This is a genomic window from Aeromonas sp. 601039 (assembly GCF_049174415.1).
Taxonomy (GTDB): domain Bacteria; phylum Pseudomonadota; class Gammaproteobacteria; order Enterobacterales; family Aeromonadaceae; genus Aeromonas; species Aeromonas veronii_A.
In genome coordinates this window covers 1-115343 of sequence record NZ_JAAKTL010000011.1, presented here as the reverse complement: position 1 = coordinate 115343, position 115343 = coordinate 1, and the positions used below count along the sequence as shown (strand labels likewise).

Sequence of the window (115343 nt, the reverse complement as noted above, 5' to 3'; positions counted from 1 at the left end):
CCAGCGCCAGTGGCGGCGTACCGGGCTTGGCAATCCCCATGGAGTGCTGACCGACAAGCTTGCCGCGCTCGGCCAGATAGCCCTTGTCCAGCAGCCCCTTCACCGGCACGCTGACAAAATCGCTGTCGGCGACGTACTGGTTGCGATCGGCGAAGGCCAGACGCGCCGCTTCACTGTAGAGGTGGATGGCCTCGCTGGAGGCAGCCAGTCCCCCCTCCTTCGTAGTGATCGGCTTGAGGGATGCCATATCGCGGCTCTCCAGCATGCCGAAGATCTGGCCGAGCGCCAAGGTGCCGGACGAGGGAGTGGGGAAGCCACAGATCTTGCTCTGGCGATAGTCAAAGCAGAGGCCATCCCGCAGTTTGGCCTGATAGCTGGCCAGATCGGTGGCCGCCAGTACCCCGGGATTGGTGGGATGTTGGCGTACCTTGGCCACCATGGCATCCGCCAGCGGCCCCCGATAGAAGGCATCCGCCCCCTCTGTGGCCAGAGTGCGCAACACCTTGGCCAGCGCCGGGTTGGTCAGCCGGGTGCCTGCCGTTTTGGGGCGACTATCCGCCTGATAGAAGTAGGCTCGCGCCTGCGGATCCCGTGCCAGATAGGGATCCTTGGCCAGCAATGTGGCCAGCCGTGGACTTATCACAAATCCTTGCTCTGCCAGCGTGATGGCAGGCTCGAACAGCGCAGCCCAGGGCAACTTGCCATAACGCTGATGGGCCAGTGCCAGAGCGCGCAGGGTGCCGGGAACGCCGACCGAGCGGCCCCCCACCACCCCGTCATAAAACGCCAGCGGCTTGCCATCTTGCATAAACAGCTGGTCGGTGGCAGCGGCCGGCGCCGTCTCGCGGCCATCCACCGCACTCACCTTGCGGCCATCCCACACCAGCAGCAGCGTTCCGCCACCGATCCCGGAGGATTGCGGCTCCACCAGCGTCAACACCAGCTGCACCGCAATGGCGGCATCGACGGCACTGCCACCGGCCTTGATGATCTGGTAGCCCGCATCCACCGCCAGCGGGTTGGCGGCCGCCACCATGAAGTCATGGCCCTGCCAGCCCTGCTTGTCGGTCCAGCCACTGGCCGCCTCCGGCGCGATCAGGGTCTGGGCTGGCGGGGTGTAGTGAAAGCCGCTGTCACTGGCACAACCGGCCAGCAGGGCAAGGGCGACAGCCAGCCCCAGAGGTTTGCGCAACATGACACTCTCCTTGTCTGTTTTATGACCATGAAGAGGGACTATGTCACGATTGGCGCTGACAGCTCAAGTTATTGAACAAGATCAATATCTTACTCATCTATCAATAATGGCTATCCGCAATAGGTATAAAAAAACCGCCCGAAGGCGGCTTTTACGATGGGATGGCAGAGGCCAAACAGGCGCATGTCCGGTTAGATGGACTGCTCTTCGCCACCCAGGGCGGCAAACAGCGCCGGGATAAACTGGGACAGCTCGGAGGTCACCAGCGCGAAGTCCGCATCCAGACGGGCGGCCGGATCTTCGCTGGTGACATCGTCGTTCTGCTCGCGCAGCTCTTCGCTGAATTTCAGGCGTTTGATGGAGAGATCATCCCCCAGCACGAAGCTGACGGTCTCGCCCCAGTTGAGGGCCAGCTTGGTCACCAGCTTGTCGTTGGCCAGGTGGTTCTTGATTTCATCCGTCATCAGATCCTGCTGCTTGCAGCGGATGATGCCGCCGTGCTCCATGGCACTGCGCAGCTCGGCTTCGTCTTCCAGAGTGAAGGAGGCTGGCAGATTGCCCTCGTTCAGCCACTCGGTCATGGTGATCTCGGGCGGGTTCTTGAGGGCCACCGGCACCACCGGCAGGGAGCCGATGGATTTGCGCAGCAGCGCCAGCAGATCGTCCGCCTTCTTGGCAGAACCTGCATCCACCACCATTAAATTGTCGGCCGGATTGATCCAGGCGAAGGTCTGGCTGGTACGACTGAAGGCACGGGGCAGCAGGGTGTGGAGGATCTCCTCTTTCAGCGCTTCCTTCTCTTTCTTCTTGAGGGCGCGTCCCTGTTCGAACTCGATCGCTTCTACCTTCTCGGCCAGCATCTCCTTGACCACGGTGCCGGGGAGCATCTTCTCCTCTTTGCGGGCGCAGATGAGGATGTGGCCGGAGGCAGAGTGGGTCAGGGTTGAGCCGAATTTGCCAAGGGGCTTGACCCACCCGAAACGGGAGATGTCCTGACTGCCGCAAGGGGTGAAGGCACAGGCTTCCAGCTGGGTTTCCAGCTGATCCACGGTCAGGTCAAAGGGGCGGGTAAAGCGATAAATCTGCAGGTTTTTAAACCACATGGCGTCCTCGGTCTCTAGATTGTCCGGCGGGCATTGTACTAGAGAGGCGCTTTGTGATCAGCCAATCATTCTCGCTAAATAAAGGGCGATCGACCTCACAGGGTCTCATTTATATCACCTGAACGGCCGTCAAGTTCCCCTAGACTGCGAGTGTACAAGTTGTTACCAAGGATGGATTTATGTTGCGGCCCAGTCGCCCGGAAGATATGGAAGAGATCGTCGAAATCTGGCTGCTGGCCTCCCTGCAGGCCCACGATTTCGTCGATGCCTCCTGCTGGTGGCAGGCCCAGGAGGATCTGCGTACCCGCTATCTCGATCGTGCCGCCATCTGGGTGTTTGAGGAGCGCGGCGATCTGCTCGGCTTTATGGCGCTGGTGGACAACTATCTCGCCGCCCTCTTTGTGCGTCCCGACCGTCAGGGTCGCGGTGTCGGCCACGCCCTGCTGCAGGAGGCCAAGCGTCAGGGGGCGTCGCTCTACGCCCGGGTCTTCGTCGAGAACGATCAGGCGGTACGTTTCTATCGTCGCCACGGTTTCGTCATCAAGGGTGAAGAGTCCGATCCCCTCACCGGTCACCCCCAGTACAAGATGTGCTGCGAACCCGCATGAACTGATGACAGCCCGCTGTTTTACTTGAAAAAAGCACGGGGCATCCTCATCTTGTCTCCATCGGGTGCCCCAGGCACCATCCCTGAAATCGGGCTGCTTTCCAATGAAAATCCTTCACACCGCCGACTGGCATCTTGGCCATCAACTGCATGGTCATGACCGCCGTTTTGAACACGATGCCTTCCTCGACTGGCTGAGCGACACCCTCAAGGCGCGCGAGATCGACGCCCTGTTGGTGGCAGGCGACCTGTTTGATACCGCCAATCCGCCCGCCAGCGCCTGGCAACAGCTCTACCGTTTTCTGGCGCGGCTGCGCGCCGAGATGCCCCACCTCAACATGGTGCTGATCGGCGGCAACCACGACTCCCCCTCCAAGCTGGATGCCCCCCACGAGCTGCTGCGGGCCTTTGATCTGCATCTGGTGGGCAGCATCAGTCGCGACAGTGAGGGCAAGCTCGAGGCCGACCGCCTGCTGGTACCGCTGCAAGACAAGGAGGGCAACATTGCCGCCTGGTGCGCCGCCGTGCCGTTCCTGCGCAGCAGCGATCTGCGGGTGGAGCCGTTGGAAGAAGGGCAGGACCGGCTGATCGAAGGGGTGCGCCAAATCTACGCCGAGGTATTGGCCGAAGGGCGCGCCCGCTGCGGGGAGGGTCTGCCGCTCATCGCCATGGGCCATGCCTATCTGGCGGCGGGCCAGCTCTCGGAGCTGTCGGAGCGGCGGGTGCTCGGCGGCAACCAACACGCACTGCCTGCCGAACTCTTTGCCGGTGCCGACTACACGGCGCTCGGTCACCTCCATCTGGCCCAGAGCCCGGCCGAGGGGGTGCACTACAGCGGCTCGCCGCTGCCGCTTTCGCTGGCCGAAGCCAACTACAACCATCAGGTGCTGGAAGTGACCTTTTCAGAGGGGAAACTGGCCGGGCTGGAGCGGATCCCGGTACCCCGCGCGGTGGAGATGATCCGCCTGCCCCAGAGCAGCCTCGACGACGCACTCAAAGCCATCGCATCGCTCGAGCTGCCTGATTGTCCACAAGAAGCACAGCCTTTCCTCGAAGTACGGCTGCTGCTGCCCAAGCCAGAAGCCCGCATCCGCGAGCGTATTCTGGCGGCCATCGCAGACAAGCCGGTGCGTCTGGCCCGCATCAGCACCCAGTATCAGGGCTCGGGCGAAGGGCTGGCCGATGGTCGCGAGCGGCGCAGGCTCGATGAGCTCTCCCCCACCGAGGTGTTTCGCCTCTGCTATCAGCGCCAGTTCGAGGGGGAACCCGAAGCACAACTGGTCGCCTCGTTTGAAGAGATCCTGGAGCAGGTGAAGGAGTCAAACCAATGAAAATCTTGTCTCTGTCAGGTGAGAATCTGGCCAGTCTGACCGGCCCCTTCACCATCGACTTTACCAGGGGGGCGCTCGGCGCCGCCGGTCTGTTTGCCATCACCGGCAACACTGGCGCGGGCAAGAGCACATTGCTCGACGCCATTTGTCTGGCCCTCTACGACGAGATGCCGCGCTTTATTGCCAATCGCAAGAACGTGGCCGAAGTGGGCCGCATGGATGACGAAGAGAAGCTCAAGGCCAACGACGTGCGTGGCATCCTCAGTCGCGGCCACGCCAGCGGCTTTGCCGAGGTGCAGTTTCGTGGCTGCGATGGCCGCATTTGGCTGGCCCGCTGGGCGGTGCGCCGGGCGCGAAACCGCTCGGAGGGGCGTTTTCAGGCGCAGGAGCGAACCCTGACCGATGTGGAGTCAGGGCAGGTTTTCTCCGGCAGCAAGCGGGAGCTGCAGGATCGCATCGACGAGCTGGTGGGTCTCTCCTGGGAGCAGTTCCGCCGCGCGGTGATCCTGCCTCAGGGGGAATTTGCCGCCTTCCTCAAATCGGATGCCAACGAGCGCTCCGCCCTGCTCGAACGGATGACCGGCACCGAGCTCTACTCCGCCATCTCCATCCAGACCTATGAACGGGCACGGGAAGAGCAGCAGAAGCTGGCCACCATCGCCCAGCGCCTCGGCGACGTGGCGCTGATGGATGAGGCGACCCGCGAACAGTGGGTGAGCCAGCAGATAAGCCTCTCCACCACCCTCAAGCACGAGCAGCAGCAACAGCAGCTGATGCAGGACTTGCGCGACCTCAATAGCCGCATTGCCGCCCAGCTGCAGGGCTGCGCCGAGGGGCAGGCGGCGCTCGATGCCGCCCTGCAGGCCCACGGCGCTGCGGCCCCCGAGCGCGAGGAGTTTGCCCGTGCCGAACAGGCCCAGGTGGCCCGCGCCGATCACGACGAGCTGGCCCGCCTCACTCTGGAAGTGCAGCAGCAGGAGAAGGTGATCGCCGAACTGGGGCCTGAGCTGGCCAAACTCGAGGAGCAGACCCAGCAGAGCGCGCTGACCGAGCAGCAGCTGCTGGCTGAGAAGATCGCCGCCGAGCGGGAATGGGGCGCCCTGCAACCCGAACTCAAGCGGGCGCAGGAGCTCGATACCCGCATCCGGGAAAAAGTGCAGCAGTTGCAGAAGATCCAGCAGGAGGGGGCACAGGAGCGAGAAGTGCAACTCACGCTGGAGCAGGGCTGGCGCGAGCAGAGCCGACAGGTAGAACTGCTCAAGCAGCAGCACCAGCAGTGGGGACTCTGGCTCGAAGAGCACAAGGAGCTGGCACCGGTTGCTCGCCAGTGGCAGCCCCTGCTCACCGCCATGCAGGATTGGGCCGAGGATGCCGACAAGCTACAACAGCTGCTCACCCTGCGGGATCACAAGCTGCGCACCCTGCAGCAGTTGTTGCGCCAGCTGGAGCAAGGTCAGCAGGAGCGCGACTACTGGCAACATGAACAAGCTCGGCTGCAACAGCAACAGAACGAGCTGCAGGAGCAGCAGTGGGAGAGCCGCCTCGCCAAGGCGCAGGAGCAGTGGCAGCAGCAGACCGAACAGCTGGGTCAGCTGCGCCAGTTGCTGGAGCTGGCCGATTACGGCCGCAACCACGGCGAACAGCATGGCCGCTTGCAGCAGGAGATTGCCCAGCTGGAGCAGGCGCTGGGCAAGCTCGCCACCCTAGGCGAAGAGCTGGCCCCCGCCCGCGAGCGGCTCGCCCTGCAGCGGGATGAGGCGCGCCATGCGCTGGAGCAGTCCCGCGCCATCGCCAGCTTCGAGCAGTATCGCCATATCCTGAGCGATGGAGAACCTTGCCCGCTGTGCGGTTCCGGAGAGCACCCCTACAGCCAGAGCCAGCCTCAGGTGGCGGGGATCCTGGGTCAGCTGGCGGAGCGGGCCCGCAGCCTCGAACTGGAGTGGGAACGGCTCAACCATCAATACATTCAGTGCGAGAGCGAACGTCAGGAGCTGGCCCGCCAGCTGGCGGTGCGTCAGCAACATCTGCCAGAGCTGGAAACCCGCGCCGAGCAGCTGACCCAGCGCTGGCAACAGCTGGGGGGCGATACCCTGCTCGGCCATTCGCTGCCGCTGCGCCAAAGCCCCATTGAGTGGAACGAGCTGATGAGCACATTGCTTGGCCGTGGCCAGGCGCTGGAGCAGGGGTTGGCCCAGAGCCAGCAGCAGCTGCGTCAGGCCCAGCTTGGCCAACAACAGCTGCAAGGGGTGCGTCAGCAACTTAGCCAGTTGGCTGCCCAGCACCAGCAGTTTGACCAGCAGTGGCAGGAGGCCGACCGCCAGCGCATCGCACTGGAAGGGGAAGTGAAGGGGATGGGCGAGCAGGAGGCGACCCTGCGCCAGCGCCTTGAGCAAGGCGCCCACCGCCTCGACGAGCAGATGGGCGGCCAACCGTGGCGCCAGTGGCTCGGCAGCCAGCAGTGGCACGAGTGGCAGCGAGCCTGCGAAGCCTGGCTGCACGGCCAGAGCGAGTGGGAGCGGCTGGCCAGCGAGATCGCCAGCCTCACCCCGGCCCTGAGCGCACAGGAAGCGCGCCTGCAGACCCAGCGCGAGCTACTACACAAGCTGGAGCGGGACTACAAGGAGCACGAACAGCAGCGTCAGGGGCTGCTCACCAGCCGCGCCGCCTGTCTGAATGGCGAGGAGATCCCGCTGGTCGAGAGCCGCTGGCAACAGCGGCTGCAACAACTCGCCAGCGAACTGGAGCTGATGCAAAGCGGCGCCCGCGCTCTGCGGGAGCGGCAGACCGAACTCAAGACCCGCCTCACTCATGTGGAGCAGGAAAAGCAGACCAGCAGCCGCCGCAAGCGGGAGGTGCTGGGGCGCTGGGCTGCCCACGCCAGTACCCTCGGCATTGCCGAGTACGACCTGCGCCGCCTGCTCGCCATCACCCCCGATGAACTCAAGGCTCACCGCACTGCCCTGCAAGGGCTGGAGGATGCGGTTGGCGAGGCGCGCACCCGCCTTGCCGAGCGGCAACGGGCGCTGGCACTGGAGGAGAGCAAGCGGGATCGCTATCGCGAGCATCACCCCGAGCTGGCCGCCCTGCCGGATGCAGAGCTGAGCGATCAACTGGTGGCGCTCGATGCCCGCTGTCGCGCCCTTGAAGAGCTGCTGTTCGAGTGCAAGAGCAAGCTGGCACAGGCCGAAGCAGCCGCTCTCAAGGCGGGCAGCCTGCAGCAGGAGCTGGCCGCCCAGCAGGCAGTCGCGGATCACTGGCAACAGCTGTGCGATCTGATTGGGCAAGCCAACGGCGCCAAATTCCGCACCTTCGCCCAGAGCCTCACCCTCGAGCGTCTGCTGCTGGAGGCCAACGCCCAGCTCGCCGAACTATCACCGCGCTACCGGCTGGAGCGGGTACCCGGCACCGATCTGGCGCTGCAAGTGGTGGATCTCGACATGGGGGACGAGGTGCGTTCGGTGGACTCCCTCTCCGGTGGCGAGAGTTTTCTGGTGTCGCTGGCGCTGGCGCTGGCCCTCTCCAGCCTCTCGTCACGGCAGACCCAGGTCGAGTCGCTCTTTATCGACGAGGGGTTTGGCACCCTGGATCCGGACAGTCTGGATCTGGCGCTCGCCAGCCTCGACTCCCTGCAGGCCGCCGGTCGCCAGATCGGGGTCATCTCCCACGTCCAGACGCTGGTGGAGCGGATTGGCGTGCAGATCAGGGTCGAAGCCCTCGGCGGTGGCGAAAGCCGGGTGGTGGTCCCCTGAGTAGCATCAGTTCCATCACCAATACCATCGGCTCAACCCCCACGCCGTAAACAACAAGACCCCGCCAATTGGCGGGGTCTTGTTGAGAGGCTATCAGCCGAAGCGGTAGGCCCCCATATAGAGGCTGCCGCCATCCCAGCTCTCGTGCAGCCGGGTCGGCACCACACCATCGGCCGCCCCCAACGCCACAAAGAGCGGGCGCAGGTGGTCATCGTGGGGATGGGACTCCACCGCGCCTGGAGCCTGCTGGCGATAGTCGAGCAGCGCCAGACGATCCTCGTCGGCCATCTTCTGCTCCAGCCAGTCGACAAACTGGCTGGCCCACTCTGGCACCGGCGAACCTTCCGGTGCCAGCGCCCGCAGGTTGTGGGTGATGGCACCGGAGGCGAGGATGCCAATCCCCTGACTGCGCAGCGCCCCCAATACCTCTCCCAGTTGCCACAACTGGGCCGGGGTGAAACTCGCGGGAATGGAGATCTGCACCAGCGGGATCTCGCTGTTTGGGTCGATCAGGGAGAGCGGCGACCAGACCCCGTGATCCAGCTCGCGCCGCACCGGGGTGGCGGTCAGTCCGGCCAGTGCCAGCTGGTCGCTCACCCCTTGTTGCAGCCACTCGGGGCTGCTGGCAGGCCAGCGCATCCGGTAGAGGGGCTCGGGAAAACCGTAAAAGTCGTACATCAAGGCCGGTTTGGGCTCGACGTTGATCTGCAGCTCGCGGCTGAACCAGTGGGCGGAGATGACCACCAACCCCTTGAGCTCACCCAGACGCAGGGTTCGCAGAAAGCGGGTGGCGGGTTGCTCACGCAGCACCAGATCCGGTGCGCCGTGAGAGATAAACCAGACAGGGGCGAGGGACATAAAGCGGACTCCAACAAGGTATCAGGGGGCGATATCGGAGGGGATATCGCTGTTGGAATCGATTATCCCCCTGCCATTAAAGGTGAACAATCCAGCAAGATAGATAATAACTATCAACTAATGGTTGATAATTTCACGCCTTCACGACAGGTAATCGGCAATAGATATCAAGGCTGCGGCGCTTCCGGCAGCGGTCGGGCTGCACGAAGCGCCATCCGGGTCGCTGCACTGTGATCCTGCCACTCTCGCCACGCCAATCCCTCGGCGGCCGCCTCCCCTTTCACCGGATGGGAGAAGATCGCCAGCAGACCGGCATTGTCAGGCCAGTAGCGGGCTGGCAGTGTCTGAACCAGCAGCAGGGCGGCGCCCAGCAAGAGCAGAGCCCATCCGGTTTCATGGCTGTTTTTCATCCCGGCCTCCTTCACCCGTGCGCCAATGAACTAACATTTTTGCGCAAGCCGGTGACAAGACGGTGACAGCGGACGGGTGGTCATTTTACAACATCTGAACCTCAACCCGGCCAAACAACCACAGATGGCAACATTTGTATCCCTTCAGCCCGAACCTGTGGCCGTATGCTCTAAAATGTGACTCACAGGAAAACGTTATCCCTGAAAAGAAAACGTTATCTGGTCAAAACGTTGTTTCTGGATCATAAAAAGATTCCAAAAACTGGTGTATATTGCTCGGCGGAAATTCCTTAACCATGAAGATTGACATGAAAAAGACCAAAATTGTCTGCACCATCGGTCCGAAGACCGAATCCAAAGAAATGCTGGCCAAAATGCTGGACGCCGGCATGAACGTCATGCGCCTGAACTTCTCCCACGGTGACTACGCCGAGCACGGCAGCCGCATCAGCAACCTGCGCGCTGTGATGGCCGAGACCGGCAAGCACGCAGCTATCCTGCTGGACACCAAGGGTCCGGAAATCCGTACCATGAAGCTGGAAGGCGGCAACGACGTCGCGCTGGTCGCTGGCCAGACTTTCACCTTCACCACCGACCAGACCGTGGTTGGCAACAAAGACAAAGTGGCTGTGACCTATGCCGGTTTCGCCAACGATCTGCGCGTCGGCAACCGCATTCTGGTTGATGACGGCCTGATCGGTCTGGACGTCATCGAAATCACCGAGCGCGAAGTTATCTGTAAAGTGCTGAACAACGGTGACCTGGGCGAGAACAAAGGCGTTAACCTGCCGGGCGTCTCCATCAAGCTGCCGGCCCTGGCCGAGAAAGACAAGCGCGACCTGATCTTCGGTTGCGAGCAAGGCGTTGATTTCGTTGCTGCTTCTTTCATCCGTAAGAAAGAAGACGTTCTGGAAATCCGTGAGCACCTGAAAGCCCACGGTGGCGAGAACATCCAGATCATCTCCAAGATCGAAAACCAGGAAGGTCTGGACAACTTCGACGAGATCCTGGCTGTTTCCGACGGCATCATGGTTGCTCGTGGCGACATGGGTGTAGAGATCCCGGTTGAAGAAGTTATCTTCGCCCAGAAGATGATCATCGCCAAGTGCAACAAAGCCCGCAAAGTGGTTATCACTGCCACCCAGATGCTGGACTCCATGATCAAGAACCCGCGTCCGACCCGCGCCGAAGCTGGTGACGTGGCCAACGCCATCCTGGACGGTACCGACGCAGTGATGCTGTCCGGTGAATCCGCCAAGGGTAAGTACCCGCTGGAAGCCGTAACCATCATGGCCACCATCTGCGAGCGTACCGATGCCGTGATGCCGTCCAACCTGTCTGCTGCCAACGACAGCAACAAGCTGCGCATCACCGAAGCCGTATGTAAAGGCGCCGTAGAGACCTCCGAGAAGCTGGACGCCCCGCTGATCGTGGTCGCTACCGAAGGCGGCAAATCTGCCAAGGCCATTCGCAAGTACTTCCCGAAAGCCTGGATCCTGGCTATCACCACCAACAAGAAAACTGCTGCCCAGCTGGTTCTGACCAAGGGTGTGGTTGCTCACGTGGTTGACAGCATCGCCTCTACCGACGATTTCTATCGCATCGGTAAAGAAGCCGCGCTGGAAATCGGCATGGGTCTGAAAGGTGACGTAGTTGTGATGGTCTCCGGTGCTCTGGTACCGAGCGGCACCACCAACACCGCTTCTGTTCACGTTCTTTAATCAGAGCTGAACGAGTTGAAAACGGCGCCTGCGGGCGCCGTTTTTTTTGTCCCACCCCCCTGCTTACCTGACAAGCCCGGTGTTAGAATCCACGCGAATTTAATCTATGCGGGAAATCTCCCGAATATCGCGTAATAACCCGGAAGTTATATGCCCTCAATACGTTTTAAAAGAGTCTCGGCCACCCTGTTGCCGCTGCTCTGTCTCCTCGCAAGCCTCTGCGTCCCGCAAGCCATGGCGCAAGATGTCCCCTCTCGCAACGCAGTTCAGCGAGCGCTGGATGGTCTGGGTAAATCAGAGACCCTGACCGTCAGTCAGCAAGCGGATCAGAAGTTGCTGACCGAAACCCTCGCCCTGCTTGACAGCATCGACAAGGAAGAGGCGAAGGCCAAGACCCAGGCCCAGCGGATCCGCAACCTGCCCACCGAACTCAGAGAGATCAGTGCCAAGCTCGATGCCCTGACCAAGGGCAAGAGTGCCGAGCAGATCAAGAGCGAATACGCCAGCATGAGTCTGGCAGAGCTCGACAGCCGTCAGCCGGAAGTGCTGGCCAACATGCAGGCGGCCCAGGAGGCCCTCGGCGCCATCGGCAGCCAGCTCACCAGCTTGCAGACCCTGCCGGAGCGGGCCCAGGCCAGCATGAGCCGTGCCTACCAGCGCAGTCAGGAGATCCGTACCCGCCTCAACGCAGGTGAAAGCGTCTCCAGCGCCGAGAAGATGAAGCTCGGTGCCGAGCTGGCCCTGCTCGACCTGCAACTGGCCCACCTGCAAAAGGAGCTGGATAACCGTACCAGCATGCAGGATCTGGCGATCAAGCAGCGCGACTACCAGAGTGCCCGTCTCGCCAGCGAAGAGCAGAAACTGCAGCTGTTACAGGATCAGAGCAGCGCCAAGCGCCTCGGCGACACCGAAAAAACCGCCGAGCAGACCGGTGAACTGGTGGCGACCGAAGACAGCCCGCTGGTGCAAAAAGAGCAGGAGCTCAACCACCAGCTCAGCCAGCAGCTGATCGGTGCCACCACCAACCTCAACTCGCTGGTCCAGAAAAACCTGCAAGCCAAGAGCTGGCTGGAGCGCGGCATCCAGACCGAGCGCAACCTCAATGAACAGGTGCAGATGCTCAAGGGCAATCTGCTGCTGTCACGCATCCTCTATCAGCTCTACCAGCAGCTGGAAGCGGCACCCACCATCGCCGTCAAAAATCTGGAAGAGCAGATTGCCGATCTGCATCTGGCCCAGTTTGAACTGAGCCAGCAGCGTGACCAGCTGTTCCAGAAGAACCTCTATCTGGACAATCTGATCGCCGGCAGCAAGGATCCGGTCAGCGAGGAGGACAAGGAGAGCCTTGCCAAGCTGCTCGACACCCGTATCAATCTGCTCGATCAGCTCAACCGCCAACTCGACAGCCAGCTCACCAACGCCATCAGCCTGCAGCTGACCCAGCAGCAGCTGGCGCGGGTCTATGCCTCTATCGAATTTACCCTGCAGCAACACATCTTCTGGGTAAGCAGCAACAAGCCCATCGACAGCAAGTGGTTTATCAGCTGGCCCGCCCAGGCCTACAAACAGGCCTCCGACTGGGTATTGAAACCGGACTGGAAACGCTGGCGCGAAGAGCTGCTGGGGATCTCCCTGCTCGCCTTCCCGTTGCTACTGATCGGCGGCCTGCTGGTCTGGAAACGTCCGGCGCTGGTTGAGCGCGAGAAGAAGATCACCAAGGACCTTGGCCGTTTCCGTCAGGACAGCCAGTGGCACACCCCGCGCGCCCTGCTCTATACCGTGCTGCAACGCCTGCCGGGCAGCATGTTCATTCTGGCTGGCGGTCTGCTGCTCACCTACTGCGGTCTGCTCAGTCCCAAGCTGATGTTCCAGATCACCCTGAACCTCGCCCTCGGTTATCTGGTGTTCAGCGTCTATCTGGCTGTGATGCGCCCGGGCGGCATCGCCGAGACCCACTTCCGGATCCCGAAAGCGGAGCTGCAGGCCAAGCGCAACAGCATGCGCTACATCTGGTTGCCACTGCTGCCGCTCATCATGCTCGCAACCAAGGCGGTGGTTGAACCCTCCACCCTGGGTAACGACGTGATCGGCCAGGCCATGACCCTGACCCTGCTGGGGCTGGCCGCCTATCTGGTGTTCCCCATCTCCCGCGCCCGCATCAAGGGCGAGGCAAGCATGCAGAAGTCGCTGATCGCCATCGCCCTGGCGCTGGCACCGGTGGCGCTGATCGTGCTGGCCGTGCTCGGTTACTACTACACCGCGCTGAAGCTGACCGGTCGCCTGATCGAATCCTTCTACCTCATCATCATCTGGAGCCTGGTCTACCGCACCGCCCTGCGCGGTCTGGAGCTGGCGGCCCGTCGTCTGGCCTACCGCCGTGCGGTGGCCAAGCGTGAGCACAAATCTTCGGAAGATGCGGAAGGGGGCGAGTCCATCGAAGAGCAACCGATGGATCTGGAGGATGTCAGCCAGCAATCTCTGCGTCTGACCCGTACCGTGCTGATGCTGATCTTCGGCGTCGCCTTCTACTGGCTCTGGTCCGATCTGGTCGCGGTCTTCTCCTACCTCGACAGCATGGTGCTGTGGCACCGCAGTGAAGGCACCGGCGCCAACGCCGTGCTGTTCCCCATCAGCCTGAGTGATGTGCTGATCGGCTTCCTGCTGCTCGGCGGTGCCTGGTCACTGGCACGCAACCTGCCGGGCTTGCTGGAGGTGCTGGTGCTCTCCAAGCTCAACCTGGCTCAGGGTACCGCCTACGCCATCACCACCATGCTCAACTACGTGCTGATCGGCTTTGGCTCCCTGACCGCTCTCTCCATGATGGGCGTGCAGTGGGACAAGCTGCAGTGGGTAGCGGGTGGTCTGTCAGTCGGTATCGGTTTCGGTATGAAGGAGATCCTCTCCAACTTCGTCTCCGGCATCATCATCCTGTTCGAGCGTCCGGTACGGATCGGTGACACTGTCACCATCGGCTCCTTCTCCGGTACCGTCTCGCGGATCCGCATTCGCGCCACCACCCTGACCGACTTCGACCGCAAAGAGGTGATCATCCCCAACCAGCAACTGATGACAGAACGGCTCATCAACTGGTCGCTGAGTGACACCGTCACCCGGGTGATCGTACGGGTGGGCGTGGCGTATGGCTCGGATCTCGAGCTGACCCGCACCCTGCTCAAGCAGGCGGCCGACGAAAACAGCCGCGTGCTGAAAGACCCAGCCCCCATCGTCTACTTCCTCACCTTTGGCGCCAGCACGCTGGATCACGAGCTGCGCTTCTTCGTGAGCGAACTGGGTGATCGCAACCCGGCGGTAGACGAGTTGAACCGCAAGATCGACCAGCTGTTCCGCGAGAACGGCATCGAGATCGCCTTCAACCAGATGGATGTCTACATCAAGAACATGCAGGGCGAAGAGCAGAAGGTGGAGTCCAACTCCGCCGCTCTGCCACCTCCCGCGGAAGATGGCAAGCAGCCAGCCTGATAGCGAACTGCACTGATCTGATGACAACAGCCGCTCACCCAGGTGAGCGGCTTTTTTATGTTCCCGTTGCCACGACCGTCCACTCAGGCAACCGCCGGAGAGTGATAAATGAGTTTACCCGCTGCGGTCTCTCACCTAATGTAGGCTGACGAACGGGAGAGCAGGGAGCCGCGTTTTCGCCCATGGATGACCAACAACTAGAGCACATTCTGTTTCGCTCCTTTGATGTGATCCCGCTCCCAATCCTGGTGTCCGAGTCGACAGCCAGCCAGGGTCATATGTCACCCGACCGGATCCCCCTGCGTCGCCATCTCTTCCTCAACAGGGCCTTTCGCGAACAGCTGGGCTATGAGCTGCAGGATCTGCCGGACATGGAGAGCTGGTTTCACCTCGCCTATCCCGATGAGAGCTATCGCAACTCGGTAATTCAGGCCTGGCATAACCAGATAGAGCAGAGCCTGCACCATGGACTGGAGGTCGCCGAGATGCCGGCGCTGATCCGATGCAAGAGTGGCCACTCTCGCTGGTTTATCGTCACCGCCCAGCTGGGGGCAGATGCCATCCCGGATAGCCATATCGTCACCTTTCGCGATATCCACGACCTGCAATGCATGGTAGAAGAGGTGAGCCGCCTCTCCTGCACCGATCCCCTCACCGAACTGACCAACCGGCGTGGCGCCCAGCAACAGCTGCAGGCTCTCTGGTTGCAGGGCCAGCCCCTCTCGGTGGTGTTGGGAGATATCGACCATTTCAAGCAGGTCAATGACCGCTACGGCCACCCTGCGGGCGATGCCGCACTCTGCGCCGTCGCCCATGCCATGGCGGGCCAGTTGTTGCCCGGGGAAAGCCTGGCCCGTTGGGGTGGAGAGGAGTTTCTGTTGATCCTGCCAGACTGCAGCATTGAGCAGGCGGCACAACGTGCCGAGCAACTGCGCCAGCATGTCAGTACCACCCGCTTGCCATGGCAAGGAGAACAGATCGCGCTAACCATCAGTCTGGGGTGTGCCGGCATGAAGGGTCAGGAGAGCATCGACTATCTGCTGATGATGGCAGACCGAGCCCTTTATCAGGCGAAGGAGCAGGGACGTAACCGGGTGGTCATGTCGGCACAATAGCCTGATAGCCAGAAAGGGAAGCTCGCACGCAACCATAAAAAAACCGAAGCACCAGGCTTCGGTTTTTTACTGCGGCAACTGGCATAGGCCAGCCGACCATTACTTCTTGATGCGGATAACCGGAGTCTCGCCCACAGTCACGGCACCAGTCATCTTCACCAGCTCTTTGATCTCGTCCATGTTGGAGATGACCACCGGAGTCAGGGTAGATTTGGCTTTTGCTTCCAGAACGGCCAGATCGAATTCGATGATGGTGTCACCGCGCTTGACCTGCTGGCCTTCCTGAGCGATACGCTTGAAGCCTTCGCCTTTCAGTTCAACGGTGTCGATACCGAAGTGAACGAACAGCTCGATACCAGAGTCGGACTCCAGAGAGAACGCATGGTTGGTCTCGAAGATTTTGCCGATGGTGCCGTCGCACGGAGCAACCATCTTGTTGCCAGCCGGCTTGATGGCGATGCCGTCACCCACGATCTTCTCGGCGAAGACAACGTCAGGCACATCTTCGATCGGCACGATTTCGCCAGACAGCGGAGCAAAGATTTCGATGCCGCCGGTATCAGCGCTATCGTCGGACACCAGTTTCTTCAGTTTGTCGAACAGACCCATAGTAAAAGCTCCTAAAGATGATTTGTCGCTGTTTGCAGCCGATCTTAGCAGACTGCCTTCTGCTTGATAAAGTTATCTACGCACGCTTCGATTTCAGCAGCGGTGGCAAAGCTCAATGCCTGGTCAGCCATTGCCTTCACATCTTCGAAGCTGGTGTTGCGGATAAGCTTCTTGATACGCGGTACAGAGATGGCGCTCATGGAGAACTCATCCAGACCCATACCCAGCAGCAGCAGGGTGGCGCGCTCGTCACCAGCCAATTCACCACACATACCGGTCCACTTGCCTTCGGCGTGGGAAGCATCGATAACCATCTTGATCAGGGTCAGGACGGAGGGTGACAGCGGGTTGTACATAGCGGAGATCATCTCGTTACCGCGATCGACAGCCAGGGTGTACTGGGTCAGGTCGTTGGTACCGATACTGAAGAAATCCACTTCCTTGGCCAGATGATGAGCCATCACGGCAGCGGCCGGGGTCTCGATCATGATACCCACTTCGATGGATTCATCAAAGGCTTTGCCTTCAGCACGCAGTTCGGCTTTCAGCGTCTCCACGGTAGCTTTCAGGCTACGGAACTCTTCGACAGAGATGATCATCGGGAACATGATGCGCAGTTTGCCGAAGGCAGACGCACGCAGAATGGCCCGCAGCTGAGCGTGCATGATGTCTTCGCGGTCGAAGAAAATACGCACGGCACGCCAGCCCAGGAAGGGGTTCATCTCTTTCGGGAAATTCATGTACGGCAGCTCTTTGTCGCCGCCAATGTCCATGGTACGCACGATGATCGGCTGATCCGGCATCGCTTCGGCCACTTCTTTGTAGGCTTTGAACTGCTCGTCTTCGGTCGGCAGCGCGTCACGGTCCATGAACAGGAACTCGGTACGGTACAGACCCACGCCTTCGGCGCCATTACGGATGGCACCTTCGGTATCCTTGACGGTACCGATGTTGGCGCACACTTCGACCTGGTGACCATCCAGCGTGATGGCAGGCAGATCTTTCAGCTTGGCCAGCTCATCTTTCTCGGCCTGGAACTGAGCCTGGAACTTCTTGGCTTCGGTCAGCTGTTCAGCGGTCGGATTGATGATGATCTGGTTGTTGATCGCATCCAGCACCAGCATGTCACCGTTCTTGACGCGCTCGGTGATGTCGTTGGTGCCTACCACGGCCGGCAGCTCCAGGGAGCGGGCCATGATGGAGGTGTGAGAGGTACGGCCACCGATGTCGGTGACGAAACCCAGCACATATTTCAGGTTGATTTGAGCGGTTTCAGACGGGGTCAGGTCTTTGGCGACCAGGATCACCTCTTCGTCGATGGTGCTCAGGTTGACAACGGCGATGCCCAGTACGTTCTTGACCAGACGGGTACCGATGTCACGGAAGTCGGTAGCGCGTTCGCGCAGATAAGGGTCATCCAGCTCGGCCATCATCTTGGCGTACTGTTCGATCACCTCATAGATGGCTTTGTCAGCGGAAGCCTTGTTCTCTTTGATGAAGGATTTGATATCCCCTTCCAGCTCCTCATCTTCGAGCAGCATGATGTGGCCTTCGAAGATGGCCTCTTTTTCCTCACCGAAGGTGCGACCGGCCATCTCTTTGATGGCTTCCAGCTGGGTAGCTGACTTGGTACGAGCTTCGAGGAAACGGTTGATCTCGGCATCAATCTGGTCAGCAGAGATTTTGCCCTGATTGATAACGATTTCATCTTCTTTAAGAAGAAGCGCCTTACCGAATGCGATACCGGGGGACGCAAGAATGCCAGATATCATAATCCTTCCTATTAAAACGACTGTGGGGGAGGAATCTAAAGCTGGATTACTCCAGCTCGTCCATCAGGGCAACCAGCTTCTCAACAGCTTGCTGAGCATCCGGGCCATCAGCCTGGATAGTTACGTTGGTACCCTTGGTCAGGCCCAGGGTCTGCAGCTTGAACAGGCTCTTGGCGCTGGCGGACTTGCCACCGGAGACCACAGTGATCTCGCTTTGGAATTCTTTGGCTTCTTTCACGAACTGAGCTGCCGGACGGGTGTGCAGGCCGTTTTCAGCAGTAATAACAACAGACTTCTCGTACATGGTTTCACCCCATATTATTGATATTTTTTGGTGGATTGGTCGTTTTTGAAGCAACCTGACCCACCGTGTCAGTATGGATATGTTGTAAAGTAACGAAAGCAGACCCGCAATGGTTTAATCCAGGTCAAGTTTCTGTGCAGTAATCGGCGCGCTGGTTGGCAATTTTCAGTTATTGGGCTACAAGCCGCATCAGGACTGGCCTGAAATTATTTTATAACGAAAAATAACACTTTGTTACTTTGTGATACCCAGCCAGCAAACACCGCGTGACGCCGCACAGGATATGAGATTTAGAGCGGAATGTCTGCTTTTTTTCTCACTCCGGAACTTGTTATTTTACCCCAAAAAATAAGGATCAAGTGACACTAACAGGGGTTGAGTCTAGCCCATAAAGAAGCGGCGCTCCTGGGAGCGCCGCTGTTTTGAAAGATTCCGATCAGTTACTGCTGCAGTTCCTGCTCGCTGAACACCCCGGCAAACAGGGCGCTGGAGAGGTAACGCTCCGCCGCACTCGGCAGAATGACCACTATGGTTTTGCCCGCAAATTCCGGCAGCTCGGCCAGACGGCTGGCAGCCACCACCGCAGCACCGGAGCTGATACCGGCCAGGATCCCCTCCTCCTCCATCAGGCGGCGGGCCATCTCGATGGCTTCATCGCTGGTCACCTTCTCCACCCGGTCGATGAGGGAGAGGTCCAGGTTGCCCGGGATAAAGCCTGCGCCGATCCCCTGGATCTTGTGGGGGCCCGGTTTGATCTCTTCCCCGGCCAACTTCTGACTGATGACCGGCGACTCGGCCGGTTCGACCGCGACAGAGACCACCGCCTTGCCCTGGGTCTTCTTCAGATAGCGGGAGACACCGGTAATGGTGCCACCGGTACCGACCCCGGCCACGAACACATCCACCTCACCGTCAGTGGCATCCCAAATCTCGGGGCCAGTGGTCTTTTCGTGGATCTCCGGGTTGGCCGGGTTTTCAAACTGTTGCAGCAACACATACTTGCCCGGCTCGGATTCGAGGATCTCGTTGGCCTTGGCAATGGCCCCCTTCATGCCGAGCGGCCCTTCGGTCAGCACCAGATTGGCACCGAGCGCCTTGAGCAGCTTGCGGCGCTCCAGGCTCATGGTGGCCGGCATGGTCAGGGTGATGGGATAGCCGCGAGCCGCCGCGACAAAGGCCAGAGCAATGCCCGTGTTGCCGCTGGTGGGCTCGATGATCTCCTTACCCTTGGTCAGGATGCCGCGCTTCTCGGCATCCCAGATCAGGTTGGCACCGATACGGCACTTGACGCTGAAGCTGGGGTTGCGGCTCTCGATCTTGGCCAGCACGCGACCTTTGGTAACACGGTTGAGACGAACCAGCGGGGTGTGACCGATAGTCTGGCTGTTGTCCTCAAAAATTTTGCTCATGGCGCTATCCCTGTGTTTGTTACGACGATGAAACAAGATTACCCTGTGGTTTCTGAATGAGAAGTGACTATTCGTTATAACCATATGGTATTACAACATATAGAGCTTATTCTCTCTGGCCCCTGACTCCGGGCGCCAATCGTCAAAGGAACCGACGTTATGGGATTTTCAGGAAGCAGCCAGTATCTCGCCTCCGATGCATTGAAGATGGCGGTCAATGCCGCCATCACCCTCGAAAAACCGCTGCTGATCAAAGGGGAGCCGGGCACCGGCAAGACGGTGCTGGCGGAAGCGGTCGCCGACCATCTCGGCACCGACCTCATTGCCTGGCATATCAAGTCCACCACCAAGGCCCAACAGGGACTCTACGAATATGATGCGGTGGCCCGGCTGCGGGACTCCCAGCTCGGCGACCCCAGAGTGGCCGATATCAGCCACTACATTCGTAAAGGCAAACTGTGGCAGGCCTTCAGCTCCGAGCAGCGACCTGTGCTGCTGATCGACGAGATCGACAAGGCCGACATCGAATTCCCCAACGATCTGCTGCTGGAGCTGGATCGGATGGAGTTCGACGTCTACGAAACCGGCGAGCGAGTCAAGGCACGCCAGCGGCCTGTGGTCATCATCACCTCCAACAATGAGAAAGAGCTGCCGGACGCCTTCCTGCGCCGCTGTTTCTTCCACTACATCCGCTTCCCCGACAAGGCCGAGATGCAGGCCATCGTCAAACTCCACTACCCCGACCTCAAGGAGAGCCTGCTTGGCGAGGCAATGGAGCTCTTCTTCGAACTGCGCGAAGTAGAGGGGCTGCGCAAGAAGCCCTCCACCTCGGAACTACTGGACTGGATCCGCCTGCTCTTGGCCGACGATATCGCCCCCGAGGCGATGCGCGCCCGCGAGCCCGGCAAGCTGGTGCCCGCGCTATATGGCGCCCTGCTCAAGACCGAGCAGGATTTGCATCTCTTCGAGAAGCTCGCCTTTCTGGCCCGGCGCGGCAGCTGACCCATGCTGATCGACTTTTTTACCCACCTGCGCCGCCACAAGCTCCCCTGCAGCCTGCGTGAGCTGCTGGACTTGCACGCCGCGCTGGCAGCCCGGCTGGTCGCTGCCGATATGGACGAGTTCTACCAACTCTCCCGCTGCCTGCTGGTAAAAGACGAGGCCCACTACGATCGCTTCGATCGCGCCTTCGCCGAATACTACGAAGGGCTGGAAGCCATCCCCCTGCTGCCGGAGAGCCTGCCCGAGGAGTGGCTGCGCAAGGAGTTCGAACGGCTGTTGAGCCCAGAGGAGAAGGCGCTGCTCACATCCCTCGGCGGACTCGACAAGCTGCTGGAAACCCTTAACCAGCGATTACGCGAGCAGAAAGAGCGCCACGCCGGTGGCAACAAGTGGGTGGGAACCGGTGGCAGCAGCCCGTTTGGCCACGGCGGTTTTCACCCCGAGGGCATCCGCATGGGTGGAGAAGGGCAGCACGGCAAGGCGACCAAGGTGTGGGAGGCCCGCCACTATCGCAACTTCAGCGACGACTCGCCGCTAGGCCAGCGCGCCATCCAGCTGGCGCTGCGCAAGCTAAGACGCTGGGTGCGCAAAGGCAATCCCGACGAGCTGGATCTCGACGACACCATAAAAAGTTCTGCCCGCCAGGGCTGGCTCGATGTGAAGCTGCGGCCCGAGCGCCACAACGGGGTCAAACTGTTGGTCTTTTTCGATGTCGGAGGCTCCATGGATGCCCACGTGGCCGAGGTGCAGCGCCTCTTCTCCGCCCTGCGCCACGAGTTCAAGCATCTGGAGTACTTCTATTTTCACAACTGCCTCTACGACTTCGTCTGGAAGGATAACGCCCGCCGCTTTGAGGAGCGGTTCGATACCCTGCGGCTGCTGCGCACCTATGGCAGCGACTACCGGGTGATCCTGGTGGGGGATGCCACCATGGGCCCCTACGAGATCACCTGGCCGGGCGGCAGTGTCGAGCAGTGGAACGAGGAGTCGGGTCAGGTGTGGCTCACCCGCTTGCAGCAGCACTTTCCCAAACTGGTGTGGATCAATCCCACCCCGCGGCGGGAGTGGCTCTGGCATCCCTCCATCAAACTGATGAATGACGTGGTTGGCGGACGGATGCATCCGCTGACCCTGGCGGGTCTCGCTGCGGCGATCAACCAGCTCTAACCCTCTCTACCCTATAAACCGACAAGCCGGGAACGCACCCGGCGAGGAGCAAAGATGACCTCTATCGTGATCAGTGGCTCAGGCCTCTATACCCCACCCTTTGCCGTCAGCAATGAAGAGCTGGTGGCCGCCTTCAACCAGTATGTGGATCTCTACAACGAGGAGAACGCCTCCGCCATCGATGCCGGCCAGCTTCCCGCCAAGCAGCACTCCAGCTGCGAGTTCATCGAGAAGGCATCCGGCATCAAGAGCCGTTATCTGGTGAGCCGCGAGGGAGTACTCAATCCCGATATCATGCAACCGCTGCTGGCGGAGCGGCCCGATGAGATGCCCTCCATCATGGTGGAGATGGCGGTGGCCGCCGCCGAGCAGGCACTGATCGCCGCCGGTCGCGAGCCGGGAGAGATCGACTTGGTCATCGTCGCCGCCTCCAACATGCCGCGCCCCTACCCAGCGCTGGCCATCGAGCTGCAGCATTATCTGGGGGCGAGCGGCATGGCCTTTGACATGAACGTGGCCTGCTCGTCTGCCACCTTCGGCATCAAGACAGCCGCCGATATGCTGGCGGCAGGCACCGCCAAACTGGCGCTGGTAGTCAATCCGGAGATCTGCTCGGGACACCTCAATTTCCGGGACAGAGACAGTCACTTTATCTTCGGCGATGCCTGCACCGCGGTGCTGCTGGAGCGGGAGGCCGATTGCAAGGTGGCCAATCCGTGGCAACTGGTGGCCAGCAAGCTGGTGACCCAGTACTCCAACAACATCCGCAACAACTTCGGCTTTCTGAACCGGCTGAGCCCGCGCACCCGCTACGGCGACGACAAGCTGTTTCGCCAGCAGGGGCGCAAGGTGTTCAAGGAGGTGTTGCCGCTGGTGTGCGACCAGATAGCCAACCAGCTCGATGAGCAGGGCTGGCCTGCCGAGAGCCTGAACCGGCTCTGGCTCCATCAGGCCAACCTCACCATGAACCAGTTCATCGGTCGCAAGCTGCTGGGTCACGATGCCAGCCAGCAGGAGGCGCCGGTCATTCTTGATAGCTATGGTAATACCAGCTCGGCGGGTTCCATCATCGCGTTTCATCTGTACAATCGCGACCTTCCTGCGGGGGCCCGCGGCGTACTTTGCTCCTTTGGCGCTGGCTACTCCATCGGTAGCCTGCTGCTACAACGACAGTAACAGAGTGCGCGGGGAGAGTGGCCCGCGCCCTGTACTCTGATTGGGGTTTGGCGCTGTTTCGCCGCTAGCCCCGCTCTCGGTTCACCCTTACGAGAGGAGAAAACGGGCATAAATAGTGGCCAGACCATGACTATTGATCCGAAAACACCGTACTACTGTGACAACGCATACCGACAAGCCATTGATGAAAAACTTATTTTTCAGATTGGTTGCAATTTTTGAGTACCATGGTGCAACGGGGCGATATCTGGATCACAAGATGACAGGAAAAGGCTGCAATTTGTCATCCTTTGCCAATGATGGCTTCCAATGAATTCGAGGTTTGCTATCATCCGGAGACATTTCTTATCTGTCGCCGGCTACAAAAGAATCCCCTCATGTACACACAGTTCTTCGGCCTATCGGAACCGCCTTTCTCCATCTCGCCCAATCCCAAATACCTCTATATGAGTGAGCGCCACGGCGAAGCCCTTGCTCACCTCAACTACGGATTGCAGGATGGTGGCGGCTTTGTGCTGCTGACCGGCGAAGTGGGCACCGGCAAAACCACCGTCTCCCGCTGCCTGTTGCAGCAGTTGCCAGCAGAGACCGAGATCGCCTACATCCTCAACCCCTCCCTGACCGAACGGGATCTGCTGGCCGCCATCTGTGACGAGTTTCAACTCACCTACCCCGCCGAGGCCGGGATCAAGCAACTGTTCGACCTTATCCGCGACCACCTGCTGGCCAACCTGACCGCAGGCAAGCGCAGCGTGGTACTGGTGGATGAGGCCCAACATCTGTTGCCCGAGGTATTGGAGCAGTTGCGTCTGCTGACCAACCTGGAAACCGACGAGAAAAAACTGCTGCAAATCGTGCTGATCGGCCAACCCGAACTGCAACAGATGCTGCGCCTGCCCCTGTTGCGCCAACTGGCCCAGCGCATCACCGCCCGCTACCACCTGCTGCCCCTCTCCGCCACCGATGTGGATGCCTACGTCCGCTTCCGGCTGCAAGTAGCCGGTTGTGTGCAGCCCATTTTTACCCCCAGAGCGATCCAGACGCTGCATCGGCTCTCCGGCGGCATTCCGCGCCTGATCAACCTCATCTGCGATCGCGCCCTGCTCGCAGCCTTCGCCCGTGGCAGCTACAAGATTGTCCATGGCGACATCAGCCAGGCGGCGTTCGAGGTGAGCGGCGTCCGTGATGAGGGAAGCTGGCTTTCCGGTCTGATGGTGACACTGGCTGGCGCCTTGCTGGTAGCAGCAGGCTGGTGGGGCTGGCAATTTTTCGGCGTATTCCCCGAACGGCCTGTGGTCAAGGTCGAGGTGCCTGTCACCGTTGACGAGACCGCCGAACAACAAGATCAGTTGACCGAGGCCATCAATCAGGCCCTCGACCCCGAGAGCGCCATGCAGAATCTCTATCGGGTCTGGGGCTATGAACCGGAACCGTTCGATGCCACCTGTGACAACGCCCCTCGCGCCGGTCTGCGCTGCCAGGAGGGAGAGGCAAGCCTCGAGGAGCTGCGCGCCCTGCAGCATCCCGCCATGATCACGCTCACTGACCAGAATGGCGGTCTCTATTACGCCACCCTGGTCAATCTGGGGCCAAGCAAGGCCAGCCTGATGATCGGCAACCAGAGCTGGCAAGTGGATCGCCAGTGGCTCACCGACAACTGGGGTGGCAGCTATACCCTGCTCTGGCGCATGCCGAAAGGGGGCGTCAGCCTGATCGCCAGCAATGCCGGACAGACCCAGATCCAGTGGCTCGACAACGCCCTGAGTCGAGCATTGCAACAACCCGAACGCAAGGTGCGCCGTTTCGATGGCGAGCTCAAGACCAAACTGCAGCAGTTCCAGCGGGATCAGGGGCTCACCCCTGATGGCATCGCCGGCAGCAACACCCTGCTGCGGCTCAACGCTCTCTCCGGCGAACCCATGCCAAGACTGGAGGAGGCCTCCTGATGTCTACCCTGCTCAATGCTCTGCGCCGTGCCCAGCAGCCTTCGCAACAGAGCCATATTCCCGCCATGGGGCTGGCAGTAGCCCGCGAAGAGACGCAACCCGCGCGCCGTATCGGCTGGCTGCTGGCCCCCCTTGCCCTGCTGCTGGGGGCGGGTGCCAACTATGGCTGGCATCTAATCCACCTGCGTCCCATCGAGGAGAAGGTGGAGGTAAAAGAGGTGATTGCCTCCCCCTTCGTGCGGGTTGAGCCCAAGGCGATGGTGACCCGTCCGCTGCCCCCGCCCCTGCCGGAACCTGTAGTGCAGCAGCCCAGGGTCGCAGCGGCTGCCAGCAATCCGGCAGCCAGTCGACCAACCTTGGCCGAACAATTGATGCGCGCCCTCAACGAAACACCGCTGCAACAGGAATCGGGTACAGTTTCCCAAAGCGTGCAGCCGACCCAGTTGATGTCGCTGAATGCCGCTCCGCTTTCGGTTCGCCAGCAAGTGCCCGCATTCAGCTATGGCTCCCATGTGTTCTCATCCAATCCGGCCAAGCGGGCCGTGGTGCTCAATGGCCGCGAATACCGGGAAGGGAGCGAGATAGCCCCCGGGGTCGTGCTCGCCACCATCGACCAGCAGTACATTGTGCTGGATATCGGAGGCCAGAGCGTAACCCTCAAGGCGTTGCAGGATTGGCAAGGGTGAGTACACACCTTCCCCTGATAATCGCTGGCAAGCAGGATGCACCTCGCCTGAGTGCCACTTTTATGAGCATTCAAAGGTTTACGGTGTGATGAAATATCCATTTTTACGGTTTGGTGCGCCCCGACCCGTTGTGTCACAGCACGCAGCCGTACACAATACGCAGCCGCCCCAGAGCCTGGAATTTGTTGATTAATATGACGCTACGATTCAGGGATGACATCTTGACCCTGCTGCTGGCCCGGTGCCGACAGCTTCCTTTGACTCGCGTCACCGGAGTGTTCTTTCTGGTGCTGCTGCTGATGCTGGCCCAGCAGAGCGCAGCCCTCACCTGGCGCTTGCTCACTCTGGCAAACCCGCAATCCAACCAGCCGTGGCAACCCTCCACCGTGGCGGTCAGCGGCCAAAGCAGCCCGCGCCTTGAACTGGGCGAGGTGAGCCGACTGGCGCTGTTTGGCAAGGCGATCCCCAAGGCGCAGGCAAAAACCGCCGTGGCCGCCAATGCGCCGCGCACCCAGCTTAATGCCCAGCTCAACGGGGTGTTGGCAAGCTCGGATCCGGCCAAATCCATCGCCATCATCGCCATGTCCGGCATCCAGAACTCCTACGGGGTTGGCGACATGATTGACGGCACCCAAGCGCGGATCCGGCAGGTCTATCCGGATCGAGTCATCATAGAGCGGGATGGCCGCGACGAGACCCTGATGCTGGATGGCGAGGAGTATGGCAAGCCGCTACCGCAAACAACAAATACCACTCTCCTTGGCTCTCTGCGCAGCGAGCTGATGGCCGATCCGGGCAAGATCACTGATTACCTCAATATTTCACCGGTTCAGATGGATGGCCGCATGGCCGGTTATCGCCTCAACCCGGGCAACAATCCGGAATTTTTCAACCAAAGCGGGCTGCAGGCCAATGATCTGGCCATCAGCATCAACGGACTGGACCTGCGTGACAACATGCAAGCCATGCAGGCGATGCAGCAGCTGGCTGGCGCAACGGAAATGACAGTAACCGTCGAGCGGCAGGGCGAACAGTTCGACATCTATGTGCGCTTGTCAGAATAATGATTTGGAGTCGTACCAATAATGACCACTAAAGGGAAAGGCTGGCGTCTGGCCACTATCGCAGCGGCTCTGATGATGGCGGGCTCAGCCTGGGCCACCGAGTACTCTGCCAGCTTCAAGAACGCCGACATCGAAGAGTTCATCAATACGGTGGGCAAAAACCTCAACAAGACCATCATCATAGAGCCCTCGGTGCGCGGCAAGATCAACGTGCGCAGCTACGACCTGCTCAACGAGGAGCAGTACTACCAGTTCTTCCTGAGTGTGCTCGATGTCTACGGCTTTGCCGTGGTGCCGATGAATAACGGCGTGCTCAAGGTGCTCCGCTCGCGGGATGCCAAAACCTCCGCCATTCCGGTGGTGGATGGCAATAACCCGGGAGTGGGCGACGAGATGGTGACCAGAGTCGTGCCGGTACGCAACGTCTCGGTGCGTGAACTGGCTCCCCTGCTGCGCCAGCTCAACGACAACGCCGGTGGGGGCAACGTGGTGCACTACGAGCCATCAAACGTGCTGCTCATCACCGGCCGCGCCGCCGTGGTCAACCGTCTGGTGGAAGTGGTGAACCGGGTCGACCGCGCAGGCGATCAGGATGTGGACATCATCAAGCTGAGATATGCCTCGGCCGGCGAGATGGTGCGGCTGGTGACCAACCTCAACAAGGATGGCAATCCACAAGGGGGCACCGCCTCCCTGTTGCTGTCGCCCAAGGTGGTGGCCGACGAGCGTACCAACTCTGTGGTGGTGAGCGGTGAGCCGAAAGCGCGCGCCCGCATCATCCAGATGGTTCGCCAGCTCGACCGCGACCTGCAGAGTCAGGGCAACACCCGGGTCTTCTATCTCAAATATGGCAAGGCCAAGGATATGGTCGATGTGCTCAAGGGGGTCAGCTCCAGCATCGAGGCTGACAAGAAGGGGGGCGGAGCAACCACAGGGGGCGCCAGCATCGGCGGTGGCAAGCTGGCCATCTCTGCCGACGAGGCAACCAATGCCCTGGTCATCACCGCCCAGCCGGATGTGATGGCGGAACTGGAGCAGGTGGTGGCCAAGCTCGATATCCGTCGCGCCCAGGTGCTGGTAGAAGCGATCATCGTCGAAATTGCCGACAGTGACGGCCTCAATCTGGGCGTGCAGTGGGCCAACACCAACGCTGGCGGCACCCAATTTACCAACACAACACTGCCCATTGGCGGAGCCATCGCAGCCGGTAAGGATTACCAGGATGGCAATACCGAGACAGCTACCAACTTGCTTGGGAGCTTTAACGGGATGGCCGCCGGTTTCTATCACGGCGATTGGGCCATGTTGGCGACGGCTCTCGCCTCCAATACCAAGAGCGATATTCTCTCAACCCCGAGTATCGTCACCATGGACAACAAGGAGGCCTCCTTCAATGTCGGACAGGAGGTGCCGGTGCAGAGCGGTTCACAAAGCTCCACCACCAGCGATCAGGTGTTCAACACCATAGAGCGCAAGACGGTGGGCACCAAGCTGACGGTTACGCCGCAGATTAACGAAGGGGACTCGGTACTGCTCAACATCGAGCAGGAGGTCTCCAGCGTCGCCAAGGTCGTATCAGACAGTACCAAGGGACTAGGCCCCACCTTCGATACCCGCACGGTGAAAAACGCCGTACTGGTGAAGAGTGGCGAGACAGTGGTACTGGGTGGCCTGATGGATGAGCAGACCAAGGAGGAAGTTTCCAAGGTGCCGTTACTCGGCGATATCCCGGTACTGGGTTACCTGTTCCGCTCCACCAGCACCAACACCAACAAGCGCAACCTGATGGTCTTTATCCGGCCCACCATCTTGCGTGATGCGGAGGTTTATACCGGCGTCTCCAGTAACAAGTACAGCCTGTTCCGCGCCGAACAGCTCAATGCTGCCGCCCAGGAGGGGTATCTCACCTCGCCCGCCCGTCAGGTTTTGCCCGTCTATGGCCAGGATGTGATGATGTCACCCGAAATCCGGCAGGAAGTGGAAAATCAGATGGAGCAGATAAAACGCCGCCAGCAGAACACAGCTGACAGCACCACCCCCTTTGTGCAGAGCCGTCCCTGATGAGTGCCTACCATCTTGATGGCGGCGAGTTGCCGCCCCCGCTGCCGGAGCTGCCCTTCGCCTTTGCCCGCAACTTCGGGGTGATCCTGATTGAGCGGGACGGCGCTCCTGTGCTGCAGTGCCGCCCCGGCGTCACCCCGCAGGCCCTGCTGGAAGTGCGGCGGGTAGCAGGTTGCAGCTTCGCGGTGGAGCAGCTCGACAACGAGGCCTTCGAAGAGCTGCTGATGGCCCACTATCAGCGCGACTCCTCCGAGGCACGCCAGCTGATGGAAGATCTCGGCAACGAGATGGACTTCTTCGCCCTGGCCGAAGAGCTGCCGCAAAGCGAAGATCTGCTGGACGCCGATGACGACGCCCCCATCATTCGCCTCATCAACGCCATGTTGAGCGAGGCGATCAAGGAGGAGGCCTCCGATATCCATATCGAGACCTTCGAGCGGGCACTGGTCATTCGTTTTCGCATCGATGGGGTGCTGCGGGAGATCCTGCGTCCCCATCGCAAGCTGGCATCACTCCTGGTCTCGCGGATCAAAGTCATGTCGCGGATGGATATCGCCGAGAAGCGGGTGCCGCAGGATGGCCGTATCTCATTGCGCATCGGCGGCCGCGCCGTCGACGTGCGGGTCTCCACCATGCCGTCCAGCTACGGCGAGCGGGTGGTACTCCGTCTGCTCGACAAGAACACCATTCGCCTCGAGCTCAAGCAGCTCGGCATGACGGCGCGCAACCGCAGCATCATCAGCGAGCTTATCCGCAAGCCCCACGGCATCATTCTGGTCACCGGCCCGACCGGTTCCGGTAAATCCACCACCCTCTATGCGGCGCTCTCCGAAATCAACTCGCGGGATCGCAACATCCTGACGGTGGAAGACCCCATCGAATATGACCTCGAAGGGGTGGGCCAGACCCAGGTCAACAGCAAGGTGGACATGACCTTCGCCCGCGGTCTGCGCGCCATTCTGCGCCAAGACCCGGACGTAGTGATGGTGGGGGAAATCCGAGATCTGGAAACCGCCCAGATCGCGGTACAGGCCTCCCTCACCGGTCACCTGGTAATGTCGACCCTGCACACCAACACCGCCATCGGCGCCATCACCCGGATGCGGGACATGGGGATCGAGCCCTTCCTGCTCTCCTCGTCCCTGCTGGCGGTACTGGCCCAGCGGCTGGTGCGTACCCTCTGCCCCGATTGTCGCGCCTCGCGTCCGGCCACCGAGCAGGAGCGACTTGCAATGGGTATCACACTGGAACCTGATCAGCCTATCTGGCATCCGGTGGGCTGCGAACAGTGCAACCACACCGGCTACCGTGGCCGAACCGGTATCCACGAGCTGGTGGTGATCGATGAAGCAGTGCGTGAAGCCATTCACAGCGCCAGCGGCGAGCTCGCCATCGAGCGGCTGATCCGCGGCCACACCCCCAGCATCCGCCGTGACGGCATCGACAAGGTCCTCAAGGGGCAGACCAGCCTCGAAGAGGTACTGCGCGTGACCCGGGAAGATTGAGATGGCGGCATTCGAATACAAGGCCCTCGACAACAAGGGGCGCAGCAAGAGCGGTGTGATGGAGGGCGACTCGGCCCGTCAGGTACGCCAGCTGCTGCGTGAACAGGGGCTCACCCCCCTCGAGGTGAACGAGACCACCGAGAAGGCGAAACGGGAAGCGACCCGCTTCGCCCTGTTTCGTCGTGGTGCCAGCACTGCCGAGCTGGCCCTGATCACTCGCCAGCTGGCCACTCTGGTGGGCGCCGGTCTCACCATCGAAGAGGCGCTCAAGGCGGTGGCCGAGCAGTGCGAAAAGGCCCACTTGCGCTCTCTGGTGGCAACCGTGCGCAGCAAGGTAGTGGAAGGTTATTCGCTGGCCGACTCGCTGGGGGCTTTTCCCCATGTGTTCGACCAGCTGTTTCGCTCCATGGTGGCGGCCGGTGAAAAATCGGGCCATCTGGAAAAAGTGCTCAACCGCCTCGCCGACTACACCGAGCAGCGCCAGCACATGCGCACCAAGCTGCTGCAGGCGATGATCTACCCCATCGTGCTCACCTGTGTCGCCATCGGGGTTATCTCGATCCTGCTTACCGCCGTGGTACCCAAGGTGGTGGCCCAGTTTGAACACATGGGCCAGCAACTGCCGGGCACCACCCGCTTTCTCATCGGTACCAGCGAGCTGATGCAGGCCTACGGCCTCTGGTTTCTGCTGCTGATCTTCCTTGGCAGCTTTGTCTGGCGCTGGTGGCTCACCGATGAAAAGCGTCGCCGACGCTGGCATCAGGTACTGCTCGGTCTGCCGGTGATTGGCCGGGTCAGTCGCGGTCTCAACACCGCCCGCTTCGCCCGTACTTTAAGCATCCTCAACGCCAGCGCGGTGCCGCTGCTGGAGGGGATGAAGATCTCCGGCGAAGTGCTCTCCAACGACTTTGCCAGAATGCGCATTCTCGAGGCCGCCGAACGGGTGCGCGAGGGGACCAGTCTGCGCAAGTCGCTGACCGAGACCAAGATTTTCCCGCCCATGATGCTGCACATGATCGCCTCCGGCGAGCAGAGCGGTGAGCTCGACAGCATGCTGGAGCGGGCGGCAGACAACCAGGATCGGGAGTTTGAATCTCAGGTCAATATCGCCCTCGGGGTGTTCGAACCCATGCTGGTGGTCTCCATGGCCGGGGTGGTGCTGTTTATCGTGATGTCGATCCTGCAGCCGATCCTCGAGCTCAACAATATGGTGAATATGTAAGTTTCCGGTGTTTGGTGGCGCCGCTGGCGGCCCGTCGAACCCACCCAGTGATCACTCTCTGATGGGCCATCCCATCTCATTCGTTACGGAGCAACTCATGAACAAACGTCGTCAATCCGGTTTTACCCTGCTGGAAGTCATGGTGGTCATCGTGATCCTCGGCATTCTGGCCAGTCTGGTGGTGCCCAACCTGATGGGCAACAAGGAGAAAGCTGACCAGCAGAAAGCGGTCTCCGATATCGTGGCGCTGGAAAACGCCCTCGACATGTACAAGCTGGACAACAACCACTACCCGACCACCGAACAGGGTCTGGATGCACTGGTGACCAAGCCCTCCATCGATCCGGCGCCGCGCAGCTACCGCGATGGCGGCTACATCAAGCGCCTGCCGCAAGATCCCTGGGGCAACCCGTACCAGCTGCTGAGCCCGGGCCAGTTCGGCAAGATCGACATCTTCTCCATGGGTCTGGATGGTGAAGCCGGTACCGATGACGACATCGGCAACTGGAACCTGAAGGATTTCCAATAAGTGATGTGCCGCCAGCGCATTCACTCCGCCTTGCTGGAGCAGCCTGAATGAGGGCTGCGCCATCTGCTCGTCGCCAATCCGGCTTTACCCTGCTGGAGGTGCTGCTCGTTGCCATGTTGATGGATCGGCTTGAGGCTACCGCTATGCAGTTGAGGCTGGCGCCATGAAACCGAGTCGCCAGGCCGGTTTTACTCTGCTGGAAGTGTTGCTGGTCGCCATGCTGATGGGGCTGGTGGCCACCGCCGTCACCCTCAGCATGGGAGGCGCCAGAGGGGATAGGGAGCTGGACAGGCAGGCACGCCGCCTGATGGCGACGCTGCAGCTGGCACAGGAGTATGCGGTGATGGATGGTCGGCTGGTAGGCATTCGCATCGAGGATAACGGCTGGCAGTTTATGCAGCGTCAGGCCAAGGATCGCAAGTGGCTGGCCGTGACTGGCGACAAGCAGTTGGGGCCGGTACAACTGGCCGAGAACATGACGCTGGCACTGGAGCTGGAAGGATTTGGCTGGCAGCCGGACTCCGACGAGAAAACCGAACAGAAGCGCGACGAGAAGGAGCGCACACCACAGCTGCTGATCTTCCCGGGCGGCGAGCTGAGCCCGTTCGTGCTCACCTTCACCCAGCAGGATGACGAGATGCGCTACACCCGCATCGTCAAGGGGGACGAGTTCGGCCGCCTCACCCTGCTCACCGGCGATGAAGATGAAGAGGTGAGCGAATGAACGCCCGCGGCATGACGTTGTTTGAGAAAGGTGTGATGGTGGCGCTACTTCTGTGCCAACCACACCCTCAACAGGTGACACGATGAACGCGCGTGGCATGACCTTACTCGAAGTGATGGTGGCGCTGGCGGTCTTTGCCATAGCGGGTCTCGCGGTAATGAAAACCGCCAGCGAACACCTCTCGGCCCTCAACTATCTGGAACAGAAGACATTCGCCACCTGGGTGGTAGAGAACCAGCTGGTGCAACAGAAGCTCGAGAACAAGTGGCCTGGTGACAGCTGGGTGGAAGGGGATGAGCAGATGGCGGGCAGCACCTGGTACTGGCGCTATCGCGGCGTCGCCACCGCCGACAACAACTTCCGGGCGCTCGATATGGAAGTGCGTACCGAGGCCAAAGCCGAGAACCCGGTCGCCATGATGCGGACCTATATCAGCCGATGACCCAGCTATCCGCCCGCACGCCTCGCCCCGTCCGTCACGCCGGTTTTACCCTGCTCGAAATGCTGGTGGCCATCGCCATCTTCGCCACTCTCAGCATGGGCGCCTATCAGGTGCTGCAGGGGGTGCTCACCAGCGACGAGGTAGCCAAGCGCAAGGAGGCCCGTCTCAACGAATTGCAGCTCGCCTTCACCCTGCTGGAGCGGGATGTCACCCAGATGGTGCCGCGCAGCGGTCGCATCGAGGGGGAGAATAACAAGGTGCTGCTGGCGGCCTCCCGGTTCGGCCAGCAGAGCGATGACTGGGGCATGGCCTTTATGCGCAGCGGCTGGCTCAACCCGGACGGCATGCTGCCCCGCTCCCATCTGCAGCGGGTCGGCTGGCGCCTCAAGGATCAGAAGCTGGAGCGCCTCAGCTACCTCTATCCGGATCCGGTGATCGGCACCGAGCCGCGCACCCAGCCGCTTCTGACCGGCGTCACCGCGTTTCGCCTCTACTTCTACGACAAGGGGAGCTGGAAGGAGGAGTGGACCCAGCGCAGCGTGCTCCCCTACGGGCTCGCGGTCGAGCTGGATCTGGAGGATTACGGCACCATTCGCCGGCAATTTCTGATTGGCGCCGGCGGCCAGCGCGCCGAAGAGAACAGCCAGAGCAGCAATCCCAATCCGGGCGGCGACAGCAATAACGGCAATAACAGTGGTAACAACAGCAATGGCGGCAACCAGAACGGGGGGAGCACCAATGCGGGCTAATCTCGCCGCCCCCGGTCGCCAGCGCGGCATGGCGCTGCTGGTGGTGCTGCTGATCCTCTCGGTGATGGTGATCATCGCCAGCAATATGAGCGGCCGCCTGCAGCTTGAGCTGCGCCGCACCGCCAACATCACCACAGGCAAACAGGCATGGTGGTATGCCCTCTCGGCGGAAGCGCTGGTAAGCAAGGTGCTGACGCAGGATTTCAAGGACAACCCCGAGGTGGTTAACCTCAGCCAGAACTGGGCCCGCAAGAATACTGTGTTTCCAGTGGATGATGGCCAGCTCAAGGGCGAGGTGACCGACCTGCAATCCTGCTTCAACCTCAACAGCCTGAGCGTGGCCTCCAAGGCGGGAAGCGGCGAGGAGCTGGCGCAGCAGCCCTATCCGGTGCAGGTGTTTCGCGAACTGCTCAAGGAGCTGGCAATGGATGATTACGAGGCGGCCCAGCTCACCGATGCCATTCGTGACTGGACCGACAAGGATACGGTGCTGGTCTCCAGCCTTGGCGCAGAGGACGCCTATTACGAGGGGCTCAAGCCACCCTACCTGACCGCCAACCAGTGGATGTTGGGCAAGGATGAGCTGCGGGCGGTGCGCGGGGTGACGGCCAGGGTCTATGCCAGACTGGCCCCCTACGTCTGCACCCTGCCCAACGACAAGTTGAAGATCAATATCAATACCCTTGCCCCCCAGCGCCCCGAGCTGCTGGTTGCCCTCTATCTGGGCACTATCGGGCTGGATGATGCCAAGCGGGTACTGAATGAGCGGCCACAGAAGGGGTGGAAAGAGAGCAAGCTGATGACAGACATGCTCGCTCCGGTCGATTCGGTGAAAGGGCTGAAAGAGGCGCTGGTGGTCAAGAGCGACTTCTTCGAAGCCCGGGTCGTGGCCGAGGTCGGCGACAACCGGGCCTGGCTCGAAACCCTGTTCCAGCGGGGCAAGGACAATAAACTGGTGATACTGCGCCGCCTCAGTAGCGGCGCCGAATAAACAGCGCACCTGCAGGCCATCGCCTGCGGGTACGAGAGATGTTGGATGCAGCCTGCGGGCTGCGCACCGGTTGCCAGGGCGCACAACGCCCTTTGCAAACCGGTATCGCAGGAGAGAGATGCGTGAGCGAAAGTCTGGTCATCCGACTGGGGACCAATAAACAACAACCCGTGGCCTGGCTGGTCTGGTCCGGTCAGGAGCAGGAGATCATCGCCTCCGGCACCCTGCCCTCGGCCGATGCCCTGAGCGAGCTGCAGGATCGGGCCGGTGGCCGCCCAGTGGTCACGCTAGTGCCGGGCAGCGATCTGATCTTCCGGCGCGTCACCCTGCCGGGTCGCTACAACCGTCAGTCGGCAGCGGCCCTCCCCTACCTGCTGGAGGAGCAGATCGCCTCCGACGTGGACGAGCTCCATCTGGTGGTACTGGCCCACGCGGGCCAGCAGGTGGATCTGATGGCGGTGGATCGGCAGAAGATGGCCGAGTGGCTCGGCTGGCTCGATGCCGCTGGCCTCAAGAGCCTGCAACTGCTGCCCGATGTGCTGGCGCTGCCACAGGCCGCTGATGGCTGGTCTGCCCTGCAACTCGGCAGCGAGTGGCTGGTACGCCAGGGCCCTTGTCAGGGGATCGTCGCCGACGAGCCGCTGCTGGCCATCTTGCTGGCAACCGAAGTCGAGCCAGTCACCATCCACAGCCACACCCCGGTGCCCGCCATTGCCGCCGCCAACTGGCAGCCGGCGGAGCCTGAACTCCCCATGCTGCTGCTGGCCAAAGGGGCACTCACCTGCCGCGCCAACCTGCTGACCGGTCCCTATCGACCCCAGACCGAATATGCCCGCTACTGGTTGCAGTGGCGCAAGGTGGCCATCACCGCAGGCTTGTTGCTGCTGGTGGCCCTCGGCCAGCGCGGGGTGCAGCTCTATCAGCTCACCGAGCAGGACAAGGCGCTGAAAGCGGAGATCCGCACCGTCTATACCCGCATCTTCCCGGGTGAGAGCCGCATCGTGAACGTGCGCAGCCAGATGAACCAGCATCTGCAACAAATGGGACAAGCCCCGCAAAACGGCGTGCTGCTGATGCTCACCGAGCTGGCCCCCACCTTTGCCGAAGTACCCGGCCTCAAGCCGCAGGTGATGCGCTTTGATGCCAGTCGCCGCGAGCTGAGGCTGCAGGTGACTGCCCCAGGCTTTGCCGAGATCGAGCGGTTCCGTGAGCTGGCTGGCAAGCAATTCGAGGTACAGCAAGGCGAGGTGCGCAGCACCGAGGGCAAGGTAGAGGGCGCACTGGTGCTCAAGGGTAAATCATCATGATGGAAAAATTGCAGAGCTGGTGGCACGGCATCACAGCACGGGAACAGCGGCTGGTGGTCGCAGGCGGCGTTCTGCTGCTGGTCGGTCTCTTCTACTGGAGCGTCTGGCAGCCCATCGCCAACCGCATCGCAGAGCGGGAGCGACAGGTGCAAAACCAGCAGCAGACCCTCGCCTGGCTCAAGGAGAAGGGGGAAGAGGTGCTGGCCATGCAGGGGGGCTCGGGTCGCCAGATCGACACCAGCGGCACCCTGGAAGGGGTGGTCAACCGCACCGCCTTCAACCACAAGATCAAGATTGCCCGGCTGCAACCCCAGGCGCAGGAGCTGCAAGTGTGGATCGACACGGTCCAATTCGATGACTTGCTACTCTGGCTCTCCACGCTGGTGGAGCAGCACGGTATTCAGGTTCAAATCATCGAGATCGCCCGCGAGGATCTGGCCCCGGGTCTGGTCAAGGTCAGACGTTTGCAGTTGAGTCGTCCACAATGAAAAAACGCATCCTGATTGCCAGCCTGTTTCTGGCCGCCTATCTGGTCTTCCTGCTGGCCACCCTGCCCGCGGCACTGGTGGCTCGCCATCTGCCGCTGCCTGCCAATGTTGCCAACCTGCTGAAACTGGAAGGGGTGAGCGGCACCCTCTGGAGTGGCCAGATCGCCCGACTGCAATATGCCAGCGAATCGTTAAACCAGCTGCGCTGGGATCTCAACGGCTGGTCGCTGCTGCGCTTCGCCCCCGAAGTGGCCATACGCTTTGGCGATCGCAACGGCCTCAATGGTCAGGGCGTTGTCGGCTGGAATGGCGCCGCCTTCGGCCGGGACCTGACCCTCAACGCTCCCGCCCCCTGGTTGCTGAGCCGGGTGCCGATGCGCCTGCCGATCCCGATCACCGTCAGCGGCCAGCTGCAGCTTAAAGTGGAGCAGTTTGCCCAGGGCAACCCCTGGTGCGACAACCTCTACGGCAACCTCGACTGGTACAACGCCAGCGCCGATACCCCGGCGGGCAAGCTGGATCTGGCCGACCCCGAGGTGAAACTCACCTGCCTCGACTCCAAACTGGTGGCCGAACTCAAGCAGGGCTCCGATGCGGTGCAGACCAGCGGTCGCCTCGAGCTGCAACCCAACGGCCAATACCTGTTCCAGGGCACCCTGAAGCCGGGCCCGGCACTGCCGCCACAGATGCAGCAGGGGCTCCCCTTCCTCGGCCAGCCCGACAGTCAGGGCCGCTTCCCCCTGCGCTATCAGGGGCGGATCTAAGCCCTCATTCAAGGTGAAAATGGCTCAGGGACAACCCGAGCCATTTTTATCGTCCATGTGACATATCAGTTGAAATGCCAGATACAAAAAAGCCCAAGCGGGTGACCGCTTGGGCTTTCTCTTTGAATATGGCGGAGGAGGTGGGATTTGAACCCACGGATGGTCGCCCATCGCCGGTTTTCAAGACCGGTGCATTCAGCCGCTCTGCCACCCCTCCGAACGGCGTGCATACTACGCTAAGCCCTTGTTCATATGCAATACATATTTCCTGTGGGATAGTGTGCGGGAGCAAAATGGCAGGTGGCTTGAAATTGTTCCTCGTCATCCCTATTTGTTCTACATACAATGCGTAAACATGCAGTAACAAACAGCGATCACGAGGCGGCTGCTCGCCGTCTCACCCGGACATCAAGAGGACACCCAAGATGGATACCCGTTCTATCTACACTGGCACCCAAAGTGCCGTACGCGATACCAACAAGGTGCTGCGTAACACCTATATGCTGCTCTCCCTCACTCTGGGCTTCTCTGCCGTGGTGGCGGGGGTCGCTACCGTGATGAACATGCCGCCGCTGCACTGGGCCGTGTTCCTGATCGGCGTCTACGGTCTGATGTTCCTGACCGAGAAGAATCGCAACAACGGCATGGGTCTGGTCTTCACCTTCGCCCTGACCGGTCTGCTGGGCTATAGCCTGGGCCCCATCATCAACATGTACATGAACAATGGTGGTGGCGAGATCGTGATGACCGCCCTTGGCGGCACCGCGCTCACCTTCTTCGGTCTGTCGGCCTATGCCCTGACTACCAAGCGTGACCTCTCTTTCATCGGCGGCATGCTGTTCGTCGGTTTCTGGGTACTGCTGGTGGCCATGATTGCCAACATCTTCCTCCAGATGAGCGCCCTGAGCCTGGCTCTGTCCGCCATGTTCATGCTCTTCTCCTCCGGTGCCATCCTGCTGACTACCCAGCAGATCGTGCGCGGCGGCGAGACCAACTACATCTCTGCCACCGTCACCCTGTATGTCTCCATCTACAACATCTTCCTGAGCTTGCTGAGCCTGCTTGGCGGCAACCGCAACTAATCAGAAACCCCGCTTCGGCGGGGTTTTTATTGGCGCCGATTTTTGTCAGGATAAGTTGTAAATCAAGGATATGAAGCGAAGTGGCCCTGATTTGGATCAGGGCCACTTCGCGCTTGGCGGGTTACTATCTCGCTCTCGTTTCGATCAAGGGTTTCACCTGTCTCATGCCGATGGATCTCTCTGGCCTGCTGCGCCGACTGCTGACCGATAGTCACATCTACTTCGCTCTCAAAGTGCTGCTGGCCATTCTCGGTCTGCTCGCCTTCACCCTGGCCACCGGCAATATCCAGCTCACCGTGCTGCTATCCCTCGGGGTAGTGGCGGGCGCCATCGCCGAAACCGACGACAGCCTGTGGGGACGCCTTAAAAACCTCGCCATGACGCTGATTTGCTTCATGTTTGCGTCCCTGTGCGTGCAGTATCTCTACCCCACCCCCTGGCTGTTTGCCATCGGGCTGGCCAGCTCCACCTTTATCTTCGTGATGGTGGGGGCGCTCGGCGCCCGCTACGCCACCATTAGCTTCGGCTCGCTGCTGATCGCCATCTACACCATGCTGGGTGCCGCCAAGGCGCCGGATCTCTTCTACCAGCCGCTGGCCCTCGGCGCTGGCGCCCTCTGGTACGGACTGGTCTCGTTTATCTGGCTCTGGCTGCTGCCCTACAAGACCCTGCACGAGCAGCTGGCCCAGAGCTACTTCGCCCTCGGCCGCTACCTGCTGGAAAAGTCCCGCTTCTTCCCGGCGGACGAGCACGGCGCCCAGGCCATTCGCCACAATCTGGCCCAGCTCAACATCAATCTGGTGAGCGCGCTGACCCTCACCAAATCGGCCCTCAACGCCCGCCTGAGTCGCCGTCATCCGGCCAGCCCAGAGCTTGCCAGCTTGCTGCGCCTCTATCTGCTGGCACTGGAAATTCACGAGCGCGCCACCTCCAGCCACTACCCCTACAGCCGGCTGGAAGCAGAGCTCAAGCAGGGCATCGTACTGGAAGGATTTCAGGAGGTGTTCCTGCAACTCTCCGAGGCGTGCCAGCGGCTCGGTTACGCCATTCTGGTGCACAAGCCCTACGCCCATAACAAGCGCATCCACTGGACGCTGGAAGCCCTTAGCGATCAGCTGGAGTTCACCAATCTCAAGCAGCACTACCCGAAAACCCTGCTGACGCCGATGAAGTTCCTGCGCCGCAATCTGGCCAGCATCAACCAGCTGCTGGGCAGCGCCGAAGTGCTGCAAAACCCCGAGCAGCCAGAGCAGGAGCTGCCCGCGCTGGCGCGCCCGCCCCGCCTGCCGCTGCTGACCCAGCTCAAGCAGCACCTCACCTTGCACTCCATGGTGTTTCGCCATGCGCTGCGCCTATCCTTGGGGCTGGTGATTGGCTACGGCATACTGCAAGCCTTTGATCTGGAAAAGGGCTACTGGATTTTGCTGACCGTGCTGTTTGTCTGCCAGCCCAGCTACAGCGCCACCCGCCGCCGACTGGTGCAGCGGATGCTCGGCACCTTCGCCGGCATACTGGTGGGTATTCCGGTGCTCTGGCTCTTCCCCGAGCTGCACATTCAGCTGGTGGTGATGGGGCTGGCCGCCTTCCTCTTCTTCACCCAGGTGCGCAACAACTACAGCGCCGCGGTCTGCTTTATCACCCTCTACGTGCTGATGGCGTTCAACCTGCTCGATGGCATCGGCTTTGCGATCCTCGGGCCGCGGCTGCTCGATACCCTGCTCGGCTGCCTCATCTCTTACGGGCTAGTAGCCTGGCTCTGGCCGGACTGGCAGTACAAGCGGCTGCCGACCCTTATCGCCAACTCGCTCTCGGCCAACGCCCGCTACCTCTCGGCGGTGCTGGCAAGCCTCAAGCAGCAGCGCGATGAGTCCATCGACTATCGGGTGGCGCGCAAGAGCGCCCATCTGGCGGACAGCGAGCTGGCCACCGCCTGGCAGAGCATGCTGGTGGAGCCGCAAAAGCGCCGCCGCTTCCTCGATCTCTGCTTTACCCTCACCTGGCGCAACCACGCCCTGCTCTCCTACATCTCGGCGCTGGGGGCTCATCGCGACAAACTGGAGGCCATCAGCGGGCTGGATGAGGTGCGCCACCACATCTGCCACACCCTGGAGCAGGCCGCCGGACATCTGGCGGGCAACCCCTCCAGCTCCATCGGTGGTCAGTGCCCCATTCTTTGCACGGACAGCAGTCCAGACAGCAGCGAGGAGCAGCTGATGCTGACCCAGCAGCTCAACCTGATCAGCGAGCTGGCGGATCAGCTGCTGCATCTGGCCAACGAGAGCCGGTTGCTCACCGGGGATCAAGGCGCTACCATGCCCGCCCAATCCTGATAGCCCCATTAGCGAGGAGCCCCCATGTCTGCGTCCGAAAAACATCAGCTGGAATTCAACGGCCAACTCATCGAGACCGATGCCAAGGGCTACCTGCTCAACAGCAACGACTGGAGCGAGGAGCTGGCGCTGGTGCTGGCGGCGCAGGAGGGGATCACGCTTGAGGAGCCGCACTGGGAAGTGGTGCGCTTTGTGCGCGCCTTCTATCTGGAGTTCAACACCTCCCCTGCCATCCGCGCGCTGGTCAAGGCGATGGAGAAGCAGTACGGCCCCGAGAAGGGCAACAGCCGCTACCTCTACAAGCTGTTCCCGGAAGGGCCCGCCAAGCAGGCGACCAAGATTGGCGGCCTGCCCAAACCGGTGAAGTGCATCTGATCCCATAACAACGGGGGCCGCAACTGCGGCCCCCGTTGTGTTTGGTGCGCTATCTTCGCGCACCTCGTCTTAATATCTCTCAGGTTTCCAGCCAGTCTTATTCCCGCTTGTCAGCCAGCGCCACCAGCTGCTCTGCCAGCCGGTGACCATGCAGGTAGGAGGCGATCAGCTCGCTATCCGCCTTGCCGATTTCAATCTGTTGATACCAGTGATCAAGCATGGCGGCAAAGCCGCGCTGGGCCAGCACCGGCAGCCAGTCGTTGGGGCTAAGCATCTGCGCCTGCTTGTCGCGGGCGATGATGCCACGGGTGCAGTTCTCAAGGTGCAGGGAGAGATTGTCGCCGTAGGCATCGATGCGCTCCTCGGTGATTCCGGCGCTGCGGTTCATGCTGCCGCTGATGGCACGATCGCCGCTCTGCCAGCTGACGCTTACCCCAGCCAGCAAGCTGTTGTCCTTCGTATCAGGTCGCAATACCGCATGAAAGTCGCCGCCCGGCACGCCGCCATAGAAGCAGAGGCTGTCGAGCACATGGATAAAGTCGTCGAACAGGAAATCCCGCGCCTTGCCCGGCAGAGCGAAGCGGTGTTTTTGCCAGTTAAGCTCGGTGAGCGGCTGGGCACGGGCAGCATCCATGGCGGGCAGATAGCGGCGGTTAAAGCCGGTAAAGAGGGCGCAATCTTGCGCAATGGCGAGGTTGGCCAGTCCCTCGGCCTCGGCCAGATTGTCGCACAGGGGCTTATCGACAAAGGTAGGGATCCCTGCCCGCAGGCACTGCTCGACCAGCTCGCGGTGAACGGCGGTAGCGGCGTGGATCATCACGGCGTCGGGGCGACTGGCCAGCATGGCCGCCACATCGGTAAAGCACTCGGCGACCCGATACTGGCGGGCCAGCTTCTCCAGCACCGCCGGATTGCGGGTGCAGAGCAGCGGGGTGACCCGCTCGTCACTCGCCAGCAGCGGCAGATAGGCTTTTTGGGCGATATCCCCCAGACCAATCATGGCAATGCGCATCTCAACTCCTTTTCACTCGATAACGGGATAAGCGGATAACTGCCCGCACCATCGCAGGATTTGTCCCGCAGATCCAGCCTGCCGTTAGCAAACTGGCTGGCGTACGCAGCCCTGTGCAAACGGCGACGTTATTTGGGCATGGCAAGATCGCAGACCGACTTGATCACCTCGGCCAGCCACTCGATGGCGAGATTGCCCTGGCTTTTGCGATGTCTGCCAACCACCACCTCGAACTGCTGCGGCGCCCCGGCCAGCTCCAGCATGCGAAAATCGCCGAGGGTGGCGATGGCCGACGGAATGCAGGCCGCCACGTCATTGACCGACATAAAGGCTTGCAGCGAGGTGTAACAGGGGAGCGTCGCCGAATCAAATTGGGACACCCACCTTTTTGAGCAAGCCACTATCAGGCTACTTGCAGGCCCAATAAGGGGAGGTATCCGAACTGATGCCTGCAAAAGTTGGCTGGTGGGAGAGATTGCCAGGTTTAGAAAGCAACAGCCCCTGCACAGCCATTTATTGGACTATGTGCAATACCCGGAGCTATCAGCAGGGTGGATGCAAAGCTATCACAGCCTTGGTTGATGGCATCGTCGCTGGCCACAGTGGCGGGCAAACTGCTGACATTGATATCTGTCTCCCACCACTCTGATCCCTTGTCGCCTGAACAGCGTCACCTGCTTCAACCAGCGAACAGCATCGAGTCCCAATCGTTCCAGAATGGGTCCAAATTGGGCCGGAATATGACCCCGCTTGTCGGGCCGAATAGCACGACCAGTCCAATCAACCAGCATCAGGTAGTCGCTGAAGGCATAAGGCAGCTCTTCAGGCTTACCCTGGCGGGCAAACGGCAGCAAAAGTGGTGGCAAAACCTCAGTAGTAGCAGGCGCGTCAAGGCGCTGTTTGATACTGGTGTATTCACTCTGCTCTGGCCGATCGGTCAACGCAGCTCGTATCGGATTGAGGTCAACATACGCCATACAGGCCAACAAGGCGGATTCGGTGAGCAAAGCCTGACTCTTGAAGCGCCCCTCCCAGAAATGGCCCTTGCAACCATCTTCCTGATTGGCCTGACGGGCCAGATTTTCATTGAGTAGCCGAATAAACCAACTTATGGAGTGAAGCCGCTCCCGCCATTGGGCCAGCAATTGCTGCACGACAGCCAGCTCAGGCTCGATCAACATCTCCCCCTGATACCAGCGCCTGACCAAATGCGGCCACTGGAATAGCGCCGCCCAGCGCTCAGCCACCTCCCGCTCACTCCAGTTGGCTGCGGTATCGGGCACCACCTTGAGCACCAGATGATAATGATTGCTCATCACCGCATAAGCACAAATGCCAATTGCAAACAGCCGCGATAGTTGCCCCAACTTGTCGACCACCCACTGACGCCGATGCTCATAACTCTGGCCAGAATGGGCATCGTCACCACACAGAAAGGCTCGCCGCACACAGCGGCTGACCACATGGTAGTAAGGCGTATCCTGCAAGCTGATTTGACGTGAACGGGCAATGGTCATGGCACATCCCTCAACGGTGACCTCTTAAGTCAAGAACAGCCCTACGCCACTGTCAAAAAGGTGGGTGTCCCGAAAAAAGGGATTCTATTGCCCACCCTATAACCATCCTCTCTCCCCTTGCTTACTGCTTTATCAGAAGTCATCAGCCTGTCATCTGGCTGACATCCCGCGGTCATTTTCAAGTCATAGAGTTTTTCACTTATTTTTCATATGGATAGATAAGGAACATCATGACTTTCCCGCGATCTTCTTATGTGGCTTTGGCCGTCTCTCTGGTCTTGCTTGGCGGCTGCCAGTCAGAGAACGAATCGTCTGCCGACAGCCAGGGCAAAACCGCCTATCAATACAGCACCAAAGCGGTCTACAGCCCGCAGCAGCAGGCGGAGAGCTACGAGCCAGCGCCCCAGGGGTTCAGCCCGGTCTTTACCGAGATGGTGGCGCGCCACGGCTCGCGCTCCCTCTCCAGCCCGAAATATGACGTGCTGACCAAGCTGGTCTGGGAAGAGGCGCAGCGTCAGGGGGCGCTCACTACCCTCGGGCAGGGGCTGGGAGGCAAGGTCGATCTGGTGACGGCCGCCAACCAGAAACTGGGCTATGGCCTGCTCTCGGCGCTGGGCAAGGAGGAGCATGCCAACCTCGCCACCCGGCTGGCGGCGCGGCTGCCGACCCTGCTCAACAGCAGCGAGCCCCACTGCATCAAGGTGGTCACCTCGGGCAAGGACAGGGCCAACGAAAGCGCCTTCTACTTTATGGAGAGCCTCAAGCGCGACGTGAGCTATGTCAGCGACTCGGCGCAGTGCTACCTCACGCAGGATGACCCCTCGAAGATCGACAAAAAGCTGGTCAACAAGTTCGAGCTCTACTTCCACAAGACCACCCCCGAGGGGGATTACGCCCGCTACCTGCCCGCCTATGAGAGCTACCAGCGCTTTATCGGCGACGAAGATGCCGGAATCGCCCCGGCCCCCGAGCTGGCCAGGGCGCTGGATCAGCTTAAAAACCTGAGCAAGACCAAAGAGATGGCCCGCAGCATGCTGGAGCGTATCTACAGCAAGGGCTTTGTCGACTATCTGGCGGGCGGCGTCGAGTTTGTCGCCGTCAACCCGGAAGATGGCGGCATGACCTATGTGCGCGACGAAGTGGATGCGGCCCTGATGCTCTACAACCTCTTTATCATCGGCCCCGGCATGATCCGCGAAGCGCAGGCACAGGGCAGCGAACCCTGGGCGCTGGAACAGTTCCTGACCCCGGAGGAGTCTGCCTGGTTCTCCTACCTCTCCGATGCGGAAGATTTCTACGAGAAGGGGCCGAGCTTTGCCAACCAGAACGCCCCCTACGCCATTGCCCAGCCGCTGCTCGACGGCCTGTTTGGCGAGGTGCAGCGTCAGGTGGTGGAGGGCGAGCAGAGCCGACGGGCCACCCTGCGCTTTGCCCACGCCGAAGCCATTATCCCCCTCGCCGCCCTGATGAAGCTGGAAGGGAGCCGTCAGGGGGCCAGCCCGGATCAGCTGTTCAGCCAGCAGAACAACGAGTGGCGCGGCGGCTGGGTCTCCCCCTATACCGCCAATATTCAGTGGGATATCTACCAGAACGGGCAGCGGCAGGTGCTGGTCAAGATGCTCTACAACGAAAAGGAGATCGCCTTTAAGACGGGCTGCCAGCCCTACCAAAGCGGCAGCCACTACTACGACTTCGAGGAGCTCAAGCGCTGCTACGGCTATAACGGCTAACCCCTAGCGCGCCAAATATGGCAATCACCAGGGGCGACCAGCAGGTCGCCCCTATTCACTCCCCTTCCCTGCTTGCCAGAGATCAATATGGCTATAAAGCCGCCTTCCGGCTCCATTTGCTGATCAAGCGCAAAAAATGATTAATTTCTGACAATTTAATCACTTAAAGGCTCGCGTCGTAAACCTTGCTTGGCTTAACATCCCCATACGGTACTTATTAATCAGCAATTGGTACCTGCACTGCTGGTTAATTGAGCATTGTGAAATGCTGTAATCCACGGGCATTAGCGTGGGACTCGCTAGCATTATTCCTGCTCAGAAGGGTGGGTGTCTCAGGTTTTATCTTTTCATATGACAATAGGTTACAGAAACAAGTGGTAAGGAGGATGGTTTGGCAAGGCGGGGTAGTCTTTTAAGTTTATCTATCAAAGTTGCTAAGGCAATTGACAGAGCCGGTAAGCAGGCTGCTAGGGAATCAGCGCGTAGACAAAAGTCTGCCGAACGCGAAAATGCCAGAGCAGAAAGAGAATATCAAAAATTTTTAAGAGAACAGGAACGAGATGCAATTCGTGCTGAAAAGGAAAAATTTGCACTGGCTAAAAAAGCTGAAAAATTGAGTATTGCTCAGGCAAAGGAAAGATTAAAAGATGAACTTTCTGATGCCCAAGACGAATATGAAGACAGATGCTTAGAGCGTGCGACTCTGCGCCAACAATTTATCAGTTTACAACTAAGGTAGAAAAATGGAACACATGCTTTTAGCCATTATCATTGGTGCAATTGCAGCCATATTGATTGGCTATTTCATTCTCAAATTAAAACATAACAAGGAGCTGGCTAAATATAAGGCTGATGTTGATGCTAAGCTTGGCGAGCATACAAGTCTTGAGACAGAGTTGTCGCAATTAAAAGAGAGCCTTACATCGCTAAAAAGTGATTTTTATAACGATACAAAAGAACTAGAGCAGGTCAGAATTGAGACGGAAGAGCTGAGGGCACTTAAAGCAGATGAATCCCAGCTTTTAGAAAGAATCAGAGAAGCAACTGAACAAAATAACAAACAGAGTGAGGAAAAGGATCGGCTTTCATTAGAAATAGCAAAGCTCAATGTTGATGTGAAAAATCTGATGGGAATGCTTGACCTATACTCTCGATTGGACGAATTCACGTCTGTTGGGCATTTTGAAAATCCAGAGTATCTCTATGAAACATCAGCTAGATTTTCAGAAGAAATAAAATACATCCGAAGCCAACAAAAAGATCTAATTAGAGATAAAAATGCGATAACGTATCCTGTCACTCTGATCATTGCGAATGACAAATCATTAAACAAAAAGATTCTCGATGGTCAAATAAAGCTAATGCTAGCGGCATTTAATATTGAGTGTGATTTCTTGATTGGGAAGGTGAGTCCTAGTAACTTCGCCCGAACCTTGCAGAGAATAGAAAGTCTTGCCAACACAATAGAAAAGTCAGCAGCAACATTGAAGTGTGGCTTTAATATTAGTTATGTAGAATTGAAATTTGAAGAGTGCAAGCTTCAGTATCAATACACCTTGAAAAAACAAGAAGAGGCTGATGAGCAAAGAATCATAAAAGAACAGATCCGCGAAGAACAGCGTGCAATTAAAGAGTATGAGCGAGCTATTGCTGAGGCTGAAAAGGAAGAGCGTATCTATAGGGATCTATTGAGCAAGGCTCGAGAAGAATTGTTGAAAACCTCTGAAAGCGAAAGGGCATTTGCAGAGCAGAGAATAGCTGAGCTTGAACAACAGCTACTTGAGGCAGAGATGAAAGAGGCTCGAGCCAAAAGCATGGCTGAACAAACTCGTAAAGGCCATGTATACGTCATCAGTAATATTGGTTCATTTGGTGAGGATATCTATAAAATTGGCTTAACTAGGAGACTAGATCCGATGGATAGAGTTAAAGAGTTAGGTGATGCTAGTGTGCCATTTTCTTTTGATGTTCATGCTATGATTTATTCCGATGATGCTCCGGCGTTGGAGGCAGCTTTACATCGTGAATTTAGAGCTCATCGAGTGAATGCAGTAAATCTGAGGAAAGAATTCTTCCAAGTAGACTTGTTGTCGATAAAGGATGCTGTGGATACTATTGTTGATATTGATAGTGAGTTTAAATTAACAGCATTGGCAGAGGAGTATTATGAGAGCTTGCGCCTTCAAACTGTTGAACAGGTTGCTTAATGCAGTAGTTTAATAATTAACTTACATTACATGTTAATAATTAAAAATCATTCTTTTTAATATATAAAAATAATAATGACATTAATTTTTAAACTAAAAAAGGCGACCATCCGGTCGCCTTTTTATTTCTATCACTTTCAATCAGAAAAACTTACCGGGCCGGTCGCTTGGCACCATTCCCTTTGGCCGCAGGCTTACTGCCTTGAGTGACGGGTTTGGCCCCCGGCTTGGCAGAGCCTGCGCGGGTCGGTGCCTTGCCCTTATGGGCGGGTTTTCCGGCAGGTTTGCTTTTACCAGCATTCTGGCCAGCACTCTTGCCTTCGCCCTGTGCGGCCGGTTTGCCATTAGCCGCGCCTTTGTGCAGTTGGGAACCCACCGGCTTGCCGCCAGTGGCCTTGCTGCCCGCGCCATTACCGCGCTGGTGATTGATGTTGCTATGACGGGTCAGGGCCGGTTTCAACCCCTTGCCGCTGGCGGCGCGCTCGTTGCGCCCTTCCGGCGGCACCAGACAACCCGGGCCGTTGCCAATCAGGTGGCCCTTGCCCATGGCGAGCAGAGCTTCGCGGATCATCGGCCAGCCAGCTGGGTCGTGGTAGCGCAGCAGCGCCTTATGCAGGCGGCGACGGCGCTCGCCCTTGGCAACAAACACATCGCCACCGGTGCGGCTCACCTTGTTTAACGGGTTTTTCTCCGTGTAATACATGGTGGTGGCGTTGGCGAGCGGCGACGGGTAGAAGTTCTGTACCTGATCGAGCTTGAAGCGGTTCTCTTTGACCCAGAGCGCCAGATTGATCATGTCTTCATCCGTGGTGCCCGGGTGGGCGGAGATAAAGTAGGGGATCAGGTACTGCTGCTTGCCCGCCTCTTTGGAGTATTTGTCGAACAGCTCCTTGAACTGGTAGTAGCTGCCCATGCCCGGCTTCATCATCTTGGAGAGCGGGCCCTCTTCGGTGTGTTCCGGCGCGATCTTGAGGTAGCCGCCGACGTGATACTTGGCCAGCTCCTTGATATAGCGGGGATCTTCCACCGCGATGTCGTAACGCACGCCGGAGGCGATCAGGATCTTCTTGATCCCCTTGAGGTCGCGCGCCTTGCGATAGAGGTTGATGGTCGGGCTGTGGTCGGTGTCCATGTGCGGGCAGATGGTGGGCCAGACACAGGAGGCGCGACGGCAGGTCTGCTCGGCCTTGGGGCTCTTGCAACGCAGCTTGTACATGTTGGCGGTGGGGCCGCCGAGATCCGAGATGACGCCGGTAAAGCCCGGCACCTTGTCGCGGATATCTTCGATTTCCTTGAGGATCGACTCTTCCGAGCGGCTCTGGATGATGCGCCCTTCGTGCTCGGTGATGGAGCAGAAGGAGCAGCCGCCAAAACAGCCGCGCATGATGTTGACCGAGGTCTTGATCATCTCGAAGGCGGGGATCTTCTCGTTGCCATAGGCCGGGTGCGGCACCCGCTGGTAGGGCAGGCCGAAGACGCCGTCCATCTCCTCGGTTTCCAGCGGGAAGGCGGGCGGATTGACCCAGACGATGCGATCGCCGTGCGCCTGCGACAGGGCGCGGGCACAGCCGGGGTTGGTCTCGTGGTGCAGAATGCGCGAGGCGTGGGCGTAGAGCACCTTGTCCTCTTTGACCCGCTCGAACGCCGGCAGCTTCACATAGGTTTTTTCCCACGGCTTGGGTTTGGCCGGCTGCACCAGCACAGGCTGGGCTTCCTGCGCGGCAGGGGCCGTTTCGGTCGCGTCGTCCGAGCAGGGTGCCCCTTCCATATAGGGGTTCATGATGGGATCGATGCGGCCAATCTGGTCGAGCTTGCTCGAATCCACCCCTTTCCAACCCGGCAGCGGCTCCTTGCGGATAACGGCGGTACCGCGAATATCCTGCATGGTCTCGATGGTCTCCCCCGCTGCGATGCGGTGGGCCACTTCCACCAGCGGCCGCTCGGCGTTGCCGTAGATGAGGATATCGGCCTTGGCATCGAGCAGGATGGAACGACGGATGGTCTCGGACCAGTAGTCGTAGTGGGCGATGCGGCGCAGGGATGCCTCGATGCCGCCGATAACGACGGGCACCTCTTTGAAGGCCTCCTTGCAGCGCTGGGTATAGACCAGAGTGGCACGATCCGGCCGCTTGCCGCCCACATCTCCCGGGGTGTAGGCGTCGTCGTGGCGCAGCTTTTTATCGGAGGTGTAGCGGTTGATCATGGAGTCCATGTTGCCCGCGGTCACCCCGAAGAAGAGGTTCGGTTTGCCCAGACGCATAAAGTCATCCTTCGATGACCAGTCCGGCTGGGCGATGATGCCGACCCGAAAGCCCTGCGCCTCCAGCATGCGGCCGATGACCGCCATGCCGAAGCTCGGGTGATCCACGTAGGCATCCCCCGTCACCAGAATGACGTCGCAGCTGTCCCAACCGAGCTTGTCCATCTCTTTGCGGGACATGGGCAGGAAGGGCGCCGTGCCGTAGCACTCGGCCCAATAGCGGGGATAGGAGAAAAGGTTGGGTACCGGCTGCATTTTGAACACCTGGAAAAATTCGGGTCGCGCATTATACCGGTTGCGGCCAAGGGGAGCGATGGCTTTTTGTCCCCAGCATTCGCGCGGGAAAAGGCGCTTTGCCATCCAACACCCGCATCACGCCACCACAAACAAGCACGCCCGCAGGATGAGTGCGGGCGATCTTTGACTGCAACTGCCGCACGGTGAGCCGGGCCAATGCGGGGGGCTCACCGCCTGAATGGTTACTGACTCAGATCCTTGTCGATCCAGTATTTGGAGCCGGAGATGTTGGCATCGAACAGCAATCCCTTCTCGCCGATTTGGTAGATGGCCATGCCACCGTTGTATTTGGCGGTCAGCTCGGCGCTCTCCTTGCCAGCTACCACACCCACTTCTGAGGTGGCCTCCCACCCCTGGGTCACGAAGGCATCGAATCTGGCCTTGTCTTCAAACAGGATCACCTGCTGATAGAACTTGCCACCGATACCGGCCGCCAGCCCCGCGCCAAACATCTTCATATAGGTGTGTTTGCCACTCTTGCGATTGATGGCCACCCCGGCGCCCTGATTGGTATGCAGCATCAGGGAGAACTTGCGCGAATCGAATACTGCGTAGCCATACGCCTTGTCAAACAGCAACTTGGCTGAAGGCTGTTCATTGAACAGGCGCACCAGTGCCGTGTCGGCCATGGTGTTGAGCGCCACCCGCGCCTCTTGCGGGGTTTTGGGCTCCAGCATCTCGTCGAGCTTCTTGTCGGCTACCTTCAGCCACTCCTTGCCGGTGGCGATGCTCTTGTCGGTCCAGACCCCGGCGGTGTTGAACGCCTCTTCACCCCAGGCAGAGATGGAGGCCCAGCTCTTTTTGGAGAAGTCGCTGACGTCCTGCCACACCTCCTTGCCCGTCTCACTCACGGCGGTGCCGAGATCGGCGGCGGCAGCCTTCAGTTTCTCCCAGTCGGCATGGCTGGGTGACACCACCAACGTCAGTGACAGGGCCAGCAACCAGTTACGCTTGTTCATTTTTTCACTCCCGTATTGTCGAGTGTCTGGGTTACCCGGTGCGATCCCCTACAACGGGCTACCCGGTGAAAATCACTCCCGCATTATCGGAAGGGGAATCCGGTTAAGCAATCATTGAGTCCTGTTTATCCCGCCAAAGCGCGACAGCCGTTAATAAAAAGGCTGCTCATCAGAGAGGAGCAGCCTTGTTGAACACTGTGAAACCGGACGGGCTTATTCGACCATCATCACCTTGCAGGTGTTGGTACTGCCGACGGTTTCCATCTTGTCACCGTGGGTCAGCAGTACCATGTCCCCGCTTTGCAGCAGCCCCTTATCCTTGAGCACGGCCAGCGCGTCGCGGCACACTTCGTAGACCGGTTTGGTCTCGTCACCGTCGAACAGCACAGGGGTCACACCACGGTAGAGGTTGGCCCAGGCCAGGGTCTTGTTGTGGGGGGACATGGCGAAGATCGGCAGACCGGAGCTGATACGGGACATCAGCAGCGGCGTGGTGCCCGATTCGGTCAGCGCCACGATCGCCTTGACCCCTTCCAGGTGGTTGGCTGCGTACATGGTGGACATGGCAACCGCCTCTTCCACCGAGGTGAAGGTGTAGCTCATGCGGTGGTTGGAGACGTTCAGGCTCGGGTGCTTTTCGGCACCGACACAGACGCTCGCCATGGAGGTGACCGTCTCGATGGGGAACTGACCGGCAGCGGTTTCGGCAGAGAGCATCACCGCATCGGTACCATCCAGCACGGCGTTGGCGACGTCCATCACTTCTGCACGAGTCGGCAGCGGCGCATTGATCATCGATTCCATCATCTGGGTAGCGGTGATCACCACACGGTTGAGACGACGGGAGTGACGGATCAGCTTCTTCTGTACACCAACCAGCTCGGGGTCACCGATCTCGACGCCCAGATCGCCACGGGCAACCATAACGGCATCAGAGCCGAGGATGATATCTTCCATCGCCTCATCGGTGGCGACGGTCTCGGCGCGCTCGACCTTGGCCACGATCTTGGCATTGGAGCCAGCTTCGCGAGCCAGTTCGCGGGCGTAACGCAGATCATCACCGCAGCGCGGGAAGGAGACGGCCAGATAATCCACGTTCATCAGCGCGGCTGTCTTGATATCTTCCTTGTCTTTCTCGGTCAGGGCTGGCGCGGAGAGACCGCCCCCTTTCTTGTTGATGCCCTTGTTGTTGGAGAGAGGGCCCGCCACGGTCACAGTGGTATGGATGCGGGTGCCTTCCACGCTCTCGACTTTCAGTTGTACACGGCCATCGTCCAGCAGCAGGATGTCACCCGGCACCACATCATTTGGCAGGCTCTTGTAGTCGATACCAACCTGCTCCTGACAGCCTTCACCCTTGCCCAGGGCTGCATCCAGCACGAACTTGTCACCGATGGCGAGATAGATCTTGCCATCCTTGAAGGTGGATACACGGATTTTCGGGCCTTGCAGGTCACCCATGATGGCAACGTGGCGGCCGAGCTTGGCAGCAATGTCACGCACCTGATTGGCGCGCTGGATATGATCTTCAGGAGTGCCGTGAGAGAAGTTCATCCGCACCATGTCGGCACCAGCGCGGATAATCCCTTCGAGGATCCCTTCGCGGTCGGTGGCCGGACCAAGTGTGGTTACAATCTTTGTACGTCTAGGCATGAAAGACTCCAATATGAAGTTGAGATAACTTGAGATTCTGCCCCATCAAACCGATGGCTCGATGCACCCGCTTGCAAACCATCCGGGTGTTTTTTGTTATTAAGTTACAATACCACATCAAGACTACACCAAGGAGGGTGGCATAGACAGTCGGGGGCCAAAGCCCCCGACGATTCAGGAAGAGTGTGGTGTTTCAAAGCGGGATTCGCGCAATCCCTCTTTTACCTTCTTCAGGTTTTCACGAAATTTCATCCCCCGGCGCAGGGTAAATCCGGTTGCCAGCACATCCACCAGCGCCAGCTGGGCGATGCGGGAAGCCATCGGCATGTAGACATCGGTATCTTCCGGCACATCCATGGAGAGCACCAGGTTGCACTCGCGCGCCAGTGGGGAATCCTTGGCGGTCATGCCGATGACGGTGGCGTCGTTCTCGCGCGCCAGCGCGGCGATCTCGACCAGCGCCTTGGTGCGGCCGGTATGGGAGATCAGCACCACCACATCCCCTTCGCAGCTGTTGATGCAGCTCATGCGCATCATGACGATATCGTCAAAGCTCACCACCGGGATATTGAAGCGGAAGAACTTGTTCTGGGCATCGCGGGCAACGGCTGAGGAGGCGCCAAGACCAAAGAAGCTGATCTTCTTGGACTGGGTCAGGATATCGACACAGCGGTTGATGGCCGAGATATCCAGGCTGTTCTTGGCGGCATCCAGACAAGCCATGGTGGATTCGAAGATTTTGGCCGTGTAGGTATCGGGGCCGTCTTCTGCTTCCACATGACGATTGACGTAAGGAGTGCCATTGGCCAGGCTCTGGGCCAGATGGAGTTTGAAATCGGGGAAGCCTTTGGTATCGAGGCGACGGCAAAAACGGTTGACGGTCGGTTCACTGACGTCGGCCATTTTGGCCAGGGCGGCGATGCTGGAGTGGATGGCGGTCTGGGGAGACGCCAGGATCACCTCGGCAACCTTGCGTTCTGATTTACTGAAACTTTCCAGGTTGTTCGTAATTTTATCAAGGGTATTCATCATCACCACCAGACGTTTTTGTAATTTAGCTTCAGTGTCTTTGCACTAAATCTACGGCTAAGCAGGTTTCCAATCAAGCTGATGACTATACAAGACAAGCGGTTATCGCAACTAACGCCTGCCGTACAAAGTATGACTCATCTCTAATTATTTCGTACTTTTCGTTACAAAACGTCACCTCGCTGTGAAACCGCTTACAAATGTTGCAAAGCAACAACACTGTGAGCAGGCGCACGTTTGTATCGATCCGGCGGGTGAGTGAGCCTGAGCTCGGATAGAATGGGCCGTCATAATCCAACAATAATGTCGGGACACCACAGTCGTCCCCATCCTGTAACGAAGGAGTTGTTATGCAGCATACCCATGCGCTGGTCGGCGATGTCGGCGGTACCAATGCGCGTCTGGCCCTGTGTGAGCTGGCCACCGGTACTATCTCTCAGGCAAAGACCTACTCAGGTCTGGCCCATCCCAGCCTTGAAGCCGTGGTTCGCCTCTATCTGGAGGAACACAAGGTCGAGGTGGCTGAAGCCTGCATCGCCATCGCCTGCCCCATAAATGGTGACTGGGTCGCCATGACCAACCACAGCTGGGAGTTCTCCATCAGCGAGATGCAGAACAATCTCGGGCTGGCACGCCTGCAAGTAATCAACGACTTTACCGCGGTCTCGATGGCGGTACCGGTATTGGCCGAATCGGATCGCATCCAGCTGGGCGGCGCCGCACCGGTGGCTGGCAAACCCATCGCCATCTATGGAGCGGGCACCGGCCTTGGGGTTGCGCATCTGGTCAAGGCGGGCGATCAGTGGTTGAGCCTGCCGGGCGAAGGGGGTCATGTGGATTTTGCCGCCAACACCGAAGAGGAAGATGCGGTGCTGCAGGTGATGCGTGGCGAACTGGGCCATGTCTCGGCCGAGCGTTTCTTATCCGGCCCGGGCCTGGTCAATCTCTATCGCGGGCTGGTGAAATCCGATGGTCGTGAGCCGGAGCCGTTCGCCCCTAAAGACATTACCGAACGTGCGCTGGCGGGCGAGTGTCTGGATTGCCGCCGCACCCTGAGCCTGTTCTGCGTGCTGATGGGCCGCTTTGCCGGCAACCTGGCGCTCAATATGGGCACCTTTGGTGGCGTCTATATCGCAGGGGGCATAGTGCCGCGCTTCCAGGAGTTCTTCACCAGTTCCGGTTTCCGGGTTGCCTTTGAAGACAAGGGCCGTTTCAAATCCTACCTCAAGGATATTCCGGTATTCCTGATCACCCATGAAGGACCTGGCCTGCTCGGCGCTGGCGCTTACCTGCGCCAGTCGATGGGGATTACCATCTGATTGTAAGGTGGAGTGAAACTGAAACATCCGTGGTTCAGCATCGATTCAGTGTGGATGGCATATAGTAGTGGCACGTAACCAAGAGGGTTGTACTTCACAAGGAGTGGAAAGCGACTCTCATCCGCTGGATACGTTTGTCACCTGACAAGCCTGAACTGTTTCAACCGGCCTTTTGGCCGGTTTTTTTTATCTCTGTGCCCCGAAACTACTGGGACAACGCCTTCAGCTGTGCCTTGTCGGGCGGGTTGTTCCAGTCGATGGGGCCGTGGGTAAAGCGGTACTGCAACCGTGGCAAGCTGGTCTCCAGCCACTCTTCCCTAAAGTAGGCATACCCCTGATTCCAGTCAGGATCATTGGCCCAACCGGTTTGCAGGAAGTAGAGGCGAGTGCCCTGCCCTTCCGGCACAAAGCGCAGACAAACCTGAGTCTTCTGCTGACGAATATGGGGCAGACTGGGCGGAAAATTCCAACTAAAGCTGAGCAAATCATAGGGCATGACGGCCATGACCCTGCACCCTTCACTGCCCCGTTCACCCAGTGGAGCATCCGGCCTGAAGTAGATTTCGAAGGGGCCATTCGGTTCGGCTACCATCAAACACTCGGGAGCCAGAAAACTGCGCAGACCACTCTCTGTCGTCCAGGCGTGCCACACGTCATCGATATGAGCCGGAACAAAAATGTTGCCTTCAATCTGTTTATTGTCCATAAATCAACAATCCTCACGCCATCCATACAGGGGACTTCGGCAGTATAGCCCCATGACAAATGTATTGGACAGCCCTTAATCACACCCTTGTCATTTGCCCCAGATAACCTTGCCCGCGTGCAACAGGGAACAGTGACCGCCCTTGGGAGAGCATGATGATCAGGCGCATGGAAGAACGTGATATCACCCCGCTGGCCAAGCTGTTTTTACAAGGCCGCAGACAAACCTTTCACTGGGTAGACCCCTCCCTGTTTCACCTGGATGACTTTATCGAGCAGACCCGGGGAGAAGAGATATGGGTGGCTGAGCGAGGGGGGACGCTCTGCGGATTTATCGCCGTATGGCAACCCGAGCTCTTTGTGCATCATCTCTACGTTGCGAGCGACTGGCATGGTCAGGGGATTGGGCGAGCGCTGCTCGAACATGGTCTGGCAAATAATCCCCGCACAGCATCACTCAAGGTGGCAACCCGCAATACGGCGGCCGTGGCCTTCTATCATCGGCTTGGCTGGCAGCATGGCGACGAGACCGGGTACTGCGAGCTCACCGGTCCCTGGTGCAAGCTTTGTCGTGAGTAGACAACAGCTCTCCAGACTGTCATGCATGGGCCCGTAAAGGGAAAATATCGATCCGGGATTGCATGGCAGAATATGAGAACACCACGACCCCCGTTGCGCGCGTGATCGCGACCACCGCTCGCACCGAGGATTCCACGCAGGGCGTATGTGCTCTCTAGACCCGAAACAGCTTGAGCAGGGTATCGAGCTGACCGGAGAGCTGGCGCAAATCGCTGCTGGCTTCAGCCACTTGCACCACCCTGGCCGCGCTCTCGCTATTGAGGGTGGCAATCCGGTTCACGCTATGGCTCACCGCCTCTGCTACCGAGTGTTGCTCTTCCGAGGCTTGGGCAATATACATGTTCATCTCGCGGATCAGACTGACCTGGTTTTTAATTTTCTCCACCGATACCTGTACATCGGCGGCTTCGGCGCCCGCACGAGAGGCCTGCTCCTGGCTCAACTGCATCCCGGCACCGACATTCTGGGTCGCCTGTTGCAGCCGTTTGATGCTGGCACTGATCTCTTCGGTCGACTGACGAGTGCGCCCCGAGAGGGTTCGCACTTCATCGGCCACCACCGCAAAACCGCGCCCCTGATCCCCAGCCCTCGCCGCCTCGATGGCGGCATTGAGCGCCAGCAGATTGGTCTGCTCGGCAATACCATTGATCACTTCGATAATATTGCCGATGCTGCTGCTCTCGGTAGAGAGGGAGCGCATCAGCCCCGCCACCCGTTCCACCTCTCCCACCAGCTGGTGAATCGCCTGATTGGCATGACCGGCCAGATTGTAGCCCTGTTCGACATAAAGGTTGGCCTCATCGGTCGCCGTAGCAGTCTTCACTGCATTACCTGCCACCTCCTGCACCGCCTGGCTCATCTCGGTAATGGCAGTCGCGACCTGATCCAGCTCCAGTTGCTGGGCATCACTGGCGCCCCGAGTATCCGCCGCAAGGGTGTCACAACGTTCCGCGGTCTGCAGCACGCCAGCAGAGAGCTCGTTGATTTCGGCCACCATATCCTGAAGCTTGGCAATAAAGTGATTGATGTTGGTGGCCAGCGCGCCCATCTCATCCTGACGGAGGATCTTGAGACGCCGGGTCAGATCCCCCTCTCCCCTGGCCAAATCGAACACCGCCAGATTCATCTGATGAAGTGGTCTCAGCACATTGCGATGAATGAGTACCATCAACAAGGCAATGATACAGATATCAAGTACCAGGATCTGCCAGACAGTGGTGATCAACTGCTGGCGCAAGTTGGCCTGAATGGCCGCATCACTGGTTTCGACCAGCAATCTGGCCACGGTATTTTTCTGGCCGCTGTCGTCGTAGACCAGATCATACCCCCCATAGGCCGCCGTATCGGCGGGTATGGCCGCTACAGGGGAAATAGTGCCCGCTGCATCGCGGGCAAACCCGGCCACCAGCTTCTCCTTGTTGACCACCAGCAGTGTGCTGAGCATATCGGCCGCCAGCTCGGATTTGAGCGATGCCTCGATAAAGGCCGACTCATAATTCCACAAAGGGCCAGGCAAGGAGAGCTGCAGTCGCTTGATCGCCTGCTCGACCAGCTGAGCCTGTTTGCTGTAGCTCTCTTCCCTCACCGAGCTGTAGTTATAACCACCAAACAGTACCAATAGCAGACTCACCGAGAGGGAAGTCAGTACGGCAATCCTGAACTTCAGACTTTTCCAATCCATGACTTCCTCCCGGTATTAACGGCAGCAGGAACAGTACAACTTACTGGTACTTGGCATTGATCTTGTCGATGGTGCCATCCGCCTTCATGGCAGCGAGGATCTCGTTGAGCTTGGTGATGAGCTCATCGGGCGTATCCTTGTTAAACGCCAAGCTCATCTGGGTTTCCTTGAACACGAAGACCGGCTTTGGTGAAGCTACTTTCTCCTTGCTGGCCAGATAAGGCGCCAGATACTGGCCGGTTGCCCAAAGATCGATGCGGCCCGCCTCCAGTTTTTTCACGTTGGCGGTATCGTTGGCAGCCAGCTGCAACTTGGCAAATCCCTGTGCCTTGAGATACTCGGCGGCCGCATCGCCGTTATAGCCACCCACCGAATACTGCTTGGCATCTTCCAGCGACTTGACCGTGATATTGGCGGTCGAACTGGAGAAAAACACCCAGTTGTTATTGACCAGCGGCCCTACCCACTTGAACAGTGCTTCCCGCTCCGGAGTGCGGGTCGTGGAGTAGAGGGCGGTATTGGGGGTGCCGAGGGTATCTTCGTACGCCCGTTTCCAGGGCATCAGGGTCAGCTTGTATTCGACCCCGGCACGCTTGAACAGCTCTTCGACCACCTCGGTCGACAGCCCGACAATCTTGCCCCCCTCTCCCTGCATGTTGAATGGCGGGTAATCCTCGGTCATCACGTTCAGTGGCGCAGCCTGAACAGCGCTTATCGCCATCATGGAAGAGACTGAAAAAATTGCACTTTTCCACAGCAGTTGATAGTTCATTGCAACCTCGCTTTGCTTGCCATTCATCCCTGAACATCCGCCGTTACCGATGGCGGTGCACGTCTGACCCGCTGGGGTCATGCCGGCTTTCACGGCTCGCCGCCCACCCATGTGCAGCAGCAAACAGATCCGGATTTTGCCTGTGCGCAACGAAACGCAACCGGCGAGGGAGGCTCACAACAAATCGAGGTGGAAACATGCCAGGGCAGCATGAGGGGAGTTCGGAGTGGGGCGGATAAACCTCTGCCATACAACAGCGCCGTGGCAAAGAAAAAGCGCATCGTTTTATGACAGAGGTCTGGGAGAGAAATGATAGAAAACGCCAACATCCATTTTCCCATACTGCTCGAGGAGACCTCAGAGCCAAACCTGTGCTTTAGCTAAGGTCACGAAAAGAGATACGTCAAATGAGAATGCTAACCCCCTCATCTGCTTCCAGATTAGATTCCAGATGAGCTCCGTCGAGCCAAAAAGTGGCGCGAGATACCCGAAGAACAGAAGGCCACCGCGAGGTGGCCTTCTCCAAATCAACAATGAACGTCTGGTGGAACTCAATCCTTGGCCGCGTCCATCACACCCTCTTCGGAGTGCGCAGGCAGGATCAGGTTGAGCAGGATGGCGGCAACAGATGCCAGGCCAACGCCGGCCAGCGCGAAGTCGCCAATCTTCATCTCCAGCGCACCGACACCGACGGTCAGAGTCACGGCGACGATGGCGATATTGCGTGACAGTCCCAGATCCACCTTGGATTCCACCAGCGTCTTGAGACCGATGGCAGCGATGGATCCGAACAGCAGCAGCATGATACCGCCCATAACCGGCATCGGGATGGAGGTAAGCAGCGCATTGAACTTGCCGAAGAAGGCCAGAATGATGGCAAACACCGCAGCCCAGGTCATGGTGACCGGATTGAAGTTGCGAGTGATCATCACGGCACCTGTCACTTCGGCGTAGGTGGTCACGGGTGGGCCACCGATGAAACCGGCGAAGCAGACGCCGATACCGTCACCGGCCAGCGTACGGTGCAAACCCGGATCCTTGGTGTAATCCTTGCCAGTCACGCCACCGATCGCCAACACGCCACCGATATGCTCGATACAGGGGGCGATGGCTACTGGCAACATGAACAACGCAGCAGCCCAGTTGATCTCCGGGGTTTCGAAGTGGGGCAGCGCCAGCCAGGGGGCGTTCACCATGCCATCGAAACTCACCTGGCCCATGAACACCGCCGAGACATAACCGGCAATCACGCCGCACAGGATGGGGATCAGCTTGATCCACCCCTTGCAGAACACAGCTGCAATCAGGGTGACCGCCAGCGAGATACCGGCCAGCGTCAACGCAGTCCCCGCAGGTACTACCTGCTCACTACCGGCACGGCCCATCGCCATGTTGCAGGCAACCTGCGCCACAGAAAGACCGATCACCATGATCACCGGGCCAATCACCACCGGGGGCAGCAATTTGTGCACAAACCCCATCCCTTTTGCCCGGATCAGCGCAGCCAGAATGAAATACATGAAACCGGCGGCAAACAGGCCAAACATGGTGGATGGCAATCCCCAGGTCTGGGTGGCGTAGATGATGGGGGCGATGAAGGCAAAGCTGGAGCCGAGGAAAATCGGGACCTGGCGGCGGGTGCAGAGCTGGAACAACAGGGTGCCCACACCGGCGCCAAGCAGGGCCATGGAGGGGTTCAATCCGGTGAGCAGGGGCACCAGAACCATGGCGCCGAAGGCGACAAACAGGATTTGCAGCCCGGCGACACTTTGCTTGACTAAGGAAAACATGGATGTCCTTAATTTTTTGATAACTGATGGGGATATTTATCACTTTTCAGTTATCACAAGACTTTTTCAAGGCGCAAAATGAACACAAATGCGTCATTTGTTACCTTTTACTGCTTGGGAAGGGCATGAAACTGGCTTTTTAGGCGGGATTCGTTGCTACAAGCATCGAGTATGCGATTTTACGCATTATTGTGACGAACGCCAATCGTTTTTCCATCATGTTTATTGTGTTCATGGTCAAAAATGCCGCCGCCAGGGGGCGCTCTATACTGGATCCTGTGAATCAAGATGGACAAGGAGTCCCCATGTCACAACCCCCATTCAAGGCCAGCCAGCGCAGATTGCTTATCGGCTCGGCCATCGCACTCGCCCTGTTTGCGAACCCGTTCAGTTATGATTTCACCAACAATGAGTGGCAAATGAATCAGGCCTATGCCAAGTCCTGCTTTATCGCCGGCACTCGCATCACGATGGCCGATGGTTCCACCCGCCCCATAGAGACGCTCCGGGTCGGTGAACAGGTGCTGGATCAGCACGGCGGCAGTAACCGGATCCTGGCGATCGAACGGGTCATACTGGGCAAGCGCAGACTCTACGGGATCAATGATCTGCCCCCGTTCTTTACCGCAGAGCACCCTCTGCTGACCACTCGGGGCTGGGCGGCCATCTCACCGGCCATGACCCGAACCGAAAACCCGCAACTGGCGGTGCTGCCGCTATTTACCGGCATGCAGATAATGTGTCGCCCGGCACCTGCCATGGTGGCGGGCAATCTGGCCCTGCAACCCCAGCCGGAATTACTGCTGGTTGAGTCACTCTGCTGGATCGAGGCATCTCCCACTACCGCACTCTTCAATCTGCTGCTCGATGGCAGCCACAGCTACATCGCCAATGAGCTGATCGTTCACAACAAAGATGGCGATGGTGGCAGTGGGGGCAGCAGTGGTGGAGGCAGCAACAGCGACGGTGGCAGCAACAGCGGTGGTGGCAGCAACAGCGGTGGTGGCAGCAACAGCGGCGGAGGCAGCGACAGCGGCGGTGGCAGCGACAGCGGCGGTGGCGGTGGCAGCAACAGCAACAGCGGCGGTGGCAGCGACAGCGATGGGGGCAGCGATGACAGTGGCGGCCAAGGCGAGCATGCCGGCGGAGAGCAGCATGGTGGAGGTGAACGGCATGCTGGTGGAGAAAAACATGCAGGGGGAGAACGCCATGGGGGTGGCCGCGGATTTGGCAATGGCGTTGATGACAACGGTGTGGATGCCGTCGATGCCAACGGCAATAAGCTCAGAGGTGACGGCACCATCGATGACAACGGCGTGGATGCCGTCGATGCCAATGGCAACAAGCTCAGAGGTGATGGCACCATCGATGACAACGGCGTGGATGCCGTCGATGCCAACGGCAACAAGCTCAGGGGGGATGGAACCATCGATGACAACGGCGTGGATGCCGTCGATGCCAATGGCAACAAACTCAGGGGCGATGGCACGGTCGATGACAACGGTGTGGATGCTGTCGATGCTAACGGCAATAAACTAAGAGGTGATGGCACGGTCGATGATCGCCAGCAAGTGCTTACCGATGAGCAGGAGCGGGCGCTGCTCAACAACGGCTTTCGCCAACAGGGGCAACCATAATGCGATATCTGTTACCACTCCTCCTGCTCGGCCTCACTGGCTGCGCCACGGTCGACACCCCGCCGCTTTACCATCAGATGGATAAGGCAGATGTTCAACTGGCCAATCAGGCACTCGCCAAGGCGCTGGAAACCCGTACCAAAGGGCAAAGCCTCACCTGGTTCAATCCGGCTAACCGTCACTCGGGCAGCGTCACCCCGCTACGCACCTTCCGCCATCCCAGTGGGGAGTGGTGCCGCGACTATCGCGAGCAACTCTATATCGGCAAGGCGAGCCAGCAGTGGCAGGATACCGCCTGTCGCAATCAGCAAGGGCGCTGGCGGCCATTGCGAACTTAGTGAATGCCACGGGGGATGAACGAAAGGGGGTAGCAGCGCTACCCCCTTGTCATCTTTACCGACCCGTTATCCAAGCGGTGAATATGCGGTTATACCCGACGATAGGGCAGGTAAACCGGCTCCCACATATGGTTGAGGATATGCTGCTGCAGATCCTGACCGATCAGCGGGTGGGAGGGGTCCCGACGCACGATATCCTTGAGCACGGCGGTGGCCACATGCACCGAGATGCTGCGCAGCTCGCGAATGCGGGGGTAAACGGCCCCTTTAGCCAGGTCAACCTCACTCACGCACTCAGCCAGCGCAAAGGCGGCGGTAGTGAAGACATCGGGCGTGATCTCGCGGATCTGGCTAACGATGGCCGCCAGACCTACACCGGGGAAGATAAAGACGTTGTTGCCCTGCCCGACCCTGAACTCCTGCCCCTCGTAGCTCACATCCTTGAACGGACTACCGGTTGCAACGATGGCTTTGCCCTTGCTCCAGCGGTAGATATCTTCCGGCAGCGCTTCACAGTTGGCGGTCGGGTTGGAGAGCGGGAACACCATGGGGCGCTCGCAATGCTGCAGCATCAGCTGGATGTGCTCTTCCTGGAAGGCCCCGCCCGAGCCGCTGGTACCCAGCAACACGGTAATGGGCACATGACGCAGCACATCGGCCAGATTGGCCTTGCCGGGCACCTCGGTATCCCAACCCGCCAGCAGTAACCCCGGTTTGGCGTAGCGACGCTTGTACTCGTCGAGCCCGTCCCGGTTGTCGCACACCAGCCCCTGGGTATCCAGAATGTAGATGCGATCGCGGGCCGCCTGCGGATCCATCCCCTCGCGGATCATCCCCGCGCAGATCTGATCCGCGACACCAACCCCGCCGGCGCCAGCGCCGTAGACCAGATAGTTCTGCTGGCCCAGGGTCTCCCCCTTGACCTTGACCGCGCCTATGATACCGGCCAGCACCACGGCACCGGTGCCCTGAATATCATCGTTGAATGACGGCAGTGACTGCTGGTAGCGGGCCAGATTGTTGAAGGCATTGGATTTGCTGAAGTCTTCCCACTGCAGCACGGCATTGGGGAAGTGGCGCTTGACCCCCTGCACGAACTTGTCGATGAACTCTTCGTACTCCTTGCCGCGAATGCGCTTATGGGGGCGGCCCAGATACATGGGGTCATCGAGCAGTTTCTGGTTGTCGGTGCCCACATCCAGCGCGATGGGCATGCAGCAGGCGGGGTGAATACCGGCACCCAGGGTATAGAGCGCCAGCTTGCCGATGGGGATGCCCATGCCGCCAACACCCTGGTCGCCGATCCCCAGAATGCCCTGGCTGTCGGTGACGACTATGATGCGGATCGATTTGGCATCGAAGTGGCGGGCCTGACTGCCCATGTCATCCACGTTGTCCGGGGTGATGTAGAGGCCGCGCGGCTTCTGGAAGCGGTGGCTGAACTCCTGACACGCCTTGCCCACGGTCGGGGTATAGATGTAGGGAGTCATCTCCTCCACATGGCGTGACAACAGGGCATAGAAGAGAGTCTCATTGCGATCCTGCAGGGCACGCAGGTTCTGGTACTTCTCGATATCGCTGCAAGCGCTTTTGAACCCCTCATACACTCGCTCGAGCTGGGCTTCAAAAGTTTGCACCTGAGGCGGCAGCAAACCATCGAGATCAAAATCGGCCCGCTCCTGTTCGGTGAAGGCCGTGCCCTTGTTGAGGTATCGATTGTTAAGCAGATCAGTGCCGGTCAGTGCAACGGGGCGAAAATCCTGTCCCTGTGCATCTTTCCACAGCAGATATTGTCCGGTAGCCATAGTCATTCTCTTTGATTTACGTGAAATTGCCGTTCGGCAGGAGAGCAAGACTCATAATGAAATCAATCATATGACGTTTACTCGATCGGTTTTGTGAGCTTGGGCATACCCTGCGGCCAAAATAGGCGCCCGGCGACCCCGGCGAGACAAATATCCACGGCAAGGAATGAGACTCATGTTAGCATTGCGGGCAACCCAGCCCCTTTCACCGCATCACAGCCGGGAGTGATCTGATGCCCTCGCCTCTGCCAGCCTGCGTCCCCTTCTTTCAGCCATGCGCCTGATCCCGCTGCTTGCTCTGTGGTTGTTTCTGACCTGCCAGTCGGCTCTCGCCGCACCGGGCCGGATACTCAACATCATCGTGGGTGAATGGCCCCCTTTCGTCTCCGAGCAGTCAAAACAGCACGGGCCAGTGGCCCACCTCATCAGCGATCTGTTCAAGGAGGCGGGCTATCAGGTGAAGTTCCACTTCGCCCCCTGGGGCCGGGTCTATTCGCTGGCGGCCAACAGCCAGCTCTACGACGCCACCGCCGTCTGGATGCACAAACCGGAGCGGGAGCTGGATTTTCTGTTCAGCGAAGCGGTGCTGCAGGAGCAGTTTGTCTTCTTCTCCCTCAAATCACGGCAACTGCAAGCCGAGCGCCTTGAGCAGATCATCGGCATGCGGTTGGGGGGCGATATCGCCTATAGCTACGGGCCCGAGCTGGACAAGATGGTGGCCGATGGCAAGGTAACCCAACAGAAAGTCACCGACGTGAAACAGAATTTCGGCAAGCTGCTGCGCGGGCGGATCGACCTCTATCCGCAAGAGCTGCGAGTCGGTCTGGCCGAGTTGCAGAGCCAGCTCGATCCCGCCAGCGCGGCACTCATCACCCACAGTCAGACCCCTTTTCTGCGCAACGACAGCTTCGTGATGTTCCCGCGCAAGATGCCGGATTCAGCCAAACTGCGGGATCAGTTCAATCAGCTGTTGCAGCAGGCCATCGCCAGCGGACGTTATCAGCGCTACTTCGAGCGGCTGGCCCGGGGGGAATATTGACCTTGGCGAGGCAAAAACAGAGGGGATAAAACAACGGTGGCGGCCCTTTGTGGCCACCACCTCTGTGATGCTTGTCAGCGGCCGGCATTAGCCGCTGATGCCCACCTCCAGCTTGAACGACGTCTTGGCCTTGCTGCTCTCGGCAGCCCCCATCTGGTAGACCCGAATGGTATAAGTGCCCTTGGCAGGCAGGGTTGCCTCAAAGTTGTTCCCGTCACGCGAGCCAACAAAGATCGCCTCCCCCTTGCTGCCCGGCGGCAAAATATTGAAGTAGGGCTTGCCGGTCAGGATCACCACCATGCTCTGGCCCTTGTTGGCCGTCAGCTTGTAATCGAGGGTCTGGCTACCCTGAATAGTGCCGTTGATAGTCGCCCCTGACTCCCCCTTCTTGAACTGCACCTGCTGGGTCTTGATCCCGTCAGCCGCCTGCGCCACGCCCGCAATACCACCGAAGAGCGCAGATGCACATACCGCTGCCAGCCATGCTTTTCTCATCATTTGTCATCCCTTGTGTGAATGGAACCCCTGTTACTGTTGCTCAAGGTGGCCCAAAAAACCATCGCCGTTTGCGGCATCGTTCAATCAATTTGCCATCACCATCGACCCGCCATCAAAAGGGGCGCCGCAGCGCCCCTTCTCTTTATTCTTTGTCGACCATCAGCTTGATTTCCCCGCCTTGGGCTCATCGAGGGTGTGCTTCACCTCTTCATACCATAGGTCGTGGTGCTCCTTGGCCCAGGTCTCGTCCACCTCGCCGGTCACCATCCCCTCCAGCGCCCCTTCCAGCTGGAACAGGCCCATATAGATATGGAAGATAAAGCCGCAGATAAGGATCAAGGCGCCTACGATATGGATAAAACTGGCCCACTCCATCTGGCGGCGCAGCTGGCCGAAGATGGGGAAATCGAGGAACAACCCGGTCGCCACCACAATGCCGCCAAACCAGATCAGCAACCAGAAGATCGCCTTCTCGCCACCGTTGGAGAAGCCAGCCGAGGGGTGGCTTCCCTTGTGCTTGCCGAGCATGCCGCCAAACTTCATGAACCACTTCACATCCACCATGTTGACGATGTTGTGGCGGAACCACTTGATGAGCACCCCCATCAGGCAGAGGAAGAAGAGCGGCCCCACATAGTTGTGGAACACCTTGGCAAACCAGATCCAGTTCTCCCACACCCCGAGGCTCACCACCGGCTTGATGAAGTACTTGCCGTAGATGATGGCCAGCCCCGACCCGGACAGGGTCAGGAACATGGCCGCCGTGGTCCAGTGCAGCGCTCGATCCAGCCTGCTCCAGCGCTTGAGCTTGCGCCCGGTGCGCGGCTTGGAGAGCTTGGTCTGCCCCACTACCAGATACATCAGGCCGCACATGGCAAGCGATCCGAAGATGGCGATGGCACCCAGCGGCGACACCCACTTGGTCTTCACCTCGAACCAGAGCTGGCCCGGCACCGAGATAAGCACCCCGTGCTCCGGCGAGCGGGAGGTGGTCACCCCCTCCTGCCCATCCTTCACCGCCCGCCAGTAATCGGCGCCGGCAAAGCCGACCGTCTCTTTCTCGGCATCGGCGAAACTTGCGGTACTCACCAGCAGCAGGGCAGCAAACAGGGCCATTAGCCAGGTTTTCATGCCGCCCCTCCCTGCTTGTTCAGCTTGCTGGCGTCGTGGAACAGCTCATCGCCGTTACCCCAGGCCGCATCCTTGGCACCGCGATAGGCGACCCGCTCGCGGAAGATGTCGGAGATGACCTGCGCATCCCCTGCCAGCAGTGCCTTGGTGGAGCAGAGCTCGGCACACATCGGCAGCTTGCCCTCGGCGATGCGGTTGGCACCGTACTTCTGGCGCTCCGCCTCGCTGTGATCCTCTTCCGGGCCGCCGGCACAGAAGGTGCACTTGTCCATCTTGCCCCGATCGCCAAAGGCGGCGGTCTTCGGGAACTGGGGCGCCCCGAACGGGCAGGCAAACAGGCAGTAGCCACAACCGATGCATAGATCCTTGTTGTGCAGCACGATGCCGTCGTCGGTGTGATAGAAGCAGTCGGCCGGGCAGACCGCCATGCAGGGGGCGTCGGTGCAGTGCATGCAGGCGACCGAAATGGAGGTCTCCCCCGGCAGGCCGTCGTTGAGGGTCACCACCCGGCGGCGCTGGATGCCCCACTCGAGGGCATCGTCGTTCTCGTTCTTGCACGCCGTCACACAGCCATTGCACTCGATGCAGCGCTTGGTGTCACACATGAATTTCATTCTGGCCATGGGATCAGGCTCCTACTTTGCGAAAACGGCACAGGGTGACCTTGGTCTCCTGCATCTGGGTGACCGGGTCATAGCCATAGGTGGTGACTATGTTGACCGACTCCCCCAGCACATAGGGATCAGACCCTTCCGGATATTTGGATCGCAGATCCTTGCCCTCGAAGTGGCCGCCGAAGTGGAACGGCATAAAGGCGAGCCCCGGTTTGACCCGCGGGGTCACCAGTGCCTTCACCTTGACCCTGCCCCCTTCCGGCCCCTCGACCCACACATCCTGACCGTCACGCACGCCGACGTCGTTGGCGTCCGCCGGGTTCATCTCAACGAACATCTCCTGCTGCAATTCAGCCAGCCAGGGGTTGGAGCGGGTCTCGTCGCCCCCTCCCTCATACTCCACCAGACGACCGGAGGTGAGGATGATGGGGAACTCCTTGCTGACATCCTTCTCCTGCACCGAGGCGTACTGGGTCGGCAGGCGCCACAGGCTCTTCGAATCAGGCCAGGTGGCGTAGTCGGCCAGCAGATCCCGGCGCGGGGTGTAGAGCGGCTCGCGGTGCTTGGGCACCTGATCCGGGAAGGTCCACACCACGCAGCGCGCCTTGGCGTTGCCATACGGCACAAAGCCGTGCTTGATGGCGACCCGCTGGATACCGCCGGAGAGATCGGTCTTCCAGTTCTTGCCCTCGGCCTCTTTTTTCTCGGCCTCGGTCAGCTCATCCCACCAGCCAAGCTGCTTCAGCAGGTCGGCAGTGATCTCGGGATAGCCGTCTTCTACTTCACTTCCCTTCGGCCAGGAGTCTTCGGCGAGCAGCGAGACGCCCTGATACTCGATGCCGAAACGGGCACGGAAACCACCGCCCCCTTCCGAGACCGGAATACTGGTGTCGTAGAGGATGTGGCTGCCGGGGTGCTTCATCTCCGGGGTACCCCAGCAGGGCCACGGCAGACCATACACTTCGCCACTGACCGGGCCGCCTTCGGCCTTGAGGTTGGTCTTGTGGAAGGTGTGCCAGTTCTGCTGGTGCGCCTTGAGCCGCTCCGGGCTCTGGCCGGTGTAGCCCACGCTCCACATGCCGCGGTTGTACTCGCGGGTGATGTCTTCCAGCAGTGGCTGGTTGTTCTCTACCTTGATGTGCTTGAACAGCTGGTCGGCAAAGCCAAGCTTCTTGCTCAGGAGATACATGATCTCGTGGTCGACCTTGGATTCGAACAGGGGTTCTATCACCTTGTCACGCCACTGCATGGAGCGGTTGGTGGCGGTGACGGAACCATAGGTTTCGAACTGGGTGGTGGCCGGCAGCAGGTAGACGCCGTCGGTGCGATCGTTCATGACGGCGGCAACGGTAGGGTACGGGTCGACAATCACCATCATGTCGAGCTTTTGCATCGCCTTCTTCATCTCGGGGCCGCGAGTCTGGGAGTTGACCGCATGGCCCCAGTAGAACATGGCGCGGATGTTGGAGCCCTGCTCGATGAGATCGGCGTTCTCCAGCACCCCGTCCACCCAGCGGGAGACCGGAATGCCGTTATTGTTCATCGGCAACTTGCCGTTGTAGGCCTTGTTGTCGAAACGGGCCTTGATCCACTCGTAATCCACATCCCACACCCGGGCCCAGTGCTTCCAGGAGCCCTCTTCCAGCCCGTAGTAGCCGGGCAGAGAGTCGGAGGTGACGCCAAAATCGGTGGCCCCCTGCACGTTGTCGTGACCGCGGAAGATGTTGGTGCCCGCCCCGCTCTTGCCCACGTTGCCGAGGGCCAGTTCGAGGATGCAGTAAGCGCGGGTGTTGTTGTTGCCTGTGGTGTGCTGGGTACCGCCCATGCACCAGACCACGCAGCCGGGGCGGTTGTCGGCCAACAGCTTGGCAGCGCCATGGACCTGCTGCTCGTTGAGGCCGGTCACCCGCTCCACTTCGGCCGGGGTCCAGCGCGCCACCTCTTTTTGCACCTCGTCCATGCCATAGACGCGAGTGCGGATGAACTCTTTATCTTCCCAACCGTTCTTGAAGATGTGCCAGAGCATGCCCCAGATAAAGGCGACGTCGGTGCCCGGACGCAGGGAGAGGTACATGTCAGCCTTGGCGGCGGTGCGGGTGCGGCGCGGGTCAACCACCAGGATCTTGCAGCCGTTGCGCTCTTTTGCCAGCAGAATGTGCTGCATGGCGACCGGGTGGGCCTCCGCCGGGTTGGAGCCGATAAACATGATCGACTTGCTGTTGTGCATGTCGTTCAGGCTGTTGGTCATGGCGCCATAGCCCCAGGTGTTGGCAACGCCGGCGACCGTGGTGGAGTGGCAGATCCGCGCCTGGTGATCCACGTTGTTGGTGCCCCACAGGGACGCCATCTTGCGAAACAGGTAGGCCTGCTCGTTGGAGTGCTTGGCGGAGCCGAGCCAGTAGACGCTGTCGGGGCCGGACTCCTTGCGCAGGCGCAGCACTTCGTTGCCCACCTCTTCGATGGCCTGATCCCAGCTGATGCGCTGCCACTTGCCGCCCACCAGCTTCATCGGGTACTTGAGGCGACGCTCACCGTGGCCATGCTCGCGCAGGGCCGCCCCCTTGGCGCAGTGACCGCCAAGGTTGAAGGGGTGATCAAAGGCCGGCTCCTGACCGGTCCAGACGCCGTTTTGCACCTCGGCATAGACGCCGCAGCCCACCGAGCAGTGGGAACAGATGGTACGCTTCACCTCGACCGGCACCCCGGCCGCCACGGTTTTGGCCTCGGCCCGCTGCATCATGGCAGGGGCCAGCCAACCGGCGGCCACGGCGCCACCGGCTACCAGACCCGAGTTGACCATAAAGGCGCGGCGGGTCAGCCCCTGACCGCGAATGGCCTCATTGCCCTGCTCGCCCGCCTGGGGCTGCTCGGCACGTTTTGTCAGTTTCATGAGTTCTCCTTCACTGATCCGGCTCAGTCGGTGCCGCGCAGGGTGCGATAAAAGTCGTGAACATGGGGGGTCTCCCGATAGCCCTTGTCAGGCTCGGTGTCGTGGGTCAACACCTCTTTGCCCACCACCCGGCCGGTAGCACCGGCCAGCACACCTATGGTGGCGACCACGCCAACTCCCTTGATCAGATTGCGGCGGGACGGGTCTTTCAGCTGTTCATCGCTCATTCTTGTGACCTCTGTTTTTGTAATGTCCGGCGCCTGCGCGCCAGCTTCGTGTTCAATGGGACATCTCGTCTATTCGTCTTGTTATGGGTGGATAAGGGCGTTCAGCCCGTCACCACACAGGCGCCAAACGGCAGGCGCAATTCGTTTTCCAGCTTGAAGAAATCTTCGGCAAGGGCCCCGACCGCCCGGTAGAAGCTGCCCCCTTTCGCCTGTTGCTGATCGCGGCAACAGGCGAGTACCCAGGGGGCAAGGTGGCGCTCATAGAAGCGGTTGCGCTCCGGGTGTTGCTCGCCAATCAGTACCGCCATCACCTCACAGAGGGCGGCGAGATGATCTTCCGGCTCACACACTCCGCTCTGGCGCTCGAAACCGAGGGACTGCAGATCTGCGCGCAATACCGCCAGCGGCAGCTCCATCAATGAGCCGGTGAGATACCAGGAGGCAAACGGCACAATCTCCCCGCGCCCCAGCCCGATAAAGAGATCCTGATACTCCTCGGCAAGCTCGTTTTCGTGGTGGCTACTCGCCGCCAGCTGCACCAGTCCGAGCCCTCTGGCAAAGGGGCCCGGCATCGGCTGCAACCCTTGCAGCCAGGCGAGCTGTTCGCCACGGGGGGCGGCGCGCCAGAGACTCGCCAGCAGGGCGTAGAGATCGGCGCTGCTCTGTTCCAGTTCGGTCATGGTCAGTTCGCCAGCCTCTTCGTTATGTTGTTCACTCATCACTGGCCCCTCATACCTTGAGCTGGGAGACGGGATCCGCCGCCAGCGCTGCAAACACATCCTTGACCCGACAGTCCTCGCACATCAGCAGCCGCTGAGCGGCCTCGTTCTGGAAGTGGGAGTGACCGGCCAGTTTTTGCTGGATGCGGCGGATCATCGAGGCGGGCGCGAACGGCTTGGAGCAGCGAATGCAGCAGGCAGCCTCTTCGGCTTTCAGGCTCTGCACGGCGCGGCGCGCTTCGGGCACCGGCTGCAGGTGGGGCACCAGTACAATGGCCTGCTCAGGGCACGCCTTTTCGCACATGCCGCACTGGATGCAATCCTGCTCGATAAAGTTGAGACCCGGCGTGTGCCCAACCGCATGCAGGGCGCGGCTCGGGCAGACCGCCACGCAGCCCATGCAGAGGGTGCAGTCTGCGTCTTTCAGCTCCACGCTGCCGTAAGGGGCGCCGTGGGGCACCGCCAGCGGCTCGCGGCTCCCTTCGTTGGCCTGCCAGAGGGCATCGAAGGCGGCAAACAGGTTTTCCCGTTTGTCCCCTTTCAGCGGCTTCACCAGCAGGGCAAGAGCTGGTTCACCGGAGATCGGCTTATCTTGTTCGGCATCCGGGTTAAACAGGGCGATGCGATCGGCAGCAAGCCCAGCGCCCGCCAACAGCACGGCGGCGCTGGCCAGCTCCCGCTCAACCAGCGCACGGACGCTTGCGGGGGCATCGTCACCGAGCGCAATGCGCACTGCGCTGGCGCCATAGGCAAGGGCGGCGAACCAGCTCTCGATGCCTAAACTCGCGCTCTCCTCCACCCAGACCGGCAGCCAGTTGGCGGGCAAGCGGGTGAGCTCGGCTTCAACCCATTCGCGCTCGTTTTCACCGGCGATCAGCAGTCGAGGCACTTCGCCGCCCGCCTCCCGGTAGTGCTTGAGCAATCGGAACAGGTAGTCACCGCTGGTGTTGGCATCGGGCTGGTGATAGGCAATCGCCCCGGTCGGACAGGCAGAGGCGCAGCTGCCAAAGCCCTGACAGAGATGGGGATCGATCTGGATGCGACCATTGATGGGCTTGAGGGCATCGGTCGGACAGACATCGAGGCAGCGGCTGCAACCGGGCACGCCGCGGGCGGTAAAGGCGCAGGCCTCGGGGTCGAGACGAAAATAGCGAGGTTTGTCGAAAATACCGGTCAGCGCGCAGATCTCGACAAGCCGTTCGGCCAGCCCTTGGTCATCGGCAAGATGCAGATAACCGACCGGCGGGCGCTCCAGCGCAAAGAGCGGGGCGCGGCCCAGATCGGCAACCAGATCGAAGCGCGGTTCGCGTGGCGGTTCACTAACAGCAGCCGCTTGTTGTGGAAAGCAGAGCGCAGCCAGGTTAACTCGCTCACCCTGCCCATTGAGGCCGGTGAGCTGGAACTGCCCCAGATACCCTGTCAGGCTCGGTTCGCGCAGGGTCAGGGCCGCGAGGGATGCGGTGACATCGAAAATGGTTTCGAGATCTGTCGCCTCGGCATCATGGACCGCTTCGGTCACCAGCAGGGTGGGCTTCACCCCGGCGGGCAGCAGGCTCGCGGCGCGGCGAATCCGATCTTCCGGGCCGACCAGCAGCAGGCGCCCCTGACTCTGGTATGAGACAGTGGCCGGGATCAGGTTGTCGGTCTTGACCGTATGCTGCAGCGCATAGGCGCGAGCGCGCGCGTTATGCTCGGCCGCCCCCGCCCCATGGGCAAGATTGGAGGCTAGATTTGGGGCCAGATTTGGCAATGTTTGTTCAGTGCTCACATACACTCCTGCGCGCGCCACCTCATGGGATGGGCGCTTGTTGGTAAGCCGAGAGAGCAAGAGGCGAGCCAACTCCCCCGGAAAAAAAGTGACTGACAGGGAGTCAGGATCCTGAGGGTGCCATTCCCTCACCTTTGGTTGGGACATTTTGTCCATCACAGGAAACCAAAATGTCCCGATCGTCGGTGTGGGTTTGAGAATGGTTATCAGCCAGCCCTTGCGGCTCGTCGACGGCAGGTTCGCTGGCAAGCGCCACCGGTTCAGCGGATCCGCTGGCCGGATTGGCCGTCTCGCTCTCCGGGGCGGTCACCTGATTCACCAGCCAGTTGCGCAGCCCGGCGGTCAGGGCCGCAGGCAGCAATTCGGGCTGGCTGAAATCCTGGGTGTAGTCGTCGAGCCCATCCGGCTTGTGGCTGCGAAACATGGCCCGCAGCGCCTCCCTGTCCGGGAGTTTGGCCTTGCCCGGCGGGGCTGTTGTTAGCGGCGGTTCGCCACTCTCGGCCCCCTCAACGGCAAGGGGTTCACTACTCCCCTTGTCAGTGCTGACTACGGGGCTATCCAGCGCGGCATCTGGAGTTTCAGTTTCGCCACTGCCTTCGATGGGGGTGGCAACAGCCTCGGGGCTAACCTCTTCCCGTGGCTGCAATACCTGATGCTTGCGCGCCTCACTCTTGCGAGACGACCAGCGTTTGAGGAACTCACTCATGGGCGCGATTTCCGCTGTCACTGCCACGCTCGCGGCCATCGGGGCCGGTAGCTTTAACGGCGCCACAGCTGGCTTGATCTTGGCTATCAACCCCCAGCTGATCCTGCGCCCGTCCCTTGCCCTTCTTGCCCTTACGGCGGGCCTCCAGCAGCTCGCCGTGGCGACCGATAAAGGCCTCCACCCAGGCTTGCAGCGCCTCGGGCAGCGGGCAGGAGAGCACCTGCCGCTCGCCATCCATATAGGCGGCGGCCACGGTCTGGCTCAGGGTCAGACCATCGGCCACAAAGCCACTGTCCACGCGGCTTCCGGTCACAAAGAGGCGAGGCGAGCCGGAGCTCAGATTGAAGCGATAATCCCCCCGCTCATCGCGAAACAGGGTAAGGGGCAAGGCACCGGCCGCCTCGGGCTCGGCGGGATGAAGCGCCGCAATCTCGAAACGGCGGCTCTGCCAGCGGCCAACCTGGCTGTCGATGGCCTTTAACTCCAGTTGCAGCCAGCGCTGCGGGGGCAAGGTATTGGTGGTGTCTTGCACTGTCACGGCTCCCATCAGAAGGTCTCTGCCGGGCCGCCCTCCCCCGTGATTCACCCCGTTCGGGGCGGATCAGAGCAACAGATTCAGGGCGGCCACGGCCATCAATGGGATAAGACTTAGCAAGAGTGGGGCCAAGGCAGGTTTGGTAGTTGATGGAGGCATTGCTGCGGGTTGGCCTGTCATGCGGAGTATGGGTTGGCGCGGGCGTAGGTTGGTGCAGAGCGAAGCCCAACATGCGGAGTAAAACCAATCAGCCTGTGTATCTGATCGAGGGAATGGCAATAATCGAATAACGCTGAATTATCCGATTATTGCCTTGATAAGGTGTTCGCGGTAAACGTTGGGCTTCACTTCATTCAGCACCAACCTACGATTAAACCTATCACACAAGATATAAATTCGTAATGTAGACATCTCTTTTTCGGTGATTAAACTTAGGTCATAGACAACCTAACTTATATGTTCTGTAACTCTTTGCGCATCTGACTCATTAACTCTTTAGATGTCGATTGTGTTTCTATTGCCAATTCTGATAGTTCACTCTGAAGCTTTATAGCCAAATCATTATTTTTGTTTATGATGATATCTAATAAATTTGACATGAACTCATGTGACTTATCTACTGTAGCTTTTGTCAAAGCTTCTAATCTGGAGAAAGTTGCAAGCATTTCGTCAGAAGCAGTTAATTTAAGCTTGTTGGATTCTGCATATAACATCAATAAATCATCTGAGCCAGAGCGCATAACCTCTGATATTTTTGAATTAAGCCAACATATAACCTCTCGTTCTTTATCTTTGTTTTCAGAGAGAGAAGCATCTAAGTAATCTTTGAAGTATTTATTATATACGGGTTCCATAACCTCTCGCATATTAACTTGGAACTTTCTCCCGAAATCATCCAGGCGAGAGACATACATTTCATATTGATTTACTTTTAACTCAAAGACAGCCCTTCTTCTCTCGATATCTAAAGAAAAGCCATGTTTGATTTCCTCTATGGCTTTTTCATGGCTCTGCTTATTAAAATACATAAACAAACCCCAAAGAACATTAATCAAGCAAAAAACCCAAGTAAAATAATCAGGGTTTTCTTTGATGATGTTATATATCAACTCCATAATACCTCTTTGAACATCATTCAATATCATTAGCGAGCATATACACCCTGACTTTACAACGTATTCTACTAATCTGGAACAAAACTTGCTGTATCCCTCCCCTTAGATCCCGGCAACCGGTCGCGAGGGGCCCATGACACCGACCTTTATCAAAAGCAATGCTGCCGCCCAGCTCACCATGGCCGTCGAGGTGATGGATGAACAGGGCACGATGAACACCCGCCAAATCGCCTGTGAGCGGCCACTGACGGTCTACCTCAACTGGAAGGAGATAGTAACCCTGATGACGCTGGGGGCCCGCCCCGAGGCGCTGGTGCTGGGTTATCTGAAAAATCAGGGCTTTATCGAGGATATCTCGGCCATCGAGTCGGTGATCGTCGACTGGGAGAGCGAGGCCGCCGCCGTGGTGAGCAGCCAGCAGGCCGCCGATCTCGACAAGTCACTGGAGAAGAAGACGGTCACCTCCGGCTGCGGTCAGGGCACCATGTATGGCAGCGTGATGAAGAAGCTCGAAGGGGTGGTTTTGGCGGCGCCCGAGCTTAAACAGAGCACCCTCTACGCCCTGCTGAAAGCCCTGTCGGCCCATAACGAAACCTACAAGATGGCCGGTGCCGTCCATGGCTGCGCCATCTGTCGCGGTAGCGAAATCCTCTCCTTTGTCGAGGATGTGGGACGCCACAATGCGGTGGATACCCTGGCGGGCGAGCTATGGATGCGCGGCGAGAGTGGCCACGACAAGATCTTCTACACCACCGGGCGGCTCACCTCGGAGATGGTGATCAAGGTGGCGCAGATGGGCATTCCGGTGCTGCTGTCGCGCTCCGGTGTCACCCAGATGGGGCTGGATCTCGCCCGCCAGCTCGGCATCACCATGATTGCCCGCGCCAAGGGGCGCCACTTCGAGGTATTCAGCGGCCACGACCATATGGTGCTGGACGAGAAGCCACCGGTGCTGGCGCCCGGTTCGGCCGGTCGCGGGATGCGGGATTAAACCATGAACGAGTTTATGAACGTGAAGCAGGTGGCGGAATACCTCGATCTCAACGAGAAGAAGGTCTACCAGCTCGCCAACGAGGCGCGTATCCCCGCCACCAAGGCGACCGGCAAGTGGCTGTTTCCCCGCTCCCTGCTCGACCGCTGGCTGCTCGGCAGTTGCCACGAGGGGGTGATGAACGACCGGCTGCTGCTGGCAGGCTCGGACGATGTGCTGCTCCACTACGCCAGCAGCCGCTTGGCCCAGCAGCTCGGCACCCAGGCACTGGTGGGCTACACCCCGTGCGGCACCCGTCAGGGGCTGGCGATGCTGGCACGCGGCCATGTGGATCTCTGCGCCATCCACTGGGGGCAGGCCGAGGAGGCGCACCTGCGCCACCCGGCGCTGGTGCAGCAGTATCAGGGCCACCGGCAATGGGTGATCGTTCATGGATTCAGGCGGGTGCAGGGGCTGGTGCTGCGGCAAGGGCTGCAACCCAAGGAGGCGAAAGAGGCGCTCGACTGGCGCTGGGCCATGCGCCAAGAGGGGGCTGGCAGCCAGCGCGCTCTGCAGGAGTGGCTGCAAACGCAAGGCGAGTCGCTGACCCGGCTGGAGCGCCCCCTCGAGGTCAACAGCGAGCGGGAGCTGGCCGCCGCCATCAGCCGTGGCGATGCGGACGTCGGGCCCGGCGCCCAGAGCACCGCCACCGAGTTTGGCCTCGGCTTTATGCCGCTGTCGCAGGAGTGCTTCGATCTGGTGATGCCGCAAGGAGTCTTCTTTCGCACCCTGCTGCAACAGCTGATCGGCTGGCTGCAATCCCCCGAGGGGCGTGAGCTGGCGGCTCGCCTCGGCGGCTATGACCTGAGCCAAAGCGGCAAGCTGGTGTGGAGTCCGCAGTAAATAACCACTCACCCACCGACAAAACAGCCCGCCAACCATGTTGACGGGCTGTTTTTATCACGGGCTTTTTGATAACGAGATCAATCCCCTGTCTCACGCCCCTCGGCATTGAGGGCGATGCGCCACCCTTCCAGTTTCGCGGGCTCGCTGCCGCGGGGCAACAGGGCGTGGCTGCGCAGCCGCACGGTAAAGCAGCTCCCCTGCCCCGGGGTGGAGTCCACCAAGAGCTCCCCACCCCAGCGACTGATGATGCGGTGGCTCAGGGCCAGCCCCAGCCCGGTGCCGGTGGCGCGGGTGGTGAAGAAGGGGTCGAAGATCTTGTCGATAATGGCCGCCTCGATGCCGCTGCCGTTGTCGATCACCCGCACTTCTGCCCCGCGCAGCTGACCCAGTTCATCGAACCAGTCGCGGCTCTCGACCCGGATCTCCCCCTGCTCCCCCAGCGCGTGGCTGGCGTTGACCAAGAGGTTTATCAGAACCTGCAGCAACTGCTGTCGATCTGCCTCAATGGGCTGCTGGGCCTTGAGATCGGCCACCAGCTCCACCTGCTGCTGACGCAGGGCAGAGCGCACTAGGGTCAGGCTCTCCTCGATGATGGGGTTGAGGTGCTGCCACACAGGCGCCGTCTCGTAATCGCCGGGGCGCGAATATTGCAGCAGGCTGCGGGTGATGGCACGAATGCGCTCGATCTGGGCCAGCACCAGCGCCAGCTCCTCGCTGACCGGCTCGGCCGCCGCCCCCAGCTCCAGCTTCATCAGCTCCACATTGCCGAGGATCACCGCCAGCGGGTTGTTGATCTCGTGGGCCACACCGGCCGAAAGCTCGCCAAGGGCCGCCAGCTTCTCGCTGATCAGCAGCTGCTGGCGCGCCTCGGTCAGCATATGGATATGATCTTCCAGCTCGGCGGTCTTCTGCTCGAGGCTTTGGGTGCGCTCGGCCACCTTCTGCTCCAGCTCATCGGCGCTACGGGCCATCTGCTGCTGATGCGCTTCTTGCCTATCCAGCATGGCGTCGAACTGGCGACCGAGCTGGGCCAGCTCGTGGTCGGGATCGAGTGCCAGCGGGCCGATGCGAGCGGACTCCCCGGCCTGCACCTGCCGCACCACCTTGTGCATCCGCTCGATGGGGGAGAAGAGATCCCGCGCGCCGCGATAGACCAGCAGGCCGGAGAGCAGCAACAGCAGCACCACGCCGGAGCCCAGCTCCACCAGATTGGTGAGGTAGGTGCGGATGATGGGCCACTCGAGAAAGCCCACATAGAGCATGCCGAGCCGCTCGCCCCTGGCTCCCAGCAGCGGCTCGTAACCCGAGACATACCAGGCGTCGTGAACGAAGGCACGGTCAACCCACATCTCCCCTCGCCCCAGTACCTGTTCGCGCACTGGCGGCGAGACCCGGGTACCCACCGCCCGACCCACCTGACGGCTACTGCTGACCGGTACGTTGGTGCTCACCCGCAGATCGTCGAGAAACAGGGTGACGGTGCCAACGCTGCCATCCGGCAGGGTATTTTTGGCAAACACCTGCCCCTTGAGCTCATCCACCAGCCGGGTGCTGCCGTTGACAAGCTCGCCCCCCTCCAGCAAGGCCCAAAGGGAGCCGTCGCGGCCCATCACAGGCGTCAATGACAGACTGATCAGCCCCCTGTCCTCCACCACCCTGGTGCCATCCCGCTGCCACAGCACGGCCCGCTTGGCCAGTTGCGGGGAGAGAGCGAGCATCTCCTGCTGCGACCAGACCACAAAGTGGCTGACGCTGCGCCCGGCCGTGAGGGCGGCCCGCTCCTGCGCCGTCAGCTGATCCAGCTCGGGGCCACGGCGCAAGCGCAGAAAATCGAGACCATAGTTGGCCGCCAGCGGCATCACCCAGTCATGCAGCTGATCCGGCGATTCCCGCAGCCGCAGCTGAAAGGCCCAGGCATCGCGCAGATGCTCGAGATGCTCGGTCTGGCGCTGCTGCTGCACCGTGATGGCGTGGTGGGCCACCCCGAGATCGCTGCGCACCGTGGTGAGCAGGTTCTGCCAGCTGTAGGTTAGAGTCCAGTAGAGGGTGAGCGCGATCATGCCCACCAGAGTGAGCATGATGGGTACCGAGGTGAGCAGCAGCAGACGCCAGCGCACTTTGGTGCGGACGCAACGGGGCAACAGGGCGCGCATGCAGCGGGAGAGTAGGGTCAGCTTCATCGCCACCCCATCCAGTCAGCCTTCCTCATTCGATGGCCCACTCCTTGAATTTGCGATCCAGCGTCTTGCGCGCCACCCCGAGCACCCGGGAGGCGGCCGACTTGTTGCCATCATGGCTCGCCACTACTTGCAGGATGTGGGCTTTTTCCACCTCCGCCAGCGGCCACGCCAGCGGATAGCCCTCCTCGCTCGCCCCCTGTTCGGCAAGCTTGCTGCTCTGCCAGTAATCCGCCGGAGGTTTGCCCAGCAGCAGACAGCGCTCGATGAGGTTGCGCAGCTCCCGCACGTTGCCGGGCCAGGGGTAGGCCTGCATCGCCACCACATCCTCGTGGGTCCAGCTCAAGGAGCCCATCCCCATCTCGGCGGTGAGCTGGCGGGTAAAGTGGTGCACCAGCGCGGGGATGTCGTCGATCCGCTCCCGCAGCGGGGCGACCGGCAGCGCCACCACGTTGAGGCGATAGAAGAGATCTTCGCGAAAGCGGCCCGCCTCCACCTCGGCCTTGAGATTGCGGTTGGTGGCGGCGACGATGCGCACATCCACCGCCAATTCGCGCTCGGCCCCCACCGGGCGGATAGCCTTCTGCTCCAGCGCCCGTAGCAATGAGGCCTGCATGGCGAGCGGCATTTCGCCGATCTCGTCGAGAAACAGGGTGCCCTGATGGGCGACCCGGAACAGGCCGTCGCGCCCCTTGCGGGCGCCGGTAAAGGCCCCCTGTACGTGGCCAAACAGCTCGCTTTCCAAAAGCTCCGGTGCGATGGAGGCGCAGTTGAGGGGCACAAAGGCCCCCATCCGGCCAGAGAGTTGATGCAGGGCGCGGGCCACCAGCTCCTTGCCGGTGCCGGACTCCCCCTCCACCAGTACGGCGGCGTTGGAGGGGGCCACTCTGGCGATGAGCGTCTTGAGCTCGCGGGTCTTGGCACTGTCGCCAATCAGGGTGGGCGGGAACAGCTTGCTCACCTCCCGGCGCAGCAGCAGGTTCTCCCGCTCCATCTGGCGGCGCTCGATGACTCTGTCCACCGCCTGCACCATCTGATCGAGGTTGAAGGGCTTGAGGATAAAGTCGCTGGCACCGAGGCGCAGCGCCTTGAGGGCGGTCTCCATATCGCCAAAACCGGTCATGAAGATGATGTCGCTGCGGCGAGTGGCCGGGTCGATGGCCTCGTGCCATTCGATGCCGGAGCGCCCAGGCAGCCGGATGTCGGCAATGATAAGGTCGAAGTGAAGGCGGCAGCGCAGGGCTTCCGCCTCCTCCACGCTGGCGGCAGTCTCAATCTGGGCGAAGCGCTTGGCCAGCGCCTTGGCCAGAAAGCTGCGCATGCCGGGCTCATCGTCAACGATAAGCAGGGAGAGGGCAGACCAGCGGCTGGGAGGGAGTGTCATGGAAAAAAGTACCTCGGATGCACGTACGGTCGGTGAATGTCCCGATAACCGGAACCTTAGTGGGACATTTTGTCCTTACCGTATCAAAAGCACCAACACCAATTATTAAAAGCGATAACAAGCTCACCTAATTGATTCTAATAAGCTTCTGTTTTTAAACGGCAAACCGTGAATACAGCGGCAAAGGAACGGTTTGGCACCCTGCTTGCTTACTCTTGCCCTCTCCTCAGCCACCCTGAAAAAGTTGCATCACGATGACGATAAAAACCAGCCTCAAACGTTTTGCCCTCTCCCTCGCCACCAGCCTGCTGATCGCCGGTGCTGCCCACGCCGAAGCGGATACTAATGCCGCAAAAGCGCCGATCCGCCTCGCCACCACCACCAGCACCGAGCAGTCCGGTCTGCTGGGCTGGTTGCTGCCTCAGTTCACCAAGGAGACCGGTTATCCGGTGCAGGTGATGGCGGCCGGTACCGGCCAGAGCCTGAAGATGGGCGAGAACGGCGACGCGGATCTGGTGATGACCCACGCACCGTCTGCCGAGAAGAAGTTCGTTGATGCGGGCTTTGGCATCGAGCCGGTGCACCTGATGTACAACGACTTCGTCATCGTCGGCCCGGCGAAAGATCCGGCGGGGCTCGGCAAACTGCACGACGCGGCCAAGGGGCTGCAAGCCATCAAGGAGCAGGGCCAGACCTTTATTTCCCGCGGTGACGAGTCCGGTACCCACATCAAGGAGAAGACCCTGTGGCAGGCCGCTGACGTCAAACCCGAGTTTGCCGGTTACAAATCCATCGGCCAGGGGATGGGGCCGACCCTGACCATGGCCTCGGAGCTGGGTGCCTACACCCTGACCGACCGCGGCACCTGGCTCGCCTACCAGAGCAAGCTGGATCTCGCCGTACTGCTGGAGGGTGACAAGCGCCTGTTCAACCCCTATCAGGTGATCCTGGTCAACCCCAAGCGCTACCCGGATCTCAACACCGAAGGGGCCCGCACCCTGAAGAACTGGTTGGTCTCCGAGCATGGCCAGAAGCTGATCGGCGACTTCAAGGTAGCCGGTCAGGCGCTGTTTGTAGCGGATGCCAACGGGAAATAATGGCAACCCCTGCGATGATCTTGATGGCCCTCCCCCGGTTCGCTGAGGGAGGCGCCTGATGCCGACCCTGCTCGATACTACGTTGGCTGCCCTCACCCTGCTGTTCAGTGGTGACACCGAACTGTGGCAGGTGGTGGGGGTCTCCTTCTCCGTCTCCTGCATCGCCCTGCTGCTGGTGCTGCTGCCCGCCTTGCTGCTGGGCTTTGCCTTGGCCTATCTGCCGCTGCCCGGCCGCTGGCTCTGGCTCTCCTGCATCAATACCCTGCAATCGGTGCCGACCGTGGTGATCGGCCTCTTGCTCTACATGCTGCTGTCGCGGGCCGGCCCCTTTGGCGACTGGAAGCTGCTCTTTACCCAGCAGGCGATGGTAGTGGGGCAGATGCTGATCGCCTTCCCGGTGATCGCCACCATGGCTCACGCGGCGTTTGTCCAGAGCGACCGGCGCGCCTGGGAGACCGCCCTAACCCTCGGGGTCTCCTGGCCCAAGGCGCTGATCGGCCTGATGCACGAGTGCCGCTTTGGCCTGCTGGCCGCCATCATCGGCGCCTTCAGCCGTATCGTCACAGAGGTGGGCTGCTCCATGATGGTGGGGGGCAATATCCTGCACTTTACCCGCAATATCCCCACCGCCATCGCGCTGGAAACCCAGAAAGGGGCCTTCACCCAGGGGGTGGCCCTCGGCATAGTGCTGCTCACCCTCGCCCTCTTGCTCAACCTGCTGCTGACGGCGTGTCGCGGCCACAGCTATCTGAAGAACTGACCATGCCCCCACTGTGTATCAACAGGAGTACCCCATGGCCCTGACCGCCCACCAGCTGACGATGCGCTTTGGCGAGCGCCAGCTGTTCGAGATTGACCGGCTCGCCATCGCACCGGGGGATGCCATCTGGCTGCATGGAGCCAACGGGGTGGGCAAGACCACTCTGCTCAAAATCCTGGCGGGGCTGCTGGCACCCACCCGCGGTCACACCAATCTGCCGGGGCGCTGGCAACAGCGGCTCAACCGGCTGCTCAAGCGGGATCTGGGGCCGGGCCGGGTCACCTATCTGCACCAGACCCCCTATCTGTTCGATCGCACAGTGCACGACAACGTGGCCTGGGCGCTCGATAAACAACTCGGCAGCGAGATCCGGGTGTTCGAGGCGCTGCGCCGGGTCGAGCTGGAGGGGCTGGCGCGGGAGCACATCAGCATTTTGTCCGGTGGCGAACGGCAACGGCTGGCGATGGCCCGTGCCTGGGCGCTGCAACCTGCCTTTCTGCTGATGGATGAGCCCACCGCCAATCTGGACACACATTCGGTTGCCCTGATGGCCGCATTGGCGCAAGATCTGCGGGAACATGGCAGCGGCCTGGTCGTCATCAGCCACCAGAGCAACGCCCTGACCGACCTGTGCGAGCGGCAATGGACCCTCGCCCGTGGCCAGCTGCAAGAGACGACCCCTTTAAAAATCATCGAGCGACATGACTTCAAAAAGCGACAGCCACTCTGATCCCGTTGCCGTATCAGCAGTGATCCTGGCAGGAGGCCGCGCCACCCGGATGGGAGGCGAAGACAAGGGATGGGTAGCACTGGCGGGACGCCCTCTTATCGACCACGTTCTGGCACGGCTGCGCCCCCAGGTGGATGAGGTGCTGATCAACGCCAACCGCAGTCAGGCCCGCTATCAGGCGCTGGCCCCGGTCATCAGCGATGACAACAACGACTATCTCGGCCCGCTGGCGGGCATGCAGGCTGGCCTTGCCGCCGCCCGTCACGACTGGGTGCTGTTTGTCCCCTGCGATGGCCCCGCCCTGCCGCTGGATCTGATGAGCCGCTTTCGCGCCGCCCTGACCCCGGATACCGAGCTGGTAGTGGCCCACGACGGCGACTGGCTGCAACCCGTGGTGGCCCTGCTGCACAAATCCCTGCTCCCCTCCCTCACCGCCGCACTGGTAGAGGGGGAGCGCAAAATCGATATCTGGTTTGCCCGCCACAATATGGCGGTGGTGAGCTTTGCCGATCAGCCGGATGCCTTTATCAATCTCAATAGCCCTGCCGAGCTGGCCGCCTACGAGGCCCGTCTGCTTGCCCCGGCTATCGACCCCCAACAAGGAGTCACCTCATGACCCCGGCCCCCACTCTTCCCCTGCTCGGCTTCGCCGCCTGGAGCGGCACCGGCAAGACCACCTTGCTGGAGCAGTTGATCCCCCTGCTGGTGGATCGCGGCCTGCGCATTGGGGTGCTCAAGCACGCCCACCACGACTTTGATATCGACCAGCCGGGCAAGGACAGCTATCGCCTGCGCAAGGCGGGTGCCCAGCAGATGATGGTGGCTTCCCGCCGCCGTCATGCTCGCATCATTGAAACCGAGCTGGCCGAAGCCGATTTTCGCCAGCTGCTGGCCAGCTTCGATCAGACAGAGCTCGACCTGCTCTTGGTCGAGGGGTTCAAGCACGAGCACTTCCCGAAAATCGAGCTGCACCGCGCCGAGATTGGCAAGCCGCTGCTCTTCCCCGAAGACAGTGACATCATCGCGCTAGCCAGCGATCAGCCCGCAGAGACCACCCTGCCGCAACTCGATATCAACGATCTGGCGGCTATCGCCGACTTCGTCTGCCGCTGGCTTGACGGCTGCCAGAGCAAGGAGCCAGAGGCGGGCAAGGGCTTTCTCTCGGTCGAGGCGGCCCGCAACGCCATTCTGGCGGCCCTCACCCCGAGCACTGCCTGCAGCGACAAACCGCTGGCCCAGTGCCACGGCGCCGTGCTGGCAAGGGATCTGATAAGCCCCATCAATGTGCCACCCCACGCCAACTCGGCGATGGATGGCATTGGCCTTCGCAGCGACGATCTCGCCGCCGGTCGCTGGCAACTGGTGGGGGAAGTGCTAGCGGGCCAGCAGCGCCACGAGCCTGTGCTGGCCGGTCAGGCGGTGCAGATCATGACCGGCGCTCCGCTGCCCCCCGGGGTAGATACCGTGGTGATGCGGGAAGAGACGCTGATTGACGGTGAGTGTGTCACGGTCACCGCCCCGATCCGGGCGGGACAGAATGTGCGCCTGGCCGGCGAAGATCTCGCCAAAGGCGCGGTCGCCATCCCGGCCGGTACCTGGCTTGGTGCCCCCCAGCTGGGGCTGGCAGCATCACTCGGTCAAGCCAGTCTCACTGTGCGCACCCCGCTGAAAGTGGCGCTGTTCAGTACCGGTGACGAGGTGCAGGCACCGGGCGAGCAGCTCGCCCCCGGCCATATCTTCGACAGCAATCGCTTCACCCTGATGGCCCTTATCCGCGCCGCCGGTTGCGAGGTGATGGACCTTGGCATCATTCCCGATGACAAGACCATTCTGCGCCAGCAGCTGGAGCAGGCCGCCGCCAGCGCCGATCTGGTGCTGAGCTCGGGCGGGGTCTCGGTAGGCAACGCCGACTTTATCAAGCTGGTGCTGGCGGAGCTCGGCCAGATCGATTTCTGGCGCATCCAGATGCGTCCGGGCCGCCCGCTCGCCTTTGGCAAGCTGGGGCAGACCCCCTTCTTCGGCCTGCCGGGTAATCCGGTAGCGGCGATGATCTGCGTGCTGCAGTTTGTCGAGCCCGCCATCGCCCGCTTGCAAGGCAAGCGGTGGCAGCCGCTGCGCCTCTCGGCACTGGCAGACGAGAAGATGAAGAGCCGCCCGGGGCGCACCGAGTTTCTGCGCGGCATCTTTCATCAGGACCGTAACGGCCAGCTGCGGGTGCGCACCACAGGGCCACAGGGCTCGGGTATTCTCAGCTCCATGGCCGAGGCCAACTGCCTGATCGAAATCGTACCGGATCAACCCGGGATCGCCGTTGGCGAGCGGGTCTGGATCCATCCCCTGCAGGGACGACTGGCCTAAATCCCGACGGGGCGTCGGCCGGATGCACGGCGCCCCGTCACCCACCTGACAGGAGGCAGACCGTGCGTCTTGATGCCCCCCTCTCCCGACTCGATCTGCTGGTCTATGGCCGCTACCGGATCGTCCATGGCCTGCGCATTGCGCTCGCCTTTATGCTCACCTTTCTGCTGACCCGCGAGCTGAAACTGCCGGAGAGCACCTGGCCGCTGATAACCTTGGTGGTGGTGATGGGCCCCATCTCGTTTTGGGGCAATGTGCTCTCCCGCGCCCTGCAGCGGGTGGTGGGCACCATCTTCGGCGCCAGTTGCGGGGTGGTAGCGCTTTATCTCGAGATCTACTCCCTGCCACTCACCCTGATCTGGTGCGGCTGCATCATGTTTCTCTGCGGCTATCTGGCCCTCGGCAAGCGCCCCTATGTGGGGCTGCTGATCGGCATCACCCTGGGGGTCACCATGGGGGCCATGCCGGGGGATATAGAGACGGCGCTGTGGCGCAGTGCCGACGTGATCCTGGGCTCACTGCTGGCGCTGCTCTTTTGCAGCATCTATCCCCAGCGGGCCTATAGCCACTGGCGGCTGCAACTGCACCAGATCCTGCAGCAGTCGGGGCGGCTCTATCACACTCACCTCTCCCCCAATGTGCTGGAGCGCCCACGCCTCAAGCACAATCTCTCCCAGCTGTTGGCCCAGACCGGCAAACTGCGGGCCCTGCTGGCCCCGGCGGCCAAGGAGACGCGCCACAGCGTCGCCCTGTTTGATGCGGTGCAGGTCACCATGCGCAACACCCTCTGCACTCTTGAGATGCTGGCCAACACCTACTGGAACGATCGGGAGAGCCACTTCCTGATGCAGAGCACGGCTGCGCTGCAAGCCTGCCATCTGGCCACCGAGGAGGCGATCAACCAGCTTGCCCTGATGATGCAAACCGGTGACGGGCGTGGCGCGGATGCCGCCATCGCTCGCCTGCACGAGGTGGCGACCCAGGTATCGCTGCCGCCCAACGCAGAGGCGGCCATCAATGGTTACCTCTGGCTCAACGTCCAGCTGACCGAGCAGCTCACCCACCTGCGCCGCCTGCTGGGGCTGATCCTCACCCCGCCCCATCGCAAGCAGCCCGACTAGGCCCAATGCAAAACGCCCCGCAGTTGCGGGGCGTTCCTGTCGGCATAGGCACTGATGATCAGGCCGCCGTGCGGGCGTTCTCGCTCATCTGTTCCAGCTCAGCACGGCTCAGGGTAGAGACAAAGCGGCCATCGAAGTAGATATCCATCAGCTCGCCACGCTTCTCGCCACGCATCATGCTGCGGCGGCCATCCAGATAGTGCACCTCCATCTGGGCGGTATGCTCGTCCGGGTAGCTGATCTCCACCTCGCGCACCCCTTGTGGCAACATGGCCAACGGCACCGTCTTGAGGGCCGGATCCAGATGCTGGTTCACCTTGATCACCGGATTGGCCTTCATGTCCACCACAGCCGGAGATTTGCCGGTGATGGGGTTCTTGCCAGACCAGAACTCGATGGTATTGAAGACGAACAGGTCAGCGGTCGCGGCCAAACCGTAGACAGGGGAGAGCAGCATAAAGACCCCGGCACGAGCGTAGCGGTTATCCACCACGCTCAAGTTGCCCTTGGTGACCATGCCGGAAAGCCCCATCTGCCCCATACAGCCGCCCAGACCCATGCTCGCGACCATAACCAGCAGGGCCATTGCCCGCCCCTTCTGTTGTAATGCCATCTTGTTCTGTTCCTGCTCTGAAATAAATGAGGCGGCAAGCCTAATCAAGGGGCCAGAAGAGGACAATTCACAATGGCGGGACGATACAGGAGGGGTTCAGATTGGCATATCAAGTGCGCAATAAATAAGCACCGATGGGATTATCATCCGATCGGTGCCTCGTTCAACAACCCATAACCGTCAGGAGCCGATTGCCAGATTGGAGACTGTCTCGGTCACATTGATGGCACCCTGCTCGATCTGTGCCATCACGCCACTCACCTCGCCGATCTGCGCCTTGCCACGCTGGGCGCTGGTGGCCACCTCATTGATGTTGCCGGTGATCTGGGCCGTCAGTTCGCGGTTTTTCTGAACCACGCTGGCGATCTCGCCGGTCGAGAGGGAGGTGCGCGCAGCCAGCTGACGTACCTCGTCGGCCACCACCGCAAAGCCGCGCCCCTGATCGCCGGCCCGGGCAGCCTCGATGGCTGCGTTCAGGGCCAGCAGATTGGTCTGCTCGGCAATACTGCTGATGGTCGATACGATGGCTTCAATGCTTTTCGACTGCTCATTGAGCTGGCCAATCAGGCCGGAAGTGCGGCTCACCTGTTCGGAAATGGCGCTGGAGATGGCAACCGATGCCGCCAGCAGTTCAGACCCGGTTTCGGCAAAGCGGGTGGTCTCCTGCGAAATGGTCTGGGCTATGTTGGCCGCCTCGCTCACTGCCTGGGCGCGCTTGATCCGCTCTGTCACCTCACTGGCAAACTTGATCACCTTGACCACCTTGCCGCTCTCATCCTTGATGGGGTTGTAGGTAGCCTCCAGCCAGATCTCGTTGCCGTGGCTGTCACGGCGACTGAACAGCCCAGACTTGAGCTGGCCGTGGGCCAGATCGTCCCAGAAGTGGGGTTGCTCGCGATAGAAGCTCTCATCGCAAAACAGCCTGTGATGCTGCCCCTTGAGCTGCGAAAGGGAGTAACCGACGCAGGAGAGGAAATTCTGATTGGCCGTCACAATCTCCCCCTTGGGGGTGAACTCGATAATGGCGAGCGCCCGATCGAGTGCCGAGATGATCGCTGTCTGACGACTCAACTGCTGATAACTCTCGGTGATATCGGAGGCTATCTTGACGACCCTGACCACCTTGCCCTCAACCTTGACCGGGAAGTAGGTAGCCTCCAGCCACAACTCTCGACCCTGTTTATCAAAGCGTTGGTAAGTGCCACTGTGGCTATGCCCCTGACGAAGCTGTTCCCAAAACTGGGCGTAGGAGGATGACTGGACGTAGTGGGCATCACAAAAAATCCGGTGGTGTTTACCAATCACCTCCTGCTCGCTATAGCCCACCACATTCAGAAACAGCGGGTTCGCCTCGAGGATCTCGCCGCTTGGAGTGAAACTGATGGTAGCGACACCGACTTTTACTGCATCAATAAATGCCTGGGCCTGGGCCAACTGCATTTGACACGCTTGTAATTCCGCTTTGAGTTTGAAGTTGAACATCTGCCCTGCCCCTCTATTACCTGGTTACAACTACGTCACATCTGCATGAACTTTAGACGAGAAACCATAGAGATAACGGGGGCCCATCGATTAAGGTGCCAGGTCCCACTCCAGATAGGCCGGATTGGCGACAAAGCCGATCCGCTCATAGAGAGGGCGCCCCTGCTCGCTGGCATGGAGCCACACCTTGCCCAGCTGACGCGATCTGGCGAAGGCCGTTATGGCATCGAGCAGCGCCGTGGCGATCCCCTGCTGGCGCCATTGTGGCCGCGTATACATATTGAACAGATACCCCTCCATCCCCGCCAGATTGCCGGGATAGGGCGGCCGTACAAACAATGCCAGCGTTCCTGCCGCCACGATCTGTTTGCCGCCCTCTTGCGTATCGGCCTCAGCCAGCCAGGATAAAGCACTCTCTTCACTCATCGCCCGGGTGAAATAGTCAAGGGTGGCCTGCCACAAGGCCGGGTCTGCCTGCGGCGTCACCAGCTCACCGACCTCACAAAACAGCTCCATGCGCAGCGCCACCAGTGCGGGAATATCTGCGGCCCTTGCCTGACGAATAATCATTGGCTGCTCCTTTTCTCTCATGGGAAATTTCGCCGGCCGTCATTATGACAAAGAGCGCCTTGTGGCGCTCTTTGTCATTGGGGAAATCACTGATAAATCAATGGCTGCGACGTGTCAGCCAGTGATCCAGGCTCAGCACACCGCCGCCCCAGATGATCAGGGTCAGCAGCATCCAGCCCCACAGCTGGTGATCGTAAAAGCCACCCGCCCAGAGGGTCGGGTAGGAGATCACCGCCATGATATTGAAGCCAAACAGCAGCAAGGCGGCCGGGCGAGTAAAAAGCCCCGCCAGCAGGAAGAGCGGCAGCAGCAGCTCGGTCGCCGTACCCAGATAGGCAGCCCACAACCAGGGCAACAGGGGAACCTGATACTCGGATTCAAACAGATAGAGGGTTGAATCCCACGCCGTCAATTTGAGCCAGCCGGAGGTGACAAAGACCGACGCGACCCACAGCCGCGCCAGCAACAGCACACCGGCACTGCTCCAGCGCGGCAAATCACCACTCGAGCTGGCCAGCGCCAGCCATTTGTTTGCCATCATGGCATTACCTCCATATCCACCAGCAGACCAAGGGTTATCAGGCGAGTGAGATGTTCACTAGCCGCAGGGTCGGCCGCAAGCAAATCGACCAGCGCCGTACCAGCGAGACATCCCTGTAGCAGCGCCCACTCACCCGCCGTCAGGGGCAAGGGCGCAACCCGGCAATCCGGCTGTTTCTTCAATGCCAGCCAGACGGGGGCATCAAGCACCTCCACCGCTTCACCACCGTGCAGCGCCATCTGCCACAGGGCCAGCACCGGATAATCGCTGGCAACCAGCAGCAGATCCGTGGCTGGCAAGAGTCGCAGCCACTCCCATTGTTGCGGCGATAATGCGGCCAGACGCTCGGCTGGCCAGCAGCGTGATTCCAGCGGCAGCAGACTGGCACGCTCCAGCTGCCATTCGAACTGCGCCAGCGCCTCCAGCCAGGGCAGTCCGGTTGTTGTTGGCAAGCGGGCCAACCATTGGCCAAATCCGGCGCCATAGTGCATGACGCTCCCTTCCCTGAGCGGCTCGGCCAATACGAAGCCACGGACCGCCGCTGCAAAAAAGTCATCCCCGACCATGGTCTTGACGGCGGGATAACTGCTCGCCAGCACCTCGCCAAGGCTCAGGATGAAGTGGTTGCGATAGACCTGCAGCACCGATTCGGCAGAAAAGAGCCGGGAGCTGATGTGAGGGGCAATGGCGTCAGGCGCCCCCAGCAGACCATCGGCAAAGTGCTGTTGCAGCTGTGCCAGTTCAGCCATGGGCCACCTCCCGTGGTGCACTCATGGCACGCGCCTCATCCAGAATGGCACTGGCCTGCGCCGCCTCTGCCAGCAAGACCGGCAGCGGCGGGATCTCGAGGTCCCACTCAATCAGGGTGGGAATGGCCTGCTTGCGGCAGATCTGGCGATATAGTTCCCAGACCGGCGCCACCACAGGGGCGCTGTGGGTATCGATATAAAGGGAGCCTTCCGGCAGCTGCTTCTCGGTATAACCGGCCAGATGGATCTCCCCGACGGTGGCGAGATCGATCGCCGCCAGATACTCATCGCAAGAGAAACCGTGATTGAAGGCACTGACATAGAGATTATTGAGGTCGAGCAGAATGCCGCACTCGCTGCGCTGCTGCAGCTCGGCCAGAAATTCCCACTCGCTCATCTCCCCGGGCAGTTGCAGATAGGAGGAGGGATTTTCAATCAACATGCGGCAACCCAGGGTCTGTTGTACCTGCTGGATCTTGTCGCTCATGTTGCGCAGGGAGGCTCGGGTATAGGGCACCGGCAGCAGATCGTTGAAGTAACGCCCACCAATGCTGCCCCAGCTGAGATGTTCGGAGATCCGTACCGGTTTGATCGCCGCAGCCAGTGTCGACAACTGCTGCAGATGGTGCGGATCGAGCGGGTCTGCAGAACCGAGGGACATGCCAACGCCGTGAAGACTGACGGGGTAGTGCTGCGCCAGTTCGGCGAGCACCTGAAAACCGTGACTGTGCCGTTCGAAGTAATTTTCACTATGCACCTCCAGCCAACCGACTGCCGGCAGGGTTTGCCGGATCTCATCGTAATGGGGAGTGCGTAATCCGATACCAATCAAAGGGTTCATCGCAAGACTCGCTTTCGCCAATCAGAGAAGATGCAGGGGGCGACCCATTGGCCATCCCCTGCCCGATGTCTCTTACTTGGGTTGCAGCGAACCGCCGACCAGCTTCTCGCACAGCCCTTTGGGCATCACCACAAAGGCATCACCCTGAGCATCTTCCTTGGCAGTACCGGCGCAGGAGCTGCTCTTGGTCGCACAGTCATTTTTGCTGGCCTTGACCACGCCGTAGCACTTCTCCTTTTCATCGGCAGCCATTGCTGGTGCCGCGATAAACTGGGCGCCCAGCGCCAGCAGACCGGTCATGGCGGAGGCGATAGCAGTGCTTTTTTTAACATTCATGTTCCTTTTGATGTCGTTGGATGTTGCTGATATCCCCGATTTGTCGCAACCGGGTACCTGCAATAGAACCGGCAAACGGGATATTCCCTTTCAAAAAAACACAAAAAGAGTTAAAAAACCCAAAGACAAATATTCAATCAATTGATTTTAAACAGCTATTTCATCATTGAAAATGTCTCGACGACCACCCATTAATGAACGGGAAAAGTGCCATATGGTGCTTTCATCCCGTTAATCTTCTTCACTGCTTCCATCAAAAGAGAGGCGTCAGACATAAAAAAGCCCCGCCAACAGGCAGGGCTGGACGCAACTTGCAAGAAACAAGAAATCAACAAGCGGGGGGGGGGGGGGGGGGGAGCCAGGAGTTGCGGCAAGCAGATAAAAAAAGAGACAGCTTTGGCTGTCTCTTTTTGCACATGGTGCGAATGGGGTTTAGTAGAAAATCCGCTCGCCACGCTCGCTCATTTTGAGCCACACCGGTTTGGTGCTGGTTTTGTTCCAGATCCGGTGCAGATAGCTGTAGAAGCGGGCACGATCGCTGCGAAACAGCATCACGGGGAAAGCCAGAATGCCCACCAGCAATACATAAATGCGACGAAGAATAATCTGAGTCAGGGAAAAGGGATGAAACATGATGTAACTCCTTACTGGTAAGACCACTGAGCAAAGATTACTCCACTTCATGTAGGATTACTACATCACCAACGCATTTTTTTTATAAAAAAATGGTCGAAAACGAGAAATACTGAAAACGGGTTACGTCATTAACCAACAGTTAACAAACTTGCGAAAATCGTGCGCTTTGCCACAGTTATCAGGGGAAAAACATGCATTAGGGAGACACGCATGAAACTGCCGGAAGTGGCACTGCTGGTGCTGATGGTTGCCCTGACACGAGCACAACTGGAGGAGTGGCAACTGAATCGGGAAGATGCCATCGTGCTGGCCGAACGGGGCGTGCCCACCGTCAGCCTGTGGCAATGCGGCACGCTGAAGCAACGTATTGCGGATCTCAACCAGCACAGCGCCGAGGTGCAGTTTCAATATCGGGGGCAAAACATGGCAGATGTGAGCCACTATCTCGAGCGGGAGTGGAAACAGGCTGGCTGCGAACAGTTACTGGTACAGCAAGGATACTGACCAAAGCTCACACCTAGAAGAGTGATGATTCACGGAAAACAGAGAGAAGATGGAGGCACGTTCCGGAGTCGAACCGGACTAAACGGATTTGCAATCCGCTGCATAACCGCTTTGCTAACGCGCCATGCTGACAAGACTGGTTGTCTTGAAAGTGAGTTTCATCTTTGGTGCGATGAAATATTGGAGCGGGAAACGAGACTCGAACTCGCGACCCCGACCTTGGCAAGGTCGTGCTCTACCAACTGAGCTATTCCCGCGTTACTGCTTTCGTGCCAGTTGCCTGACAACGAGGCGCATTATACGTACCACGAGCGTCAGCACAACCCCTTTTTCGCAATTTAAGCCCTGATGCAGACTGTTTGCTCAGGGTTTAAACGCCTTGCTGCATTTTTCTCCAGCCAGCTGTGACCCACCAAGCGAATTTGGGATAAAGTCGTTGAAATGATTACGCTTTCGTTCGAGACTTGAGCGGCTTAATAACCGGATTCTCAATTGAAAATCACAAGATGAAATGGATCTTCACGCTTCGTGGGCTCAGGCCGCAGTTAATGCTGGCTTTTTTCATGTTGGGCATGGTGCCCTTTTTGGTCATCACCCTCTTCTTCCTATACAGCCACGGCAAGGATCTCACCACCCAGACCTCCAACCATCTGGTCTCCGTTCGTAATATCAAGAAGAGTCAGCTCGAGGATTACTTCAACAACCTCAAAGAGCAGATCATCAACTTCTCCCAGCAGGATTTTGCCGGCAACAGTATCGGCCGTTTCTATGGCTTTACCGGCGCCTTCGAGAAGTTGGGCACCACACCGCAGGAGGCCCGCAGCCGTGCTCAGGCCCGCTATCTGCCAGGCTCTTGGGATCAACTGCGCAAACCGGACAGTCAGGTGGAGATCGAACCCTCCATCACGGCCCTTATCCTCGCCGACGAGATGTATGGCCGGGTGCACCAGCGCTTTCATCGCGGCTATGCCGACATGGTGCGCAAGTCCAACTACAGCGACATCTTTCTGGTGGACCTCAACGGTGATGTGGTCTATTCGGTCACCAAGCACCCTAACTTTGCCACCAATCTGCTCTCCGGACCTTATCAGGGCAGTGGCTTGGGCCAGACCTTCGCCAAGATCAAACGCCGCCTCGATGGCGGCCAGAAACCGCAGCAGATCTTCGAGTTCACCGATTTTGGCCGCAACGAGCTGACCGGGCAGGTGGTCGCCTACATGGCCGCCCCCGTGATGCAGTACGACTATGTGCGTGGGGTGGTGATTTTCGAGCTGCTGCCGGACAAGCTCAACCAGATCATGGCGGAGCGGGAGGGGCTGGGCGAGACCGGCGAGACCATCCTGATCGGCCCTGACAAGCGGATGCGCGCCGATGCCTGGCTGGCACCGGAGTTCAGCGTCGAGAACAGCTTCAGCCCCAATTTCCGGCCGCTGCAAACACCCCTCATCACCAAGACGCTCTCCGGCGAGCAGGGGGTCGGGCTGTTCCACTCCTATCAGGATGACGAGGTGCTGGCCGCCTACACCCAGGTGAAGGTGTTCGATACCGAGTGGGCCTTTATCGCCGAGATCTCCACCCGGGAAGCCTATGCCCCGATCCGCCAGCTGGAAACTCTGGTGATTGTGCTGGGGGCGGGCTCGGTACTGCTGCTGATCCTCTTCTCCCGCTGGCTATCCCACTCCATCACGGCGCCGCTGCGCTCTCTCACCGAAGCGGCCGAGCAGGTGGCCGACGGCGCGCTGGATCACCCCATCGCCATCGAGCGCACCGGCGATGATATCGACCGGCTGGCCGAGGCGTTTCGCCATATGCAGCGCTCGGTGAAGGACAAGATCGAACTGATCGAACAGCAGACCCAGGAGCTGCAACAGCAGGTCAAGCTGACCCACAAGCAGAACCTCAGCCTGCAGCAGGCGGACAAGCTCAAGGATGAACTGCTGGCCAACACCTCCCACGAGCTGCGCACCCCCATTCACGGTATCAAGGGGATGGCCGAGTCGATGCTCGCCAGCCAGCAGGATTTGACCGAAGGGCAGCAAAAGCAGCTCGGTCTCATCATCAAGAGCGCCGATGGCCTGGCCCGTCTGGTGGACGATCTGCTGGACTACCATCAGATGCGCTACGGCCAGCTGGAGATCCACTCCCAGCCCGTCTCATCCAAGGGGGTTATCCGGCTGGTGCTGGACCTCTGCCAGCATCTGGTGCAGGCCAAACCCCTCACCCTGGTGGATATCAGCCCGGCCGAACTACCGCCGGTGCTGGCCGACGAGCAACGACTCGAACAGGTGCTCTACAACCTGGTGGGCAACGCCATCAAGTACACGCCGCAGGGCAAGGTGGTGCTCAGTGCCATCGTCGAGAACAACTTCCTGCGCATCAAGGTCACGGATACCGGCATCGGCATCGCCCCCGACCATCTGGAACATATCTTCGAGCCGCTGGTGCAGATGAGCCCGGAGGTAAGCAAGCAGGGAGCTGGCCTTGGCCTCTCCATCACCCGCCAGCTGGTGCACCTGATGGGGGGCGAGCTGTTCGTCGAGAGCGAGCCGAGCGTTGGCTCTACCTTCGCCTTTACCCTGCCCCTTGCCACCGGCAAAGCGGCCAATCTGACTCTCGACAGCCGCCAGATCGAGCATCAGCTGGTGCGCCAGCAACCGCTGATCCTGCCGGACTGGGAGAGCGACGATCTGCCCCCTCCCCCCGAGGATGCTCCGCTCATTCTGGTGGTGGATGACGAGCCCATCAACCTGCACATCCTGCGCCATCTGCTGCAGCCCTGCGGCTACCGCATCCTGCCCAGCAGTGACGGCCACGATGCGCTGGCCAAGCTGGCCGAGGAGCGGGTGGACCTCATCCTGCTCGATGTGATGATGCCGACCCTTTCCGGTTTTGACGTCTGCCGTCGCCTGCGCCAGCAACACCCGAAAGATATGCTGCCGGTGCTGCTGCTCACCGCCCTCAACCAGCCCAAAGATATCGAGGAGGGCTTCGGGGCCGGTGCCAACGACTATCTGGTCAAACCCTTCTGTAAGGAAGAGCTGTTTGCCCGGGTCAAGGCACTGCTGGAAGCCAAGGCAGGACGCGCCTCGCTGGTAGAGAACCGGCTATTGAAGCAGGAGATCGAACATCGCCTCACCCTGCAGGATCGACTGCATCAGGATCAGCAGCGGCTGCTGGCCCTGCTCGGCGAAGGGGCCGACCCCATGATCTTTATCGACGAGCAGGGTACAGTGCTGTTTGCCTCCCGGGTGCTGGCGCGCCTGCTGGGGCAGGAGCCGGAAGCCATGGAGGGGCAACCCCTCAATGAGTGGCTCGCCACCCCGCTGCAACAGCAGTGGCCCGACCTTGCCAGCGAGCGGGAACACAATCTGGAATTTCTGGTGGCCGGGCAAAAAGATGTACTCAACGCCCGCGCCCTGCCTATCACGCTCGGAGGACAGGCTGCTTTCGCCCTCACCCTGAGTACCGAGCTGCGTCAGGATGAGAACCGGGTAATGGCGCTGGAGAACGCCCTCAAGAACCTCTCGCGGCAAGCCATCATCGAAGATGAACAGCTGCTGGGCGAGCTGAGCCGCCTGGGTGGCGAGTTCCGTTCGCTGGCCGACGACCTCATTCGCCAGCAGGATGACGAGCCGCTGCGCCGGGCGCTGGTAGAGACCATGCAGCTCACCCTGGATGCCTGGCAGCAGGGGACCGGCAAGGGCAAAATCGTGCTGGCAGAGAAGAGCAAGCTGTGGCGGGTCTATATGGACAGATCCAGCCCGCAGACCCGCACCCTCGACAAATACCTGAGTCTGGACACCCTGCCCAAGTCGCCACGCTGGAAGACGGTTGTGGCCACCACCGAGTATGTGCTGGGCCACTGCCCGCTCAATGACCACCAGCGCCAGCAGTTGCAGCACAGCGCCCAGACCCTGCGTCAACTCGCCAACCGCAAGCCGTGACACGGCGCCCTAAACGGGCGCCGGATCACAATTGGCAATCTGGTTTCTTTTTGCGCAAAAAAAAGCCCCGCACAACTCCGAAAACGAGAGCAGATCCAATTCACAAATTTGTCATATACGCCATTTTCACAGCCACTTTTTACGCGAAAGCAAATAACGCAAACCAATGATTTTAAACAGATAAAAATCCATTTTGACGAGATTGACGTAACACCGTCAATTTTTACGAAAACAACGAAATCAATAGTTGTTGTTTTCCTGTTAATTCTGGTTTGCTTAGGGCGTTGGAAAACAGAACGACAAAGGTTAGACACCTGACCAACACAGAGGGCCGATTTCATCAGCATGCGAAACCGGTGCTCACACAAAACAAGGCGAACCCTCGGGAATGCCAAAAATAAGAAAGGAAAACATATGCTTGCCAAAGTATCCAAAATCTCTACCGCTGTAATGCTGGGAACCATGATGCTTGCCGGTGCCGCCGGTAACGCCATGGCCGCAGAAAACAAAACCGTGCTGACCATGGTCGCACAGCAGGAAACCGCCTGGGTCAAGAACTTCAACCCCTTCCTGCAAGCGGGCTTGCTGCACACCACCCGTCACTTCATCTATGAACCGCTGGTGATCTTCAACGATATGCAAGGGGGCAAACCCGTCTATCGTCTGGCCACCAACTATGCGTTCAGCGATGACCTGAAATCCGTCACCTTCGATCTGCGTGACGGCGTGAAGTGGTCTGACGGCGAAGCCTTTGATGCCGATGACATCATCTTCTCCTTCAATCTGGTCAAGGCCAACAAGGCGCTGGATGAGCGCTCAATCTGGACCCAGATCAAGAGCGTCGAGAAGCTGGCCCCCAACAAGGTCAAATTCGACCTGACCGAGGTCAACACCAACGTGGTGAACGATCTGGTGCTGGTACCTATCGTGCCGGAGCATCAGTGGAAATCGGTGAAAGATCCGGTTGCCTTCACCAACGACAAGCCGGTTGGTACTGGCCCCTTCACCGAAGTGGACAACTTCTCCGCCCAGCTCTATACCCAGTGCCGCAACCCGCACTACTGGGATAACGCCAACCTCGCCATCGACTGTATCCGCATGCCGCAGATGGCCACCAACGACCAGGTGCTGGCCGCTGTCATGAAAGGTGACATCGACTGGTTCGGCTCCTTCGTACCGGATATCGAGCGCCTCTACGTCGGCAACGATCCGAAGAACAACAAATACTGGTTCCCGGCCTCCGGTACCGTGGCGTTCAACGTCAACTTCCAGACCAAGAACCCGGGCAATAACGAAGCCTTCAACGATATCAACTTCCGCCGCGCCTTCTCCATGGCGATGGACCGCCAGTCCATGGTGGATATCGCGGGCTACGGCTACCCCACCGTCAACGAGTACCCGTCAGGTCTGGGCAAAGCCTTTGACTCCTGGAACAACCCGGAAGTGGACAAGAAGTACGGCAAGTACAACAAGTTCGACTTGGAAGGGGCCAAGGCCCTGCTGAAAGAGGCAGGCTACAAGGATTGTGACGGCGACAAGTTCCTCGACACTCCGAGCTGCAAAAAGATCGAGTTCAAGGTACTGGTACCGAACGGCTGGACCGACTGGGTCAACACAGTTCAGATTGGTGTAGAAGGGCTGCAGGCGCTGGGCCTGAACGCCAAGACCGCCACCCCGGAAGCGACCGTCTGGACCGAGAACCTGATCACCGGTGACTTCGATGTCGCCCTGCAGGGTTACTTTGCCGGTGCCAACCCGCACAAGTACTTCGAGACCGCGTTCCACTCCCGCAACATGGGCGACCGTGGCAACCGCTTCGCCGCGCCCCGTTACAAGGATCCCGAGCTCGACAAGCTGATCGATGACTTCACCCAGACCGCCGATGCGGCCAAGCAGAAGGAGATCATGTTCGCCATCCAGGATCGTGTTGGTGCCAACCAGACCATCATTCCGGTCTTCAACAACCCGACCTGGTACGAGTACAGCACCAAGCGCTTCAACGGCTGGTTCAGTGCTGATAACCCGGTAGCCAAACCTCAGCTCCACCCGGACACCCCTGAGCGTCTGCTGCACGTGTTGTCCCTCAAGCCAAACAGCTAAACAATCCCGGCCCCCTGCGGGGGGCCATCTTCCCCGTTAATCCCCTTCTTGCCCGGCACCGCCGGGGTTGGGGTCGCTATACCCGACGCGGGGCAGACTTGCAGTAAAAGGTACTATCATGGGATTCATACTGAGACGCTTTTCCTTCTACCTGGTTGCCTTTCTGGTAGCCGCCACCATCAACTTCCTGTTACCCCGTGCCATGCCAGGGGATCCTGTCTCCGTGATGTTTGCCCGCGCTGGCGCCATGATGGAACCCGCTGCCCTGGAAGCCCTCAAAGCCACCTTCGGCTTTGTCGACGGCCCCATCGGCACCCAGTTTCTCACCTATGTGAAGAGTGTCTTCACCTGGGATCTCGGCACCTCGGTGCGCTTCTACCCGCAGCAGGTCTCTGACGTGCTGGGCCGTGCCATCGGCTGGACCCTGTTTCTGGTCGGCACCTCCACCATCCTGAGCTTCTCCCTCGGTTCCATCGTCGGCATCTTCGCCGCCTGGTATCGCGGCGGCCGGATGGACAGCATTCTCTCCCCGCTCACCCTGGTGATGCAGGCCATTCCGCCGGTGGTGGTCTCCCTGCTCGCCCTGTTCCTGTTCGGGGTCAGCCTCGAGTGGCTGCCCATCGGCTACGCCTACAGCCCGGAGATCAAGGCTGACTGGGGCTGGGAGCACATCAAGAGCATCATGACCCACGCCATCATGCCGGTGCTGACCCTGGCCGTGGTACAGGTGGGGGGCTTTCTCATCACCATGCGCAACAACATGATCAACCTGCTGGGCGAGGATTACATCACCATGGCCAAGGCCAAGGGGCTCTCCAGCAACCGGGTGATCTTCAACTACGGCGCCCGCAACGCCATTCTGCCCAGCGTCACCGCCCTCTCCATGGCGCTCGGTTTCGTCATCGGTGGCTCTCTCATCACCGAGGTGATCTTCAACTATCCCGGTCTGGGCCTGACCCTCTATCAGGGCATTCTGGCCCGCGACTACCCGCTCATTCAGGGGCAGCTGCTCATCATGACCATCACCATGCTCAGCTTCAATTTCCTGGCCGACGTGCTCTACGTCTTCCTGGATCCCCGTCTGCGTACAGGAGGCAAATAAGATGCGTATGCCGACCATTCTCAAAATTCTGCTGGGCAACAAGAAGGCTGCCTGTGGCCTCGCCATCGTGGTTGCCTTCGTACTGATGGCCCTCTTTGCCCCCATTCTGGCCAGCAACGAGCCGACCAAACGAGTGGCTCGCCCGCACCAGCCGCCCAGTGCCGAGTTCGTGATGGGTTCCACCCGCATGGGCCACGATATCTGGGCCCAGTTCACCAACGGCGCCCGTATCTCGCTGCTGGTGGGCTTCAGCGCCGGTCTGCTGGTCTGCACCCTGGCCGTCGCCATCGGCATCACTGCCGGTTACTTCGGCGGTCTGGTGGATGAGTGCCTCACCTTCCTGATGAACGTGGTGCTGGTGATCCCCAACCTCCCCTTGCTACTGGTGCTGGCGAGCTTTATCGGGGAGGCATCACCGGCGGTGATTGCCGTGATAATAGGGTTGACCTCGTGGGCCTATGGCGCGCGGGTCATCCGTGCCCAGACCCTGGCCCTGCGCGAGAAGGAGTTCGTCATCGCCGCCGAAGTGCTGGGGGAGCCGGCCTGGCGCATCATTCTGGTGGAGATCCTGCCCAACCTCATCTCCATCATCGGGGTGAGCTTTATCGGCTCCATCATCTACGCCATCGTCACCGAAGCGACCCTGGAGTTCCTGGGTCTCGGCGACCCGACCGTGGTGAGTTGGGGCATCATGCTTTACAACGCCCAGACCTCCAGCGCCATTCTGGTCGGCGCCTGGTGGGAGATCCTGGCGCCCTGCTTTGCCATCGCCACCCTGGGTGCGGGTCTGGCTCTGCTCAACTTCGCCATCGACGAGATCGCCAACCCGCAGCTGCGCTCACACAAAGGGTTGAGCCGCTGGAAGAAACTCGCGGCGCCGGTCACCACTTCGGTTGCCACAGCACAGGAGAAGACAGCATGAACAAGCATCCCCTGCTGTCAGTACGCAATCTTTGCGTTGACTACATCACCGAAAATGGCGACGTACGCGCCGTCAACTCGGTGAGCTTCGATATCAGACAGGGCGAGATCTTCGGCCTCGCCGGTGAGTCGGGCTGCGGCAAATCCACCGTCGCCTTCTCGGTGGCCCGGCTGCACAAGCCGCCCGCCTACATCAGCGGTGGCGAGATCCTGTTCAAGGGGGAGAACATCCTCCATTACAACGACGAGCGGCTGCGCTCCTATCGCTGGCAACAGGTGTCGGTAGTGTTCCAGTCCGCCATGAACGCCCTGAACCCTGTGCTGCGGATGGAGGAGCAGTTCTGCGACGTGCTGCTGGCCCACAACCCCGGCATGACCCGTTACGAGGCGATCAAGCGCGCCCAGGAGCTGCTCACCATCGTCGATATCCACCCGAGCCGGCTCAAGGATTACCCGCACCAGTTCTCCGGCGGCATGCGCCAGCGGCTGGTGATTGCCATCGCCATGGCGCTCAACCCCGAGCTGCTCATCATGGATGAGCCAACCACGGCGCTCGATGTGGTGGTACAGCGGGAGATCCTGCAGAAGGTCTATGCCCTGAAAGAGAAGTTCAACTTCTCCATTCTGTTCATCACCCACGACCTCTCCCTGATGGTGGAGTTCTGCGATCGTATCGGCATCATGTATGCCGGTGAACTGGTGGAGGTCGCCCCCTCCAAGGCGATCCTGACCGCGCCGCTGCACCCCTATACCAGAGGGCTCGGCAACTCCTTCCCGCCCCTGCACGGGCCGAAGAAGGTGCTGGAAGGGATCCCGGGCACCCCGCTCAACCTGCTGGAGGTGCCGGTCGGCTGCCGCTTTCAGGCCCGCTGCGGCAAGGTGCACGATCGCTGCCGTCAGGAGTACACCAGATTGGCCGAGATCCGCCCCGGGCAACAGACCGCCTGCCACCTCTATGAGGAGCAGGGACTGCAACAAGATTCCGTGATCTATCTGGACAAGGCCGCTGGCTGTTAAGGATGTCTGTCATGCAAATCGCCAAAACCGATGCACCCATCATCGAAGTCCAGCACCTCTACAAGGACTTCCCCATCAACTCCAATGCCATCAAGAGTGGCAAGATGCGGGCCCTCTCCGACATCACCTTCAACCTGCACCGGGGCCGCGCCCTGGCGGTGGTCGGGGAGTCGGGCTCCGGCAAGAGCACCATCGCCAAGATCATCGCCAAGATGTACAAGCTCAGTGCCGGGCGCATTCTCTATCGCGGCCACGATCTGGAGGAGTTCAACAAGGGCACCGCCCTGCTGGACTATCGCCAGAGCGTGCAGATGGTGTGGCAAGATCCGTTCGGTTCGCTCAACCCGACCCACACCATCTATCACCACATCGCCCGCCCCCTGCTGCTGCACAGCAAGGTGATCGACAAGAAAGAGCTGCCCGACATGGTCTACGCCCTGCTGGAGAAGGTCGGCCTGACTCCTGCCAAGGCAACGGCGGCCAAGTATCCGCACCAGCTCTCCGGCGGCCAGCGCCAGCGGGTCAACATCGCCCGCAATCTGGCAGTGGAGGCGGAGGTTGTGCTGGCGGACGAGCCGACTTCCATGCTCGACGTCTCCATTCGCATCGGCATCCTCAACCTGATGGAGCAGATGAAGAACGAGCTCGGCGTCTCCATGCTCTACATCACCCACGACATCGCCACCGCCCGCTATGTGGCGGAAGATCTGGCTGTCATGTATGTAGGGCACATGGTGGAGTGGGGTGAGGTGGACGAGATCCTGCACCACCCGCAGCACCCCTACACCCAGCTGCTCATCTCGGCGGTGCCCGATCCGGAGAAGAGCATCCACGCCGAGCTGGAAGGAGGCCGCAAGGGGGAGATCCCGCTCTGGACGCCGGAATCCTGCGGTTGCCCCTTTGCCGGGCGCTGCAATCAGGCAATGCCCCGCTGCAAGGAGGCGCTGCCCCCCATCACCAAGCTTGCCGACAACCACTTCGTGCGTTGCTACCTCTACGAGTGAGGGTGAGCCTTAGACCGGCCGGACAACCCTGTCCGGCCATGCCTCGATACGGGGCGGCCACAGCCCCGTGATGTGCCTCACCGCCCGGCGGTGAACCACAGGAGTAATACCTTGATGGAACTCTTGATCAATCAGGTGGGCTACGAGTGCGACGGCCACAAGGTCGCCCTGTTGCAAACCTCCCCCGCCCCTGATCTCGGCGGCTATGTCAGGCTGCAACGCCTCGATGATGGCCAGATCCTGTTTGAAACCCCGCTGCAACCGGCTGGCAGCGTCCCAGGCTGGCAAGGGCGCGCTTACTGGCGCGCCGACTTCTCCGCCTTCAAGGAGCCCGGCGACTATCGGCTGGAGGCGATCACTGCCCAAGGCATAGTCCGCTCCACCCGTTTTGCCATCGGCCAGGATCTGCTGGCCAGCCGCTGTCTCTCCGATGTCATTCACTACTTCAAGGGGCAGCGCGCCAGCGGCACCTTTGATCGGGCCGACCGCAGCGCCCGCCTGTTTGGCACCGACCAGCACAAAGATGTGCACGGCGGCTGGTTCGATGCCAGCGGCGACATGAGCAAGTACCTGAGCCACCTCTCCTACGCCAACTACCTCAACCCCCAGCAGACCCCCATGGTTGTGTGGGCCCTGCTCAAGTGCCGGGAACTGCTGGCCCCGCGCCGCGATATCGACGGGGTGAACCTCTGCAAGCGGCTCAATGACGAGGCGCTGCACGGCGCCGATTTCCTCTGCCGGATGCAGGATGAGTCGGGCTTCTTCTTCATGACCCTGTTCGACAAGTGGAGCAAGGATCCCGCCCAGCGCGAGCTGTGCGCCTATGCCACCCAGCAGGGGCTCAAGTCCGCCAACTGGCAGGCGGGTTTTCGCCAAGGGGGCGGCATGGCCATCGCCGCGCTGGCCCGCGCCGCCCGCGAGAGCGTCAGTGGCGACTTCGATGCCAGCCGCTACGCCGAGGCAGCCAAACGCGGCTACCTGCATCTGTGCGAACACAACCTTGCCTACCTCGATGACGGGGTCGAGAACATCATCGACGACTACTGCGCCCTGCTGGCGGCGGTAGAGCTGACCCGCACCTTCGGCGCCGAGTGGCTGAATGAGGCGAGAGCTCGTGCCAGCAAGCTCTGTGCCCGCCAGCGCTCCCATCCTGAGCTGGGTCACTACTGGTCGGCCAACGAGGATGGCTCGCGCCCCTACTACCACGCCGCTGAGGCGGGTCTGCCGGTACTGGCGCTGCTGGAATATCTGGGCGTAGAGCCGGATCAGGAATACAAGGCCAGGGTACAAACCGTGGTGGAGCAGGCGCTGGCCGCCGAGCTGGCGCTCTGTGCCCGCGCGGGCAACCCCTTCTCCCTCGCCCGCCAATATGTGAAAGGGGTGGATGAAGCGCCGCGCGTCAGCTTCTTTATGCCCCACAACAACGAATCCGGTTACTGGTGGCAGGGAGAGAATGCCCGCCTCGCCTCTCTGGCGGCCATGGCCTTTGCTGGCGCCCGCCACTTCCCCCGCCAGAGCCAGCCGCTAATCACTTACGGCCAGCGCCAACTCGACTGGATCCTCGGGCAGAACCCCTTCAACGCCTGCATGCTGGCGGGCCACGGCATCAACAACCCCGCCTACACCGCCGGGTATCCCAATGCGCAGGGGGGGATCTGCAACGGCATCACCGCCGGGTTCGATGACGAAAACGACGTGGCTTTTATTCCGGAGGAGTACAAGGATCGGCTGGATCAGAACTGGCGCTGGGGCGAGCAGTGGATCCCCCACGCGGCCTGGTTTGCCCTGGCCATCAGCTGGCAGAGTGCGCTGAGTGATCGACATGAGCAGGGAGGTCACCATGATTGAGTACTGGGTCGGGGTCGATGGCGGGGGCACCCACACCCGCGCCCGCATTCGGGATCGGGCGGGCAAGCTGCTCGGAGAGGGGAGCGCGGCAGGCTCCAATCTGGAGCTGGGCATCCCCCATGCCCACGCCAATGTGCTGGCCGCCATCGCCAGTGCCCGCCTTGCCGCCGGGATCGCTATCGAGAGCGAACAGCAGATGGGGGTCGGGCTGGCGCTCGCCTCCGCCGAGCTGGCCGACTGCTATCACGCCCTGCTCGAGATGCCCTTCCCCTTTGCCAGCGTCAGGCTCACCTCCGATGCCTTCGGTGCCTGCCTCGGCGCCTTTGGCGGCCGTGAGGGGGCCATTCTGATCGCCGGTACCGGCTCGGTGGGGCTGGTCTATCAGGAGGGACAGATCCGCACCTGCTCCGGCCGCGGCTTCCCCATTTCAGACATAGGCAGCGGCGCCTGGCTGGGGCTGCGCGCCATCCAGCAATCCCTGCTCTGCCACGACGGCATTCTGCCCCCCAGCACCCTCGCCATCCGCTTGATGGATCGCTTCAAGCGGGATCAGGCCGAGGTGGTACGCTGGGCCGCCCGCGCCATTCCGGCGGACTATGGCCACTTTGCCCCCTGGGTATTCGATGCAGCCAGCGATGGCGACGAGCTCGCCAATCAGCTGCTGGACGAAACCTGCGAACAACTGCGGATCCTGCTGGAGGGAATGACCCAGCTCGGTGCCAGACAGATCGCCCTGCTTGGGGGGATTGGCACCCGCCTCGCTCCCCGTCTCGGCCAGTTCAACCTGATCCCCCCCCAGGCAGATGCGCTCGATGGCGCCATCCTGTTTGCCCAATCAGAGGATTTTCCATGTCTACACCCCTGATCCACACCCAGGTAGCCCGACGTGACGGCGAGGATGTCTGGTTCACCTTCACCCTCTCCCGCATGCCTGATACCAAGTGGAAGCTGCACTTCTGTCTGGCTCGCCATATCGACCCCGACTCCTTGCAAGGGGGCGAGCTGGAGCGCCAGAGCGGCAGCTACAAGGTGATTGTCCCAAAAACTGGCAGCTGCGAGCTGCGCTTTTGCTGCCGCCAGACCCCCATAAAGAAGCTCTCCGACATGCCGCAGGGCTTCTTTCTCAGCCTGCCGGAGGCGACCACAGGTGCCCAACTGCTGCCGGTGACGCTGGCGGCTCAGGATCTCGGACTGGAGAACCCGCCGGTAGCCCGCCCAGATCTGCCGGATGTCGAGTCCCTGCCCGGTATCGTGCCGCAACCGGCCCATCTGGTACTGCTGGAGGGGAACTTCCGGCTGGCCGAGCGGGCTCATGTCAGCGCTCCCCGCGATGTACCGAAATTGCTGGCCCACTTTAACGAGCTGACGTCGCTGGCGCTGGAGCAGGATCACGACGCTGAAATCCGGCTGACCGAGGCCAAACTGGCCCCCGAAGCCTACCAACTCACCATCACGCCGCAGGAGGTGGTGATTGCCGCCACCGACGAAACGGGCTGGCGTCATGGGCTGGTGACTCTGGCCCAGTGGTATCTGCAACATGGGGAGAGCCTGCCCTGCGTCACGCTGGAGGATGCCCCGCGCTTTGGCTTTCGCGGCATTTTTCTCGATTGCGCCCGCCACTTCCACACTCCGGCCACCATCAAGCGTCTGCTCAAGCTGATGAGCCTCTACAAGTTCAACCGCTTCCACTGGCATCTGACCGATGACGAGGGGTGGCGACTCGAGATCAAGGCCTTCCCGGCATTGACCGACGTGGGTGCCTGGCGCGGCCACGATCTGGCGATCGGCCCCCAGCTCAGCGGCGGTGCCGAACCCTATGGCGGCTACTACACCCAGAGCGAGGTGAAGGAGCTGGTGAGCTATGCCAGTGAGCTCGGCATCACCGTCATTCCCGAGATCGACATTCCGGGCCACTGCCATGCCGCCATCAAGGCGCTGCCCGAGTTGCTAATCGAAACGGCGGATCACTCCCGCTACCGCTCGGTTCAGCATTTCGATGACAACGTGCTCAACCCCGCCCAGCCCGGCACCTACCGCTTCCTGGAGGCCGTGCTGGACGAGGTGTGCGAGCTCTTCCCCGGCCCGCAGATCCACATGGGGGGTGACGAGGTGCCGACCGGGGTCTGGACCGACAGCCCCGCCTGCCAGCAGCTGATGGTCGAGCAGGGCTACGCCGACTGCCGCGAGCTGCAGGGCCATCTGCTGCGGCACTGTCAGCGCTATCTGGCCGCCAGAGGCAAACAGATGATCGGCTGGGAGGAGATCCTGCATGGCGACAAGGTGAGCCGCAAAGCGGCCATCTGTGCCTGGACAAGCTTTCAGGCGGGGCTGGACGCAGCCGCAGCCGGTTATCCTGTGGTGATGGCGCCCGCCCAGTTCCTCTATCTGGATCTGGCCTGGAGCGCCGATATTCATGAACCCGGCCTCTACTGGGCGGGGACCCTCAATCTGGAGCAGATCTACGCGTGTGACCCTGCCCCAGCCGATTTCCATGCCAACGATAACATCCTCGGGGTGCTGAGCCCCTTGTGGTCAGAATTGATCACCAGTCGTGATCGTCTCGACTACATGTTGTTCCCGCGTATGCTGGCCACGGCCGAGGTGGCCTGGAGCGATCCCGCCCACAAGGGCTGGGAGCACTTCGCCGCCCGCCTGCCGGGTCAGCTGCAGATCCTCGATCAGTTGCAGGTGCGCTACCGGATGCCACAGAGGTAATGTTGTCTCTACTTTGGCGGCCAATCGGCCGCCTTTTTTACGATTAGCCAACAAAACATCAACTTCCCCCTACCATTCATCCGCCATTATTGGCAAAATCCAGCCCCCAATGAAGCTGGTCTGCCTCCTGCTGGCGCGAGCCTGCGGCCACCTCCAGATCTGCCACAATAACAACGACAACATTATCAACAAGAACATCGGAGCGTATTCCTATGACCCGCAGAGACGTCCATACCCTGGACAGCGAAGTGGAGTTTCCTGCCGACGTACAACTGGTCTCCACCACAGACCTGCGCGGGGTGATCACCTACGCCAATCCGGCCTTTTGCACCATCGCCGGCTATAGCGCCGACGAGCTGGTTGGCCACAATCACAACCTGGTGCGCCATCCCGACATGCCCAAGGCCGCCTTCGCCGATCTCTGGGCCCGCCTCAAGGAGGGGAAACCCTGGCGCGGCATCGTCAAAAATCGCTGCAAGGATGGTCGTTACTACTGGGTAGATGCCTACGTCACCCCCATCTACGAGGGGAACAGGATCAGCGGCTATCAATCGGTGCGCTGCAAGCCTGATCCCGAGCTGAAACGGGTGGCAACCCAAACTTACCAGGCCTTGCTCAGGATAGAGCAGGGAACCCGACCTTCGAGCCTCTCTCTTGCCCGCATCAAACAGCCCCTGTTCGCACTGTTGTTGCTTGCAAGCCTCGGATGGGCACTGTTGACCCAGGGGATAACCACGACACTGTTGATGCTATTGCCACTGTTGCTGGTGGCCTGCTGCTACGGGCCCGATCTGTTCTCGTTGCGCAACTTTCTAAGACAACTGATGCTCGACTACGACAGCCTGACCAGGCTGGTCTACTCCGGTGACAGCCCCGGCGCCATCGCCGATTTTCATATCAAGATGCTGCAAGCCCGCATCCGCACAGTGCTGGGCCGGATCAACGATGCCACCGATCCCCTACAAGCCCTGGCCGTCAATCTGAAGCAAGCCTCCCATCAGGCCTATCATGACATCACGGAACAGGATGCCCAGACCCGGCAAATGGCGACAGCCATGACCCAGATGGCCAGCACAGCCCACGAAATTGCTCGCAACATTCTGGACTCCAACAGCCAGGTGAGCGAGGCGCGCAGCCGCTGCCAGCAGACAGATCGGCAGTTGTCCCGCACCGAACAGCATATCGAGCAACTTGCCAGACAGGCAGAACTGGCCTTTAACTCGGCGGTGGAGCTCACCAGCGAGTCGGAGCGGATCGGCAGTGTGACGGGGGAGATCCAGGGTATCGCCGATCAAACCAACCTGCTGGCCCTCAACGCCGCCATTGAGGCGGCCCGGGCCGGTGAGCAGGGACGCGGCTTTGCGGTGGTGGCGGACGAAGTGCGAACCCTCTCCACCCGCACCCAGAAGGCAACCGAGCAGATCCAGGGCAGCATACAGCAGCTCCAGCAGACGCTGGGGCGCTGGCGCGGCATGATGCAGGAGAATCTGCAACAGACACGCGAGTGCGCTCAGATGACCCGGGAGGGATCGGCCAACCTCCATACCGTACTGGAGGAGATCGAGCTGGTGACTGCATTTTCTACCCAGATCGCCACCGCCGCCGAACAACAACAGACAGTGGTGGAGGAGATCAATCGCAACATTAGCCAGATCTCGGACTACTCCCGCGCCAACAGCGCCAAGATGCAGAAGGTTGATGACTCAAGCCGCGAACTGCTGGAGCGAGCCCAACAGCTAAAGGGGTTGAGTCAGACCTTCGGTTGAAGCAGGGTTGCCGGCCATGCCGAAGAAGCGCCACAATGGCGCTTCAATTTTTATACCGGAGCCATCACCATGCCAGCCTCCCTCTCGCCAGCTCTCGACAAGGGAGCGCGCATCGAGGCGATCATCGCCCTCATCCCTGCCGGCAAGGTGGCCAGTTACGGTCAGGTGGCCGATCTGGCTGGGCTGCCCGGACGGGCAAGACTGGTAGGCAAGGTGCTGCGGGAAACCGACAAGGTACTGCCGTGGCATCGGGTGCTGGGCGCAGCAGGCACTATCTCCTTACCAAAAGGGTCGGCTGGCTTCGACAGACAGGCGGGATTGCTGCAGGAAGAGGGCGTGCCCGTGATTGGTGGGCGGGTCAGAATGAAGGAGTGGCAATGGCAGCCCGACCTGGCCGAGCTGCTTTTTCTACTGCCGTTTTGAGGGGGGCACTGCCAGATCACTCCAGCGGTGCCAGGATCTCCTCACTGCGCACCTGCACCGGTATAGTCTCGTCCTCGCGCTGCAGCAGCACAAGCAGGCTCTGTCGGTCCACCTCCAGCACATAGGCAGCCCCTTCCCGGGTCATGCAGCTCATGCCCGGCCGGATCTCGTTAATCTCCATCTCAACCTCCTTGTCTACTTCGCGATTGACGACAGCTGCACTCCTTGCAGCTGTCTCAGTATACCCTTATCCATAAGCAAAGAGGCCCCTGGTCGGGGCCTCTTTGTCATCAGGCTTTCTTCGCCTTCGGCAAACTCTCTTGCCAGGTACCGTTGTCGTAGTGAGCGGTCCAACCGGTCGCCTTGCCGTTGACCTCGCTCATCACGTACTGCTCCTTGGTCTTTCGACTGAAGCGCACGATGGCGGGGTTGCCGTCCGGATCGGTGAGCGGGGCTCCCGCCAGATACTTGTGCTTGGCGGAGATGCGATCCTTGAAGCGCTTGAGCTCTTCCACCAGCGGCGCGCGAGTCTCGCGGGATTTGGGGAAGTTGCTGGCTGCCAGGAACAGACCGGCAGCACCGTCACGCAGCACGAAGTGAGCATCGGACTGGGTGCACTTGAGCTCCGGCAACGGTACCGGATCTTCTTTCGGCGGCGCGATGTCGCCGTTTTTCAGGATCTTGCGGGTGTTCTTGCAAGTCTCGTTGGTGCAGCCCATGTACTTGCCGAAACGACCGTTCTTGAGCTGCATCTCGCTGCCGCAGCGGTCGCACTCGATACTCGGCCCTTCGTAGCCCTTGAGCTTGAACTGGCCCTTCTCGATTTCGTAGCCATCGCAGTCCGGGTTGCGACCACAGACGTGCAGCTTGCGGCTGTCATCGATGATGTAGGCATCCATCGCTGTGCCACAGACACCGCAACGGTGCTTGGCACGCAGCGCCTCGGTTTCCGCCTCTTCGCCGTCAGTGGCGGAGACAAACTCATCGGCAGAGACCAGGTTGATGGTCTTCTTGCAGCGCTCTTTCGGCGGCAGTGCATAGCCGGAGCAGCCGAGGAAGACGCCGGTGGTGGCGGTACGAATACCCATCTTGCGGCCACAATCCGGGCAGTCGATGTCGGTCATCACCATCTGGTTGGCACGCATGCCGCCCTCTTCGGGCGCCTTGTCGGCCTTCTCCAGCTCCTGGGTAAACTCGGCGTAGAAGCTGTCCAGCACCTTCTTCCACTCCAGGCTCCCTTCAGCGATGCCATCGAGCTTGTCTTCCATCTTGGCGGTGAACTCGTAGTTCATCAGCTCGACGAAGTTCTCCACCAGACGATCGGTGACGATCTCACCCATCTTCTCGGCGAAGAAACGGCGGCTCTCGACCCGCACATAACCACGATCAACGATGGTGGAGATGATGGAGGCGTAGGTAGAGGGACGGCCGATGCCGCGTTTTTCCAGCTCGCGCACCAGCGCAGCTTCGGTAAAACGGGCAGGCGGCTTGGTAAAGTGCTGGCGCGGATCCAGCTTGACCAGTTTCAGCACCTCGCCCACGGTGACCGCAGGCAGCTGGCTATCTTCACCCTTGCGACCCATCGGCGGCAGCGCCTTGGTCCAACCGGCGAAGCGCAGGGTACGACCACGGGCCTTGAGCTCGAACTCACCCGCCTTGACGGTCAGGGTGGAAGAGTCGTACTGAGCGGGGGTCATCTGGCAGGCAACGAACTGACGCCAGATGAGATCGTACAGACGCATGGCATCCGGCTCCATCCCTTCCAGCATCTCGGCAGTCACCTGTACGTTGGAGGGACGGATCGCTTCGTGCGCTTCCTGGGCATTGGCCTTGGCGCCATACAGATTCGGCTCGGCTGGCAGATAGGCCGCGCCATACTGCTCGCCGATATATTCACGCACCGCTTCAACCGCCTCTTTGCTGAGGTTGGTGGAGTCGGTACGCATATAGGTGATGTAACCCGCTTCATAGAGACGCTGGGCCATCATCATGGTCTTCTTGACCCCGAAGCTCAGACGGGTAGAGGCCGCCTGCTGCAGGGTGGAGGTGATAAACGGCGCGGATGGCTTGGAGCCGGTCGGCTTGTCTTCCCGGTTAACGACCTTGTAGTCGACCCCTTCCAGGGCTGCGACAGCGGCGAAGGTCTCGGCCTGGGTCACCGGCTTGAAGTCGGCACCGTTGCGGCTGACCACTTCCATCCGCAGATCGCTCTTGTCTGCGGTCAGCAGGTCGGCATTGAGATCCCAGAACTCAACCGGAACAAACGCCTTGATTTCGCGCTCTTTATCGACGATGAGACGCACCGCAACGGACTGTACCCGACCGGCAGAGAGGCCACGAGCCAGCTTTTTCCACAGCAGCGGGGAGACCATGTAACCCACCACGCGGTCGAGGAAACGACGAGCCTGCTGGGCATTAACGCGGTCAATATTGAGTTCGGACGGCTGGGCAAACGCCTCCTTGATGGCGCTCTTGGTGATCTCGTTGAACACCACGCGCTTGTAGCGGCTGTCGTCGCCACCGATGATCTCGCGCAGGTGCCAGGCGATCGCTTCTCCTTCTCTATCCAAGTCGGTTGCGAGATAGATGGTGTCGGCTTTCTCGGCCAGACTTTGCAACTCGCTGACCACCTTCTCCTTGCCGGGCAAAATCTGGTAGTTAGCCTGCCAGCCAGCGGTCGGATTGATACCCATCCGGGCAAACAGGGCCTTGCGATCCTTGGCAGCCTTCTCGGATTCGCTCAACTTGATGCCGCGAATGACAGGTTTCTTGGGCTCGGTGCTGGCGCTGCCGCTGGTGGGCAGATCGCGAACATGACCCACGCTGGATTTCACCACGTAGTCCTTGCCCAGATATTTGTTGATCGTCTTGGCCTTGGCCGGAGACTCCACTATGACCAGTGATTTGCCCATGCTGTAACTATTATCCTCATTGCACCCGACGGGGTTGGTGTGCGGTTTTGTGGGGCTGTATAAGAGATTTGGCGCGAAAAAGCAATCTTGTGAGCAAATTTGCCTGACCAGCCCGAACCACACGGCTTCTTTTATTGCTTCTTTATTTATTAATGCGAAGGCAACAGGCCGGACGCAACCGCTTTTTCAATTTTCTGCCATACCGCCCCTCTTTTTATATCTGAAACGACATAAAAACGTCTGCTGGTTACCGGCTTGTTACAAAAACATAAAATCTCTTTATAATGGCCCAACCCCGACGCATTGCGCGCGGAAGGAACCGCTACCCATCATAAAAATCGAAAGGATGTACTCAATGAAGCACTTCGAGGTCAATTTCGACGGTCTGGTCGGCCCGACTCATAACTATGCTGGCCTCTCCTACGGCAACGTTGCCTCCCAGAGCAATGCCCAGGAGGCTTCCAATCCGAAAGAGGCCGCCAAACAGGGGCTGCGCAAGATGAAGGCGCTGACCGAGCTTGGCATGACCCAGGGGGTACTGGCGCCACAAGAGCGTCCCGATCTCGCCACCCTGCGCCGCCTAGGCTTCACCGGCAACGATGCCCGGGTGCTGGAGCAGGCCGCCAAACAGGCTCCCGCCGTACTGGCTGCCTGCTATTCGGCTTCCAGCATGTGGACTGCCAACGCCGCCACCGTCTCCCCCAGTGCCGATACCCAGGATGGCCGCATTCACTTCACCCCCGCCAACCTGACCAACAAGTTTCACCGCTCCCTGGAGCCCGACGTCACAGGTCGCATCCTGCGAGCCGTGTTCAACAATGATCGCCACTTCAGCCACCACCTCCATCTGCCGGAGAATGACCACTTCGGCGACGAGGGGGCGGCCAACCACACCCGCCTCTGCCGTGCCTATGGCGAGGCGGGGGTCGAGCTGTTTGTCTATGGCCGCAGCGCTTTTGACTACTCCCGCCCGGCGCCGAAGCGCTATCCGGCCCGCCAGACTCTGGAGGCAAGCCAGGCCATCGCCCGCCTGCATGGCCTTGGCGAGGAGAGCGTGGTGTTTATTCAGCAAAACCCAGAGGTGATCGATCAGGGGGTATTCCACAACGACGTGATCGCGGTGGGTAACCAGAACGTGCTCTTCTTCCACCAGCAAGCGTTCCTCAACACCGAAGCGGTGCTGACTGAAATCCGCGGCAAGTTTGGCGAGGGGGATTTGCACTTTATCGAAGTGCCAACTGCCGAGGTATCCGTGCTGGATGCGGTGAAATCCTACCTGTTCAACACCCAGATCCTCACCCTGCCGAGCGGTGAGATGGCCATCATCGCCCCCACCGAGTGCCGCGACAATCCGGCGGTGTCGGCCTATCTTGGCAAGCTGCTGACGCAGGAGACCCCGATCAAGGCGGTCCACTATATGGATGTGAAACAGAGCATGCGCAATGGCGGCGGCCCGGCCTGCCTGCGACTGCGGGTTGCCATGAACGATCAGGAACTCGCTGCGGTCAATCCGGCCTGCCTTATCAACGACAGCCAGTTTGCCCGCCTCGATGGCTGGGTCGATCGCCACTACCGCGACCGCCTGACCCTCGACGATCTGAGGGATCCGGCACTGGTGCAGGAGTCCCGCAGCGCACTGGACGAGCTGACCCAGATCCTGAAACTGGGTTCGGTCTACCCGTTCCAGCGCTAGATGTAATGCCCGGGAAGACCGCCGACGCTGGCGGTCTTCTGCTATTTCCCTTCTCTTCAGCGCGATCGCCAACTTGCACGGATGCTGTTTTGTGCAGAAAAGCAGCGCACAACTTGCTGATAAGCTTGAATTTTGAGCTGGATGTATCAAAAAATCGACGAACAGTCATTTTTTACTGCCAGATGCCTCATCAAGGGGTTCACAAAGCCTCTGGATCTGATAGTATGCGCCTCGCACTTGGGGAGGGGTTCCCGAGCGGCCAAAGGGATCAGACTGTAAATCTGACGGCTCTGCCTTCGAAGGTTCGAATCCTTCTCC

The 115343-nt window shown here is 60.0% G+C and carries 97 protein-coding genes, 3 tRNA genes and 1 pseudogene (1 of these 101 running past the window's edge); 56 read left to right on the top strand and 45 right to left on the bottom strand.

Features of this window, described 5'->3' with window-relative positions; all coding sequences use genetic code 11:
* A protein-coding gene (ggt, locus tag G5195_RS11300; RefSeq protein WP_421205408.1) for a gamma-glutamyltransferase crosses the window boundary here: on the bottom strand, positions 1-1195 show its 5' portion. Its footprint begins 587 nt before the window's first position; 1195 of the gene's 1782 nt are visible here — the first part of the coding sequence; its start codon is at positions 1193-1195; its stop codon lies beyond the left edge, outside the window.
* Positions 1196-1386: 191 nt separating this feature from the next.
* The gene (rdgC, locus tag G5195_RS11295) at positions 1387-2298 is read right to left on the bottom strand and encodes a recombination-associated protein RdgC (protein ID WP_005350107.1); all 912 of its coding nucleotides are present in this window, start codon (positions 2296-2298) and stop codon (positions 1387-1389) included.
* 179 nt (positions 2299-2477) lie between these two features.
* On the opposite strand from rdgC, the gene G5195_RS11290 reads away from it, so the two are divergent.
* The 3 genes from G5195_RS11290 (at position 2478) to G5195_RS11280 (ending at position 7985) form a co-directional block, all read left to right on the top strand.
* Complete coding sequence (locus tag G5195_RS11290; RefSeq protein ID WP_216978334.1) at positions 2478-2906, top strand: GNAT family N-acetyltransferase; 429 nt, start codon at positions 2478-2480, stop codon at positions 2904-2906.
* Positions 2907-3009: 103 nt separating this feature from the next.
* Complete coding sequence (locus G5195_RS11285; RefSeq protein ID WP_421236153.1) at positions 3010-4236, top strand: exonuclease SbcCD subunit D C-terminal domain-containing protein; 1227 nt, start codon at positions 3010-3012, stop codon at positions 4234-4236.
* The gene (locus G5195_RS11280; protein WP_421236152.1) at positions 4233-7985 is read left to right on the top strand and encodes an AAA family ATPase; all 3753 of its coding nucleotides are present in this window, start codon (positions 4233-4235) and stop codon (positions 7983-7985) included. Before G5195_RS11285 ends, G5195_RS11280 begins: the two co-directional genes overlap by 4 nt.
* A 93-nt stretch (positions 7986-8078) precedes the next feature.
* Here G5195_RS11280 and G5195_RS11275 read toward each other — a convergent pair whose 3' ends face one another.
* Together G5195_RS11275 and G5195_RS11270 are read right to left on the bottom strand one after the other, a co-directional pair.
* Positions 8079-8843 carry a DODA-type extradiol aromatic ring-opening family dioxygenase gene (locus tag G5195_RS11275; RefSeq protein ID WP_266134227.1) on the bottom strand — a complete coding sequence of 255 codons (765 nt, stop codon included), beginning with the start codon at positions 8841-8843 and terminating at the stop codon, positions 8079-8081.
* A gap of 167 nt (positions 8844-9010) precedes the next feature.
* Positions 9011-9253, bottom strand: coding sequence for a hypothetical protein (locus G5195_RS11270; RefSeq protein WP_266134228.1), 243 nt, complete (start codon positions 9251-9253; stop codon positions 9011-9013).
* A gap of 308 nt (positions 9254-9561) precedes the next feature.
* On the opposite strand from G5195_RS11270, the gene pykF reads away from it, so the two are divergent.
* From pykF to G5195_RS11255, 3 genes are all read left to right on the top strand, one after another.
* Positions 9562-10974 carry a pyruvate kinase PykF gene (gene pykF / locus G5195_RS11265; RefSeq protein ID WP_031227651.1) on the top strand — a complete coding sequence of 471 codons (1413 nt, stop codon included), beginning with the start codon at positions 9562-9564 and terminating at the stop codon, positions 10972-10974.
* 150 nt (positions 10975-11124) lie between these two features.
* Positions 11125-14454, top strand: a complete 3330-nt coding sequence (gene mscK, locus G5195_RS11260; RefSeq protein WP_421236151.1) for a mechanosensitive channel MscK — start codon at positions 11125-11127, stop codon at positions 14452-14454.
* A gap of 182 nt (positions 14455-14636) precedes the next feature.
* A complete protein-coding gene (locus tag G5195_RS11255; protein WP_266134234.1) occupies positions 14637-15569 on the top strand; it encodes a GGDEF domain-containing protein in 933 nt (310 codons plus the stop codon).
* 99 nt (positions 15570-15668) lie between these two features.
* Here G5195_RS11255 and crr read toward each other — a convergent pair whose 3' ends face one another.
* The 4 genes from crr to cysK form a co-directional block, all read right to left on the bottom strand.
* Positions 15669-16178, bottom strand: coding sequence for a PTS glucose transporter subunit IIA (gene crr / locus G5195_RS11250; RefSeq protein ID WP_216953167.1), 510 nt, complete (start codon positions 16176-16178; stop codon positions 15669-15671).
* Positions 16179-16222: 44 nt separating this feature from the next.
* On the bottom strand, positions 16223-17950 hold the full coding sequence (gene ptsI, locus G5195_RS11245) for a phosphoenolpyruvate-protein phosphotransferase PtsI (RefSeq protein WP_216978328.1): 1728 nt from the start codon (positions 17948-17950) through the stop codon (positions 16223-16225).
* 46 nt (positions 17951-17996) lie between these two features.
* On the bottom strand, positions 17997-18254 hold the full coding sequence (locus G5195_RS11240) for an HPr family phosphocarrier protein (protein WP_005338266.1): 258 nt from the start codon (positions 18252-18254) through the stop codon (positions 17997-17999).
* 440 nt (positions 18255-18694) lie between these two features.
* Positions 18695-19663, bottom strand: coding sequence for a cysteine synthase A (cysK, locus tag G5195_RS11235; protein ID WP_047440293.1), 969 nt, complete (start codon positions 19661-19663; stop codon positions 18695-18697).
* 159 nt (positions 19664-19822) lie between these two features.
* On the opposite strand from cysK, the gene G5195_RS11230 reads away from it, so the two are divergent.
* From G5195_RS11230 to exeN, 18 genes are all read left to right on the top strand, one after another.
* The gene (locus G5195_RS11230) at positions 19823-20665 is read left to right on the top strand and encodes an AAA family ATPase (protein ID WP_216953165.1); all 843 of its coding nucleotides are present in this window, start codon (positions 19823-19825) and stop codon (positions 20663-20665) included.
* A gap of 3 nt (positions 20666-20668) precedes the next feature.
* Entirely contained in the window at positions 20669-21832 is a 1164-nt protein-coding gene (locus tag G5195_RS11225; RefSeq protein ID WP_216953164.1) for a vWA domain-containing protein, read from the top strand.
* 54 nt (positions 21833-21886) lie between these two features.
* Positions 21887-23008, top strand: coding sequence for a beta-ketoacyl-ACP synthase III (locus tag G5195_RS11220; protein ID WP_216953163.1), 1122 nt, complete (start codon positions 21887-21889; stop codon positions 23006-23008).
* Positions 23009-23385: 377 nt separating this feature from the next.
* Entirely contained in the window at positions 23386-24954 is a 1569-nt protein-coding gene (locus G5195_RS11215) for an ExeA family protein (RefSeq protein ID WP_227342248.1), read from the top strand.
* Complete coding sequence (exeB, locus tag G5195_RS11210) at positions 24954-25640, top strand: GspB family T2SS assembly factor variant ExeB (RefSeq protein WP_227342246.1); 687 nt, start codon at positions 24954-24956, stop codon at positions 25638-25640. The genes G5195_RS11215 and exeB overlap by 1 nt, the downstream gene beginning before the upstream one ends.
* Positions 25641-25861: 221 nt before the next feature.
* The gene (exeC, locus tag G5195_RS11205; RefSeq protein ID WP_323912821.1) at positions 25862-26704 is read left to right on the top strand and encodes a GspC family type II secretion system variant ExeC; all 843 of its coding nucleotides are present in this window, start codon (positions 25862-25864) and stop codon (positions 26702-26704) included.
* Between the two features lie 21 nt (positions 26705-26725).
* Entirely contained in the window at positions 26726-28765 is a 2040-nt protein-coding gene (exeD, locus tag G5195_RS11200) for a GspD family T2SS secretin variant ExeD (protein ID WP_227342243.1), read from the top strand.
* Positions 28765-30270 (top strand): GspE family T2SS ATPase variant ExeE, encoded by a 1506-nt coding sequence (gene exeE / locus G5195_RS11195; protein WP_421221354.1) that lies wholly within the window; start codon positions 28765-28767, stop codon positions 30268-30270. Before exeD ends, exeE begins: the two co-directional genes overlap by 1 nt.
* Before the next feature lies 1 nt (position 30271).
* Complete coding sequence (exeF, locus tag G5195_RS11190) at positions 30272-31492, top strand: GspF family T2SS innner membrane protein variant ExeF (protein ID WP_005338296.1); 1221 nt, start codon at positions 30272-30274, stop codon at positions 31490-31492.
* A 97-nt stretch (positions 31493-31589) separates the two neighbouring features.
* Positions 31590-32021, top strand: a complete 432-nt coding sequence (gene exeG / locus G5195_RS11185) for a GspG family T2SS major pseudopilin variant ExeG (RefSeq protein WP_421236150.1) — start codon at positions 31590-31592, stop codon at positions 32019-32021.
* Positions 32022-32068: 47 nt separating this feature from the next.
* Positions 32069-32188, top strand: a complete 120-nt coding sequence (locus G5195_RS11180; protein WP_421236149.1) for a type II secretion system protein — start codon at positions 32069-32071, stop codon at positions 32186-32188.
* Positions 32185-32745, top strand: coding sequence for a GspH family T2SS minor pseudopilin variant ExeH (exeH, locus tag G5195_RS11175; RefSeq protein ID WP_421221353.1), 561 nt, complete (start codon positions 32185-32187; stop codon positions 32743-32745). The genes G5195_RS11180 and exeH overlap by 4 nt, the downstream gene beginning before the upstream one ends.
* Positions 32746-32827: 82 nt before the next feature.
* Positions 32828-33187, top strand: a complete 360-nt coding sequence (gene exeI, locus G5195_RS11170) for a GspI family T2SS minor pseudopilin variant ExeI (protein ID WP_201938365.1) — start codon at positions 32828-32830, stop codon at positions 33185-33187.
* Entirely contained in the window at positions 33184-33936 is a 753-nt protein-coding gene (gene gspJ / locus G5195_RS11165; protein WP_421236148.1) for a type II secretion system minor pseudopilin GspJ, read from the top strand. Before exeI ends, gspJ begins: the two co-directional genes overlap by 4 nt.
* Complete coding sequence (gene exeK / locus G5195_RS11160; RefSeq protein WP_266134240.1) at positions 33926-34927, top strand: GspK family T2SS minor pseudopilin variant ExeK; 1002 nt, start codon at positions 33926-33928, stop codon at positions 34925-34927. The genes gspJ and exeK overlap by 11 nt, the downstream gene beginning before the upstream one ends.
* Before the next feature lie 122 nt (positions 34928-35049).
* Complete coding sequence (exeL, locus tag G5195_RS11155) at positions 35050-36234, top strand: GspL family type II secretion system protein ExeL (RefSeq protein ID WP_421236147.1); 1185 nt, start codon at positions 35050-35052, stop codon at positions 36232-36234.
* Entirely contained in the window at positions 36231-36722 is a 492-nt protein-coding gene (gene exeM / locus G5195_RS11150) for a GspM family type II secretion system protein ExeM (RefSeq protein WP_005338305.1), read from the top strand. Before exeL ends, exeM begins: the two co-directional genes overlap by 4 nt.
* Positions 36719-37486, top strand: coding sequence for a GspN family type II secretion system protein ExeN (exeN, locus tag G5195_RS11145; RefSeq protein ID WP_266134242.1), 768 nt, complete (start codon positions 36719-36721; stop codon positions 37484-37486). The genes exeM and exeN overlap by 4 nt, the downstream gene beginning before the upstream one ends.
* Positions 37487-37615: 129 nt before the next feature.
* Here exeN and G5195_RS11140 read toward each other — a convergent pair.
* A tRNA-Ser gene (locus tag G5195_RS11140) sits at positions 37616-37703 on the bottom strand.
* A gap of 208 nt (positions 37704-37911) precedes the next feature.
* Here G5195_RS11140 and G5195_RS11135 point away from each other — a divergent pair.
* The 3 genes from G5195_RS11135 to G5195_RS11125 all read left to right on the top strand — a co-directional run bounded on the left by G5195_RS11135 (position 37912) and on the right by G5195_RS11125 (position 41273).
* Positions 37912-38568 (top strand): Bax inhibitor-1/YccA family protein, encoded by a 657-nt coding sequence (locus G5195_RS11135; RefSeq protein WP_005338308.1) that lies wholly within the window; start codon positions 37912-37914, stop codon positions 38566-38568.
* Between the two features lie 164 nt (positions 38569-38732).
* On the top strand, positions 38733-40898 hold the full coding sequence (gene yccS, locus G5195_RS11130) for a YccS family putative transporter (protein WP_227273237.1): 2166 nt from the start codon (positions 38733-38735) through the stop codon (positions 40896-40898).
* 24 nt (positions 40899-40922) lie between these two features.
* Entirely contained in the window at positions 40923-41273 is a 351-nt protein-coding gene (locus G5195_RS11125; RefSeq protein WP_019446869.1) for a TusE/DsrC/DsvC family sulfur relay protein, read from the top strand.
* Positions 41274-41370: 97 nt separating this feature from the next.
* Here G5195_RS11125 and G5195_RS11120 read toward each other — a convergent pair whose 3' ends face one another.
* From G5195_RS11120 to G5195_RS11110, 3 genes are all read right to left on the bottom strand, one after another.
* Positions 41371-42285 carry a Gfo/Idh/MocA family protein gene (locus tag G5195_RS11120; RefSeq protein WP_421236146.1) on the bottom strand — a complete coding sequence of 305 codons (915 nt, stop codon included), beginning with the start codon at positions 42283-42285 and terminating at the stop codon, positions 41371-41373.
* Positions 42286-42413: 128 nt separating this feature from the next.
* On the bottom strand, positions 42414-42665 hold the full coding sequence (locus G5195_RS11115) for a hypothetical protein (protein WP_227342210.1): 252 nt from the start codon (positions 42663-42665) through the stop codon (positions 42414-42416).
* Between the two features lie 186 nt (positions 42666-42851).
* Positions 42852-43802, bottom strand: coding sequence for a transposase (locus tag G5195_RS11110; protein ID WP_421236145.1), 951 nt, complete (start codon positions 43800-43802; stop codon positions 42852-42854).
* Positions 43803-44032: 230 nt separating this feature from the next.
* Here G5195_RS11110 and G5195_RS11105 point away from each other — a divergent pair, with 230 nt between their 5' ends.
* The 3 genes from G5195_RS11105 (at position 44033) to G5195_RS11095 (ending at position 47739) form a co-directional block, all read left to right on the top strand.
* Positions 44033-45532, top strand: a complete 1500-nt coding sequence (locus G5195_RS11105; protein ID WP_421236144.1) for a histidine-type phosphatase — start codon at positions 44033-44035, stop codon at positions 45530-45532.
* Between the two features lie 391 nt (positions 45533-45923).
* Positions 45924-46271: a hypothetical protein gene (locus G5195_RS11100; protein ID WP_074042628.1), complete on the top strand. Its 348-nt coding sequence runs from the start codon at positions 45924-45926 to the stop codon at positions 46269-46271.
* A 4-nt stretch (positions 46272-46275) separates the two neighbouring features.
* Positions 46276-47739 (top strand): DUF4041 domain-containing protein, encoded by a 1464-nt coding sequence (locus G5195_RS11095; RefSeq protein ID WP_421205462.1) that lies wholly within the window; start codon positions 46276-46278, stop codon positions 47737-47739.
* Positions 47740-47890: 151 nt separating this feature from the next.
* On the opposite strand, the gene G5195_RS11090 is transcribed toward G5195_RS11095, so the two are convergent.
* The 4 genes from G5195_RS11090 to G5195_RS11075 all read right to left on the bottom strand — a co-directional run bounded on the left by G5195_RS11090 (position 47891) and on the right by G5195_RS11075 (position 53940).
* Entirely contained in the window at positions 47891-50254 is a 2364-nt protein-coding gene (locus tag G5195_RS11090) for a YgiQ family radical SAM protein (protein WP_421236143.1), read from the bottom strand.
* 224 nt (positions 50255-50478) lie between these two features.
* Positions 50479-51255 carry a beta cell expansion factor BefA gene (befA, locus tag G5195_RS11085; protein WP_005347598.1) on the bottom strand — a complete coding sequence of 259 codons (777 nt, stop codon included), beginning with the start codon at positions 51253-51255 and terminating at the stop codon, positions 50479-50481.
* Positions 51256-51468: 213 nt separating this feature from the next.
* Positions 51469-52908: a pyruvate kinase gene (pyk, locus tag G5195_RS11080; protein WP_266134250.1), complete on the bottom strand. Its 1440-nt coding sequence runs from the start codon at positions 52906-52908 to the stop codon at positions 51469-51471.
* Positions 52909-53082: 174 nt separating this feature from the next.
* Positions 53083-53940 (bottom strand): MurR/RpiR family transcriptional regulator, encoded by an 858-nt coding sequence (locus tag G5195_RS11075; protein WP_421236142.1) that lies wholly within the window; start codon positions 53938-53940, stop codon positions 53083-53085.
* Between the two features lie 344 nt (positions 53941-54284).
* On the opposite strand from G5195_RS11075, the pseudogene glk reads away from it, so the two are divergent.
* A pseudogene (gene glk / locus G5195_RS11070) lies at positions 54285-55256 on the top strand (glucokinase); the annotation flags it as partial.
* A 205-nt stretch (positions 55257-55461) separates the two neighbouring features.
* On the opposite strand, the gene G5195_RS11065 reads toward glk, so the two are convergent.
* Positions 55462-55962, bottom strand: a complete 501-nt coding sequence (locus tag G5195_RS11065) for an SRPBCC family protein (RefSeq protein ID WP_216953138.1) — start codon at positions 55960-55962, stop codon at positions 55462-55464.
* 155 nt (positions 55963-56117) lie between these two features.
* Here G5195_RS11065 and G5195_RS11060 point away from each other — a divergent pair, with 155 nt between their 5' ends.
* Positions 56118-56540, top strand: a complete 423-nt coding sequence (locus tag G5195_RS11060; RefSeq protein WP_319919190.1) for a GNAT family N-acetyltransferase — start codon at positions 56118-56120, stop codon at positions 56538-56540.
* 154 nt (positions 56541-56694) lie between these two features.
* Here G5195_RS11060 and G5195_RS11055 read toward each other — a convergent pair whose 3' ends face one another.
* From G5195_RS11055 to G5195_RS11045, 3 genes are all read right to left on the bottom strand, one after another.
* Positions 56695-58221: a methyl-accepting chemotaxis protein gene (locus G5195_RS11055; RefSeq protein ID WP_421236141.1), complete on the bottom strand. Its 1527-nt coding sequence runs from the start codon at positions 58219-58221 to the stop codon at positions 56695-56697.
* Positions 58222-58261: 40 nt separating this feature from the next.
* Positions 58262-58993: a substrate-binding periplasmic protein gene (locus tag G5195_RS11050; RefSeq protein WP_005334783.1), complete on the bottom strand. Its 732-nt coding sequence runs from the start codon at positions 58991-58993 to the stop codon at positions 58262-58264.
* 551 nt (positions 58994-59544) lie between these two features.
* Positions 59545-60783: a uracil-xanthine permease family protein gene (locus G5195_RS11045; protein WP_005334784.1), complete on the bottom strand. Its 1239-nt coding sequence runs from the start codon at positions 60781-60783 to the stop codon at positions 59545-59547.
* 305 nt (positions 60784-61088) lie between these two features.
* Between G5195_RS11045 and G5195_RS11040 the strand changes: the two genes are divergently transcribed.
* Together G5195_RS11040 and G5195_RS11035 are read left to right on the top strand one after the other, a co-directional pair.
* Entirely contained in the window at positions 61089-62420 is a 1332-nt protein-coding gene (locus tag G5195_RS11040) for a hypothetical protein (protein WP_421236140.1), read from the top strand.
* Positions 62417-62758 (top strand): RT0821/Lpp0805 family surface protein, encoded by a 342-nt coding sequence (locus G5195_RS11035; RefSeq protein WP_180343416.1) that lies wholly within the window; start codon positions 62417-62419, stop codon positions 62756-62758. The genes G5195_RS11040 and G5195_RS11035 overlap by 4 nt, the downstream gene beginning before the upstream one ends.
* Positions 62759-62847: 89 nt before the next feature.
* On the opposite strand, the gene G5195_RS11030 is transcribed toward G5195_RS11035, so the two are convergent.
* On the bottom strand, positions 62848-64563 hold the full coding sequence (locus tag G5195_RS11030; RefSeq protein WP_058055721.1) for an NAD-dependent malic enzyme: 1716 nt from the start codon (positions 64561-64563) through the stop codon (positions 62848-62850).
* A 274-nt stretch (positions 64564-64837) separates the two neighbouring features.
* Here G5195_RS11030 and G5195_RS11025 point away from each other — a divergent pair, with 274 nt between their 5' ends.
* On the top strand, positions 64838-65602 hold the full coding sequence (locus tag G5195_RS11025) for a substrate-binding periplasmic protein (RefSeq protein ID WP_279463486.1): 765 nt from the start codon (positions 64838-64840) through the stop codon (positions 65600-65602).
* An 87-nt stretch (positions 65603-65689) separates the two neighbouring features.
* Here the strand turns inward: G5195_RS11025 and G5195_RS11020 are convergent, their stop codons facing one another.
* The 10 genes from G5195_RS11020 to G5195_RS10975 form a co-directional block, all read right to left on the bottom strand.
* A complete protein-coding gene (locus tag G5195_RS11020; RefSeq protein ID WP_236396759.1) occupies positions 65690-66100 on the bottom strand; it encodes a DNA breaking-rejoining protein in 411 nt (136 codons plus the stop codon).
* A 159-nt stretch (positions 66101-66259) separates the two neighbouring features.
* The gene (locus G5195_RS11015; RefSeq protein ID WP_421236139.1) at positions 66260-67231 is read right to left on the bottom strand and encodes a formate dehydrogenase subunit gamma; all 972 of its coding nucleotides are present in this window, start codon (positions 67229-67231) and stop codon (positions 66260-66262) included.
* On the bottom strand, positions 67228-67854 hold the full coding sequence (gene fdh3B, locus G5195_RS11010) for a formate dehydrogenase FDH3 subunit beta (protein ID WP_005334799.1): 627 nt from the start codon (positions 67852-67854) through the stop codon (positions 67228-67230). Before fdh3B ends, G5195_RS11015 begins: the two co-directional genes overlap by 4 nt.
* 4 nt (positions 67855-67858) lie before the next feature.
* Positions 67859-70735 carry a formate dehydrogenase subunit alpha gene (locus G5195_RS11005; RefSeq protein WP_421236138.1) on the bottom strand — a complete coding sequence of 959 codons (2877 nt, stop codon included), beginning with the start codon at positions 70733-70735 and terminating at the stop codon, positions 67859-67861.
* A 23-nt stretch (positions 70736-70758) separates the two neighbouring features.
* Positions 70759-70962 carry a transcriptional initiation protein Tat gene (locus G5195_RS11000; protein ID WP_005303194.1) on the bottom strand — a complete coding sequence of 68 codons (204 nt, stop codon included), beginning with the start codon at positions 70960-70962 and terminating at the stop codon, positions 70759-70761.
* Between the two features lie 101 nt (positions 70963-71063).
* A complete protein-coding gene (locus G5195_RS10995) occupies positions 71064-71681 on the bottom strand; it encodes a TorD/DmsD family molecular chaperone (RefSeq protein ID WP_204383791.1) in 618 nt (205 codons plus the stop codon).
* A 10-nt stretch (positions 71682-71691) separates the two neighbouring features.
* The gene (locus tag G5195_RS10990; protein WP_421236137.1) at positions 71692-73449 is read right to left on the bottom strand and encodes a 4Fe-4S binding protein; all 1758 of its coding nucleotides are present in this window, start codon (positions 73447-73449) and stop codon (positions 71692-71694) included.
* Positions 73450-73552: 103 nt separating this feature from the next.
* Positions 73553-74155: a DUF3306 domain-containing protein gene (locus G5195_RS10985; protein ID WP_421236136.1), complete on the bottom strand. Its 603-nt coding sequence runs from the start codon at positions 74153-74155 to the stop codon at positions 73553-73555.
* The gene (locus G5195_RS10980) at positions 74148-74702 is read right to left on the bottom strand and encodes a DUF3305 domain-containing protein (RefSeq protein WP_421236135.1); all 555 of its coding nucleotides are present in this window, start codon (positions 74700-74702) and stop codon (positions 74148-74150) included. Before G5195_RS10980 ends, G5195_RS10985 begins: the two co-directional genes overlap by 8 nt.
* 440 nt (positions 74703-75142) lie before the next feature.
* Complete coding sequence (locus G5195_RS10975; RefSeq protein ID WP_421236134.1) at positions 75143-75805, bottom strand: hypothetical protein; 663 nt, start codon at positions 75803-75805, stop codon at positions 75143-75145.
* Between the two features lie 133 nt (positions 75806-75938).
* Here G5195_RS10975 and G5195_RS10970 point away from each other — a divergent pair, with 133 nt between their 5' ends.
* Together G5195_RS10970 and G5195_RS10965 are read left to right on the top strand one after the other, a co-directional pair.
* Complete coding sequence (locus G5195_RS10970) at positions 75939-76796, top strand: formate dehydrogenase accessory sulfurtransferase FdhD (RefSeq protein ID WP_194495984.1); 858 nt, start codon at positions 75939-75941, stop codon at positions 76794-76796.
* A 15-nt stretch (positions 76797-76811) separates the two neighbouring features.
* Positions 76812-77678, top strand: a complete 867-nt coding sequence (locus tag G5195_RS10965; RefSeq protein ID WP_421236154.1) for a substrate-binding domain-containing protein — start codon at positions 76812-76814, stop codon at positions 77676-77678.
* A gap of 80 nt (positions 77679-77758) precedes the next feature.
* On the opposite strand, the gene G5195_RS10960 is transcribed toward G5195_RS10965, so the two are convergent.
* Together G5195_RS10960 and G5195_RS10955 are read right to left on the bottom strand one after the other, a co-directional pair.
* Positions 77759-79861 carry a sensor histidine kinase gene (locus tag G5195_RS10960; RefSeq protein WP_421236133.1) on the bottom strand — a complete coding sequence of 701 codons (2103 nt, stop codon included), beginning with the start codon at positions 79859-79861 and terminating at the stop codon, positions 77759-77761.
* A gap of 25 nt (positions 79862-79886) precedes the next feature.
* Entirely contained in the window at positions 79887-81242 is a 1356-nt protein-coding gene (locus G5195_RS10955) for a sigma-54-dependent transcriptional regulator (RefSeq protein WP_005353777.1), read from the bottom strand.
* Positions 81243-81496: 254 nt separating this feature from the next.
* Between G5195_RS10955 and G5195_RS10950 the strand changes: the two genes are divergently transcribed.
* The 6 genes from G5195_RS10950 (at position 81497) to G5195_RS10925 (ending at position 87308) form a co-directional block, all read left to right on the top strand.
* Entirely contained in the window at positions 81497-82339 is an 843-nt protein-coding gene (locus tag G5195_RS10950) for a substrate-binding domain-containing protein (RefSeq protein ID WP_421236132.1), read from the top strand.
* A 58-nt stretch (positions 82340-82397) separates the two neighbouring features.
* Positions 82398-83099 (top strand): ABC transporter permease, encoded by a 702-nt coding sequence (locus G5195_RS10945; protein WP_421236131.1) that lies wholly within the window; start codon positions 82398-82400, stop codon positions 83097-83099.
* Between the two features lie 34 nt (positions 83100-83133).
* The gene (locus G5195_RS10940; RefSeq protein WP_005362120.1) at positions 83134-83829 is read left to right on the top strand and encodes an energy-coupling factor ABC transporter ATP-binding protein; all 696 of its coding nucleotides are present in this window, start codon (positions 83134-83136) and stop codon (positions 83827-83829) included.
* A complete protein-coding gene (gene mobA / locus G5195_RS10935; RefSeq protein WP_236342536.1) occupies positions 83801-84445 on the top strand; it encodes a molybdenum cofactor guanylyltransferase MobA in 645 nt (214 codons plus the stop codon). The genes G5195_RS10940 and mobA overlap by 29 nt, the downstream gene beginning before the upstream one ends.
* The gene (locus G5195_RS10930) at positions 84442-86187 is read left to right on the top strand and encodes a bifunctional molybdopterin-guanine dinucleotide biosynthesis adaptor protein MobB/molybdopterin molybdotransferase MoeA (RefSeq protein ID WP_421236130.1); all 1746 of its coding nucleotides are present in this window, start codon (positions 84442-84444) and stop codon (positions 86185-86187) included. Before mobA ends, G5195_RS10930 begins: the two co-directional genes overlap by 4 nt.
* Before the next feature lie 62 nt (positions 86188-86249).
* Entirely contained in the window at positions 86250-87308 is a 1059-nt protein-coding gene (locus tag G5195_RS10925; RefSeq protein WP_042054492.1) for an FUSC family protein, read from the top strand.
* A gap of 58 nt (positions 87309-87366) precedes the next feature.
* Here the strand turns inward: G5195_RS10925 and G5195_RS10920 are convergent, their stop codons facing one another.
* The 8 genes from G5195_RS10920 to G5195_RS10885 all read right to left on the bottom strand — a co-directional run bounded on the left by G5195_RS10920 (position 87367) and on the right by G5195_RS10885 (position 93073).
* Positions 87367-87921, bottom strand: a complete 555-nt coding sequence (locus G5195_RS10920) for a DUF3332 domain-containing protein (protein WP_088868723.1) — start codon at positions 87919-87921, stop codon at positions 87367-87369.
* A 180-nt stretch (positions 87922-88101) separates the two neighbouring features.
* A complete protein-coding gene (locus G5195_RS10915) occupies positions 88102-89403 on the bottom strand; it encodes a methyl-accepting chemotaxis protein (RefSeq protein WP_421236129.1) in 1302 nt (433 codons plus the stop codon).
* A 90-nt stretch (positions 89404-89493) separates the two neighbouring features.
* Positions 89494-89973: a GNAT family N-acetyltransferase gene (locus tag G5195_RS10910; RefSeq protein ID WP_421236128.1), complete on the bottom strand. Its 480-nt coding sequence runs from the start codon at positions 89971-89973 to the stop codon at positions 89494-89496.
* 97 nt (positions 89974-90070) lie between these two features.
* On the bottom strand, positions 90071-90514 hold the full coding sequence (locus G5195_RS10905) for a DoxX family protein (protein WP_421236127.1): 444 nt from the start codon (positions 90512-90514) through the stop codon (positions 90071-90073).
* Entirely contained in the window at positions 90511-91263 is a 753-nt protein-coding gene (locus G5195_RS10900) for a putative DNA-binding domain-containing protein (protein ID WP_421236126.1), read from the bottom strand. Before G5195_RS10900 ends, G5195_RS10905 begins: the two co-directional genes overlap by 4 nt.
* Positions 91256-92104 carry a DUF692 domain-containing protein gene (locus G5195_RS10895; RefSeq protein ID WP_421236125.1) on the bottom strand — a complete coding sequence of 283 codons (849 nt, stop codon included), beginning with the start codon at positions 92102-92104 and terminating at the stop codon, positions 91256-91258. Before G5195_RS10895 ends, G5195_RS10900 begins: the two co-directional genes overlap by 8 nt.
* Positions 92105-92176: 72 nt before the next feature.
* Positions 92177-92440 carry a DUF2282 domain-containing protein gene (locus tag G5195_RS10890; RefSeq protein WP_005334862.1) on the bottom strand — a complete coding sequence of 88 codons (264 nt, stop codon included), beginning with the start codon at positions 92438-92440 and terminating at the stop codon, positions 92177-92179.
* A gap of 432 nt (positions 92441-92872) precedes the next feature.
* Positions 92873-93073 carry a YbfA family protein gene (locus G5195_RS10885; RefSeq protein WP_005334863.1) on the bottom strand — a complete coding sequence of 67 codons (201 nt, stop codon included), beginning with the start codon at positions 93071-93073 and terminating at the stop codon, positions 92873-92875.
* A 213-nt stretch (positions 93074-93286) separates the two neighbouring features.
* On the opposite strand from G5195_RS10885, the gene G5195_RS10880 reads away from it, so the two are divergent.
* On the top strand, positions 93287-93580 hold the full coding sequence (locus G5195_RS10880) for a hypothetical protein (protein ID WP_005347702.1): 294 nt from the start codon (positions 93287-93289) through the stop codon (positions 93578-93580).
* A 50-nt stretch (positions 93581-93630) separates the two neighbouring features.
* Here G5195_RS10880 and G5195_RS10875 read toward each other — a convergent pair.
* Both G5195_RS10875 and G5195_RS10870 read right to left on the bottom strand, forming a co-directional pair.
* A tRNA-Cys gene (locus tag G5195_RS10875) sits at positions 93631-93704 on the bottom strand.
* A gap of 57 nt (positions 93705-93761) precedes the next feature.
* A tRNA-Gly gene (locus G5195_RS10870) sits at positions 93762-93837 on the bottom strand.
* A 249-nt stretch (positions 93838-94086) separates the two neighbouring features.
* On the opposite strand from G5195_RS10870, the gene G5195_RS10865 reads away from it, so the two are divergent.
* The 11 genes from G5195_RS10865 (at position 94087) to G5195_RS10815 (ending at position 110420) form a co-directional block, all read left to right on the top strand.
* A complete protein-coding gene (locus G5195_RS10865; protein WP_421210240.1) occupies positions 94087-97524 on the top strand; it encodes an ATP-binding protein in 3438 nt (1145 codons plus the stop codon).
* Between the two features lie 414 nt (positions 97525-97938).
* A complete protein-coding gene (locus G5195_RS10860; RefSeq protein ID WP_005353816.1) occupies positions 97939-99624 on the top strand; it encodes an ABC transporter substrate-binding protein in 1686 nt (561 codons plus the stop codon).
* A 118-nt stretch (positions 99625-99742) separates the two neighbouring features.
* The gene (locus tag G5195_RS10855) at positions 99743-100726 is read left to right on the top strand and encodes an ABC transporter permease (protein WP_005334871.1); all 984 of its coding nucleotides are present in this window, start codon (positions 99743-99745) and stop codon (positions 100724-100726) included.
* 1 nt (position 100727) lies between these two features.
* Positions 100728-101648: an ABC transporter permease gene (locus tag G5195_RS10850; protein WP_421236124.1), complete on the top strand. Its 921-nt coding sequence runs from the start codon at positions 100728-100730 to the stop codon at positions 101646-101648.
* Positions 101645-102664, top strand: a complete 1020-nt coding sequence (locus tag G5195_RS10845) for an ABC transporter ATP-binding protein (RefSeq protein ID WP_005334876.1) — start codon at positions 101645-101647, stop codon at positions 102662-102664. The genes G5195_RS10850 and G5195_RS10845 overlap by 4 nt, the downstream gene beginning before the upstream one ends.
* An 11-nt stretch (positions 102665-102675) precedes the next feature.
* On the top strand, positions 102676-103668 hold the full coding sequence (locus G5195_RS10840) for an ABC transporter ATP-binding protein (RefSeq protein ID WP_005353824.1): 993 nt from the start codon (positions 102676-102678) through the stop codon (positions 103666-103668).
* A gap of 114 nt (positions 103669-103782) precedes the next feature.
* The gene (locus tag G5195_RS10835) at positions 103783-105516 is read left to right on the top strand and encodes a glycoside hydrolase family 9 protein (protein ID WP_421221334.1); all 1734 of its coding nucleotides are present in this window, start codon (positions 103783-103785) and stop codon (positions 105514-105516) included.
* Positions 105509-106381, top strand: coding sequence for a BadF/BadG/BcrA/BcrD ATPase family protein (locus G5195_RS10830; protein WP_421236123.1), 873 nt, complete (start codon positions 105509-105511; stop codon positions 106379-106381). Before G5195_RS10835 ends, G5195_RS10830 begins: the two co-directional genes overlap by 8 nt.
* Entirely contained in the window at positions 106366-108231 is a 1866-nt protein-coding gene (locus G5195_RS10825) for a beta-N-acetylhexosaminidase (protein WP_421236122.1), read from the top strand. The genes G5195_RS10830 and G5195_RS10825 overlap by 16 nt, the downstream gene beginning before the upstream one ends.
* A gap of 212 nt (positions 108232-108443) precedes the next feature.
* Entirely contained in the window at positions 108444-109997 is a 1554-nt protein-coding gene (locus G5195_RS10820) for a methyl-accepting chemotaxis protein (RefSeq protein ID WP_421221331.1), read from the top strand.
* Between the two features lie 69 nt (positions 109998-110066).
* Positions 110067-110420 (top strand): MGMT family protein, encoded by a 354-nt coding sequence (locus tag G5195_RS10815; RefSeq protein ID WP_421221330.1) that lies wholly within the window; start codon positions 110067-110069, stop codon positions 110418-110420.
* 16 nt (positions 110421-110436) lie between these two features.
* Here G5195_RS10815 and G5195_RS10810 read toward each other — a convergent pair whose 3' ends face one another.
* A complete protein-coding gene (locus G5195_RS10810; RefSeq protein WP_162851498.1) occupies positions 110437-110601 on the bottom strand; it encodes a hypothetical protein in 165 nt (54 codons plus the stop codon).
* A gap of 109 nt (positions 110602-110710) precedes the next feature.
* The gene (topA, locus tag G5195_RS10805) at positions 110711-113332 is read right to left on the bottom strand and encodes a type I DNA topoisomerase (RefSeq protein WP_411240002.1); all 2622 of its coding nucleotides are present in this window, start codon (positions 113330-113332) and stop codon (positions 110711-110713) included.
* 355 nt (positions 113333-113687) lie between these two features.
* Between topA and astB the strand changes: the two genes are divergently transcribed.
* On the top strand, positions 113688-115025 hold the full coding sequence (gene astB / locus G5195_RS10800; RefSeq protein WP_255912154.1) for an N-succinylarginine dihydrolase: 1338 nt from the start codon (positions 113688-113690) through the stop codon (positions 115023-115025).
* Positions 115026-115343: the final 318 nt, after the last annotated feature.

Coding starts and splice junctions, on each gene's coding strand:
- rdgC (WP_005350107.1), bottom strand. CDS start 2,298: ATGTGGTTTAAAAACCTGCAGATTTATCGCTTTACCCGCCCCTTTGAC.
- G5195_RS11290 (WP_216978334.1), top strand. CDS start 2,478: ATGTTGCGGCCCAGTCGCCCGGAAGATATGGAAGAGATCGTCGAAATC.
- G5195_RS11285 (WP_421236153.1), top strand. CDS start 3,010: ATGAAAATCCTTCACACCGCCGACTGGCATCTTGGCCATCAACTGCAT.
- G5195_RS11280 (WP_421236152.1), top strand. CDS start 4,233: ATGAAAATCTTGTCTCTGTCAGGTGAGAATCTGGCCAGTCTGACCGGC.
- G5195_RS11275 (WP_266134227.1), bottom strand. CDS start 8,843: ATGTCCCTCGCCCCTGTCTGGTTTATCTCTCACGGCGCACCGGATCTG.
- G5195_RS11270 (WP_266134228.1), bottom strand. CDS start 9,253: ATGAAAAACAGCCATGAAACCGGATGGGCTCTGCTCTTGCTGGGCGCC.
- pykF (WP_031227651.1), top strand. CDS start 9,562: ATGAAAAAGACCAAAATTGTCTGCACCATCGGTCCGAAGACCGAATCC.
- mscK (WP_421236151.1), top strand. CDS start 11,125: ATGCCCTCAATACGTTTTAAAAGAGTCTCGGCCACCCTGTTGCCGCTG.
- G5195_RS11255 (WP_266134234.1), top strand. CDS start 14,637: ATGGATGACCAACAACTAGAGCACATTCTGTTTCGCTCCTTTGATGTG.
- crr (WP_216953167.1), bottom strand. CDS start 16,178: ATGGGTCTGTTCGACAAACTGAAGAAACTGGTGTCCGACGATAGCGCT.
- ptsI (WP_216978328.1), bottom strand. CDS start 17,950: ATGATATCTGGCATTCTTGCGTCCCCCGGTATCGCATTCGGTAAGGCG.
- G5195_RS11240 (WP_005338266.1), bottom strand. CDS start 18,254: ATGTACGAGAAGTCTGTTGTTATTACTGCTGAAAACGGCCTGCACACC.
- cysK (WP_047440293.1), bottom strand. CDS start 19,663: ATGAGCAAAATTTTTGAGGACAACAGCCAGACTATCGGTCACACCCCG.
- G5195_RS11230 (WP_216953165.1), top strand. CDS start 19,823: ATGGGATTTTCAGGAAGCAGCCAGTATCTCGCCTCCGATGCATTGAAG.
- G5195_RS11225 (WP_216953164.1), top strand. CDS start 20,669: ATGCTGATCGACTTTTTTACCCACCTGCGCCGCCACAAGCTCCCCTGC.
- G5195_RS11220 (WP_216953163.1), top strand. CDS start 21,887: ATGACCTCTATCGTGATCAGTGGCTCAGGCCTCTATACCCCACCCTTT.
- G5195_RS11215 (WP_227342248.1), top strand. CDS start 23,386: ATGTACACACAGTTCTTCGGCCTATCGGAACCGCCTTTCTCCATCTCG.
- exeB (WP_227342246.1), top strand. CDS start 24,954: ATGTCTACCCTGCTCAATGCTCTGCGCCGTGCCCAGCAGCCTTCGCAA.
- exeD (WP_227342243.1), top strand. CDS start 26,726: ATGACCACTAAAGGGAAAGGCTGGCGTCTGGCCACTATCGCAGCGGCT.
- exeE (WP_421221354.1), top strand. CDS start 28,765: ATGAGTGCCTACCATCTTGATGGCGGCGAGTTGCCGCCCCCGCTGCCG.
- exeF (WP_005338296.1), top strand. CDS start 30,272: ATGGCGGCATTCGAATACAAGGCCCTCGACAACAAGGGGCGCAGCAAG.
- exeG (WP_421236150.1), top strand. CDS start 31,590: ATGAACAAACGTCGTCAATCCGGTTTTACCCTGCTGGAAGTCATGGTG.
- G5195_RS11180 (WP_421236149.1), top strand. CDS start 32,069: ATGAGGGCTGCGCCATCTGCTCGTCGCCAATCCGGCTTTACCCTGCTG.
- exeH (WP_421221353.1), top strand. CDS start 32,185: ATGAAACCGAGTCGCCAGGCCGGTTTTACTCTGCTGGAAGTGTTGCTG.
- exeI (WP_201938365.1), top strand. CDS start 32,828: ATGAACGCGCGTGGCATGACCTTACTCGAAGTGATGGTGGCGCTGGCG.
- gspJ (WP_421236148.1), top strand. CDS start 33,184: ATGACCCAGCTATCCGCCCGCACGCCTCGCCCCGTCCGTCACGCCGGT.
- exeK (WP_266134240.1), top strand. CDS start 33,926: ATGCGGGCTAATCTCGCCGCCCCCGGTCGCCAGCGCGGCATGGCGCTG.
- exeM (WP_005338305.1), top strand. CDS start 36,231: ATGATGGAAAAATTGCAGAGCTGGTGGCACGGCATCACAGCACGGGAA.
- exeN (WP_266134242.1), top strand. CDS start 36,719: ATGAAAAAACGCATCCTGATTGCCAGCCTGTTTCTGGCCGCCTATCTG.
- G5195_RS11135 (WP_005338308.1), top strand. CDS start 37,912: ATGGATACCCGTTCTATCTACACTGGCACCCAAAGTGCCGTACGCGAT.
- yccS (WP_227273237.1), top strand. CDS start 38,733: ATGCCGATGGATCTCTCTGGCCTGCTGCGCCGACTGCTGACCGATAGT.
- G5195_RS11125 (WP_019446869.1), top strand. CDS start 40,923: ATGTCTGCGTCCGAAAAACATCAGCTGGAATTCAACGGCCAACTCATC.
- G5195_RS11120 (WP_421236146.1), bottom strand. CDS start 42,285: ATGCGCATTGCCATGATTGGTCTGGGGGATATCGCCCAAAAAGCCTAT.
- G5195_RS11110 (WP_421236145.1), bottom strand. CDS start 43,802: ATGACCATTGCCCGTTCACGTCAAATCAGCTTGCAGGATACGCCTTAC.
- G5195_RS11105 (WP_421236144.1), top strand. CDS start 44,033: ATGACTTTCCCGCGATCTTCTTATGTGGCTTTGGCCGTCTCTCTGGTC.
- G5195_RS11095 (WP_421205462.1), top strand. CDS start 46,276: ATGGAACACATGCTTTTAGCCATTATCATTGGTGCAATTGCAGCCATA.
- G5195_RS11090 (WP_421236143.1), bottom strand. CDS start 50,254: ATGCAGCCGGTACCCAACCTTTTCTCCTATCCCCGCTATTGGGCCGAG.
- befA (WP_005347598.1), bottom strand. CDS start 51,255: ATGAACAAGCGTAACTGGTTGCTGGCCCTGTCACTGACGTTGGTGGTG.
- pyk (WP_266134250.1), bottom strand. CDS start 52,908: ATGCCTAGACGTACAAAGATTGTAACCACACTTGGTCCGGCCACCGAC.
- G5195_RS11075 (WP_421236142.1), bottom strand. CDS start 53,940: ATGATGAATACCCTTGATAAAATTACGAACAACCTGGAAAGTTTCAGT.
- G5195_RS11065 (WP_216953138.1), bottom strand. CDS start 55,962: ATGGACAATAAACAGATTGAAGGCAACATTTTTGTTCCGGCTCATATC.
- G5195_RS11060 (WP_319919190.1), top strand. CDS start 56,118: ATGATCAGGCGCATGGAAGAACGTGATATCACCCCGCTGGCCAAGCTG.
- G5195_RS11055 (WP_421236141.1), bottom strand. CDS start 58,221: ATGGATTGGAAAAGTCTGAAGTTCAGGATTGCCGTACTGACTTCCCTC.
- G5195_RS11050 (WP_005334783.1), bottom strand. CDS start 58,993: ATGAACTATCAACTGCTGTGGAAAAGTGCAATTTTTTCAGTCTCTTCC.
- G5195_RS11045 (WP_005334784.1), bottom strand. CDS start 60,783: ATGTTTTCCTTAGTCAAGCAAAGTGTCGCCGGGCTGCAAATCCTGTTT.
- G5195_RS11040 (WP_421236140.1), top strand. CDS start 61,089: ATGTCACAACCCCCATTCAAGGCCAGCCAGCGCAGATTGCTTATCGGC.
- G5195_RS11030 (WP_058055721.1), bottom strand. CDS start 64,563: ATGGCTACCGGACAATATCTGCTGTGGAAAGATGCACAGGGACAGGAT.
- G5195_RS11025 (WP_279463486.1), top strand. CDS start 64,838: ATGCGCCTGATCCCGCTGCTTGCTCTGTGGTTGTTTCTGACCTGCCAG.
- G5195_RS11020 (WP_236396759.1), bottom strand. CDS start 66,100: ATGATGAGAAAAGCATGGCTGGCAGCGGTATGTGCATCTGCGCTCTTC.
- G5195_RS11015 (WP_421236139.1), bottom strand. CDS start 67,231: ATGAAAACCTGGCTAATGGCCCTGTTTGCTGCCCTGCTGCTGGTGAGT.
- fdh3B (WP_005334799.1), bottom strand. CDS start 67,854: ATGGCCAGAATGAAATTCATGTGTGACACCAAGCGCTGCATCGAGTGC.
- G5195_RS11005 (WP_421236138.1), bottom strand. CDS start 70,735: ATGAAACTGACAAAACGTGCCGAGCAGCCCCAGGCGGGCGAGCAGGGC.
- G5195_RS11000 (WP_005303194.1), bottom strand. CDS start 70,962: ATGAGCGATGAACAGCTGAAAGACCCGTCCCGCCGCAATCTGATCAAG.
- G5195_RS10995 (WP_204383791.1), bottom strand. CDS start 71,681: ATGAGTGAACAACATAACGAAGAGGCTGGCGAACTGACCATGACCGAA.
- G5195_RS10985 (WP_421236136.1), bottom strand. CDS start 74,155: ATGAGTGAGTTCCTCAAACGCTGGTCGTCTCGCAAGAGTGAGGCGCGC.
- G5195_RS10980 (WP_421236135.1), bottom strand. CDS start 74,702: ATGGGAGCCGTGACAGTGCAAGACACCACCAATACCTTGCCCCCGCAG.
- G5195_RS10975 (WP_421236134.1), bottom strand. CDS start 75,805: ATGGAGTTGATATATAACATCATCAAAGAAAACCCTGATTATTTTACT.
- G5195_RS10970 (WP_194495984.1), top strand. CDS start 75,939: ATGACACCGACCTTTATCAAAAGCAATGCTGCCGCCCAGCTCACCATG.
- G5195_RS10965 (WP_421236154.1), top strand. CDS start 76,812: ATGAACGTGAAGCAGGTGGCGGAATACCTCGATCTCAACGAGAAGAAG.
- G5195_RS10960 (WP_421236133.1), bottom strand. CDS start 79,861: ATGAAGCTGACCCTACTCTCCCGCTGCATGCGCGCCCTGTTGCCCCGT.
- G5195_RS10955 (WP_005353777.1), bottom strand. CDS start 81,242: ATGACACTCCCTCCCAGCCGCTGGTCTGCCCTCTCCCTGCTTATCGTT.
- G5195_RS10950 (WP_421236132.1), top strand. CDS start 81,497: ATGACGATAAAAACCAGCCTCAAACGTTTTGCCCTCTCCCTCGCCACC.
- G5195_RS10945 (WP_421236131.1), top strand. CDS start 82,398: ATGCCGACCCTGCTCGATACTACGTTGGCTGCCCTCACCCTGCTGTTC.
- G5195_RS10940 (WP_005362120.1), top strand. CDS start 83,134: ATGGCCCTGACCGCCCACCAGCTGACGATGCGCTTTGGCGAGCGCCAG.
- mobA (WP_236342536.1), top strand. CDS start 83,801: ATGACTTCAAAAAGCGACAGCCACTCTGATCCCGTTGCCGTATCAGCA.
- G5195_RS10930 (WP_421236130.1), top strand. CDS start 84,442: ATGACCCCGGCCCCCACTCTTCCCCTGCTCGGCTTCGCCGCCTGGAGC.
- G5195_RS10920 (WP_088868723.1), bottom strand. CDS start 87,921: ATGGCATTACAACAGAAGGGGCGGGCAATGGCCCTGCTGGTTATGGTC.
- G5195_RS10915 (WP_421236129.1), bottom strand. CDS start 89,403: ATGTTCAACTTCAAACTCAAAGCGGAATTACAAGCGTGTCAAATGCAG.
- G5195_RS10910 (WP_421236128.1), bottom strand. CDS start 89,973: ATGATTATTCGTCAGGCAAGGGCCGCAGATATTCCCGCACTGGTGGCG.
- G5195_RS10905 (WP_421236127.1), bottom strand. CDS start 90,514: ATGATGGCAAACAAATGGCTGGCGCTGGCCAGCTCGAGTGGTGATTTG.
- G5195_RS10900 (WP_421236126.1), bottom strand. CDS start 91,263: ATGGCTGAACTGGCACAGCTGCAACAGCACTTTGCCGATGGTCTGCTG.
- G5195_RS10895 (WP_421236125.1), bottom strand. CDS start 92,104: ATGAACCCTTTGATTGGTATCGGATTACGCACTCCCCATTACGATGAG.
- G5195_RS10890 (WP_005334862.1), bottom strand. CDS start 92,440: ATGAATGTTAAAAAAAGCACTGCTATCGCCTCCGCCATGACCGGTCTG.
- G5195_RS10885 (WP_005334863.1), bottom strand. CDS start 93,073: ATGTTTCATCCCTTTTCCCTGACTCAGATTATTCTTCGTCGCATTTAT.
- G5195_RS10880 (WP_005347702.1), top strand. CDS start 93,287: ATGAAACTGCCGGAAGTGGCACTGCTGGTGCTGATGGTTGCCCTGACA.
- G5195_RS10865 (WP_421210240.1), top strand. CDS start 94,087: ATGAAATGGATCTTCACGCTTCGTGGGCTCAGGCCGCAGTTAATGCTG.
- G5195_RS10860 (WP_005353816.1), top strand. CDS start 97,939: ATGCTTGCCAAAGTATCCAAAATCTCTACCGCTGTAATGCTGGGAACC.
- G5195_RS10855 (WP_005334871.1), top strand. CDS start 99,743: ATGGGATTCATACTGAGACGCTTTTCCTTCTACCTGGTTGCCTTTCTG.
- G5195_RS10850 (WP_421236124.1), top strand. CDS start 100,728: ATGCGTATGCCGACCATTCTCAAAATTCTGCTGGGCAACAAGAAGGCT.
- G5195_RS10845 (WP_005334876.1), top strand. CDS start 101,645: ATGAACAAGCATCCCCTGCTGTCAGTACGCAATCTTTGCGTTGACTAC.
- G5195_RS10840 (WP_005353824.1), top strand. CDS start 102,676: ATGCAAATCGCCAAAACCGATGCACCCATCATCGAAGTCCAGCACCTC.
- G5195_RS10835 (WP_421221334.1), top strand. CDS start 103,783: ATGGAACTCTTGATCAATCAGGTGGGCTACGAGTGCGACGGCCACAAG.
- G5195_RS10830 (WP_421236123.1), top strand. CDS start 105,509: ATGATTGAGTACTGGGTCGGGGTCGATGGCGGGGGCACCCACACCCGC.
- G5195_RS10825 (WP_421236122.1), top strand. CDS start 106,366: ATGTCTACACCCCTGATCCACACCCAGGTAGCCCGACGTGACGGCGAG.
- G5195_RS10820 (WP_421221331.1), top strand. CDS start 108,444: ATGACCCGCAGAGACGTCCATACCCTGGACAGCGAAGTGGAGTTTCCT.
- G5195_RS10815 (WP_421221330.1), top strand. CDS start 110,067: ATGCCAGCCTCCCTCTCGCCAGCTCTCGACAAGGGAGCGCGCATCGAG.
- G5195_RS10810 (WP_162851498.1), bottom strand. CDS start 110,601: ATGGAGATTAACGAGATCCGGCCGGGCATGAGCTGCATGACCCGGGAA.
- topA (WP_411240002.1), bottom strand. CDS start 113,332: ATGGGCAAATCACTGGTCATAGTGGAGTCTCCGGCCAAGGCCAAGACG.
- astB (WP_255912154.1), top strand. CDS start 113,688: ATGAAGCACTTCGAGGTCAATTTCGACGGTCTGGTCGGCCCGACTCAT.